Origin of the sequence: Burkholderia sp. WTPI3, from assembly GCF_021483755.1 — a bacterium.
In the GTDB taxonomy this organism is placed as follows: domain Bacteria; phylum Pseudomonadota; class Gammaproteobacteria; order Burkholderiales; family Burkholderiaceae; genus Burkholderia.
The window spans coordinates 1-87876 of sequence record NZ_JAGIXF010000025.1; the positions used below are offsets into that span (position 1 = coordinate 1).

An 87876-nucleotide genomic window follows, 5' to 3' on the forward strand; every position below is an offset into this window, starting at 1 on the left:
TTCGGCACGAGATAGTCGATCTGCGCGCCGAACATCCGCAGGCCGCGCACCGCGACCGCGCAGGCAGTCGCGCCGTCACAGTCGTAGTCGGCGACGACGAGCAGGCGCCGCTTGTCGGCGATCGCGTCGGCGAGCAGCGATGCGGCGTCCACGCAGCCTTTCAGTTCGGTGGGCGGGACGAGGCGCGCGAGCGCCGTTTCGATGTCGGCCGGCGACTGCACGCCGCGCGACGCGTACAGGCGCGCGAGGACGGGGTGCACGCCGTGGCGCGCAAGCGCTTCTGCGTCGGCGGGTGCGACGGGGCGGGTAACGATCCGGGTCATACAGGCCTGGTTATTCGAACAGGGACGCCAGCGCGCGGCGGCGCCAGAACTTGCGCAGGTCGCCGCGCGTCGCATTCAGCGTCACGGAGCTCGTGTCGCCGCACAGCGTGAAATCGACGCTCGCCAGCTCGCCGTGTTGCAGTGCGGCCAGCGCCGGCGCGAACCAGTCGCGCTCGAGCGCGGCGAGCGTGTCGTGCCAGCGCGCCCAGTCCTGTTCGATGAACGGGGTGGTCAGCGCCGGCAACTCGACGAGCGTCGCGCCGACGGTAGCGGGCAGCGCGCCGAACGCGGCCGGCGGAGCACCCGCGTCGGCTTGAGCCGCGCGCGCGAGGCCGAGCGCCGCGGGCGACGCGGACAGCACGCGCCCGAACGGCTTGCCGACCGGCTTCAGCGTGCCTTGCGCGTGGAACCAGATCGTATTGACGGCGGGCAGGCCACGCGCCTCGCGGGCTTCGTTGACCGGATGCTGGAACCAGGCCATCTGCACCTCGTTCTGCAGCTTCATCCACATCCGCGAGCGTTCGCCGGTGTGCGCCTCGTGCGGCAGCCAGATCTCGATGTTGCGGCCGCTGGCGCGCAGCGGCGCGGCGCCGGCGAGGCGGGCGAGCTGTTCGCTCGACAGATACCAGCGCGTTGGCCGTGGCGCTTCGAGCCGCACGCCGAGCTCTTCGATCAGCGGACGCGCAACGGCCAGCAACGCGGCCGCGTCTCCGTCGTCGAGCGCGAGGCTCGACGGATCGACAAGCACGAGGTGATCGTGCGCGATTTCGACGTGCACGGGTTCCACGCAGGCCCACGCCTGTGTGCCCGGGTCGCCGCCGTCCGCCAGCAGCATGTAGGGCGCGAGCGGTGCTTCGTCGGCGGCGTTGCCCTGGGTCGCGCCGAACTGGCGGGCCAGCCAGCGCTCGTGCGGCAGCGTGCGCTGGAAGTCTTCGCCGGTCACGCGCTCGACGAGGCTCGCGCGGGCGAGCAACTTTTCGAGCGCGGGACTGTCCAGGGTGTGCAGGGACGAGGCCGCATCGGCCGCCGACGGCAGCGCGAACGGAACGAGAAAATGGAGGCGTCGGTCGTGCATGATGGTGCGCATTGTATGGCAAACCTACGCACCCTTAGAAATCAAGGACTTAAAAGCGGGGCTGTAGCAGCCGGTACAGGTTGGTGTTACAGCAAAAGTAGGTGCAAATGGTAGCACGCGCAACCGGCCTACGGGCGTATGCGCGGTTGCCCCACAGGAGTAGGTTATCTACATTCCGTTGTGCCTCGTCGGAGTACTAGAGGGCCGCTCTAGCCTCCGGGAGTACTAGAGGGAGCACGCCCTACAGCGGCCTCGGCTGGGCGGCGGGGATTCCCGTGCTAGCTACCCCTGAGTACTAGAGGCAATCTAGCTCGGCCCGTACTAGAGTGTATGCCACAGAAAGTTATCCACAGGCTAGGGTGGTTCCCACGCCGTACTAGAGGGCGCGCCTGGGCCTCGGCTGGGTGTGCGGATTCCCGCGCCTAGCTCCCCACAGTACTAGAGAGGGTGGCCGGAAAGTTATCCACAGGCTAGGGTGGTTGTGCCGTTGTACTAGAGGGAGCACGCCCTACAGCGGTGGCTCCTACGGCATGCGCCTTTTCGTTCCGAGAGGGGGTACGCCATAGGAGCTTCCATTTCTCTTTGTAAACAATTGATAGGAGTACAAATGACAAAGGTGCAAAAGAGCGCCAAGGCAAAGCCGTACGAGCAGGAGGGTACACGGGTAATTTCGCTCCGCGTGATGCCGGAAACGCTGCGTAGCTTGCGGCTCATTGCCGTAGAGCAGGACCGGTCTGTATGTGACCTCATGCGAGAACAGGCCGAGCGGCTTGTAGAGTTGTCCGCGTGAGAAAACTGCTATCCCGCATCTTTGGCCGACCTCCTGAGCCGGAGCCGGTTCGTACCAATTCATACCGCGTATCACTTGGCGGCGGGGTGACCGCCGTATTCCACTTCAAAGACGCGTCATCGTTTGATCCGAGCGCGCCGATTGTCTTTGTCACGGACCCCGAGCCGCCCAAGGACTAACAAAGCTTCAACGTAGGCAGCCCGCCTTAGCTCGGTCTACGGGCTGGCCGGTAAGAGTAAGGCCGACAAATTCACTTTATATAAATTAGGAGTACAAGTTAATGAATCATTCGATTCTCTCGCACCTCACGCCGCCCGAACAGATCAAGCTAGCTATCCTCCAGGGTGTTCCTGGTAGCGCCGTGTTTGCCAAGAAGTACCCCGATATGCACGAGCTTCGTCGCGTGATGGCAAGCGACGGGGCGACCGTGGAGAAGATCGCGCGTGCGCGGGTGGATGGGAACATCCTCAAGGCAATCAGCGATGCACGACGCGGCGGAGTGCCGGAGGAAAGTATCGAAGGGATACTAGCGGAAAAGTCCGTGACACCGGAAGTTGCCGCGATCAAGCTCCGGGATGTCACGAAGTCAGCAGTTGCGCCGCTCGGCAACACGACGCAGAACCTCGTTTATCCGAGCCAAGCACAGGGCGTTACGCCACTCGTTCCAGTCGTAACCAAGTCCCTCGTTACGATGCTTGCCGAACTGGGAGCGCCGAAATTGCCGCCGGAGGTGCGTGTGTTGACTCAGGCCGCGTTGCTGGCAGCTTCGGAAGTCCCGGAGGGGAAACGGTATCCCGGTGCCGCACCTGATCGGGCCGATTTTGTACTCAACGGTACGCGTAAATTCGGTTTGCTTATGGTGTTCACCAAGGCGCTACTTAACTCGGATAACGACGGAAACGTAGTCTCTTACGTCCAGACCAACCTAGAAAACGCCGCAAATAACGCGGTAGACGCTGCGATGGTTGCGAGCCTGACGGATGCGGCGGGTCAGGCACACACGACTATCAACGCGGCCTTTGATGCGTTTAACGGGGACCTCCGTACCGCGTGCTGGGTGGGGAACCCGCAAACACTTGCGACGCTCCGTAGCGCACAGGAGCAGAACATCGGCCCACGCGGAGGCACGTTCTACGACCTCCCGGCACTGGCTGTATTGGCAGTGCCGAACGGACAGTTATTCCTCGTGGACGCACAGCGCACGGCGGTTTTCGACGGGCCGCAGATTATCGCGCAAAGCGACGACGCCGATATTGTGCTCGACACTGCGCCGGATACGGCAGGTACGGCCTCCGTGTCGATGTTCACGACCGACCAAACCGCCTTCAAGATTACGCGGTACGTCGACTACAAACTCATGGTTAATCCGGTCGCCGTGACCGTGGCCTAACACTAACGGGGCGGGTGCGGTACTCGCTAAAATTTAATAAGTAATCCATATGGGTATTATGAGCAAGATTTTCACTCCGAAGCCGCCGCGCAGCGTTGCGGATCACATTCAAAGCGGCGGTGCGGTCCAGTACCACTTTGCGCAATCCGACTATATGCGTTGCCCGGATGGTAGCGTCAAGTACGTTGGATCGACCCCGCCGCCCACGCTGGAAGCCGCTCTAGCACGGATCAAAGTGGAGGTTGAGGAGCTTCGCAGGAAAGCGGTTTGTACCGTCCGAAGTAGGCGAGATTTGCAGCGGCTTATCGAACGGCAACGAGAGGTTACGAGCAAAGCCAACGCGCATTTGGAGCGCATGCGAAGCCAAGCGCGGGCCGGCATTATCGACGTGGTTGCCGTGGACGAGCCGTACCGCACCGCACATGCCGCACAGGAAGTTGCACGCGAGCTTAACAGGGAGCTTGCGGAACGCGTGAAGGCCGACGAAGCGGCGGAGCGACTGGACGCGCTGCTAAAGGAAATCAGCGTGTGAAACGCCCGCGCCAATACCGGTTTGCGATTTCTGCGCAATCCGCAATAAGGCTGCGGTGGCTCCGTGAGGAAACGGGGCAAACGTCCCGAAACGAGTTTAGGCGGCTCGCATACCGCCTTTCAAACGACAAGCACCCGAAGTTCGAAGCTACGGGACTATATCTGAGTTGCACCTATGACGCGGTAATGACGGCCGAGCAGTACGCCAGCTTAGTTATCGTGGCGGCCCGTTACGGGGTTCCGAAAGGGTGCATTGGGGAGATGGTACTTAGCTACTACCCTAAGGATTGCTAACACAAAAGGATTAGGATGTACGAAACTACCAAGATCGTTACTGAGTTGCAGGCAGAGCTTGCGTGTCACCTGTACGAGCTTATCAAGCAAGCAGACCGGGACAACGCCCGAATGCGGACAGAGATTGCCCGTAACGACCAAATCAAGGCGTCTGCACAGCACCGGTTGATCGGTCTGCAATTACAGGAGCAAGACGCGTGAGAACTAATCTGTTGTTGATCGAGCTAGCCCAGGCTGTAGGCGTTCCGACTCACAGACGCGGCGCAAAGCGCCCGGTGCAGCTTTCGAGCAACGAGCTACGCCTCGCAATCGCTAACCGGTGCCTGGGGCTGACCTCTGGCCCGGTTCCAATTGCGCGTATGGATAAGGCCGCCGACGTAGACAACTGGCTCGCTACCGCCGTAGTGGCGAACTTCCGGGGCCAGCTCGGTTGGCTGCACCAACAAGCACAAACTGCGATCCGTAAAGCTAACGAGACGCGATTGCTTGCCTCTGCTGCTTGGGAGCAGGCCCGTAAGGCACGCACTCCGGGGAGAAGTCGTAACGCCGCACGCCGGAAGGCTATGGAGGCTATCGAACAAGCTCAACGCGAGTGGAGGGAGTGGCTAGAAATTAGCCGTGTGTCCCTCGACATGATCGAGATTGAACGCGATATGACAGCAGCGGGCTATGACCTTAGCGAAGTAGAGCGGGGCAGTAAGGCCGATAGCCTGAAGGCTGTTCAGGATGAGATGGATAGACGTAAGGCCGCCCAGGCCGCACTTTTCGGAGCCAAATAGCCGTGGCACGAGTTACCAGAAAGCCAAGGGGCGCGGCTACGCATCTAAGCGCCATTACAGCGCAGCGGATGGAATGGACCGAGGCAGACCGGCTGCTGGCGGGCCAGCTTGCGGAACTGCGTGCGCAGCTCGACACGGCACGCGCGGAGGCTAGGAAAGCTCCGCTTACCGTTGCGACCGCATCCGGTAGTACGAAGCCGAATCCGGTTCACGCTGCTGTAGATCGGTTGGCGAGGCAGGAGGCGTCCCTTACTCGACGGCTGGGGCTTGGCCTCAAGAGGACTGCTGGGGGGCAATACGAGACCCGTAGCAGCCCGCTGGAGACCCGCCAGAAGCTTTGGGAGAAATGGGGCAGTGTATGTACCGGAGACCTTATGCCGGGGGTATGGCTGCACGTTGTACGTGAGGCTGGCGTGGAGATACCTGAGGACAGTCTCGGGTGGCCCTCGAACCCGGCCGAATTGCCGGTATCCGGTGTGCACTAAAAGAACGGGCTGTATTGCGGCGCTTTCCTTCAGGGATAAGGGTTTGCGGGCTGTTCCCTGCTGAAAAAGTACAACTTTTGCTTTTCTCGTTAAATCGACTGGGACCACTCGGTGTCACGACCTTTTGCCCTCCGCAATTTGACCCACCCGCCCCTCTCTGTAGAGACTCCCTCAACCCCGGTCCGTGCTGAGACCCACCAATCAGTACCTCCCATCTATCAGGAGCATAGACATATGAAACGTAAGTAATCCGTAATTAATGTGGGTAGGGTAGTGTTCGAAACTTGGAACATGTTACGAAATCCCGCCCGCAAACCCTTATAAGACCGTAGTGCGGTCCTGCGTTGATACCCCTTTGAAAAACATGGAACCTATGGAACCTCTCACGCTTTGACTACCCGGGATGTAGTAGCGACAGCGGTACGACTCAATATGCGGACCAAAGCCGCTGAACAGGAGCTATCCGCAGCAAGCATCGGTGTTGCCGTAACCGTCGAGACCACGGTTCATACGGACAACGATTCGAAGAACTACGCAACTGTTTTAGCTACGACTCTATGCGAAACGCCAGATCTAGCAATCGGAACCAGGGAGGATATGGGGCAGTTAATCACAAAAGCCATGTCCCTGAGTAGACCATTCAACCCGGCCCGCTTGAGCCGAGCACTGAGCTTACGCGCTAAAAACCTGGTTTCCGGAATCCTCAGCCACTACGGGTACAACCCCGCAAGTCTAGTAAAGGGCCTGGACATTCGGGACATTGTTCGAGCAGGAACCAACATGGCCCCAAGCGATGAGCATACCGTACGAACCCGGTTCGAGGTTGATGGTGTGTGGATGGGATCGGCATGGTATCCGTATGGCCGTTGCAGGACGTATGCGACTGACCTCCCTTGGTACTACCTAGGCATTCGTTTTGCCGGGGATTTTATACCACTGCGTATTGTGCTTGCGATGCGGGACATAGGGGTAGGTCAGTTTATCGCGCTGGACAAAGCCGCACATGCGCGGGCTACGGTCGAGCAGATAAGCAATCGAGAATCTATTAATAAGGATATTTGAATAATTGGCAGATAAATCAGTTAACGTCAAGGTTACTGCTGACGCATCCGGTTTTACCGCAGCAATGGATAGTGCTCGGGACCGAATCACGAAGTACGCCGAACAAACGGGCCGCACTAAGCAAGTACTGGAGACGTTCCAGCAGGCTCTAGACGAGTCGGGCGCAGCTACTGCGAAACAGGTCCAGCAGATCGCCAAGGCAACCATGCAGCTTGATCGCATGGCGCAGACGGCAGGCAAGACACAGGCTCAGCTAGCCTCTCTCCGTGCGGAGCAGCTAGGGGCCGGCACTGCCTTTAGCGCATACACGCAGCAGATTGCATCGGCTACGAGTCACACGCACGAGTTTTCCGCCGCCATGCTCAAGAACAAGGGCGTACAGCGGGAAATGCTCGTTCTCATGCACGAGCTTTCGCAGGGCAACTATAAGGCGTTCGGCGGCTCTATGCTCGTCATGGGTGGTCGCCCGATGACCTTAAAGCGATGCAGGCGCATATGCAGGCATTTGTAGATAAGCGCATGTCGCAGAACATGCGCGGCCAGGGCGGCTATGCGTCCCAAATTCGTTACGGCCAACTATAAGGGGAGATGAAGCGGGTACAGTAATCCTGTCAATCATTTAGGAAAACTACCTGAATATCCAACCTCGTTTAGTATGGAGCTTTGGCGCTAACCAACGGCGAGGTTGTATGGACCCTATCAAGGCGAATCCGGGCGACGTGAATTTGCTGGTATTTGATGCGCGGAAGTTGCGGGAGGCAGTCAAGGCGATTCAAGAGCAACCGAAGTTGACCCGGGGCGCTCTGCGGAATCTGGAGCACGAGCGGAACACGCTTATGGCGTGCTTCGATGAGGTGTCCGCGATGATGCAGCCCCTAGAGGAGTCTTATGTGCGTGCCCGCCGCAAACTCGGCCTCAAGAACTATGACCCGACAGAGGATAGGGCACTAGCTGAAGTTAACAAGGCTGGGACCGCCCGTCACACTGAGTTACTAAAGCGCGTCGAGCCACTACACGCGACGTGGAAGAAAGCTGTAGCCGCTCGGGAGGCGCGGACGTATTTGTCCGGTGTATTGGAGGAATGTTTGAAGCTTGCGGACTTGGTCGCCGCTTCATCCGCAATCGAGAAAGGAGAACTACCAAAAGCACGGCCGTTTATCACTAACCCCACGGAGGACGTATGACCGAAGCAGATGTATTGAACACTGCCATAAAGGCCGTAGAGATTTACGCCGGCCGCCATCCGCGCCCGCCGCACGTCACCATCACACAAGCGGCTGAAATGCTGGGAAGGAGTCGGAATACGGTAGCTACGATGCTGGCTCGCTATCGAATCCCGCTCAACGCATGCGGACAGATTCCGATAGAGAGCGTCGATAGGCTGCTGGCGTCAGCAAGCAGGGGCGCAGCGACTTAATCAAAAAATAAGGCCCGCACATGCGGGCCTAGAGGTAACGGGGCGATTTGATATTTACGCAAATTTAAAAGGCCCAAAGCGAACGTTTGGCGCGATAGGGAGAGTCTTGGTTAGCTCTCCCAGCGCCTCCGCCATGTTGCCAGCGCAATACCGAACAATTACAGTAATTACGCCGGCGCGCTTGGTTTGCCTCACGATACGAAAGCCGTAGTACACCAGCGTATCGAGCACGCGTTTACAGGCCGTCTTGGTACGATCCTTCAGCGTGAAATGCACCACATGTGCCGCATTCTCGGGTGAGACGGGCTGTGCGGGATCGATGCACGCCGCGAACCGAAGCACTTCATCCGGCAAACCGAGCAGCGTACTCGCTGGAATATTAAAGGAATGGTTTGCTGCGGGCGTCTGCTGTTTCAGTGTGACATACAGCGCGTTAATAGGGCGGAGAATTCCCGCATATTTTACAGTAGCTGCAACGCTCTTGATTTCTATCCTGCTGTTATTCATGGTCTATCTCTTAACGTATGGTCTGGACAGCGGACGCAAGTTTACGGCCGATGGTAAACCCAAGGCAAGATTTATTGAGGGATGCAAAACTAATGTCAATCGTTTTGTATATATGCTTGCGCGTAATACGTACCCTACGGATTAGGCATTCCGGGAACCTCAAAGCGCGCGATAGCGTCCACAAGCGGGCGGAGCGGGTAGAACTCGCCGCCGTATCCGCTAGATGCGGAGCCGTCGCTATGCCCCTGTAACGCGTCCGCAACCTCTCGGCTAATTCCGTGCATACGGCATACGTCTTTGAACAGGTGACGGAAGCTGTGAAACGTCATACGTTTGTCCGTTACTTTACATACACGACGGAGGTAGTCTCCGAACCACTTCCCCCAGGTTGGCGATACGCGCCCGTGCCGGTCGGGGACTAGATCGAATAGACGCCCTTGGTCTCGACGCGAGGCAACGTACTCAAGGAAGCCAAGCCGGAGAAGCTCCGCGTGCAACGGGATGCGGCGAACGCTCCCGGCGTTCTTCACTCGTTGACCCTCGGCCTCGTCATTTACGAACCGTATGCACCAATGTCCGGATTCCTCGAACACGTCGGATGGGGTGAGCTGGCATAGCTCCTCAATACGTGCGCCCGTGTATAGACCGAGCAGGGGTACCCAATAGGCGGCCTCTCCCGCGCCACGGACGGGGCGCAAACCATCTGTATAGACCGGGCTTGAGAAAATCGCCCCAATAGCCGCCTCATTGAACGACACGCGGGACTTGTCGGTACGCTTTACGACGACGGTCACACGCGGGATTGGAGCCGGAATGAGCATGCTATCGGCCGCATAGTTCATCAGCGTAAAGAACTGGCCTACGTACCTATTGACGCTTGACGTAGCGAGGCCGGATTCCAGCAGCTTCTCTTTGAACGAGACGACGTGCTGACGCGTGACGGACGGGAGAGGGATACGCCCGATGTGCTCGTAGAACCGACCTACAACGAGATTCATTTGCTCAACGGTCCCGCCGGTAGGCTGTCGCTCCTTGGTCCACCTCTCAACCAGCGCGGCCAGGGACAACGTAGCCGCCACGGGAGCGGCCGGCGGGGCGGGTGTGTGGGGTATTGAGGGGTGCGGCCCCGGAACCGCTCCGACGCGGCGCAATGCCTCAGCGTACGCGGCTACCTGTCGCTCGTGCACTTCGCGCCGGCGGGCCTCGCGGGCTAGCAGCCTGTCGTGTTCCTCGTACTGCTCCTCTAGCGGCTGCGCGAAAAGGTCGGCGGCCTCGTGCATATGGAGTTCTGCCTCGTCGGCCTCCCGCCGAGTAATCGTCACGTACTGCGGGTGCGGCGTAGGTGTTCGGGGTGGGGTGCCGAGTAGTGCGGCGCGGGCTGCGTCAAACTCCTGGTCAATCTGTACGCTCGCCTCCCGGACAATGCGGCGGGCTTCGGCTGGGTCGGACGTGCCAAGGGCGCGTACTATCTCACGCTTGGCAAGGTGTTCAACGAGGTCGGCGGGAACTTTACGGCGGACATAGTATCTAGAGCCCCGTCGCAGCAAATGATTGGTCATGGTGTCACCCTCGGTGGATGTAACACCGGCCACAACACCCCGTAAGTCCTTGTCCGACAAGGATTTCCCCGAAAATCAAAGGGTTAAGTGTAGCACGCCGGTTTATGGCAAACTGCGCGCGTGATCGGGCCGGCTGACGGCCCGATTGCGTCCGGCGACCGTTTTTTCGACCGCGCCCGGCCGGCGGGGCGCCGCCGGATGGCGGTCCGCCGCGGGCCGCCTCCCCGCCGTAACCAGCAGAAAGGATTCGCTTGAAACTTCCGTACGAATGGCAGATCGGCTGGCGCTACACGCGCGCCGGCAAACGCACGACCGGCAACGGCTTCATTTCCTTCATCGCCCTCGTTTCGATGCTCGGGATCGCGCTCGGCGTCGCGGCGCTGATCGTCGTGCTGTCGGTGATGAACGGCTTCCAGAAGGAAGTGCGCGACCGCATGCTGTCGGTGCTCGCGCACGTCGAGGTATTCTCGCCGACCGGCTCGATGCCCGACTGGCAACTGACCGCGCAGGAAGCGCGCCGCAATCCGCAGGTGATCGGCGCGGCGCCGTACGTCGACGCGCAGGCGCTGCTCACGCGCCAGGACGCGGTGAGCGGCGTGATGCTGCGCGGCGTCGAGCCGTCGCTCGAGCCGCAGGTGTCGGACATCGGCAAGGACATGAAGGCGGGCCAGTTGAGCGCGCTCGTACCCGGCCAGTTCGGCATCGTGCTGGGCGACGCGCTCGCCGGCAATCTCGGCGTGACGGTCGGCGACAAGGTCACGCTCGTCGCGCCCGAAGGCACGATCACGCCGGCCGGGATGATGCCGCGGCTCAAGCAGTTCACGGTTGTCGGCGTGTTCGAGTCGGGCCACTACGAATACGACAGCACGCTCGCGATGATCAACATCCGCGACGCGGAGGCGCTGTTCCGGATGACGGCGCCGACCGGCGTGCGGCTGAGGCTCACCGACATGCAGAAGGCGCCGCAGGTCGCGGTCGAGCTGTCGCATACGCTGTCGGGCAGCCTGTATATCCGCGACTGGACCCAGCAGAACAAGACGTGGTTCTCGGCCGTGCAGATCGAGAAGCGGATGATGTTCATCATCCTCACGCTGATCATCGCGGTGGCCGCATTCAACCTCGTGTCGTCGCTCGTGATGACCGTGACCAACAAGCAGGCCGACATCGCGATCCTGCGCACGCTCGGCGCGCAGCCGGGCTCGATCATGAAGATCTTCGTCGTGCAGGGCGTGACGATCGGCTTCGTCGGCACCGCGACGGGCGTCGCGCTCGGCTGCCTGATCGCGTGGAGCATTCCGTGGCTGATCCCGATGATCGAACATCTGTTCGGCGTGCAGTTCCTGCCGCCGTCGGTGTACTTCATCAGCGAGCTGCCGTCCGAGCTCGTCGCGAGCGACGTGATCAGGATCGGCCTCATCGCGTTCGCGCTGTCGGCCGTCGCGACGCTCTATCCGAGCTGGCGCGGCGCGAAGGTGAAGCCGGCGGAGGCGCTCCGCTATGAATGACCGCGCGACCGCATTCGCGGATTCACGACAACCCATCAGACAGGATTCGGCAGGTATGCAGGAATACGTGCTTCAGGCGCGCGGGATCACGAAGGCCTTCGTGCAGGGCGGCTTCAATGTGCAGGTGCTCAACAACACCGAGCTGACGGTGCGGCGCGGCGAGAAGCTCGCGGTCGTGGGTGCATCCGGTTCGGGCAAGAGCACGCTGCTGCACGTGCTGGGCGGCCTCGACGAGCCGAGCGCGGGCGAGGTGTCGCTGCTCGGCAAGCCGTTTACGCAGCTCGCCGAGCGCGAGCGCAACGAACTGCGCAATCGCGCGCTGGGCTTCGTCTACCAGTTCCATCACCTGCTGCCGGAATTCACCGCGCTCGACAACGTCGCGATGCCGCTGCGCATCCGCCGGATGACCACCGAGGACGCGCGCGAGCAGGCACAGGCGATGCTCGAGCGGGTCGGTCTCGGCCCGCGTGCGAAACACCGGCCGGGCGAGCTGTCGGGCGGCGAACGCCAGCGCGTCGCGATCGCGCGCGCACTGGTGACGAAGCCGGCGTGCGTACTCGCCGACGAACCGACCGGGAACCTCGATGGCGGGACGGCCGATACGGTGTTCAACCTGATGCTCGAATTGTCCGAGACGCTCGAAACGAGCTTCGTGATCGTCACGCACGATCCCGAGCTCGCTGCGCGCTGCGACCGCATCATGCGCCTGCGCGACGGCGTGCTGTACGAGGAGCCGGCGCTGCCGGTGTAAACGAACGTCCGCGTCGGGCTGCCGGTTGGTTCCGGCGCGGCAACCCGGGCGCAGGAAAGCCGACATGTGGATCGATACGCATTGCCATCTCGATGCCGCCGAATTCGACGCCGACCGCGACGCGGTCGCGCAGGCGGCGCGCGCGGCCGGCGTGTCGCGCATCGTGATCCCGAGCGTCGGGCGCGACAATTTCACGACGGTGCGCGAGTTGGCGCAGCGCACGCCGGGCGCGGTTTATGCACTCGGTATTCATCCGATGTTCACGCCGCATGCGCGCGACGCGGATCTTGACCGGCTGCGCATGGAGATCGAGGCGAGCATCGACGATCCGCGCTTCGTCGCGATCGGCGAAATCGGCCTGGACTACTTCGTGCCGGGGCTCGACGAAGGCCGGCAGCAATTCTTCTATCAGGGGCAGCTCGAGCTCGCACGCGAATTCGACTTGCCGGTGCTGTGCCACGTGCGCAAGTCGCAGGATCGCGTGCTCGCCGGGCTGCGCCGCTTCGGCGTGCGGCGCGGCATCGCGCATGCGTTCAACGGCAGTTTCCAGCAGGCCGATGCGTATCTCGCGCAAGGGCTGCATCTCGGCTTCGGCGGCAACGTGACCTTCGCACGCGCGTTGCAGATTCGCCGGCTCGCGACGCAATTGCCGGTCGAATCGATCGTCGTCGAGACGGACGCGCCCGACATCGCGCCCGAATGGGCGTACAAATCCCGCAACGCGCCCGACCAGGTGCCGCGCATCGGCGAAGTGCTTGCCGAACTGCGCGGGATCGACGCGCACGCACTGTCCCTATCCACAACGGCTAACGCGCTCGCCGCGTTGCCGCGCCTCACGCTTTCGTCCGCATAATCGTTGCCGGCAGGCGCCGGATTTGCAACGACGGCGCGGAATGGACGAGGAGGCGCGATGCGCGTGTGGTGGATCGCGTTCGCGCTCGGCGTCGTCGTGCTGCAGCGGCAGGCGGCGTTGCCGGGCGCGGGCGCCTGGGTGGCCGGCGCGGCCGTGCTCGTCGTCGTATGCGGCACGTCGTTCGCATGGTGTGCGCGACGCCGTCGGACACGCGCGACCAGCGCGCTGCGCTGGATGCTCTGCGCGAGCGCGGCGTGTGCGATCGGCTTCGGCTATGCAGCCGCACGCGCCGAGTGGCGGCTGCGCGATAGCCTTCCCGTCGAGCGGGAAGGGCGCGATATCGTCGTCACGGGCGTCATCCGCGGGTTGCCGGTGATCGACGACACGGGCGCGCGGCTGCTGTTCGCGGTCGAATCGAACGATGCGGGGCTACCCCGTTTCCCGCCGCTGATCCGGTTGTCGTGGGGCCCGCCGGCGGCACGCGATGCGATGCCAGCGTTGCGCGCCGCGCAGCGCTGGCGCCTGGTCGTGCGATTGAAGCGTCCGCATGCCGAGGCCAATCCCGGCGTGCGCGACAGCGAAGCGGCATGGCTGGCCGCCGGCATTCGTGCGATCGGCTACGTCGTGGCGCCGCAGCGCTCGGCGTTGCTCGATGCACGCGCGTCGGGGTGGCACGCATCGATCGATCGGCTGCGCGACGCGCTGCGTACCCGTATCGGCGCAGTGCTGGGCAGCGATGCGCGTCATCGCGGCATCGTTACCGCGCTCGCGGTCGGAGATCAATCGGGCATCGGCGGCGACGACTGGCACGTGCTGCGCAGTACGGGCACGAGCCATCTGGTCGCAAGATCGTGGTGATCAACACACGTGTGACTGGTACAATCCAGCGACCTCGCTACACCTGATGGATCGACCTTGCCGACAGCGTATTCCTACATCCGGTTCTCCACTCCCGAACAGAAAAAGGGGGACTCACTGCGCCGCCAGAAAGAACTGTCCGAGCGGTACGCGCACGATCACGGATTAACGCTCGACACGTCGCTGCACCTTCACGACCTTGGCGTGTCGGCGTTTGACGGGTCCAACATCACTCGCGGCGCGCTCGGTGGCTTCCTGGCAGCAGTCGATGAGGGGCGGGTCGTTCCCGGTTCATACCTGCTTGTCGAATCGCTCGACCGTCTGTCTCGGGATCGCGTGATGGAAGCATTGAACCTGTTCCTGTCGATTGTGAACCGGGGAATCACCATCGTGACCCTCTCGGATGGCAGGGTGTACAACGCGGCTACCGACAATACCGCCGACCTCATCGTGTCGATCACGATCATGTCGCGTGCACACGAAGAATCGCTGACGAAAAGTAAGCGCCTGAAGGCTGCATGGACGAACAAACGCTCTCGGCTTCATGAGAAGAAGTTGACCGCGCGATGCCCGCTGTGGATGCGTCTAAGCGATGACAGAAGTCAGTTCGAATTCGTTCCGGAGCGCGTCTCGGTGGTCCGAGAGGTCATTTCTCTCGCTAAGAACGGCATGGGGCAAACGATCATCGCCAAGACGCTGAATTCTCGGTCGGTGCCAAGCTTCTCCGGAAATCCGAAGGGGTGGCATCCGAGCTACATTCAGAAGATATTGACCTCTCCGGCCCTCTATGGCGAGTATCAACCGGGCATATTTGAAGGTGGTCGAGCGATCCCACATGGCGAACCAGTTGCCGACTACTATCCCGCTCTCATCTCGAAAGAGGAGTTCTATTCCCTGCAAGCCTACCGGTCGCAGAATGCGGTCGGCGGCGGCAAGGCCAGAAAGGGCGAGACGATACCCAACCTGCTAAGTGGCCTGCTTCGATGCGGGTATTGCGGCAGCCCGATGGTTATCGCGGGCGCAGCGGCAAGACGGATTCGAAGTGCAGACGGCAAGGAAATGCAGCGTCCTCCGAAGAAGGTGTTGGTCTGCGACGGTGGGCGACGCGGCTTGGGATGCTATGCAGTTCAGTGGGCGCACAGGGACTTCGAGACGAGTTTCCTGTCCTTTTGCCGTGGGATTGAATTCGAGAAGGTGTTGGCCGATGTGCGATCCGGGCACAACGAAAGTCGCGAACTGACGCTTGATGAAAAAATACGCAGCACTCAAGCCGAAATTTTGGCGAAGGACGCTCGCATCAAAAACCTGATGGTCGCAATCGAAGAAGGCAACGCCCCCGCCTCGTTAGTTGAGAGGATTCGCCTGCTGGAAGAGGAAGTGAGTGATTTGCGGCGCACTGAGACGGAGCTTGCGACTGAACTGAACCTGCATCGTGCCGCACACCAAGAACTGACATCGACAGCGAAGACCGCACGGTCGATGATCGACACAATGAAGTCAATAGCAAGCGATGAACTGTTCCGTGTCCGGGCGGCGCTCGCGGCCCAGTTCAGAAGGACCATTGCAACGGTTACGCTGTACCCCGCCGGACGACTGTTCACGCACGAACAGGTGGAACGACAGCGAGCGTCACTGATCGATGCCGGTTTGGTCGCGGATCAGGTGGATCGATACGTGGCCGAAACGTATCCCATTGAACCGAGAAGACAGGGACGCGGGAATCGTGGTCGGTACGCATCTAGGAAGGACATTGGCAGATTCTTCGCCATCGAAACAGTCAACGGCGGGTTCCGCGTTGTCTATCCTGATTTCGATGACCCTGCCACCGCTCGAATCGTGGCCGGTCTTGATGAGACACCGGTGTTTGCGGTCGATCCTGAAGGGCAGCCTTCACTGGCGACGCCCTGATTGTCGATTACCAAGTCTGCCGCGTCCCCGTACGCGCCGCGCCACGGGAACTGCGGTCAGAACGGAATGCTGTCATCCATCGCTTCGAAGCCAGACTTCTTCGCGCTTGACGAATGAAACGTGAACTTGTCTTCGTTTGCTTCAATCCACTGCCAACCCATCTCGGTTACTTGGACGCCGGGATATGGATCGCCATTCTGTTCGTCTTGTAGTTCCACCGCTTCGATGAACTTCTTCGCCTTCAATCTGCGCAGACCGAGATTGAATCCCAGATTGTTCAATCCTGCCCGTTCACAGTCATTTTTCACACCAAAAAGAGATGTAGCGTAGCTGTCCATAGCGACGCTGCTGGCTGTCACCGCGAGAACGTTCAGTTCTTGCGATGAAAGACCGTCAACGCTGGCTACGCTTGCCTGTTCTGCCATCTCTTCCAGCACTTCCCCCTGTTCAAGCATGGCCTTCAACTTTTCGGTCAATCTGTCCGTGAACGTCTGAAAGTCTCTTGGGGATTCGGTCTTGTATGTAACGATGGCCCGGTGCTGGATGTCGAACGGGAATCGTTTCCCGGCCTTTTGCCGTTCATCCGAACAGGCCATGACGACTGGCCGTCCGGCTGCATATGCGAACCCAAGTTCATACCAGACGTTCGGGTTATCGTCCGTGATGTCCGCAAGGCACACCGCCGCCCGCTTAATGTTCTTCTCGATTGCTTCAACTAGCACGGTCGCCGAAGAGTCCTGATCGACCCGATAGGCCGTCATCCCCGCCGCTTCAATAGCTGGCTTGTACAGATCGTCGTATCGCTTGTTGTAGGTGTCGGTGAAAGGCTGAATTACGAAGCAAATCGGCATGGGACGCTCTCACTTTACGCAAAGGAACTGACGCAAGATTTTACTCCCGGCCAGTCCGCAATCGTCAGCCGCTCCCCATCAATGCAGCAATTCTCCACTGGTCGGCCCTGATCCTGCGTCGGCCACGGCGTGCACCGTTGTCGGCGCACCGAAATCGATCAATCCGTCGCCGTTGTACGTCTCGACTACGAATTCCAACAGCGACGCGAACCTGTTCACGATGGACATGAAGTTTCCAACGATGAGTCCTCCGCCACCAAACGGCAAGACGTAGGAGACAGCAAGGTCCCCGTCGAAGTCGATGGTGAAGACCGGTAGGAACACATCTTCGTTTAGCCGCCGCGCCAGTTCATGTTTCTGTTCGATGGGCGCTTGCCGGTTCACTATTGTTCATCTGATCCACCGTGGACATGTCACTGTACCGGACCCGCGTCCAACACCGGGCCACGAAAGAGAAAAACCGCCGTCAGGCTTTCACCATAGGGCGGTTCTCCGTTGATGCCGAGATTCAGCATCAGCTAATCGCATCTCAGTACCGCTACATTGCGGACAGCCTCTGGATTCGGACTTGGGTCACATTCAGCAGGCACGCCGCGTCATCGCATGCGTTGCGCTCCTTCAACCACTGACGCTGATCATCTTTCAGGCCAACTGGATCGTTCGTTTTCGCGTGCGCGGCGGAATAAGCAGCGTTCAGCCGACGATCCGCGTCGGCTGTTTCAGGCGTCGAACAGATCAGCTTCTCGATCTTTGACACAGCTTTCCCGCAGTCGAAGCTAGCCTGAACCCCCGGGGTGGCAGATGGGGAGTTTCCGGCAATTTCAACGCCAGACGCTGCATTCGCTCCGCCTGTGTCAGCACTCTCAGGAGTTGACGCACCGGCCCGTTGATTGTCGGCCGTCTCTACGGTCGATTGAACTCGCGTCGCCGTATTAGCCGCATCTGCACCCTCGCCAGTAGAGGAGGCAGTTGCCACCGGGGATGCAACCGATGCCCCATGTCCGGTTGCTGCCTCCGTGATGGTAGCCACCGCCAACTCTGCGTCAGCATGATGCACTGAACCACCGTCGATTCGATGAATGCCGTAAAGAATCGCCGCCAAGAGGCAGGCAGTACCGACAAACGCCACGGCAGCCATGAACAACGGCGGCCCCACTTCAAGCTTCATCTCTTGCGCGTATAGATCGGTCATGCTGGACGCGATGATCATGTCAGGCTTCATGTCATGTCGAACGGCGGCCCCAAAGGCGAATGCACGCATGCCGACCCACGGAAACGCGAGCGCAAATGCAAGGCTGACAACCCCGTATTTCAGCCCCAGTAGCCCGACCGCAAAGAAGGCCACGACGCAGAAAATCGCTGCCCCGATAAGTCCGATGATCCACCCAATTACCTTTGCATCTCTTTTGTCGCGCGCCTCAGCCTTCTGTGCCGCTTCGGCTACCCGCGCATTTGCCAAGGCGGCGGCGAAGTCCGCCCCGCAGTGCTTACACCGGATAGCCTCGTCTTGTATGGGTTCGTAGCAGTATGGACATTTCTTCATATAGGTCTTCCTCTTCTGTGCCTGGATGTGGGTAGGTCGTTGTCAGCGCCACTGGTACCCGGTTCGGCCAAATACTACCAAATCGGTAGCATTTGGGACGAGCCAAACCACGACGATCTTTGTCTTCAGCAACCTGAAGGCAAGCATGTCGGTATTCGCTCAACGGCTCAGAGCGGCACGCTTACGAACCGGACTTTCTCAGGAACGTCTCGGCATCGAAGCCGGACTTGATCCAATGTCGGCCAGCGCACGCATGAACCGCTACGAACTAGGTAAGCGCGTGCCGGATGCACCACTGGTCGAACGGATCGCCGCTGTCCTAGATGTGCCCGTCGCCTACCTTCATTCGGTCAATGATGACGAAGCTGAACTGCTTCTGAAATTCCATCGCCTGAACAAGAAGCAACGCTCCAAGGTCGTTGCCTTCATTGACGAAGTATCTGATTAGTCTGTCAGTTTCTGGCCGCGCGACTTCCGACGTTCAGACCAGTCGGCCAGTGCGTACGGAACCCCATCCGGCCCGATGCCCGTGAAGTCCGTCTGCGTCGATGCCATTGATTCCCGGACACGCATGATGGTCTGACGGCTAGTCTTCATCTCTCGGGCAATCTGCGCCACAGGCACGCCTGCATTCAGTTGGTCCATGACAGTCGCACGCTGCGATTCAGTCAGTGCAGACGGACGCCCAAACGTCTTTCCCTCAGCCTTGGCCCGACGAAGACCTGCCTGAGTTCGTTCGATGAGAAGATCGCGTTCGAATTCGGCCACGGCATTGATGACCTGCATTGTCATGCGACCTGCCGGACTGGTCAGGTCTACGCCGCCGAGGGCAAGACAGTGGACGCGAACACCAACAGACGCCAATCGTTCGACCGTCGCTCGTACGTCCATCGCGTTACGTCCCAACCGGTCCAGTTTTGTGACGATCAGCACATCGTCTTCTTCCAGTCGATCCAGCAGCTTTGCGAAGCCCTTCCGCTCAAGTGCTGGTACTGACCCAGAAACCGTTTCACAAATGACGCGTTGCTTCGTTACTGCAAACCCGGCCGCTTCGATTTCTTGTACTTGATTGTCTGTGGTCTGGTCGGTTGTCGATACCCGGCAGTAAGCAAAGATTCGTGTCATTGGCACCTTGATGTGTCCGTAATGGGAGTACGAATCATACAGGCTGTACGAAACAGAAACAAGCTATTTTTTGGACATCTGAAATCTGGATGTACCAAAACACTCGATTTCGGACGCCTCGCGCTAGTAGGTGTGGTTTTCATTAACCTTGCGTATCATATTTTCTTCGCTACAAGACCCATTCACACACGCACGGATACACTCGATGGACGCGACCACAGTAAGAGCGGACGAAGACCCCGATCACACCGAACCCTTTCATTTCCGCATCACCGCCTTAAATTTCAATGACGAAACAAGGTTAGAAATTGGGGAAGATGATTTGGTGGTAATTGTCGGGGGCAACAATACTGGCAAAAGCCGTACGCTGAAGGATATACAAGCGCATTTTTCGACAGATATGTACGGGATTGGCACGTATGAAGGGCTTGTCGTACGCACAGTTGAAAGTTCTTATACAGCCGACCTTCAAGCAGTCGAATCCTGGCTGTTGTCTGAAGACGCAATTACCGACGCCCCCGGCGCATCTCCGCAACTGCCGCACCGAGGCTCACGACATCCCCGTCAGACGGCACTCAGTTGGTTTGCCAGCAATGAACCGTGGCGAAAGAAAATTCTAGGTGCACATTGCATCGAACTGTTAGATACAGAGACGCGGCTCACCATTGCTAATCCCGCCCCCGCGATTAGCTTTTCTCGGGGTGATGCAATCTCAAACCCTATCCAGCAACTGTACAGGGATGATAATCTCGAAACAGAGATTTCCAATTTCTTTCACGAAGCATTCAATTTGGATGTCGTCGTAAATCGCGGAGACGGCGGAATAATTCCACTCCACTGCGGAGATCGGCCTATTCCAATTGAAGGCGAAGATCGTGTATCTAAGGCTTATCTTGAAAGACTCATCAAACTTCCGTTAGCGCATGAACAGGGCGACGGGATGCGTAGCTTTTTGGGTTGCTTGCTACGTGTCTTTGTTTGGAAGCCATTCGTGACACTGCTGGATGAGCCTGAAGCATTTTTGCACCCACCGCAGGCCCGCTACCTCGGTGCCTTACTGGCGAACAAGAAGCCAAAAGGACGCCAAGTGATCGTATCCACGCACAGCGGCGACTTTCTTCGAGGCATTCTTGACGCAAACGCACAGAACGTAAAAATTGTGCGCTTGACGCGGAACGAGGGCACAAACCACCCAATTGAACTCAACAGCGCAGCATTGAACACGCTTTGGGAAGACCCGCTACTGAGGCATTCAAACCTCCTTGACGGGGTATTTCACGACGGGGTTGTGTTGTGCGAAGCCGATACTGACTGTCAGTTCTACTCCGCCGTACTGGAAGCAATAGTGCGAACGCAGCCTAGAATTCGGCGACCACATTTGCTATTCGCACATGTTGGCGGCAAAGATCGCTTTCGATCAATTGTACCGGCACTCCGCAGCCTCGGAGTACCGATTCGCGTTGTCGCAGACTTTGACATTCTCTCATCGGAACACCCACTACGCAGCATCGTTACCGGATTGGGTGGGAATTGGGAAGAAATATCGAAAAATTTCAATATCCTTCACTCTGCAATGAAGGCTCAGAAAAAGGAACTTTCCAAAGAGGATGTGGAAAGGGAAATCGCTGATATCTTGGCAAAATCAGGTAATGTGATAACCGAATCTGACGCGGAAAAGATAAGAAATGTCGTAAAGCGAGGCTCCCCTTGGGCGCTTGCAAAGCTTTCAGGAAAATCCTTCGTTCCAGCCGGAGACGCAACAAAGGCATATCAGCTGATACATGCTTATTTGCTACAGATTGGAATTCGCATCGTTGAAGTGGGGGAGATGGAATGCTTCTGTAAATCTGTCGGCGGGCACGGGACGAAGTGGGTCAACGAAGTTATGAAGAGGGATCTAGCCACGGATTCCGAATTGCGAGATGCGCGCGAGTTTGTTGCGAGTATCTGGGAGCTTGCTTGATGCATTCTGTGCATATTGCCGGCCGGTGATGCTATATCAATGCTCCCCCTGAAAGGATGAAATCCTCACTCAGCGTAGCACTGAGTGAGGATTGGGCTGACTATCCCATTAAAGCCCCGCTGTTGGGGCTTCGTCGGTTTCCGGCAGGATGGGCGGGAACACTTATGTTCAATGGTCGCTGGGTGCAACTTTGAACGGATAGGTCAAAAAATGAAGACCAATCATGACGGAGGAGTGATTTTTTCTGATGCTACTACTCCGTCTGAGCGGTTTCACCAATCCAATCAGGGGTTATTGTTCATGGGCCACTAGATTTCAAGGCGCATCAATCTCTAATCTTATAGACGTGACTATGACTCATGGTGTCCAACCATGATCCTAGCCCCATTCGGGAAATTCCATCATATAGGTCATCATCTACGCTGCACGAAAGGGTTTCAGGTTCGCCGGGACGTAGATGGTGTTAGGTAGCTATTCGACACGTCAATCTTATCAACCCCAAATTTCAGATCGTTTCCTTCGTGCCGAACTACATAATATATATATTCTGCGATTCCATTGATCGCCCGACGCGAGTACGTCAATGCTTCGCGCTCGCAGAAAGTGCCATTTGTGTGCTTGCGCACGTTGTTGGCCCAAGCGATGTGCAATCGCTGCTGAAATCTATCGTCGTCACCAATGCCGTCGACAAGGCAATGGGCGTGAAATGGCACACCAAGAGTTCGATCCCCACCAAGGGCAATCACCCGGCGCAGTTTTGTCGCGCCAGTTTCCTTGTTTAGTCTTGCAAGTCCGCCTTTGAGGAAGGTCTGGTCTAGCTCACGCATAGTGTGCATGATCGGCGCTGACCACATCTCTCTGCGCGTCCATTTCGGGTATTCGAGTGTTACGATTCGCCAACCTTGTACGGGCTGTGCTTCAATCCACTCCACCCATTGATCCGTCGCTCCGGGGTGAGGCACTTCGACTGAGGTTTTCATATTTCTAAGTAACATTGACACTCAGTCTATTTAGACAAAAAAATATTTTATCCAACCTCACATTATACCACAAATCCGCAGCTTTTTGTGAAAAAGTTGCCGGTCAATCAATGGCGGCGACTTTACTGCCGCCCCTGCTTTGATCCACTTGGTCTCAACCGCCAGTTCGCTGGCCTGCGAAGTGTCATAGGTGTGACTGCTGCTTCAGTCCGACCCATTGTCACTCAAATTGCCGGGACTGCCGCCAACAACGAGGCAATGGTAGGCGACCATTGCACATCAGTCATATAGCCAGTGCGTTTGGCTCGTCGTTCGATCCACTCAACTGGTCGAGAGTCGGCCCCACCTGCTGAACATCGAGACACGTGCTGGACGACCGCTTCCAGAGCGACTGTCAGGGGCCGCTGGAACCAAATCGGTCACCCCGGATGCTTGAAATTTCCGGCCACCTATACCGGGGTATGGGTGAGTGCAATGTTGTGTGTTCTTCGCCACGTTATTGCGATCTCGGGCCTGCATGTCGGGCTCGTCGGCGCGATCGCGGGCGGGATCGTGTCGATGGTCTGGCGTCGCTTGCGCTGGCGGGGGCGAGCCGCGGCGCTCATGATGCCCGCACCCTGCGTGGCGTCTGTCGCGGCGCTGACGGCCGCCGCGGGCTACGCGGCGCTCGCCGGTTTCAACGTGCCGGCGCAGCGCGCGTGGTGGATGATCGCGGCCGCTGCGGCTGCGTTTCTCGCCGGGCGCAGCGTGCCGACCTCCGCGATGCTGTGCGCGGCGCTCGGCGGCGTGCTGCTTGCCGATCCATGGGCCGTGCTGTCGGCCGGATTCTGGCTGTCGTTCGGTGCGGTCGCAGTGATCCTGATGGCTTTGGCGGGTTGGCGTGCGGGGCGCGAATTCGACGGCGGCGATGGCGATGACGGCATGATCGATGGCGCTGCAACGACCGGTCGCCGGGGCCGGCTGAGGGCATGGGGCGCGCGCGCCATGCGCCGTATCGCCGAGGCAACGCGCGTGCAGTACGCGGTGACGATCGGCCTCGCGCCGCTGACGGCCGCGTGGTTCGCGCAGATGTCGGTCTCGGGCCCTGTCGGCAATGCGTTTGCGATTCCGTGGGTCAGCTCGGTCGTGACACCGATCGTGCTGGCCGGTCTCGGGCTGCCCGCACCGCTCGACGCGTATGCGTTCCGGCTCGCGCACGCGGCGCTCGAACCGATGATGGCGCTGCTCGGGCGCCTCGCCGACTGGCCGGCAGGCGTGTTTTGGCTGCGCATGCCCGACTGGCCGGTGCTGGCGGTTGCATGCGTGGGCGTGGCCTGGGCGCTGATGCCGCGCGGCTGGCCGCTGCGCTGGGCGGCGCCGCTCACCTGGCTGCCCCTCGTTGCACCGGCACCCGATGTGCCGCCGCAGGGCGGCTTCCGGCTGACCGTGTTCGATGTCGGGCAGGGCGCGTCGGTGCTGGTCGAGACCGCGCGCCGGGTCCTGCTGTTCGATGCGGGGCCGGGGGCGGAGTCGACCCATGCCGGCACGCGGATCGTCGCGCCGGCGCTGCGGGCGCGCGCGATCCGCACGATCGATTCGCTCGTGCTCAGCCATGCGGACGCCGATCACACGGGCGGCGCGGCGGCCGTTTATGCGGCAACCGAGGTCCGTCAGGTGCTCGCCGGCATTGCATTGCAACACCGGCTGTGGCGCGATGCGGAAGCGGCCGGCGTGACCGATCGTCTGCGTTGCGCGGCCGGGCAGCGCTGGATATGGGACGGTGTCGTCTTCACGATGCTCTGGCCGCCGGGCGAGGTGCGATCGGGCAGGTCGAACGGACAGTCGTGCGTGCTGCGCGTCGACGCGGGCGGCACGTCCGCGCTGCTGACGGGCGACATCGAGGCGAGCGCCGAACGCCGGCTCGTGGCCGACGCGCGCGACGCGCTGGCCGCGCAGATCCTCGTCGTTGCGCACCACGGCAGCCGTACGTCGTCGGTCGAGCCTTTCCTCGATTCGGTCGGGCCGCGCGTCGCGGTATTTCCTGTAGGCTATCGCAATCGCTTCGGGCATCCGCACCGGACGGTCCTGGCGCGCTACGAAGCGCGCGGGATCCCGCTGCCGCGTACCGATCGCGACGGGGCCGTACGGTTCGACGTCGCGCCCGATGGCGGCAGCTTCGTGTTCGAGCGTTATCGCGATGCGCAGCGGCGGTACTGGATGGATCGGTGACGGCTCACGCAGGGAAGAACGTGGTGCCGCGCGGCGAAGCACAGCTGAGGCCGGATGCGAGGCACGGGATCGGGGCACGTGCCGAAGCCCCCGCTCCGGTCGGCCGCGAAGCATTGGACGGAAGCAAGTGCTGAAGCACTCACTCCCGTCGACAAAGGAGACATCGGCTTTTGAAGGACATCCTCCATTTCTCGCATGCGAACGGTTTTCCGGCATCGACGTACCGGACGATCTTCGCGGAACTGGCCGACGACTACGAACTGCGCTACATCGAGCGCATCGGTCACGATCGCCGCTACCCGGTGACGCGCGACTGGCCGCATCTCGTCGAGCAACTGCTCGACGACATCGGCAGCCGCTACGAGCGTCCGGTGTGGCTCGTCGGCCATTCGCTCGGCGGTTACCTGTCGCTGATGGCCGCGCTGAAAAAGCCGCAATGGGTGCGCGGCGTGGTGATGATCGATTCCCCGATCATCGCGGGCTGGCGCTCCGGCGCGCTGCGTGCGAGCCAGTGGGCGGGGCTCGACGAGCGGCTGTCGCCGGCCGCGGCGACCCGCAACCGGCGCACGCGCTGGGTCAGCCGCGATGAAGTGTGGCGGCACTTTCACGACAAGCCGGCGTTCGCCCGCTGGGACGAACGGATGCTGTCCGACTACATCGATCACGGCATTCCGCAGGCGGGCGCCGACGGCGAACGCGCGCTCGCCTTCGACCGGCAGATCGAATACCTGATCTACCGGACGTTGCCGCACACGCTCGGCCCGCGGCTCGCGCACGGCTCGCCGGTGCCGCTCGGCTTTCTTGCCGGGACGCGCTCGCGCGAAGTGCGCCAGGTCGGACTCGATGCGACGCGCCGCGCGGCACGCGGGCGCATCGAATGGCTCGAGGGCAGCCACCTGTTCCCGATGGAGCGGCCGATCGAGACGGCCCGCGCATTGCAGCGGATGCTGAATTCGCTGAAAGCGGAAGAGGGCGGCCTGCCGCGCGACAGCATGGCGCTCGCGAAGAGCGCCTGACGCATCGGCCGGCGCACCGGGCTCGCGGGTGCGGTTGCACCGACCGGCCGGCCGGTTCGCCCGGCCGCGCACGGCCGGTGCGGCGCCGCGCGAAGGGGCGGGATCATCGCGTCAATTGCTGAGAGAAGGGCGGGCTTTACGGTATAATCCGTTTTTCCCGCGAGCATCCAGCGATGACCAAATATGTTTTCGTCACCGGCGGCGTAGTTTCTTCCCTCGGCAAGGGTATTGCCGCCGCCTCTCTCGCCGCGATCCTCGAATCGCGCGGTCTGAAAGTCACCCTCCTCAAACTCGATCCCTACATCAACGTCGACCCCGGCACGATGAGTCCGTTTCAGCACGGCGAAGTGTTCGTGACGGAAGATGGGGCGGAGACTGACCTCGACCTCGGCCACTACGAGCGCTTCATCAGCACGAAGATGCGCAAGGCCAACAACTTCACGACCGGCCAGATCTACGAATCGGTGATCCGCAAGGAGCGCCGCGGCGACTATCTCGGCAAGACCGTGCAGGTGATTCCGCACATCACGAACGAAATCCAGGCGTTCATCGAGCGCGGGGCGGCATCGGCCACCTGCGGCGAACCGGACGTCGCGATCGTCGAGATCGGCGGCACGGTCGGCGACATCGAGTCGCTGCCGTTCCTCGAAGCCGCCCGCCAGATGAGCCTGCGCCTCGGCCGCAACAGCGCGTGCTTCGTGCACCTGACGCTCGTGCCGTACGTCGCGACGGCCGGCGAACTGAAGACGAAACCGACCCAGCACAGCGTGCAGAAGCTGCGCGAGATCGGCATCCTGCCGCACGTGCTGCTGTGCCGCGCGGACCGCCGCATCCCCGACGACGAATCGAAGAAGATCTCGATGTTCTCGAACGTGCCCGAAGACGCCGTGATCTCGGTGTGGGACGCCGACAGCATCTACAAGATCCCGCAGATGCTGCACGATCAGGGCCTCGACCGGATCATCTGCGACGAACTGAAGCTGTCGCCGAAGGACGCCGACCTGAGCATGTGGGCGGAACTCGTCGAGAAGCTCGAGAACCCGAAGCACGAAGTGACGATCGGCATGGTCGGCAAGTACGTCGATCTGACCGAGTCGTACAAGTCGCTGATCGAAGCGCTGCGTCACGCGTCGCTGCACACGGCGACCAAGGTCAACATCGAGTACATCGACTCGGAAGAGATCGAGGCGAACGGTGTCGACAGCCTGAAGCATCTCGACGCCGTGCTGGTGCCGGGCGGTTTCGGCCGTCGCGGCACGGAAGGCAAGATCGCCGCGATCCGCTATGCGCGTGAAGCGAAGGTGCCGTACCTCGGCATCTGTCTCGGCATGCAGCTCGCGGTGATCGAATTCGCACGCGACGTCGTCGGCCTGAAGCAGGCGAACAGCACGGAATTCGATCCGGAAACGCCGGAACGCGTGGTCGCGCTGATCACCGAGTGGTACGACCGCGACGGCAAGGTCGAGACGCGCACCGAGGAATCCGATCTCGGTGGCACGATGCGCCTCGGCTCGCAACGCTGCCCGATCAAGCCGGGCACGATGGCCGAAGAGATCTATGGCAAGGACGTGAACGAGCGCCATCGCCACCGTTATGAAGTCAATAACCGCTTCGTGCCCCAGCTCGAAGCCGGCGGCCTTATCATCAGCGCCCGTACCCCGAGCGAGGACCTGCCGGAAATGATGGAACTGCCGCGTTCGGTGCATCCATGGTTCGTCGGCGTCCAGTTCCACCCGGAATTCACGTCCACGCCGCGTGATGGCCATCCTCTGTTCAAGTCGTTCGTCGAAGCTGCGCTTGCCAACAAGCAGGCGCGCGGAGTGAAAGCATGAAGCTGTGCGATTTCGAGGTCGGTCTCGACCAGCCTTTCTTCCTGATCGCGGGTACCTGCGTCGTCGAATCTGAGCAAATGACGATCGACACGGCCGGCCGCCTGAAGGAAATCTGCGAGAAGCTGAACGTTCCGTTCATCTACAAGTCGTCTTACGACAAGGCGAATCGCAGCTCGGGCAAGTCGTTTCGCGGCCTCGGAATGGACGAGGGTCTGCGGATCCTCGGCGAGGTGAAGCGCCAGCTCGGCCTGCCGGTGCTGACCGACGTGCACTCGATCGACGAGATCGAGCAGGTCGCGTCGGTCGTCGACGTGCTGCAGACGCCCGCGTTCCTGTGCCGCCAGACCGACTTCATCCATGCGTGCGCGCGCTCGGGCAAGCCCGTCAACATCAAGAAGGGCCAGTTCCTCGCGCCGCACGACATGAAGAACGTGATCGACAAGGCGCGCGACGCAGCGCGTGACGCCGGTCTGTCGGAAGACCGCTTCATGGCGTGCGAGCGCGGCGTTTCGTTCGGCTACAACAACCTCGTGTCCGACATGCGTTCGCTCGCGATCATGCGCGAGACGAGCGCGCCGGTCGTGTTCGATGCGACCCATTCGGTGCAGTTGCCGGGCGGGCAGGGCACGAGCTCGGGTGGCCAGCGCGAATTCGTGCCGGTGCTCGCACGTGCTGCGGTCGCGACGGGCGTCGCGGGCCTGTTCATGGAGACGCACCCGAATCCGGCCGAAGCGAAGTCGGACGGCCCAAACGCGGTACCGCTGAACCGGATGAGCGCGTTGCTGGAGACCCTCGTCACGCTCGACCAGGCGGTGAAGCGCAATCCGTTCCTGGAAAACGATTTCAACTAAAGATCGAATGAACCTTGCGGCGGCTTCGCACGTCTGTAGCGAAAGCGCTTCCTGTGTGCGCGCCGTCGCAGTTTGAAGAATCCATCGTCATTCTCAGAGGAAACCCATGAGTGCAATCGTAGATATCATCGGCCGCGAGATTCTGGATTCGCGCGGCAACCCCACCGTCGAATGCGACGTGCTGCTCGAATCGGGCACGATGGGCCGCGCGGCGGTCCCGTCGGGTGCGTCCACAGGCTCGCGTGAAGCCATCGAACTGCGCGACGGCGAAGCCGGCCGGTACAACGGCAAGGGTGTGCTGAAGGCAGTCGAGCACATCAACACCGAAATCTCCGAAGCCATCATGGGCCTCGACGCGTCGGAACAGGCGTTCCTCGACAAGACGCTGCTCGAGCTGGACGGCACCGACAACAAGTCGCGTCTCGGCGCGAACGCGATGCTGGCCGTGTCGATGGCCGTCGCGAAGGCTGCTGCCGAAGAGGCAGGCCTGCCGCTGTACCGCTACTTCGGCGGTTCGGGTGCGATGCAACTGCCGGTGCCGATGATGAACATCGTCAACGGCGGCGCGCACGCGAACAACAGCCTCGACATCCAGGAATTCATGATCGTTCCGGTCAGCCAGCCGACGTTCCGTGAAGCACTGCGTTGCGGCGCGGAAGTGTTCCATGCGCTGAAGAAGATCCTGAGCGACCGCGGCATGAGCACCGCAGTCGGCGACGAAGGCGGTTTCGCACCGAACTTCGGCAGCAACGACGAGTGCCTGTCGACGATCCTGCAGGCGATCGAGAAGGCTGGCTACCGTGCGGGCGAAGACGTGCTGCTCGCGCTCGACTGCGCAGCTTCCGAGTTCTACCACGACGGCAAGTACCAGCTCGCGGGTGAAGGCCTGCAGCTGTCGTCGGCCGAATTCACCGACTACCTCGCCACGCTCGCCGACAAGTTCCCGATCGTGTCGATCGAAGACGGCATGCACGAAAGTGACTGGGACGGCTGGAAGCTGCTGACCGATCGCCTCGGCAAGAAGGTGCAACTGGTCGGCGACGACCTGTTCGTCACGAACACGCGCATCCTGAAGGAAGGCATCGAGAAGGGCATCGCCAACTCGATCCTGATCAAGATCAACCAGATCGGCACGCTGACCGAAACGTTCGCGGCCATCGAGATGGCGAAGCGCGCGGGCTACACGGCCGTGATCTCGCACCGCTCGGGCGAAACGGAAGATTCGACGATCGCGGACATCGCGGTCGGCCTGAATGCCGGTCAGATCAAGACGGGTTCGCTGTCGCGCAGCGACCGCATCTCGAAGTACAACCAGCTGCTGCGCATCGAGGAAGATCTCGGCGATATCGCGAGCTACCCGGGCAAATCGGCTTTCTATAACCTGCGCTAACGCGCTACTATCGGGTTCGTCATCTCGACGCCGCTCTGTGCATGTCGCGCGGAGCGGCGCTTCTTATATCTGCGTTTCTTACATGCGGCTTGTCACTGTCGTCCTGATTGCCTTGCTGGCGCTCATTCAGTACCCCCTATGGTGGGGACACGGCGGCTGGCTGCGGGTGCACGAATTGCGTCAGCAGCTTGACGATCAGCTCCAGAAGAATGCGGACGAGAAGTTGCGCAACGAGCGGATCGCCGGCGAAGTGCAGGATCTGCAAAGCGGCACCGCGGCTATCGAGGAGCGTGCGCGCTACGAGATGGGCATGGTCAAGGACGGCGAAGTATTCGTGCAGTTCGTGTCGCCGAATGCACCGGCCGGCCCGCTGAACAATGCGCCGGCAAGCACCTCGATACGCGCGGACGTATCTGCGGCGCCCGTGCGCGTCGTGCCGAACCCTCAGCCGATGGCGAGATCGTCGCGGCATCACGGCGAGAAGGGCAAGGCCGCTCATCACTGAGCGAAGCAGTCCGAATCATTGAAAAAGCGCGGGAAATACCGCGCTTTTTTATTTCCCGGCAGTCGTCAATCGACCCGGCGAAGCATTACCACCACCAGCCCGGATAGCCGTAACCGTAGCCGATGCCGGTTCCCCACCGGTTTCCCCATCCGCCGTAATAGCCGCCATAGATCGTCACGGGCGGCGGCGAGTAATACGCCCACGCGCGTGCGGCCGCCTCGGCCGCCATTGCATTGCTCTGTTCGCGCAGCACCTGCTTGTCGATCTCGTCGTAGCGTTTGCGCTCGGCGCTCGACAACGCGGGCGGTTGGCCACCCGATGCGCCCGGTTCGGGCAGGCGGCTCAGGATAGTGGACGTGGGCTGGACCGCGCAGCCGGCGAGCGCGAGCGTGCCGGCGACGACAGCGGTCAGGACGACGGAGCGGAACGGGTAATCCATGTATCTCTCCAGCAGCCCGCCGACGGCGGGAAGCGGCTTGCACCGAAGGCCGGGCCTGCGGCGCCTGAGCCGTGCGTGCGACGCTTGTGCGTCATTATGCGCCCGCGCCCGCGCCCGCGCCCGCGCCCGCGCCCGCGCCCGCGCCCGCACCCGCACCCGCACCCGCACCCGCACCCGCACCCGCATCGCAGGCGCGGGCGCGCGTCAGTGACGCTGCTCGGTCGCGGGCGTGATGCCGGTTGCGAGCTCCGGTGCGGCGAACAACTGCGCGACGTCGACCGGGTCGAACTCGTAGCGCTGGTTGCAGAACTCGCAGTGGATTTCGACGTGGCCGCGCTCGACGATCACGCTGTCGACTTCGTCGCGGCCGAGCATGCGCAGCATCGCGCCGACCTTCTCGCGCGAGCACGAGCACTGGAAGCGTGCACCGGTCGGCTCGAAGTGCTGCACGTTTTCCTGCCAGAACAGCCGCCGGAACACGACTTCCGGTTCGACCTCGAGCAGTTCCTTCGCGGACAGCGTGCCGCCGAGCGTGCAGACACGCTCCCACGTGTCGGCGTCCGTCTCGGCGTTGCGCGGCACGATGCCGCCGTCGCCCGGCAGCTTCTGCAGCAGCATGCCGACCGCGCGATCGCGATCGGCTGCAAGCCACAGCCGTGTGTCGAGCTGCTCCGAGTGGTGCATGTAATGCTCGAGCACCTGGGAAACCGATTCGTGCGGACCGTCGACGCCGTTCAGCGGGACGATGCCCTGGTAGGGTTGCTGGCCCGGCAGCTTGTCGGCCGGGTCGAGCGTGATCACGCAACGGCCGTGGCCGCTCGCGTTGACGAGCGACGCGAAGCTCGTGTCGTCGCCGATCGTCTGGGCCGAGTCGCCGGCGAACTTGGCCGTGGCCCGTATCGACAGATCCGAACTGCACTGGACGACCAGCATCTGGACCGGCCCGTCGCCGAAGATCTGCATGATCAGGGTGCCGTGAAATTTCAGGTTCGCGGACAGCAGCGCGCACGCGGCCATCATCTCGCCGAGCACGGTGCGCACCGGGGCAGGGTAGTCGCGGCGCGCGAGCACCTCTTGCCACGTGTTGCGCAGCGAAACGATCTCGCCGCGCACCGGTGCCGAATTGAACATGAATTTCTGTAACTGGTCGCTCACTCTTCTTCCTTGAAATCCGTGCGAATCACCCGATCCGCACGAGTTGCTCCTTGAAATGCGCACGCCGCTCGACGTACGTTTTCGCATTTGCGCGCAGCCGCGCGATGTCGTCTGCCGACAGCTCGCGTACGACTTTCGCCGGTGCGCCGAGAATCAGCGAATTGTCCGGGAACGTCTTGCCTTCCGTCACGACCGCGCCGGCACCTACCAGACAGTTGCGGCCGATTACCGCTCCATTCAAGACCACTGCCTGAATGCCGATCAGCGAACCCTCGCCGATCGTGCACCCGTGCAGCATCGCCTGGTGCCCGATCGTCACGTTTTCGGCAATCGTCAGGGGAAAGCCGGGGTCCGTATGCAGTACCGCGCCTTCCTGGACGTTGCTGCCGACGCCGACGGTAATCGTCTCGTTGTCGCCGCGAATCGTCGCGCCGAACCATACGCTCGCATTCTCCTCGAGCACGACCTTGCCGATGATGGCCGCCGTATCGGCGACGAACACGCTTTCGTGGATCGTCGGGGCCGTATCGCCCAGTTTGTAGATCGTCACGGAGTCTCCTGGTCTCTTCGATGATGGGCGCCGGTACAATGGCGCGTCTGGCGTGCCCGGCGCGTTGCGTCGCGGCACAAACGCATATTGTAAACCGTCGCGCGCGTGCGCTCCCGCGATGCGGGCGGGCGGTGTCCCGGTCTGATGAACATGGAGTCTTCTTCTGCTGCTGCCGTGCCGGCCTGCATGCGCCGCTTTGCGCTCGATGCGCTGCAGATGTCCGAGCCTGCCGCGAAGGCCGCGCAGGTACGCGCGCTGTACGACGCATTGCTGGCCGGACGGGCCGCGATCTCGCCGTTGCTCGACCTGAGCGAGCCGGCCGGGCTGCCCGGGCGTCCGGCGTGCCCGCCGCTCGTCGAGCCGCGCCAGCTTGAGCGGCGCAGCATGCGCTCGCCAGCCGGGCGCGCGGTGTTGCTGCACGCGCTCGCCCATATCGAATTCAACGCGATCAACCTCGCGCTCGACGCGGTGTGGCGCTTTCGCGGGTTGCCGGACGCTTTTTATGCGGACTGGCTGAAGGTCGCGGCCGAGGAGGCCTATCACTTCACGCTGCTGTCCGATCGGCTTGCCGCGTTCGGACACGGGTACGGCGACTTTCCCGCCCACAACGGACTGTGGGACATGTGCGAACGGACCAAGGCCGACGTGCTCGCGCGCATGGCGCTCGTGCCGCGCACGCTCGAGGCGCGTGGACTCGACGCGTCGCCGCCCATCCGCGCGCGGCTCGTGCAGGCGGGCGACGATGCATCGGCGGCGATTCTCGATGTGATCCTGCGCGACGAAATCGGCCATGTCGCGATCGGGAACCGCTGGTTCCGGCACCTGTGCGACGAGGCGGGGCGCGATCCGGTACCGGCTTACCGCGAGCTCGCCGCGCAATACCATGCGCCGCGGCTGCGTGGTCCGTTCAATTTCGACGCGCGCCGTACCGCGGGATTCGAGCAGGCGGAACTGGACGAACTCGCCGCGCAGGATGGCGCGGACGCGGGAGCCGGGAAGGCTGCGGACTAGCGTGGGCCGCCGGCGCGCCCGACGGCAATCGTCGGCGCCGGCCACCGCTTCATCGCGCCTTGGGTGCGTTGCCGCTAGAGACCCGCCTCCACTGCCGAGTGCCGGAACAAAGGCGTCGCCGCTATAATCGAACGACCATTCTTTTTTTGGGCGGCTGCAATGAATGCCTCGAGTTCTGTTTCCGACTTCGTCACGGTCCGCGGCGTCCGGCTGCATGTGCGGCGCTGGGGCCGGCCTGACGCGCCTACGCTCTTCATGCTGCACGGCTGGATGGACGTCGCGGCATCGTTTCAGTTCGTCGTCGACGCGCTCGCCGGCGACTGGCAGGTGATCGCGCCGGATGCGCGCGGCTTCGGCCTGTCCGACTGGCCGGTCGCGCGGCAGGGTGGCGGCCATTACTGGTTTCACGAGTACCTGGGCGATCTCGACGCGCTTCTGGACCACTATGCGCCGACCGGCGAAGTCAACCTGGTCGGGCACAGCATGGGGGCGAACGTCGTGTGCCTGTACGCGGGTGCACGGCCGGAGCGGGTGCGGCGCGTGGTCGATCTCGAAGGGTTCGGGCTTGCGCCGGCGCGAGCCGAGCAGGCGCCGCGCCGTCTGCGCGGCTGGCTCGACGAACTGCGCGAGCCGCCGGTGCTGCGCCCGTACGCGTCGCTCGACGAGGTCGCGGCCCGGCTGACCAAGACCAATCCGCGGCTCGATCCGCGTCGGGCCTCGTTTCTCGCCGCTCACTGGTCGAAGCGTGGCGACGACGGCCTGTATCACCTGCTGGCGGACCCGGCGCACAAGATGGCGGGTCCGATGCTGTACCGCCTCGACGAGGTGATGGCCGTCTGGACGAAGGTGCGCGCGAAGGTGCTGCACGTCGAGGCCGTCAATTCGCCGACGCTCGCGTACCTTGCCGGCGACATCCCGTTGCCGGAGTTCAGGCCCGCTTCAGCGCGTTCCCGGACGCTGGCCGCGGCGCTCGTCGGAGATGCCGGTCACATGGTCCATCACGACAGCCCGAGCAGATCGCGGCGCTGATCGGGCGTTGCTGCATAGGCCGGCGGCGGCGGCTTACAGGGGTGTCGCGTTGCAGTAGAATGAAGCTTCACCTGCCATACCGACAATGAACGCTGATCTCCACTGCCATTCGAATGTTTCCGACGGGTTGCTGTCGCCTGCCGACGTCGCGCGCCGCGCCCATGCCGGCGGCGTGACCCTGTGGGCGCTGACCGACCACGACGAAATCGGCGGCCAGGCGGCGGCGCGAAGCGAGGCGGAAGCACTCGGTATGCGTTACCTGAGCGGCGTCGAGATTTCGGTCACGTGGGCGTCGCGCACCGTGCACATCGTCGGGCTGAACATCGATCCTTCGAGCCCGACGCTCGTCGACGGCCTTTATCGCACGCGCCACGGCCGTGCCGCGCGTGCGCAGGCGATCGCCGCGCAGCTCGAGACGCTCGGCATTTCGGGCGCGTACGAAGGCGCGCTGAAGTACGTATCGAATCCCGACCTGATCTCGCGCACCCACTTCGCGCGCTTTCTCGTCGAGAACGGCCACGCCGCATCGACCTCCGACGTGTTCGACCGCCTGCTCGGCGACGGCAAGCCGGGTTTCGTTCCGCACCGCTGGGCGACGCTGCCCGACGCGGTTGCATGGATCCGTGCCGCGGGCGGCGAGGCCGTGGTCGCGCACCCGGGCCGCTACCGCTATACGCCGGTCGAATTCGACGCATTCTTCGGCGAATTCATCGATCTCGGCGGCCGCGCGATCGAGGTCATCACGGGCAGCCACACGCCCGACCAGTACCGCGAATACGCGGACGTCGCGCGCCGCTTCGGCTTCGAAGTGTCGCGCGGCTCGGATTTTCATGCGCCGGGTGAGGGCCGTATCGAGCTCGGCAGCCTGCCGCCGTTGCCGCCCGACCTGAAACCGGTCTGGGTGCGCTGGCTCTGACCCGAACCGGCCGTCCGCCGTTCGTGTTGCCGTCGACGCGCGCATCCGACTTTTCCCTCTTTACGTACCCCCATGTCCCAGTTCTTCAGGATTCATCCGGATAATCCGCAGCCGCGCCTGATCAATCAGGCTGCGGAGATCGTCAACAAGGGCGGCGTCATCGCGATACCGACCGATTCGAGCTATGCGCTCGCGTGCCATCTCGACGACAAGGATGCGGTCGAGCGGGTGCGCCGCATCCGCGGCCTCGACGAGAAGCAGCACCTGTCGCTGCTCGTGCGCGACCTGTCGGAGCTGGCCAATTTCGCGATGGTGGACAACCGCCAGTACCGGCAGATCAAGTCGGTGACGCCGGGCCCGTACGTATTCATCCTGCAGGCGACGAAGGAAGTGCCGCGCCGGCTGTCGCACCCTTCGCGCAAGACGATCGGGCTGCGTGTGCCCGATCACGCGATCACGCTCGCGCTGCTCGAGTCGCTCGGCCAGCCGCTGCTCGGTACGACGCTGATCCTGCCGCCCGACGACGAGCCGCTCAACGACCCCGAGGACATTCGCGCGCGGCTCGAGAAGCAGGTCGATCTCGTGATCGACGGTGGCGCGTGCCCGCGCGAGCCGTCGACGGTGATAGACCTGACGGGCGACGAGCCACAACTCGTGCGCGCGGGGCGCGGTGCACTCCAACCGTTCGGCCTCTCGGCCGCGTAAGCGCGCCGTTCATTTTTTGCGCGAATGCGCTTGTTACAATAACGCGATATGGATGCTTCCCTGATACAGACCATCGCCGTCTACGCGCTGCCCGTGATCTTCGCGATCACGCTGCACGAGGCCGCGCACGGCTACGCCGCGCGCCTGCTCGGCGACAACACCGCCTACATGATGGGGCGCGTGTCGTTCAACCCGATGCGCCACATCGATCCGATCGGCACGATCGCGATCCCGCTCGCGATGTATTTCCTGACCGGCGGCGCTTTCCTGTTCGGCTATGCGAAGCCGGTGCCGGTATCGTTCCGAAACCTGCGCGATCCGCGCTGGGGCAGCCTGTGGGTGTCGCTCGCGGGCCCCGCCTGCAATTTCGTGCAGGCGCTGATCTGGGGCGTGCTGAGTGTCGTGCTTGCAGCGACCGGTATCGACGAACCGTTCTTCACGCGGATGGCGTACGCCGGCGTCAGCGCCAACCTCGTGCTCGGCGTGCTGAACCTGTTCCCGCTGCCGCCGCTCGACGGCGGCCGCATACTGGCGGCGCTGCTGCCGCCGAAGCAATCGATCGCGCTGTCGCGCATCGAGCCGTACGGTTTCATCATCGTCCTCGTGCTGGTCGCGACGGGCGTGCTGACGAACTTCTGGCTGCGTCCGCTCGTGAACGCCGCCGCCGGCATCCTGAGTGCCATCCTGTCTCCATTCGCCTCGCTTTTCTAACGACAATCATGTTCCCAGATCGTATTTTCTCCGGCATGCGACCCACCGGGTCGCTGCACCTCGGCCACTACCACGGCGTGCTGAAAAACTGGGTGAAGCTGCAGTCCGAGTACCCGTGTTTCTTCTGCGTGGTCGACTGGCATGCGCTGACGACGCACTATGAAACGCCCGAGGTCATCGAGAAGAACGTGTGGGACGTGCTGATCGACTGGCTCGCGTCCGGCATCGATCCGGCGCAGGCGACGCTGTTCATCCAGAGCAAGGTGCCCGAGCATGCAGAGCTCGCGCTGCTGCTGGGCATGAGCACGCCGCTCGGCTGGCTCGAGCGCGTGCCGACCTACAAGGAGCAGATGGAGAAGCTGAAGGACAAGGATCTGTCGACCTATGGGTTCCTCGGCTACCCGGTGCTGATGGCGGCCGACATCCTGCTGTATCGCGGCTCGCTCGTGCCGGTCGGTGAAGACCAGGTGCCGCACGTCGAGATGACGCGCGAGATCGCGCGCCGCTTCAACTACCTGTACGGCCGCGAGCCGGGCTTCGAGGAGAAGGCGCTCGAAGCCGCGAAGAAGCTCGGCGGCAAGCGCGCGAAGCTCTATCACGAACTGCGCAATGCATACCAACAGGAGGGCGACGACGAGGCGCTCGAACAGGCGCGCGCGATGCTGCACGAATCGCAGAGCCTGTCGATGAGCGACCGCGAACGCCTGTTCGGGTACCTCGAGGGCGCGCGCAAGATCATCCTGGTCGAGCCGCAGGCACTGCTGACCGAAGCGTCCCGGATGCCGGGCCTCGACGGCCAGAAGATGTCGAAGTCGTACGGCAACACGATCGGCCTGCGCGAAGACGCGGAGACGATCACGAAAAAGGTCCGCACGATGCCGACCGATCCGGCGCGCGTGCGCCGCACCGATCCGGGCGACCCCGACAAGTGCCCGGTGTGGCAGCTCCATCAGGTCTATACCGACGAAACGACGCACGACTGGGTGCAGAAGGGCTGCCGCTCGGCGGGCATCGGCTGCCTCGACTGCAAGCAGCCGGTCGTCGAAGGGATCCTGCGCGAACAGCAACCGATGCTCGAGCGCGCGCAGAAGTACATGGACGATCCGTCGCTGCTGCGTGCGATCGTCGCGGACGGCTGCGACAAGGCGCGCAAGCACGCGGTCGAGACGATGCGCGACGTGCGCGACGCGATGGGCCTGTCGTATACCTGAGCTGGCGGCATGCGCGAACCTGTCATTGCCGCCGCGGGCGGCCACGTCGCCCAGACCGAGCCGTCGCGCTGGGTCGCCCGGTGGTCCGGGCTCGTTCCGGCAGGCGGCGCGGTGCTCGACGTCGCTGCGGGCGGCGGCCGCCACGCACGCTGGTTCGCGTCGCGCGGGCATCCGGTCGTTGCAGTCGACCGTGACCCGGCCGCGCTCGCCGTATTGCGCGCGATTCCTGGTGTCGACGTGCGCGAAGCCGATCTCGAGGGCGCGCCATGGCCGCTGCCGGCCGAGCAGTCGTTCTCGGCCGTGATTGTCACCCATTATCTGCATCGTCCGCTCTGGCCCCATCTGCTTGACGCATTGGCGCCGGGCGGCGTGCTGATCTACGAAACCTTCGCGCAAGGAAACGAAACGGTCGGCAAACCGTCCAATCCCGCGTTCCTGCTCGCTCCTGGCGAGTTGCTGGACGCGGTGCGCGGCCGCCTGCGGGTGGTTGCGTACGAGGACGGTTTTGTTGCCGCGCCGCGCGAGGCATTCGCTCAGCGCATCTGCGCGGTACGCGAGGGCGCGACCCCGACGGCGGGGGCGGGAATTCCACGTTACGAACTGCCCGGCTAATCCGCTACAATCTCAACGTTTACCGGTACATCAATCAATCGCGTTTCATGGCTAACGGCACCCAAGACGGCATTCAAATCCGCGGCAGCATCCCCGCGATCGTCACCCCGATGCTCGAAGACGGCAGTCTCGATCTGCCGGCGTTCCGCAAACTGATCGACTGGCATATCGAGGAAGGCACCGATGCGCTCGTCGTGGTCGGCACGAGCGGCGAGTCGGCAACGCTCAGCGTCGAAGAGCACATCCTGATGATCCGCACGGCGGTCGAGCATGCGGCGAAGCGCATCCCGATCATCGCCGGCGCGGGCGGCAACTCGACGGCGGAGGCAATCGAGCTGACGAAGCACGCGCAGGCCGTCGGCGCCGACGCGACGCTGCAGGTCGTGCCTTACTACAACAAGCCCACGCAGGAAGGGATGTACCGGCACTTCAAGACGATCGCGGAAGCGGTCGACCTGCCGGTGATCCTGTACAACGTGCCGGGCCGTACGGTCGCCGATATGGCGCACGAGACGACGCTGCGCCTCGCGCAGGTGCCAGGCATCATCGGCGTGAAGGAAGCGACGGGCAACATCGATCGCGCCGCGCACCTGATCAAGGCCGCGCCGAAGCATTTCGCGATCTACAGCGGCGACGATCCGACTGCGATCGCGCTGATGCTGCTTGGCGGCCACGGCAACATTTCGGTGACGGCAAACGTCGCGCCGCGCGCGATGAGCGACCTGTGCCGCGCGGCGCTGGCCGGCGACGTCGCAACGGCGCGCGAACTGCACATGAAGCTGCTGTCGCTGCACAAGAACCTGTTCATCGAGGCGAACCCGATTCCGGTGAAATGGGCGCTGCAGGCGATGGGCAAGATGCAGGGCGGCATTCGCCTGCCGCTCACGCCGCTCGACGAGCGCTGCCACGATGTCGTGCGTTCGGCCCTCGTCGAGGCCGGCGTCCTCGCCTGATGCCGAGGCGGCCGCGTCCTGCGGCCGCCGGCTCGACCCCTCATCAACCCGCACCGGCCGGCTCCGTCCGGCGCCGCTCCTGACGAGCGTTCTAGCAAGACGAAGGATTTCATGAAACGTTTCGCCTTTTCCTCTCGCGCCATCCAGGTTTCAGTGGTGGCGCTGGCGCTGGGCGCGCTCGCCGGCTGCGATACGCTGAACGACTACCTGGCCCCTGACCGGGTCAACTACAAGAACACGGGTTCGGCGCCGCCGCTCGCGGTGCCGAGCGACCTGAAGCCCGTGCCGACGACGCAGCAGTTCGTTGCGCCGCCGACCAACGCCGGCCTCGGCACGCTGCCGCCGCGGGCGACGACGACCGCCGGCAACGCTACCGACGGCGTCCCGAACGCACAGGATCCGCTCGGCATGCATATCGAGCGCGATGGCGACCACCGCTGGCTTGTCGTGGACGGGCGCACGCCCGAGCAGCTGTGGCCGATCCTGAAGGAATTCTGGCAGGAAAACGGCTTCTCGCTGAAGACCGACGCGCCGTCGACCGGCATCATGGCCACCGACTGGGCCGAGAACCGCGGGAACATTCCTGACGACTGGTTCCGCCGCACGATCGGCAAGGTCATCGACTTCGCATACTCGTCCGGCACGCGCGACCGTTTCCGTACGCTCGTGACCCGCACGCCGAACGGCAACACCGACATCTCGATCACGCACAGCGCGATGGAGGAAATGATGGTCGGCCCGCAGGGCGGCACGTCGTCGCGCTGGGAAGAGCGTCCGCGCAATCCGGTGCTCGAGGCCGTGTTCCTGTCGAAGCTGATGCAGAAGTTCGGCCTGACCGATGCGCAGGCGAAGCAACTGCTGGCCGATGCGCATCCGGCAGCGGCGCAGGCGCAGGTCAGCGATGCGAGCAACGGCGCGGCGACGCTGCAACTGGCCGAGTCGTTCGATCGTGCGTGGCTGCGTGTCGGTCTTGCACTCGACCGCACCAACTTCGCGGTCGACAATCGCGACCGCGAGAAGGGCCTGTACACCGTCCGCTACGCGAATACGATGGAAGAGCTCAAGCGCGACGGACTGTTCGGCAAGCTGTTCTACGGCGGCCCGACGGCAGCCAAGCCCGGCAAGGAATACCTGGTCAACGTGCGGGCTCAGGGCAATGGCGGCACGCAGGTCGCTGTGGTCGACGCAAACGGCCAGATCGACAACTCGTCTGATGCGCAGCGGATCATTTCGCTGCTCCACGCGCAGTTGAACTAACGCGTGCGCTTCGCCAGCCTCGGTAGCGGCAGCGAAGGCAACGCGCTGGTCGTCGAGGCCTCGAGTGGCACGACGACCACCCGCGTACTGCTCGACTGCGGCTTTTCAGCAAAGGAGGTCGAGCGCCGGCTCGGCCGCCTGAATCTCGGCATCGACGATCTCGATGCGATCCTCGTCACCCACGAACACAGCGACCACGTCGGCAGTGCGCTGACGCTCGCGCGGCGCGGGTCACTGCCGCTCTACATGAGCTGGGGCACGGCACGCGCGGTGGGCGCGGACGAGGCCGATGTTGATCTCCACGTGCTGTGGGGCGACGAGACGGCTTCGATACGCGATCTGGCCATCATGCCCTATACGGTGCCCCACGACGCGCGGGAACCGCTCCAGTTCGTCTTCATGGACGGTTGCAGCCGGCTCGGCGTGCTGACCGATGTCGGGATGGCCACGTCGCACATCACAACCGTCCTGAGCGGCTGCGACGCACTGGTGCTTGAATCCAACCACGATACCGCGATGCTCGCGGGAAGCCGCTATCCGCAATCGCTGAAGGCACGGATCGGCGGCAATCACGGCCACCTGAGCAACGATGCGGCGGCCGGTATCCTCGCGTCGCTCGAACGCAGCCGTTTGCGGCATCTGGTTGCTGCGCACCTGAGCCAGCAGAACAATCGGCCGGAGCTGGCCCGCCAGGCGTTGGCCGGCGTGCTGGGAACGGACGGGGAGGAGGTGGTCGTGGCCACGCAGGATGCGGGCTTCGACTGGCTGACGCTCGGCTGAGCGGGGGCGGGCGGCGGCGCCTGGCCCGATCCGACGGTTGTCCGGCACGATGCGCGTACCGGCAGACGTAAAAAAACCGGCCCCTCGGGCCGGTTTTTTTTCAGCTGACGCTGAGGCTTACTGGCTTGCGCCCGAAGCCGGAGCAGCCATAGCAGCCGAAGCGTCCGACGCTGCAGCAGCCGTTGCGTCGCTCGCAGCAGCCGCTGCCGACGAAGCAGCAGCAGCAGCGTCGCTCGCAGCACCAGCAACTGCCGAAGCAGCCGACGAAGCAGCAGCCGATGCGTCGCTAGCAGCCGACGAAGCAGCTTGATCAGCGCTCTTGTTGCAAGCAGCCAGTGCAACAGCAGCCAACAGGGAAGCTACGAGGAGGGATTTCTTCATGATCACGTCCTTTTATGGTTAAAGGTAAGCAACAGCGCGAAACAATACCGGTAATGTGCTCCAACACCGACCTGGGCCGCTGGTGGAGACGCACTTCTAGAGCGTGAATCTTCCCTACGGCTTGGGCGGAAATTATATGCACTTTCCTATCGACCGTCGACAAATGCGGGGTCAATACGTTGTCTTTCCCATACAGAATTTGATCTGTACGGGCATACGGGGCGGCCCACTAAACCCGGTTTCCGACCCGTATCCAGCCCGCACAATACCACTCGTGCAGCAAGGCTGTCATTGAGGGAACCCGGGATAGTGTTACAAACCGTTTCGCCTCCATCCGGCGCAGATTGGCCAGTTCGGGCAGCCATTCGCCGGCCTGCTCGAGCGGTTCTTCCTCGCCATTAATGAAGTACGAGCGCGCGTTATACATCAATGCGGCGCGTCTGTCGAGATACACGCCACGGCGTGACGCCTGGGCAACGAAAGCGGCCTCGGACAGCGGGCGTGCCGGCGGCTCGAATACGACGTTCGATTTCGGCTCGCTCAGGTAGCAGCCGAGGAATTGCGCGACGTCGCGCTTGCGCCAGCGGATCGAATCGACGATCTCTGCGACGCGTTCGACCATCGCCGGCGGGAGCTCGGCTGGCGAGCCGACCGCGGGCTGCTTCGGGTCGCGGTAGAGCGTGTCGCCGTGCTCGTCGCGCAGGCCGCCGCGTTCGGCGAGGTAGTACAGGAACTGCGCGCCCAGTTCGCCGGCGGACGGCGCCCGAAAGCCGATCGAGCAGGTCATGCATTCACCTTCGGCCACGCCGTCGTGCGCGATGTGCGGCGGCAGGTACAGCATGTCGCCGGGTTCCAGCACCCATTCGTCGCTCGGCTCGAAATGCTCGAGGATCTTCAGCGGCACGTCCGGCTGCAGCGACAGATCCTTCTGGGCGCCGATGCGCCAGCGGCGCCGGCCTTCGACCTGCAGCAGGAACACGTCGTACGAGTCGAAGTGCGGGCCGACGCCGCCGCCGTCCGTCGCATACGAGATCATCAGGTCGTCGAGGCGTGCGTCGGGGATGAAGCGGAAGCGGTCGAGCAGCGCGCGTGCCGCGTCGACGTGCAGGTCCAGCCCTTGCACGAGCAAGGACCAGGACTTGCGCGAAACGGCAGGCAGCGAACCCGGTTCAAACGGACCGTGCGCCAGTTGCCACTTGTTACGAAAATGCGTGATCAGTCGCGATTCCGCGTCATAGTCGGCAGCCAGCTCAAACAGCGCGTCGCGCGTGATCGGCGCTTTTACGCCGGGAATCGCCTGGCGGATCAGCAACGGCTTTTTCTGCCAGTAGCGGCGCATGAATTGCGCTGGCGTGAGACCACCGAGCAGCGGCGTGGGAAGATCGGGGGGCGGCGCGCCGAGCGCGGCGGCAGCGGCATCCCGAGGTTCGGCTTGAGACCGGTTGCGCATCGTATAATGAGACTTGTATTTGGGAGAATTGGATGAAAATCGCAAAAAACACCGTCGTGTCGGTCACTTACAAGCTGTCGGATGCACATGGCAATCTGATCGAGGAAAGCGACGAGCCGATGATCTATCTGCACGGCGGCTATGATGGCACGTTCCCCAAGATCGAGGAACAGCTCGACGGCCAGGAGCCGGGTTACCAGGCGCAGGTTCAGCTCGAACCGCAGGACGCATTCGGTGACTACGATCCCGAGCTCGTGAAGATCGAGCCGCGCGATCGTTTTCCCGAGCCGCTCGAAGTGGGCATGCAGTTCGAAGGCACGCCGGAAGACGGCGACGAGGAAGTTGATTCGCTGATCTACACGGTCACCGACATTGCCGAAGACAAGGTGGTGCTTGACGGCAACCACCCGCTCGCGGGCATGGCGCTGCGTTTTGCGCTCACCGTGAAGGACGTGCGCGAAGCGACCGAAGATGAGATCGAGCATGAACACGCGCATGGCGCGGAAGGGCTGGAAATCGTCGACGAGGACGAAGACGAGGACGGCGATGCGCCGTCAGGGCGTACCCTGCACTGAACTGTCCGGCAGGCCCGGCGCCGGCCCTGAAGCAGGGGGCGGCGCGGGCCACGACGCAGTGCCCGGCATCGTGCCGCCGCCTTGCAGCGGCGGTGCAACCGACGACGAGTCGGGCAGGGCCGGCAATGCCGGAATTTCCGGCATCTGGGGCAGCGGGACATCGTCGCGCGGCACGAGCGGCAGCGCGGGCGGGATCGGCAGATTCTTCGGCACGTCCTGCAGGCTCACGTTGAAGATCGTCTGCCGGGCCGGCGAGACGCTTACCTTCACCCACTGATTTGTCGGATGGCGCGGCCCGATCGCGACGCGCGTCACGTTTCCCACCAGCGCACCATCGTCCGCATGCAGCGGGCGGTCGATCAGGAATCCGTTCGCGAGCGGCTCGCTGCTTGCGTGCATCACCAGTATCGGGCCGCGGAATGCCGCTGCCGCCTTCACCAGCGTTCGTTTCAGTTCACGGAAGCCGTCGCGCACGCGCGGCCGGTTGAAACGCAGCCACGCAAACCGTTCCGCGCGATCGTAGCGATCGAACTGCGGATCGCCTTCGAAAATCACCACCATTGCACGCGCTTCACGCCGCTTCGCATATTCGGCCGCATGGTCGATCCAGAAATTGTTCGCGATGATGCGGTCTTCGAATTCGCCGTTGCGGCCGCCGGCCGTCAGGAAGTGGTTGTTCGGCGCCGGCGCGTTCAGCGTGACGTAGACGACGTCGTCGTGCATCCAGCGCGCATTCTCGCGATATGGCCGGAACCGGGCGACTTCGCTTTCGCGCGTGATCGGCAGCGCGCCGGCGTCGGGCAGGGCTGCATCGGCGAGCAGTGTCTGACGGAGGAAGTCCAGTCGCTCGACGGGATCGTAGCTGCCGCCTGCCGCGGTGCTGCATGTTACCCAGTCGTCGTGACCGGGGACGAATACGAGCGGCACGCGCGACGCGTCCAGGATCGCGCCGCGCTGCGTATAGAGCGAGTCGCGGCACGCTTCCTTCGCGCCCTTGATGTCGCCTGCATAGACGACGAAGGCCAGGTTGCGCTCGCGCGCGATCGATTCGAGCAGTCGTTGCGCCGCGGGCTCGTCGGCGGGTACGCTGATGACACCCGAGATGATCGCGAACGAATAGGGCGGGACCGCGCGCTTGGGTGGCGCGGCCAGCGCGCCGGCCTGCGCCAGCATGAGCGTCGCCGCCGTGGCGAGCGCGGCGGCGACGCGGGCCGGCCGGCCCGACGAGATGCGGTCAGGCGTGCCCGTCGGCATCGTGCGAACGGACCAGCGTGCGCAGTTCGTACAGCAGGTCGAGCGCGTCGCGCGGCTTGAGATCGTCGGGATCGATGTTGCGCAGCCTTTCGAGTGCCGGATGCGGGACGTCGGACGGGGGCGGCGCATCCGCGCATTCGAATTCGTCGGCCGCCGCGGGCGGCGCGCTGAACAGGTCGAGTTGCGGCGTGTGCTGCGTGGCCGACTGCTGTTCGAGATACGCGAGATGCTTGCGCGCGGCGCGAATCACGGGTGCCGGAACGCCTGCGAGTTGCGCGACCTGCAGCCCATAACTCTGGTTCGCCGGACCTTCGTTGACTGCGTGCAGAAACACGATGCCGTGACCGTGCTCGACGGCCGACAGGTGGACGTTGGCCGCTTGCGGGAATTCGGCGGGCAGTTGCGTCAGCTCGAAGTAGTGCGTTGCGAACAGCGTGTAGCAGCTGTTTTGCGCGAGCAGGTGGCGCGCGATGGCCCATGCGAGTGCGAGGCCGTCGAACGTTGACGTGCCGCGACCGATTTCGTCCATCAGCACGAGGCTTTGCGGCGTCGCGTCGTTGAGGATCGCTGCGGCTTCGGTCATTTCGACCATGAACGTCGAGCGGCCGCCGGCGAGGTCGTCGGCCGCGCCGATTCGCGTGAAGATGCGGTCGATCGGGCCGAAGCATGCCGATTTCGCGGGCACGTAGCTGCCGACGTACGCCATCAGCGCGATTAGCGCGGTCTGCCGCATGAACGTCGACTTGCCGCCCATGTTCGGGCCGGTGATCAGCAGCAGCTTGCGCTCGGTGCTGAACCGGCAGTCGTTCGCGATGAACTGCTCGACCTGCGCTTCCACGACCGGGTGACGCCCCTGTTCGATCTCGATGCCGACTTCATCGGTGAAGGCGGGCGCGACCCAGTCGAGCGTGCGGGCGCGCTCGGCGAACGCGGCGAGCACGTCGAGCTCCGCGAGCGCCGACGCGACGCGCTGGCACTCGGGAATGAACGGCAGCAACGCCTGCAGCACGCCGTCGTACAGCGCACGTTCGCGTGCCAGCGCACGTTCCTGGGCGGACAGCGCCTTGTCCTCGAAGGTCTTCAGTTCGGGCGTGATGTAGCGCTCGGCGTTCTTCAGCGTCTGGCGACGGCGATAGTCGTCGGGCACCTTGTCCGTCTGGCCGCGCGTGACCTCGATGTAGAAGCCGTGCACCTTGTTGTATTCGACCCGCAGGTTCGCGATGCCGGTGCGCGTGCGCTCGCGTGCTTCGAGATCGATCAGGAATTGTCCGCAGTTCTCGGAAATGTCGCGCAGCTCGTCGAGTTCCGCATCGTAGCCGCGTGCGATCACGCCGCCGTCGCGCACCATCGCGGCTGGCTCGGGCGCGATCGCGCTCGTCAGCAGGTCGAGGCATTCGGCGGGCGGCGCGAGCGCTGTATTGACGCGCGTGAGCGCATCCGCGTTCGCGACGATCGCGCTGATGCGCTCGCGCAATGCGGGCAGGGCCGCGAACGTGTCGCGCAGGCTCGACAGGTCGCGCGGCCGCGCGGACAGCAGGGCCAGGCGCCCGGTGATCCGCTCGACGTCCGCGATCTGGCGCAGCGCGCTGCGCAGCGCATCCAGGCTCGCGTTCGCGGGGGCGTCTAGCAGCGCGCCGATCGCCTGCTGGCGCGACTGCGCGGCTACCGACGCGCGCGGCGGATGATGCAGCCAGTGACGCAGCAGGCGGCTGCCCATCGTCGTGCAGCAGGTGTCGAGCAGCGAATACAGCGTCGGCGATTCGGTGCCGCGCAGCGTTTCGGTCAATTCGAGGTTGCGGCGCGTCGCCGGATCGAGGCCGATGTATTCCGTTTCGTTCTCGACCTTCAGGCTGCGCACGTGACGCAACTGCTGACCTTGCGTCGCGGCCGCGTACAGCAACAGCGCGCCCGCCGCGCCGCATGCGCTCGTCAGCGAGTGCGCGCCGAAACCGTCGAGGCCGGCGACGTCGAGCTGGTCGCACAGACGCTGCGTGCCCGAGGCGATATCGAAGTGCCATGCGGGCACGCGCCTGATCGCACCGGCGCTCGCCGGCACGGCGTCGGTTGCGCCGTCCGCCGTCAGGATCTCGGCCGGCCGGATGCGTTCGAGTGCGGCGCCGAGCTGGTCGGGTTCGATTTCGGCGAGTCGCAGCGCGCCGCTCGCGAGGTTCAGCCATGCGAGGCCGATATTGACCGCGACGCCGCGCTTGTTGTGGCCGGTGCACATCGCGAGCAGGTAAACGTCGTTCTTGTCGGACAGCAGCGCGGCATCGGTCAGCGTGCCGGGCGTGACGACGCGCACGACCTTGCGCTCGACCGGCCCTTTCGACGTGGCCGGGTCGCCGATCTGCTCGCAGATCGCCACCGATTCGCCCATCTTCACGAGCTTCGCCAGATACTGTTCGACCGCGTGATGGGGGACGCCGGCCATCTTGATCGGTGTGCCGGCCGACGCGCCGCGCTGCGTAAGGGTCAGGTCCAGCAGGCGTGCGGCCTTCTCCGCATCGTCGAAGAACAACTCGTAGAAGTCGCCCATCCGGTAGAAGACGAGCGTGTCGGGATGATCGGCCTTGATGCGCAGGTACTGCTGCATCATGGGGGTGTGGCCTGCAAAGGCCTCGGGCGACAGCGTGGTCATAGATCCGGCGTAAAGTTGTTGCTTGAGTCGCCCGAGTTTACCAGTGGCTCCGGTCGTTACGGCCGATGTTCGCCGATCGGCCGATTTCGGTCCGCGATTCGGAGACCGTCGGGTATTGTATTTCGGCGTGATGCCGGGTGAGTCGCCGGGCGTCTTCATTTTTTTCAGCGGCTCGCTGGATGGGCCTGCGGAGGCGGTGTCCCGGAAATCCGAAGTGTAGGGACAGATAATGTAGCGAACTGGGTCGACGTTGGCGCGGGAACTCCGATGCCCCGGCAATGGATGACGCGGAACGCGTCCCGAATGCCGGCACATCGAATCAGCCAGCCTTCTTCAGGTCATTCCGCCGGCGTCGCGTGCGCCCGTGCAGCCAGATACGCGGTGAAATCACTCCCGACCTCGGGATGGCGGAGCGCGAAATCGACTGTCGCTTTCAGGTAGCCGAGCTTGCTGCCGCAGTCGTATCGGGTACCGGCGTACCGATAGGCGAGAACCTGCTCTTCTGCGAGCAACGCCTGAATCCCGTCGGTCAATTGAAGCTCGCCACCCGCGCCAGGTTTCAGTCCGCGCAGGTGTTTGAAAATCCGCGGTTTGAGAATATAGCGGCCGACGACGCCAAGATTGGACGGTGCGACATCGGGTGCCGGCTTTTCGACGATCCCGGATATCTTGATGATCGACTCTTCCCATTCTTTACCGTCTACCACCCCATACGATTTCGTATCGGACGGCGGAATTTCTTCGACGCCGATAACCGAGCTATGGTAATGATCGAATACATCGACCATTTGTTTCATGACGGGCGGCTCACCGTCGAGCAGGTCATCGGCCAGAACGACTGCGAATGGATGATCGCCGACGAGCTTTTCTGCGCAGAGCACGGCATGCCCGAGCCCGAGTGCTTCGGGCTGTCGTACGTAAAAGCAGTCCACGTTGCGCGGCTTGATGCTGCGCACGAGATTCAGCAGTTTTTCTTTGCCGCGGGCTTCGAGTTCTGCCTCGACCTCGTACGATTTGTCGAAATGATCTTCGATGGCACGCTTGCTTCGGCCCGTGACAAAGATCATTTCGGTGATTCCGGCGGCGATCGCTTCCTCGACGGCGTACTGAATCAGCGGTTTATCGACGACGGGCAGCATTTCTTTCGGGCTGGCCTTGGTTGCCGGCAGAAAGCGTGTGCCTAAACCGGCTACGGGGAAAACTGCTTTCGTCACTCTTAGCATTGCATTTTCCTGATAGGAGTCGTCGCGGATCCGGACGCATTGCCGAAGCAATGCATCCCGCCGTCTTTCGTTTACCCGAATGAATTGTGCGTCGGGTTTTATTATGAATCGGGATTTTCAACCGGCGCTCGAATACCGCGCCAACGGAAACGGGAGTCTACTGAAGCGCCGCGTCATTGAAAAGCCGGGAGGCAATTTGGCCGAATCAAACGGGTATCGGAATCCGTCAGTTCTCCGATGACCATTCAATAACACGCGGTCGCCTTGAAAAGACGCAGGTACCGCCGGATTTTCGTGCGCGAGTGGGGGGCGGCGCACGGACAGCCCGGTGACCATCGCGTCGCCGCACTCGATCGCCACGCGCGCGATGGCCGTGCGAGGGTTATCGAGATTGTGGCAGGCAGGCACGAATGCGCTCGAGGTTCAGCTTCGGAGGCGGATCGTGCGCGGTGATGGCCGGGAGGTCGTCTGGTGCGCAAATCAGGAGGAGGGTGTTTGCCGTCGGAGGAATTGCCAAGAAGGCGAGTGCGACCGGCCCGGGAAGATCCGCAAGGATGCGGTCGGCTTTGCGTTCAGTTCGCTGCTTTCCGGCGGTTTTAACGAGGCTGCCGCCGTGGGCAACTCACCTCGCGGACGTGCTGGAGCAGCGCAGGCACCCCATGCTGTGCTGTCAGGTCCGACTCGGCACACGAACCTTCGTGTGCCGAGCCTTTTCGGCGACTCAGGACGTGTGCGTCGACATCAGGTCGAGCGCCACGGCCTGCGCGACTTCGATGCCGTCGATGGCCGCCGAATAGATGCCACCCGCGTAGCCCGCGCCTTCGCCGGCCGGATAGAGTCCTGCGGTGTTCACGCTCTGGTAGTCGTCCTTGCGGCGAATCCGGATCGGTGACGACGTGCGCGTCTCCACACCGGTGAGCACGGCATCGTGCATCGCGAAGCCGGCGATCTTCTTGTCGATCTGTGGGAGCGCTTCACGAATGGCTTCGATCACGTAGTCGGGAAGTGCGGTGCTGAGATCGGTCGGGTGCACGCCGGGTTTGTACGACGGCACCACGGAGCCGAGCGACGTCGACGGCCGGCCCGCGATGAAATCGCCGACCAGCTGCCCCGGTGCGCTGTAGTCGCCGCCGCCGAGTTCGAACGCGCGTTCTTCCCATTTGCGCTGGAATGCGATGCCCGCCAGCGGGCCGCCCGGATAGTCTTCCGGCGTGATGCCGACGACGATACCCGCGTTCGCGTTGCGCTCGGCGCGGGAATACTGGCTCATCCCGTTGGTGACCACGCGGCCCGGCTCGGAGGTCGCCGCGACCACCGTGCCGCCGGGGCACATGCAGAAGCTGTAGACCGCCCGTCCGTTGCTGCAGTGGTGGACGACCTTGTAGTCGGCTGCGCCGAGTTGCTTGTGGCCCGCAAACTTGCCGAAGCGGCTGCGATCGATCAGCCCTTGCGGATGTTCGATCCGGAAGCCGAGCGAAAACGGCTTCGCTTCGACGTAGACGCCGCGATCGTGCAGCATCTGGAACGTGTCGCGCGCGCTGTGACCGACGGCCAGCACCACATGGTCGCATCGCAGCGTTTCGCCGTTCGACAGCTTGAGCGCGCGAACCTTGCCCTGATCGATTTCGATGTCCTCGACCCGGGTTTCGAAGCGTACTTCACCGCCCAGTTCGTGGATGGTCGCGCGCATTTTTTCCACCATGCTGACGAGGCGGAACGTGCCGATGTGCGGCCGGCTCAGATACAGGATGTCCTCCGGCGCGCCGGCCTTGACGAATTCGTCGAGCACCTTGCGGCCGTAGTGGTTCGGATCCTTGATCTGGCTGTACAGCTTGCCGTCGGAGAACGTGCCGGCCCCGCCTTCGCCGAACTGCACGTTGGACTCGGGGTTGAGCACGCTCTTGCGCCACAGGCCGAAGGTGTCCTTGGTGCGCTCGCGCACGGCCTTGCCGCGTTCGAGGATGATCGGGCGAAAGCCCATCTGCGCGAGGATCAGCCCTGCAAAGAGGCCGCACGGCCCCATACCGATGACGACCGGACGCAGGAAGTTGCCATGTTCGGGGGCCTTCGCGACGAAGTGGTACGCCATGTCGGGCGTCACGCCGCAATGCGGCGTGCCGGCGAGCCGCGGGAGCACGGCCGCTTCGTCCTTGACTTCGACATCGACGATATACGTGAGCTTGATGTCGGAGCGCTTGCGTGCATCGTGCGCGCGGCGAAACACCGTGTAACGGACGAGTCTGTCCGCCGCCACGCCGAGTTCCGCGAGGCGTGCGCGAATTGCAGCTTCGAGGGCGCTTTCGGGGTGGTCGAGAGGGAGTTTAAGTTCGCTTAGCCGTAACATGAGTATTCGGATACGGTTGCCACGAAGTCGTGGCGGTGTTGAGACGGGCGGGGGCCGGCATGCCGATGGCGACGTGGTGCGCCGCGCGAGCATTTCGCAGGCAACCCGGTTGGTGCCGGGAAACGCTCGGCGGGCTGCAGCACACTGACCAGACTGGACGACTCGCGCAATGTCAGGATAGGCGCCTGAAGCGGTTCTTGCGTGAGGAACATTTCGTTGTTCCTCAGCGCAATCGAACGGCGGCAGGCGCTCCATCATGACGGTACCGGCGCATGGTTCGCGCGAACCCGCGCCGCGCGGGCGCGGCTCGGGCTTACTCCGCTGCCGGGTGCAGGCGGCTGTAACGGTTCAGGATCGGGATCATCTGCGCGTAGATCTTCGGGTTCGCGGCGACGATCTCATGGCGATGCAGGAAATCGGCGTCGCCCGTGTAGTTGCCGACGAGGCCGCCGGCCTCGGTGATCAGCAGGCTGCCCGCAGCCATGTCCCACACGTTGATGCCTTGCTCGAAGAACGCGTCGAGACGGCCGGCCGCGACGTTCGCGAGGTCGAGTGCCGCGGCGCCCGGACGCCGCAGGCCCGTGCATGCCTGCGTCATTTCGGTGAACAGGCGCGCATAGGCGTCGAGGCCATCCTTTTCGCGGAACGGGAAGCCCGTGCCGACCAGCGCGTCCGACAGGCGGTCGCGACGGCCGACGCGGATGCGGCGATCGTTCAGGTAGGCGCCGCGACCGCGGGTGGCCGTAAACAGGTCGTTCTTGTTCGGATCGTAGACGACGGCCTGCGTGACGACGCCCTTGTGTTCGAGCGCGATCGATACGCAGTAGTACGGGAAGCCGTGGATGAAGTTGGTCGTGCCGTCGAGCGGATCGATGATCCACTTGAATTCGGATTCGTTCTCCGATTCGCCCGATTCTTCCGCGAGGATCGCGTGGTCAGGGTAGGCAGTCTTCAGCGTCTCGATGATCGCCTCTTCGGCGGCCTTGTCCACTTCGGTAACGAAGTCGTTCTGCTGCTTCTTGCGAATCTCGATCAGGTCAAGATCGAGGGAGGCACGATTGATGATCTGTCCGGCGCGGCGCGCAGCCTTGACAGCAATGTTGAGCATGGGATGCATGAGCCTGAATCCTGTAGCGGGCGGCACGAGCCGCCACGAAGTGGGACAACCCGCCCGGAACGGCGCAAACGTGCCTGGCGAGATGAGACGCAAATTGACAAAGAGCGGGGTACGACCCGCGTCGCACGAGGTGCGACGCGTAAACGCATGATTTTACCCGATTTTCGAGAGTTTCAGGTGACCGGAGTGCGGGGAAACCCCACTGTCCGCCCGGACGAGTGGGTTTGCCGGGGCGATGGCGATACCATACTGCCATTCTGATGAACCGAGTCGTATCGTAGTGGAAACTCCGCAGAACACCGCCGCACTGTCCGAATCGGGCGCGGCCATGTCCCCGCCGCCGTCGGGCGGCTTCACGTCCACCCGCTTCGTGCTCGTCGAGCCGAGCCATCCCGGCAATGTCGGGGCGGCCGCCCGCGCGCTGAAGACGATGGGTTTCTCGCGGCTCGTGCTGGTCGCGCCGCGCGTGCCGCACGTCCAGAGCGACCCGGAGGCGATCGCGATGGCGAGCGGCGCGGACGACGTCCTCGCGTCCGCGCATGTCGTGCCCACGCTCGGCGATGCGCTGTCCGGCGTCCACTGGTCGATCGCGCTGACCGCCCGCACGCGCGAATACGGGCCGCCGCGCCTTGCGCCGCGCGCGGCTGCCGAGCAGGCGTGCGCGCAGGTCGGCACCGGCGACATCGCGCTCGTGTTCGGCAACGAGCGCACGGGTCTCGCGAACGAGCACGTCGAGCAGTGCAGCGTGCTCGCGCATATCCCGGCAAACCCGGCCTACAGTTCGCTGAACCTCGCCCAGGCCATCCAGGTGCTCGCGTACGAGCTGCGCGTCGCGTTCCTGGAGCAGGGCAGCGAGTCGTTGCACCCGGCACCGGCCGAGGTCGGCACGCTCGCGCAGAGTGACGAGATCGAGCGGATGTACGCGCATCTCGAGAGCGCGCTGATCGCGCTCGATTTTCTCGACCCGCGCAATCCGAAAAAGCTGATGCCGCGGCTGCGGCGGCTGTTCGCACGCACGGGCCTCGAGCGTGAGGAGGTCAATATCCTGCGCGGCATCGCCAAGCACATCCTGCTGAAGTCCGGTACGTCCGACGGCGACGCTTGAGCGGGCGGTGCGCTGGGTGCCGGACGCCGCGAACACGGTGTTCCGGCCGGCAGCGGTCGCACCGCACCGGTCGTCTCCGGCAGTGCCGATTCGGCTTGCGCCGGTTCGCCACCCGGTCCGGGAAAGCCTTCACCGCAAGCGTCCTGCGCCAATACCCGCGCCGGCGGCGGGGTGAACGCGCGGTGCTGTGCGGCCGCGCGCGACTGGCCCTACAATCGCCAGACGTCATAAGCAAATTACCCGGTGCGATAACGGCCGGCCATCGCCGGCGGGGCACGCCGGCCTTTTCCCCGATCAGATCATGTTCACTAGACTGCGCGAAGACGTTGCGACGATTCGCGAGCGGGATCCCGCCGCTCGCAGTGCCTGGGAAGTGCTGACCTGTTATCCGGGGCTGCACGCGCTCGTCCTGCATCGTTTCGCGCACGCGTGCTGGCGCGCGAAGCGCTACTGGCTCGGGCGCTTCGTGTCGCAGGCCGGGCGCTTCCTGACCGGTATCGAGATTCATCCGGGTGCAACGATCGGCCGGCGCGTGTTCATCGATCACGGGATGGGCGTCGTGATCGGCGAGACGGCGATCATCGGCGACGACTGCACGATCTACCAGGGCGTGACGCTCGGCGGCACGTCGCTCACGCGCGGCGCGAAGCGCCATCCGACGCTCGAGGCAGGCGTAATCGTCGGCGCGGGCGCGAAGGTGCTCGGCGGTTTCACGGTCGGCGCGGGCGCGAAGATCGGTTCGAACGCAGTCGTCGTGAAGCCGGTGCCGGCGGGCGGTACGGCGGTCGGCAATCCGGCGCGCATCGTGATGCCGGCTCAGCCGAAGCCGCAGCCGGAGCGCGCTGCGTTCTGCGCATACGGGATCACGCCCAACGCCGACGATCCGATGTCGCTCGCGATTCACGGCCTGATCGATCATGCGGCAAAGGAAAGCCGGCGCGTCGACGAAATCGTCGCGGCGCTCGAGCAACTCGGCACGCATCTGGAAACGTTGCAGGGCGCGGACGCGGCGCGTCTGGACCTGCGCCGGCTGTCGGCGGTGCTGGAAGGCAAGACGGTCGAGCGCCAGTCGTAACGCGATGCATGCCGGCGGCTCGGTTTGCGTCAGTCGAGCGGCATCGCGTGGATGCCTTCCGCGTCGACGCGCAGATAGCCGCCGCGTGGCCTGCCGTGGTCGAGATCCCAGTCGGGCAGCACCCAGCGAATTCCATCGGGTTCGACGTGCCGCGCAGGGCGGTGCGTGTGGCCGTGGATGATCACGCCCGCCCGGCTTTTCCGGAACAGGGCGGCTACGCCTTCACGCGTGACGTCGTAGATCGACGAAGCGGGGCGCATCCGGCCTGCTTCGCTGTTCGAACGCATCCGCTGCGCGAGGGCGCGGCGCCAGCGAAACGGCCATGCGAGAAACAGCCACTGCGCGATGCGATTGCGGGCGAACCGCCGGAACACCTGATAGCCGCGATCGGCCGTGCATTGCGCATCGCCATGGGCGAGCACGATGCGCTGGCCGAATGCCATGATCAGCGCCGGATCGGGCAACAGCATCGCGCCGGCCGCCTTCATGAAGCGCCGGCCGAGCAGGAAATCGCGGTTGCCGTGCATCACGTAGAGCGCGATCCCGCGCTCCGAGAACGTATGCATCAGCGCGGCCATGCGTGCCGCGAACGGATCGTCGTCGAGTATGTCGTCGCCGATCCAGTATTCGAACAGGTCGCCGAGGATGAACACCGAATCGGCGCTGTCGGCTGTGTATTTCACGAAATGCTCGAACGCGGCGACCGTCTTCGGAATCGCTTCGCTCAGATGCAGATCGGAGAGAAACAGGAACGGGCGTGCGGCTTGCGCGTATTCGCGCTCGCCAGGCACGCCCGCGGAGACGCTTCGCGGCGGACTCTCCTGCAACATCGAAGTGCCTCCGTTAGCGCGCGTCAGACCACGACGGCCTTTTCGATCACGACGTCGTCAGCCGGCACGTCCTGATGGAAGCCTGCGTTGCCCGTCTTGACGCCCTTGATCTTGTCGACCACGTCCTGGCCTTCGACAACCTTGCCGAACACGGCGTAGCCCCAGCCTTGCGGCGTCGGCGACGAGTGGTTCAGAAAGTCGTTGTCGTTCACGTTGATGAAGAACTGCGCGGTCGCCGAATGCGGATCGTTCGTGCGCGCCATCGCGACCGTGTAGTTGTCGTTCTTCAGGCCGTTGTTCGCTTCGTTGTCGATCGGCGCGTCGGTCGGCTTCTGCTTCAGGCCCGGCTCGAAGCCGCCGCCCTGGATCATGAAGCCGTTGATCACGCGGTGGAACACCGTGCCGTCGTAGTGACCTTTCTTGACGTAGTTCAGGAAGTTTTCGACTGTCTTCGGTGCCTTCTCGGCGTCGAGCTCGAGCTTGATCACGCCGTGGTTCGTGTGCAGTTCAACCATGATGAATTCCTTCGGTAAGGCGGTTTAAATGGCACGCGGCCGGTCGTGCGACGCGGCCGCGTGTGGCGCCGGACGTGCCGGCAGGTGCTTATTTCGAGACGATGCTGGCCGATTCGATCACGACCGGCTGGGCCGGCACGTCCTGCATCGGGCCGCGCGAGGTTGTTGCGACGCCTTCGATCTTCTTCACGACGTCGAGGCCCGATACTACCTTGCCGAACACCGCATAGCCGTTGCCGTCCGGGTTCGGGTAGTCGAGGCCGCTGTTGTCGACCGTGTTGATGAAGAACTGTGCGGTGGCCGAATTCGGATCGCTCGTGCGTGCCATCGCGATCGTGCCGGTCAGGTTCTTCAGACCATTGCGGCTTTCCAGCGGGATCGGCGCGCGCGTCGGCTTCTCCTCGAAGTTGGTCTTGTAGCCGCCGCCCTGGATCATGAAGCCCTTGATTACGCGATGGAAGATCGTGCCGTTGTACTGGCCGGCCTTCACGTAATCGAGGAAGTTGGCGACCGTTTTCGGCGCCTTCTCCGGGTAGAGCTCGACGCGGATGTCGCCCTGCGAGGTCTTCAGCTGCACGACGGGGTGCGCGGTAGCCGATTGCGCGAACGCGGGCGCGGTCGCGAGAAGGGCGGCGCCGCCAAGCGCCAGCAACAGACGTTTCATTGCGATCCTCAGGTTGGGAGGGAAGAAAGGTTGCGCCGCTTACTGCGACGGCGCGACGTACGGCGCCGCCAGCGCCCCCGACGGCCCGTTGAACTGGAACGTCGGCGACATCGGCAGCGTGGTGGTGCTCACGTTCGCGGCGGCGCGGTCGGTATACTCGCGCGTTGCCGGCGTGACGGCGCGCGCGTTCGCGGCGGACTTCGGCGGCGATATGATCTTCTGCAGATCGGCGAGGCGCTGGGCCGTCGCGCCGCTCGTGTGGCCGAGCGATTGCGCGCGCTTGTACGATTCGGCCGCGAGGCGCAGGTACAGGTCGCCGAGGTTCTCGTACGCGAGCGTGTAGCTCGGGTTCGATTGCGTCGCGGTGACGAGCGCGCTTCGCGCTTCGTCGTAGCGCCCGTGCTTCGCGTAGAGCGCCGCGAGGTTGTTGTAGGGTTCGGGGAGTTCGGGGTACGCCTGCGTGATCGCGACGAATTGCTGGATCGCGTCGTCATCGCGGTTCAGGCGCGCGAGCACGGTGCCGCGCTTGAACTGCGCCTGTACGTCGTGCGGGTTCGCCGTGATGCGGGCGTCGAGTTGCGCGAGCGCCTGTTTCCACTGCTTGCCGGCGATCGACGCGTCGATTTCAGGGGTGCCGTCGGCGACGGCCGGGGCCTTTTGCGCATGCGCCGCAGGGGCTGCGAAAAGCGCCAGCGCGACGCCCATGACGGCGGTCGCAACGAGGGTCGCAGCGCTCGGCGCGCGGCCGCGATGAGGTTTCATAGGCGTAAATCGGAATGTTATACTCCGAGCCATTCTAACAAAACGTCTGCGCGTTCCGGCGAGCCGCAGACAGTCTTTCTTTGCCTCTCGTGGCCGTCACCGCTGTGCTTGCAGCCTGACCGCCCCATGTGATATCGAGGACGCGCGGCGTCGTGCCGCAGCAGGTGGTCCGTCCGTTTCGCATGCTGGGCGAGCTTCGCCAGGGCGGTTTCCTTCGGCTCACGGTTCATCTCTATGGAATCACTGCGCATCTACAACACGCTCGCGCGTGACAAGCAAGTTTTCGTGCCGCGCCATTCCGGCGAAGTGCGGATGTACGTATGCGGGATCACCGTCTACGACTATTGTCACGTGGGCCACGCGCGCATGCTGGTCGTGTTCGATCTCGTCCAGCGCTGGTTGCGTGCGATCGGCTATCGGGTCACGTACGTGCGCAACATCACCGACATCGACGACAAGATCATTCGCCGCGCGGTCGAGAACGGCGAGACGATCAAGTCGCTGACCGACAGGTTCATCGGCGCGATGCACGAGGATGAAGCCGCGCTCGGGATCCAGCGGCCCGACATCGAGCCGCGTGCGACGCAGTTCATTCCGCAGATGCTCGGGATGATCGAGAAGCTCGAGACGAACGGCTACGCGTACCAGGCGGGCGACGGCGACGTCAATTATTCGGTGCGCAAGTTCGCGAACTACGGGAAGCTGTCGGGCAAATCGCTCGACGATCTGCGCGCGGGCGAACGCGTCGCCGCGAACGACGCGAAGGAAGATCCGCTCGATTTCGTGCTGTGGAAGCGTGCGAAGGCCGACGATCCGGAAGGCACGTCGTGGGCGTCGAAGTACGGGATGGGCCGGCCGGGCTGGCACATCGAGTGCTCGGCGATGGGCTGCACGCTGCTCGGCGAGCATTTCGACATTCACGGCGGCGGCCAGGATCTGCAATTCCCGCACCACGAAAACGAGATTGCGCAGAGCGAGGGCGCGACCGGCACGACGTTCGTCAATTACTGGATGCACAACGGCTTCGTGCAGGTCGACAACGAGAAGATGTCGAAATCGCTCGGAAACTTCTTCACGATCCGCGAAGTGCTCGAGCGGTACGATGCCGAGGTCATGCGCTTTTTCATCGTGCGCACGCACTACCGGTCGCCGCTCAACTACAGCGACGTGCATCTCGACGATGCGCGCGCGTCGCTCACGCGCCTGTACACGGCGCTGAAGGATGTCGAGCCCGACGCGCTCGCGCTCGACTGGAACGAGCCGCACGCGCAGCGCTTCGCGGCCGCGATGAACGACGACATCAACACGCCGGTCGCGGTGGCAACGCTGTTCGAGCTTGCGGGCGAAGTCAACCGCACGCGCGATGCGTCGCTCGCGCGGCAACTGAAACAACTCGCGGGCCTGCTGGGCCTGCTCGGCCGCGAACCGCGCGCGTTCCTGCAGCACGGCGCCGGCACCGCGCAGGCGGGCGGGCTCGCGGCCGACGAGATCGAAGCGAAGATCGCCGCGCGCATCGCGGCGAAACAAGCGAAGGACTATGCCGAAGCGGACCGGATCCGGGCGGAACTGCTCGGGGCCGGGATCGCTCTTGAAGACAAACCGGGCGGATCCACCGAATGGCGTCGCGTATGAGCGCGGCGCGTTCCACTGACCGATCCGTCAGGTAGGAGGCAAGATGGCAACGGCCAGAAAAGCGCCGGTCAGGCGTGCGACTCCGGTCGCCGCGCGTCCGGCAGCCAAGCGCGCGCCAGCGGCGAAGGCGGACGCGACGCGCGCCGTGCCGAACGGCGCGCTCAACGGTCATGCGAAGCCCGCGCGCGCGAAAGGCGCGGATGCGGGGCAGCCGGAGGCTGCGATGGCGGCCGCCGACGCGGCCCGCAAGACGCGTGCGTCCGAGGCGGCAGCCGACGGCGTCGATGGCGTCGATGGCGTCGTGCGTCCCGCATACTGGGACAAGGCGTGCGCCGATCTCGTCAAGCGCGACCGGATCATGAAGAAGCTGATTCCGAAGTTCGGTCCCGCGCATCTCGTGAAGCGCGGCGATCCGTTCGTCACGCTCGCGCGTTCGGTCGTCGGCCAGCAGATCTCGGTGCCGTCTGCACAGGCGCTGTGGGCGCGCATCGAGGATGCGTGTCCGAAACTCGCACCGCAGCCGGTCATCCGGCTCGGCGCGGACAAGCTGATTGCGTGCGGGTTGTCCAAGCGCAAGACGGAATACATCCTCGATCTCGCGCAACACTTCGTGTCCGGCGCGCTGCACGTCGACAAATGGACGTCGATGGACGACGAGGACGTGATCGCGGAACTCACGCAGATCCGCGGCATCAGCCGCTGGACGGCCGAGATGTTCCTGATCTTCAACCTGTCGCGGCCGGACGTGCTGCCGCTCGACGATCCGGGCCTGATCCGCGCGATCAGCGTCAATTACTTCAGCGGAGAACCCGTCACGCGCAGCGAGGCGCGGGAAGTGGCCGCCAACTGGGAGCCGTGGCGCACCGTCGCGACCTGGTACATGTGGCGCAGCCTCGACGCGCCTGACGCCGACGCCTGATTGACGGCTATCGGGTTTTAAACATCAATAGTTGAGAGCTGGTCTTGCGTATCGCGTGCGCGGGTAGAATACGCGCTGCCGCAAGACCCAAGGATTCGAACACATGAAGACCACGTTTCTGGATTTCGAACAGCCGATCGCCGAACTCGAGGCCAAGATCGAAGAACTGCGATTCGTGCAGGACGACTCGGCTGTCGATATTTCGGAAGAAATCGAGCGGCTGTCGAAGAAAAGCCAGCAACTGACGAAGGACCTCTACGCGAATCTGTCGCCGTGGCAGGTTTCGCAGATCGCGCGGCATCCGCAGCGTCCGTACACGCTCGATTACGTTGCGGAACTGTTTACCGATTTTCACGAGCTGCATGGCGACCGCGCATTCGCGGACGACCTGTCGATCGTCGGCGGTCTCGCGCGTTTCGGCGGCCACCCGTGCATGGTGATCGGCCATCAGAAGGGCCGCGACACGAAGGAGCGCGCTGCGCGCAACTTCGGGATGCCGCGTCCGGAAGGCTATCGCAAGGCCGAACGCCTGATGCGTCTCGCCGAGAAGTTCGGGCTGCCGATCTTCACGTTCGTCGACACGCCGGGCGCGTACCCGGGCATCGGTGCGGAAGAGCGCGGCCAGTCGGAGGCGATCGGCCGCAACCTATACGTGATGGCCGAACTGAAGACGCCGATCATCACGACGGTGATCGGCGAGGGCGGTTCGGGTGGTGCGCTCGCGATCGCCGTGGCCGACACCGTGATGATGCTGCAGTTCTCGACCTATTCGGTGATCTCGCCGGAAGGCTGCGCGTCGATTCTGTGGAAGAGCGCCGCGAAGGCGCCCGAAGCCGCGGAAGCGCTGGGCCTGACCGCGCATCGACTGAAGGCGCTCGGCCTGATCGACAAGATCATCAACGAGCCGCTCGGCGGCGCGCATCGCGATCCGAAGGGCATGGCCGCGCTACTGCGTCGCGCGCTCGCCGATTCGCTGCGTCAGTTCCAGGGCATGAGCATCGATGCGTTGCGCGAGCGTCGCTTCGAGCGCCTGATGGCCTACGGCAAGTTCAAGGAAACCACGCCCGGCGCATGACCGGCGTGCTCGCATCGCGCGCCGTGCGGCGCGCGCTTCTCTCGTGATCCCCCCGACCGAATTTTCCGCCGACCGCGTCGTACTCGATGCGGTCGGCGTTGCGCTTTCCGACGTCCCGTCCGATGCACGCATCGCGATCGCGTACAGCGGCGGCCTCGACTCGACGGTGCTGCTCGACGCGGCCGTGCGCGTCGCAGGCACTGCGCGTTGCGTGGCGCTGCATGTGCACCACGGCCTGAGCGAGAATGCCGACGCGTGGGTCGCGCACGCGCAAGCGACGGCCGACCGGCTCGGCGTCGCGTTCGATGCGGAGCGTGTCGATGTGCCGCGCGACAGCGGTCTCGGCATCGAGGCGACGGCGCGTGAGCGTCGTTATGCGGTGCTCGACGCGATGTGCGAACGTCACGGTGCGGTCGCGCTATGGGTCGCGCAGCATGCGGACGACCAGGCGGAGACGGTGCTGCTGCAGTTGTTGCGCGGCGCGGGGATCGCCGGTCTGGCCGCAATGGCGCCGCGCTATCGCCCGGACGGCGCGAGCGTCGAGCGCGTGCGTCCGCTGCTCCGATTGTTGCGCGCGCAACTGGAGCGTTATGCGGCGCAGCGCGAACTCACATGGATCGACGACGAATCGAACGGCGACACGCGTTATGCGCGCAATGCGCTGCGCATCGACGTGCTGCCGGCGCTTGCCGTGCATTTCCCGGGCTTTCGCGATGCGCTGGGCCGAGCGGCCCAGCATGCGGCCGCCGCACAGCGGCTGCTCGACGATCTGGCCGAACTGGATTTCGCGACTGCCGCGCGCGACGACGGACGCGCGCTGTCGCGCGATGCGCTGGTCGCGTTCGACGATGCGCGCGGCGCGAACCTGCTGCGTTTCTGGATGCGCCGGCTCGGCTTGCCGAGTGCGTCCGCCGGCCGGCTCGCGAACATGATGCGGCAGTTGCGGGCCGCGCACGATGCGCATGCGCTGCGTGTCGATCACGCGGGCCAGTGCCTGAGGCTGTATCGCGATGTCGTGTACTGGGAGGCGGGCGACAGTGCCGAGCCGGCCGATGACGGCACCGGGACGCCGCACCCGGAATCGGTGCTCGGCTGGGACGGACAGGAAATCTGGCGCCTGCCGGCGTGGCGCGGCACGTTCGTGTTCGCGCCGGCCGAAGCAGGCAGCGACGGGGCGGTGCCGGAGGCGCTGCTGCGCGCCGCGGCGCTTGCCGCGCGTGCCCGCGCGGGCGGCGAGCGGATGCGCACGTCGCCCGGCGGCCCGGGCCGCACGTTGAAGAACCTGTTCCAGGAGCGCGGCGTGCCGGCATGGCAGCGCGACGTGCCGTTGTTGTTCGCGGGCGATCGGCTCGTCTACGTGCCGCGGCTCGGCATCAATCACGGCGACGGATTGTCCGGCGACGGTGCGTGGCGCCGGATCGAGTGGCGTCCCGACCTGCTGATCGCGTAGCTGCGGCAGGTTTCCGGCGGCGCGATCGCTCGCCGGTTTTCACCATTTGGTAAACAGCGTCGGAACGCCTGCCGGCGCGGCGATCGGCTTGTCAAGCGGGCCTCTATCGGGTACGCTCGGACGTTTGCTCGGCTCGATTTTTGAGCGATTTGTGCAGGTTTTCCGCGTGACGTACCCGGTTTGCGCGGCCTGATCGGCCTTCCGGGCAAAATCCGTCACGCTTGCGTGTTGCGTCCCAGCCGTTCTCCTCGTCGTCCGTCCACAGCCACAAGCCGCGTGACCGAACGGCAACGCGGCCTGCCCAGCGCGCCCGTGCGGTTTCACCTCCAGTTCAGAACGACAATGGCACTCATCGTACACAAATACGGCGGCACTTCGATGGGCTCGGTCGAGCGCATCAAGAACGTCGCGAAACGCGTCGCAAAATGGCATCAGGCCGGGCACCAGATGGTGGTCGTGCCGTCCGCGATGTCCGGCGAAACCAACCGTCTGCTCGGTCTCGCGAAAGAGATTTCGAGCCAGCCGAGCCCGCGTGAGCTCGACATGATCGCATCGACCGGCGAGCAGGTCAGCGTCGGCCTGCTGTCGATCGCGTTGCAGGAAATCGGCGTCGAAGCCGTGAGCTATGCAGGCTGGCAAGTGCCGATCAAGACGGACAGCGCTTTCACGAAGGCACGCATCCACTCGATCGACGACGAACGCGTGAAGGCCGATCTGAACGCAGGCAAGGTCGTGATCATCACGGGCTTCCAGGGCGTCGATCCCGACGGCCACATCACGACGCTGGGCCGTGGCGGCTCGGATACGTCGGCGGTGGCGGTTGCGGCCGCGCTGGGTGCCGAAGAGTGTCTGATCTACACGGACGTCGACGGCGTCTACACGACCGATCCGCGCGTGGTCGAAGAGGCGCGACGCCTCGATCGCGTGACGTTCGAGGAAATGCTGGAAATGGCCAGCCTCGGCTCGAAGGTCCTGCAGATCCGCTCGGTCGAATTCGCCGGCAAATACCAGGTGAAGACGCGTGTGCTGTCGAGCCTGACCGATCCGCTGATTGCGCTCGACGAAGAAATGCGCTCGGGCACCCTGATTACTTTTGAAGAAGACGAGACCATGGAAAAGGCAGTCATTTCCGGCATCGCGTTCCAGCGCGACGAAGCACGCATTGCTGTGATGGGCGTGCCCGACAAGCCCGGCATCGCGTATCAGATCCTCGGCCCGGTCGCCGATGCGAACGTCGACGTCGACATGATCATCCAGAACCAGAGCGTCGAAGGGAAGACGGACTTCACGTTCACGGTCGGCCGCGGCGACTACCAGAAGGCGATGGACATCCTGACCAACCAGGTGCAGGGCCATGTGAGCGCCGAGCGCGTGCAGGGCGACCCGAAGGTGTCGAAGGTGTCGGTCGTCGGCGTCGGCATGCGTTCGCACGTGGGCGTCGCGAGCAAGATGTTCCGCACGCTGTCGGAAGAGGGCATCAACATCCAGATGATCTCGACGTCCGAAATCAAGATTTCGGTGCTGATCGACGAAAAATACATGGAACTGGCCGTCCGCGCACTGCACAAGGCTTTCGAACTCGATCAGGCAGCGTGAATTTTTTGTGATGCATTGAAGAAAATGCATCACGGAAATTGACGGCCGGTTCGAAACCCTATATTATTTCGTTCTCGTCGCACTGCCTCCCTGGTGCGAGCGAAAGTTTGGGAGACGTGGCCGAGAGGTCGAAGGCACTCCCCTGCTAAGGGAGCATCTGGGCCAAAACCTGGATCGAGGGTTCGAATCCCTCCGTCTCCGCCAAAAGCGGTGACAAAGCCCCGCAAGTTCTCGGACTTGCGGGGCTTTTTCTTTTCCCCTTCGTTTTTTGGACTCGCCGATCGGCGCGTACTTGGTCCGGATAGCCAATCAATGCTCGACTTGGGCGACGCACATGCGCTAAATAGACGTATCGCCCGTAGCGCCCCAAGCTGGAGTCCAGGCACGCATGCATTCCGTACTGACTTTTCTTTCTCATCGACCCGTCGACGGGCTCGTTGCCAACCACGAGCATTACGCAGGACGCCACGGCTACCGGCATACGATCGTCGACGGCATGCATGTGTACGGCGAGCGCCAGCAGGTGCTGCACAAGTACCACGCAATCGTCGCGCAACTCGTCGCGATGGAGCAGGGCGCGTTGCTGCTCGTGCTCGATCCGTTCTCGGTCGTATTCGGCGAGCATGCGCTGCCGGACGTCGCGAACGGCTACGACGCGATCCTCACGACGCAGACGTCGCAATCGCCGCTACCCGCGGCAAGCGGCATGATCTTTCGCAATGTGCCCGACGTGCGCGAGCGCTTGCGCAAGCTCGCGGTCGAACTGGGCGAGTGGGCGATGCGCCTGCCGGCGCGGCGGCACGCATGCGAGGCGACGCTGCTTGCCGCGCATTTCCCGCCGCTGCCGTTCGATCAGCCGCTCGCGAGCGGCTATTTCGCATCGGCCCAAACGGTGTGGGCCGATGCGTATGCCATCGATGCCGTCGTCGCCGCAGATCCGCTCGTTGCGCACCATGCGCCCGAATGGCGACAGTCGGACGGTGAGTGGGCGCCACCGCCGGACTACGACTTTCGCTACGTGGTCGCACTCGTCGACGACGCGGAGCGGGCCCGGCGCGGCGAGCAGCCGCGCGCGATGGACGACTGGCGTGCCGCGCAGCAGCGGCCGCGCGAACCGGCGCGACATGTGAATCCGCATGCGCGCATTGCGTTCGTGAGTCTGCACACGTCGCACATCGCCGGCTACGGCGATCTGCACGAGGAGAACTTCGTGCGCTACTGCACGCGCCACGGCTATGCGTACCATGCGTATCGCGAGCCGCCGGCGTTCCTGCCGGCAGGCATCGATGCGAACTGGGCGAAGCTGCATCTGATTCGCGAACATCTGCCGGATCATGCGTTCGTGTTCTGGGTCGACGCGGACATCCTCGCGATCGACCAGAGTCAACCGGTCGACGGCGTGATCGACGGCCGCGATTTCGTGATCGGCACCGACCATACGGCCTGGGCGATCAACTCGTGCATGATCGGCGTGCGCAATGTCGCGCCGATGCGCGAACTGGTCGAGCGCATGTGTGCGCGCATCGAGAGCTTCGACGATCGATCGTCCGTCTACGCGAGCGGCGGCGATCAGCAGGCGATCTATGTCGAGTTGCTGCAGGCGGGCATGATCGACGCGCGCTTCATCGTCGACGCGATCACGCTTGCGACTTCGCCGGTTTATGCGACGCCCGACAGTCGCTTCGTTCATTTCCCCGCACAACACAACCACTACCGCGCGGTGGCGATGCGCATATGGGATCGGCTGAGTCATCGGCGCTAGCCGGAAGGACTGCGACACGCGGCATCGCGCGCCCTCGGGGCGCTTTGATGATGGCAAAACGAAAGAAAAATGAAAGTATCGTTGTAAGATTTGTGCCGGGCGTGCTCATCGTTCCCTGCATCCTGTTCAGGCACGCCAAAACAGCGGTCTGACGACAAAAATGCGGCATCGCACCGATTCGCGCGCGTCGCGACCTTCGATAATACAAAAAATTACATATAAAAATCAGGTGGTTGCAAACGCGTCGAAGAACTAGAGTCTGTTGCGATGCAAAATTTCTCCAATCGATTTATCCTCGTTAACCCGATTGCGCTTGAGCCGCGTCAAACTTCGTTCTGACGTTGCTTTACATTTTGCCAACAAGGGTGATTCGCGAAATCTATCTTACGATTTGATTTCGATTCTTTCGTCCCGCCTGTCCCGATGCAGTGCGCGACCCTCTCTAGGTTTGTTGACATGCATGATTTTCCCTTTCTGAGCCTGGCGATCTGGGCTCCGATCCTGGTCGGCGCGTGCCTGCTACGTGCCGGCAGCGACCATCATCCCAATCGCACGAGGTTGATCGCGCTCATCGGCGCACTGATCGGGCTGGCAGCAGTCGTCCCGCTCGTCACCGGTTTCGATTCGCATTCGGCTGCGATGCAGTTCGTCGAAACCCGCGACTGGCTTGCTGCATTCAACTCGGGCTGGCGTGTGGGCATCGACGGCGCATCGCTTTGGCTCGTCGTGCTGACCGCGTTCACGACGCTCATCGTGGTGATCGCATCGTGGGAATCGATCACGGTTCGCATCGCGCAGTATTACGCGTCGTTCCTGATCCTGTCGGGGCTGATGGTCGGCGTGTTCGTCGCGCAGGACGGGCTGCTGTTCTTCATTTTCTTCGAGGCGACGCTGATCCCACTGTACCTGCTGATCGGTACGTGGGGCCGTGAGCATCGTGTGTACGCGGCGGTGAAGTTCTTCTTCATCTCGTTCGCGGGTTCGCTGCTGCTGCTGATGGCGATGCTCTACCTGTATGCGAAGTCGCACACGTTCGACATGAATGCATGGCGCACGCTGGAGCTCGGCTTCTCGCCTCAGCTGCTGGTGTTCCTCGGCTTCTTCGCCGCGTTCGCGGTCAAGGTGCCGATGTGGCCGGTTCACACGTGGCTGCGCGACGTCTATACGGACGGCCCGACCGGCGCCGCGCTGATGCTCGCGATGCTGAAGCTCGGCGGTTACGGTTTCCTGCGCTTCGCGCTGCCGATCACGCCTGATGCAGCGCACTTCTTCGCGCCGGCCGTGATCGCACTGTCGCTGTTCGCGATCGTCTACGCGAGCCTGGTCGCGCTGGCGCAGACCGATCTCACCAAGCTGCTGGCGTATTCGACGGTCGCGCACATGGGGATCGTCACGCTCGGCCTGTTCCTGTTCAACCAGATCGGCGTCGCGGGCGCGATCGTGCAACTCGTCTCGTACGGTTTCGTCGCTGGCGCAATGCTGCTTTGCGTGAGCGTGCTGGTCGATCGCACCAAGCAGCGCGAGATCGCCGCATACGGCGGCGTGGCCGGCGTGATGCCGCGCTTCGCGATGTTCGCGGTGCTGTTCGCGATGGCCAACGTGGGCCTGCCGGGCACGTCGGGATTCGTCGGCGAATTCATGGTCATCATGGGCGCGATCCGTTTCAACTTCTGGATCGGCGCCATCGCGGCGCTCACGTTGATCCTCAGCGCATCGTACACGCTGTGGATGATCAAGCGCGTCGTGTTCGGCAAGGTCGATAACGCACGTGTCGCGAAGCTCTCCGACCTTAGCCGCCGCGAGATCGTGGTATTCGCGTCGTTCGCACTGATCGTGCTGGGCGTCGGCATTTATCCGAAGCCGTTCACCGATGCAATCGACCCGACCGTCGCGCAACTGATCGAAGACGCCAGCCGCTCGAAGGTGCCGGCAGGGGACGGCATCACGCCGCCGCAGCCGGCCTACATGGCCTCTGCGCACAACTGACCGCAGTGCTGGCGCACGACGGCCGCATCGCATGACGATGCGGCCGTTGCGCGCACATCCATCGGAGCAGGTGCCGAGCGCACCTGCCAACTTGCGCCTGCATGAAATCGCCCCGCGACAATCTGTCTCACAGCAGATTTTGCAATGATGATTTGCCGCATCCACCGGTTTTTCATCGTGCGCGCGCGACGTATGATTCGGCCCACTTTCGTGGATCGAATGCGCATCGGGCATACGCTACGGATTCAATGACCCCTCGGGCTGTGTGATGAAAAGAAAAGCTTCAAAAGGCTGGACGGCGCTGATGTCAATCGGCGCGGCGCTGAGCCTGTCAGGCTGTAATTTAGATGTACTAAATCCGAAAGGGAGTGTCGGTGCCGCCGAAAAGGCACTGATCGCAACCTCCACTTGGGCGATGCTGATCGTCGTCGTGCCGGTGATTCTGCTCACGCTGTGGTTCGCGTGGCGTTATCGCGCGTCGAATCGCAACGCCACCTACGCGCCGAACTGGTCGCACTCGACCGCGATCGAAGTCGTGATCTGGACGGTGCCGACGCTGATCATCCTGTTTCTCGGCGTGCTCACGTGGAAGACCACGCACGAGCTCGATCCGTACAAGCCGCTCGAGTCGTCGGTGAAACCGATCGACGTCGAGGTCGTCGCGCTCGACTGGAAGTGGCTGTTCATCTATCCGGAACTCGGCATCGCGTCGGTGAACCAGCTCGCGATTCCGGTCGGTACGCCGGTGAACTTCCGCATCACGTCGGATTCGGTGATGAACTCGTTCTTCATTCCGCAGCTCGGCGGCCAGGTCTACGCGATGGCCGGCATGCAGACGCGCCTGCACCTGATCGCCGACGAAGCCGGCGATTACGCGGGCACGTCGGCCAACTTCAGCGGCCGTGGCTTCTCCGACATGAAGTTCCGCACGCTGGCCGAGCCGCGCGAGCAGTTCGACGCATGGGTGCAGAAGGTCAAGGCATCGCCTGACCGTCTCGACGCGACCGTGTACGGCTCGGTTGCGCAGCCGAGCGAGAAGGCGCCGGTGCGCTACTTCTCGTCGGTCGATCCGCGGCTCTTCCACAACATCATCGCGAAATACAACGATGGCCACGTCCTCGATCTGAAGGACGCCGCCTGCGGCACGAAGGGGTAACGCATGTTCGGCAAACTCACACTATCGGCGATCCCGTTCGATCAGCCCATCATCATGGTGGCCGGTGCCTTCATGGGGCTGGCCGTTCTGGGCGTGCTCGCCGGCCTGACGATCACCGGCCGCTGGAAGTGGCTGTGGACGGAGTGGCTGACGACGGTCGACCACAAGAAACTCGGCGTGATGTACATCATCGTCGCGCTGATCATGCTGCTGCGCGGCTTCGCCGACGCGATCATGATGCGCATGCAGCTCGCGCTCGCGTACAACGCGCCCGGCTACCTGCCGCCGCACCACTATGACCAGATCTTCACGGCACACGGCGTGATCATGATCTTCTTCATGGCGATGGTGTTCATGGTCGGCCTGATGAACCTCGTCGTGCCGCTGCAGATCGGCGCACGCGACGTCGCGTTCCCGTTCATCAACTCGCTCTCCTTCTGGATGACGGCGGTCAGCGCGATCCTGATCAACATCTCGCTCGTGATCGGCGAATTCGCACAGACGGGCTGGCTCGCATACCCGCCGCTGTCGGAACTGCAGTTCAGTCCGGGGGTAGGGGTCGACTACTACCTGTGGGCGCTGCAGATCTCGGGTGTCGGCACGCTGCTGACCGGCGTGAACTTCTTCGTGACCATCATCAAGATGCGCGCGCCCGGCATGACGCTGATGAAGATGCCGGTATTCACGTGGACGGCCCTCTGCACGAACGTGCTGATCATGGCGTCGTTCCCGATCCTGACCGCGACGCTCGCGCTGCTCGGTCTCGACCGTTACCTCGGCATGCACTTCTTCACGAACGAAGCCGGCGGCAACGCGATGCTGTACCTGAACCTGATCTGGGCGTGGGGCCATCCCGAGGTCTACATCCTGATCCTGCCTGCGTTCGGCATCTTCTCGGAAGTCATCGCGACGTTCTCGAAGAAGCCGCTGTTCGGCTACAAGACGATGGTGTACGCGACCTGCGCGATCATGGTGCTGTCGTTCCTCGTGTGGCTGCATCACTTCTTCACGATGGGCTCCGGCGCGAACGTGAACGCGTTCTTCGGCATCATGACGATGATCATCGCGATCCCGACCGGCGTGAAGGTGTTCAACTGGCTGTTTACGATGTATCGCGGCCGGATCGAATTCACGACGCCCGTCCTGTGGACGATCGGCTTCATGGTCACGTTCACGATCGGCGGGATGACCGGTGTGATGATGGCGATTCCGGGTGCGGACTTCGTGCTGCACAACAGCCTGTTCCTGATCGCGCACTTCCATAACGTGATCATCGGTGGCGTGCTGTTCGGCTATCTCGCGGGCTTCAACTACTGGTTCCCGAAGGCGTTCGGCTTCAAGCTGAACGAGAAGCTCGGCAAGGCTGCGTTCTGGTTCTGGCAGGTCGGCTTCTACGTCGCATTCGTGCCGCTGTACGTGCTCGGCTTCATGGGCATGACGCGTCGTCTGAACCACTACGACAACCCGGCGTGGCATCCGTGGCTGTTGGTCGCAGCATTCGGCGCCGTGCTGATCGCGATCGGCATCGCATGTCAGCTGCTGCAACTGGTCGTCAGCATCCGCAACCGCAACCTGCCGGAATACCGCGATACCACAGGCGATCCGTGGGGCGGCCGCACGCTCGAGTGGGCCACCACGTCGCCGCCGGCGGACTACAACTTCGCGGTGATCCCGCAAGTGCGCACGCTGGACGCGTACGCCGACATGAAGGCACGTGGCGATGCCCGTCCGAACCCGGCATCGATCCGCGACATCCACATGCCGTCGAATACGTGTGCGGGTCTCGTGGTCGCGATCTTCAGCCTCGTGCTGGGCTTCGCACTGGTGTGGCATATCTGGTGGATGGCGATCGGCGGCCTGGTCGGGATCGTCGCGACGCTCGTGATCTATAGCTCGCGTGACAACGACGGCTACTACATCCCGGCGACCAAGGTGCGCAAGATCGAAGAGAAGCAACCGGCGGTGCGCGTGGCCACGCGTGTCGACGACGTGGAACTGGAGGCCAACTGATGTTGCAGAAAACCTTGAGCGCAACCTTGCTCGAGCACGACGACCATCCGCCGTCGCACTCGGTGTTCGGCTTCTGGCTGTATCTGATGACCGACTGCGTGATCTTCGCGGCGCTGTTCGGGACGTTCGCCGTGCTGGGCAACCAGTATGCGGGCGGTCCGACCGCGAAGGACCTGTTCGACATTCCGGGCGTCGCGCTGGAAACTGCCGCGCTGCTGCTGTCGAGCATCACCTACGGCTTCGCGATGCTGGCCGCGTACAAGCAGCGCCGCGGCGTGATGCTTGCCTGGCTGGCAGTGACGTTCCTGCTCGGCGCGGCGTTCCTCACGATGGAACTGCGCGAGTTCTCGCACCTGATCGCGGAAGGTGCAGGCCCGCAACGCAGCGCGTTCCTGTCGGCGTTCTTCACGCTGGTCGGCACGCACGGCCTGCACGTGACGGCGGGCCTGCTGTGGATGGTCGTGCTCGCCGGGCAGATCGTGCTGCGCGGCGGCGACCTGACCGATCGCGACCTGCGTCGTCTGACGTGCCTGAGCCTTTTCTGGCACTTCCTCGACATCGTGTGGATCTGCGTGTTTTCCTTTGTCTATCTTGCGAGCGTGATCTAAATGGCCCATTCGCATTCGTCTCAACTCGAAGAAGGTCACGGCAGCGTCGGCGGCTATGTCGCCGGCTTCATCCTGTCGGTGCTGCTCACGGCCGCATCGTTCGGCCTGGTGATGGAAGGCGTGCTGTCGCCGCACGCGTCGCTGATCGCGCTTGCCGCGCTCGCGCTCGTGCAGATCGTCGTGCACCTCGTGTACTTCCTGCACATGAACGGTTCGTCGGGCCAGCGCTGGAACGTGATGGCGTTCAGCTATACCGTGCTGACCGCGGCGATCCTGATCGTCGGGACGTTGTGGGTGATGCACAACGTCAGCATGAACATGATGTCGCGCTGAGCGATGTCGCGGCGCAACGCGCCCGCCATGAAGAAGCGGCACGCGAGTGCCGCTTTTTTTTCGCCTGCGAAATCCGCGCGCATCATTTCAATCGCATTGGCAGGGCGAACGAGCGTCCGGACGCAGTATGATTCGACGCGCGTCCGGACGAGAAGCCCGGCGGGCAGGCCGGAGCGGCGCGCCCGGCAGTGGTCGGGCCGTCAATTGTTACAAGACGTTAGCGGGCGCTTCCCGTTGCGATGCCGCGCATCAGTTCTTACAAACTTGAAATATGCTGGGACGGCGCTTGCCGTTATAGTCGAATCACACATGACACAACTCAAAGAGGAATCCATGAAGACTTTGCGTGTTGCCTCGCTCTTGACCGGTATGACGGCCTTGCTCGTGTCGGGCGCAGCAATGGCGGGAGTCAATGTCGGGATCAACGTCGGCGTGCCGGCTCCGGTCTACGTCGCGCCCGCGCCCGTGTATGCGCCGCCGCCTCCGCCGGTCGTCTATCAGCCGGCGCCCATGTACGCTCCCGCGCCGGCGATCGTGATCGGCTGGCACGGCGATCGCTACTGGGACGGCCGCCGCTACTGGGGCCGCGACGAGTGGTATCGTCATCATGGCCGCGGCTGGGGCGGCGATCGTGGTCACGGGGACCACGGCCGCCACGGCTGGCACTGATCGACATGCCGCACGCGCGCGACGCGTGCGCGCACGAGAAAAACCGCCTTCGTGGCGGTTTTCTTTTGTCCGCGCGAATCGTGCGCGGGCGTTGCGGGCGCGGCGGCTGCAGGCAAGAACTGCCGCGGGATGGCTCGACGCCGAATTGAATGGGTAGAATCGACCCTCGTTACACCCCTCAATCGACCGACAGGGCCTCTATGACGAAGGGTTCGCCCCGGATTGTCGCCGCGCGCATCCGCTTCGGGGCCGCACATGCCGTACGGGTTGCCGGCCGCACGGCGGCAGTATTGGCAATACAGGCGGTGCTGGCCGCGACGGCCGCACACGCAGCGTATGCGATCGCGCAATACGGCGAGCCGAAATATCCGCCGGGCTTCAAGCATTTCGACTACGTCAATCCGGACGCGCCGAAGGGCGGCACACTCGTGCTCGCCAACCCGAACCGGCTCACGTCGTTCGACAAGTTCAATCCGTTCACGATGCGCGGCAATCCCGCGCCGGGCATCGACATGCTGTTCGAGAGTCTCGCGACTGGCAGCCTCGACGAACCGGCTTCCGCGTACGGGCTGCTCGCCGACGACATCGAGATCGCGCCGGACCGCCGCTCGGTCACATTCCATCTGAACCCGCGCGCACGCTTCTCCAACGGCGACCCGGTCACGGCCGACGACGTCAAGTATTCGTTCGACACGCTGAAGAGCAAGCTCGCCGCGCCGCAGTTCGGCGCGTATTTCGCCGACATCGCGAAGGCCGTGGTGGTCGACCCGGCGACCGTGCGCTTCGAGTTCCGCAGTGCGAATCGCGAGTTGCCGCTGATTGCCGGTGGCGTGCCGGTGTTCTCGCACAAGTGGGGCTTGCGCGCGGACGGCTCGCGCATCCCGTTCGACCAGCTCGCGTTCGAGCAGCCGATCGGCAGCGGGCCGTACCTGATCGAGCGCTACGACAACGGCCGAACGATCACGTACCGGCGCAACCCCGCGTACTGGGGCGCCGATCTGCCGGTGCGGGTCGGCACCAACAACTTCGAGCGGATCGTCTACAAGCTGTACGGCGACGGCGTCGCGCGGCTCGAGGCGTTCAAGGCCGGCGAATACGACGTGCTCGTCGAGTACATCGCGCGCAACTGGGCGCGACGCGACGTCGGCAAGCGCTTCGACAGCGGCGAGCTCGTGAAGCGCGAATTCCGCCAGCACAACGGCGCGGGTATGCAGGGTTTCTTCATGAACTTGCGCCGTCCGCTGTTTCGCGATGTGCGCGTGCGCCAGGCGCTCGACCTCGCGTTCGATTTCGAATGGCTGAACCGCCAGTTGTTCTACGGCGCGTACACGCGCCTCGACAGTTATTTCGCCGACACCGACCTGCAGGCAACGGGCACGCCGGACCAGGGCGAGTTGAAGCTGCTCGCGCCGCTGCGCGCGCAACTCGATCCGGCCGTGTTCGGCCCGATGGTCACGCAGCCCGACACCAATCCCCCGGGCTCGCTGCGCGCGAACCTGCTGAAGGCCCGTGTGCTGCTCGCGCAAGCCGGCTGGACCTACCGCGACGGCGCGTTGCGCAATGCGAAGGGCGAACCGTTCTCATTCGAGATCCTCGACGACTCGGGCGCGGCGATGGAAGGCATCGTGACGGCCTACCAGCGCAATCTCGCGAAGCTCGGCATCGACGCGCGTTTTCGCACGGCCGACTATGCGCTGCTGCAAAAGCGGCTCGACGCGTTCGACTACGACATGACGACGGTCCGCTATCCGGGCGTGCAGGTGCCCGGTGCCGAGCAGTTCTCGCGCTTCGACAGCAAGTTCGCCGACGAACCGGGCTCCGACAACATCATCGGCCTGAAGTCGCCGGCCGTCGACGCGTTGCTGCATGCGCTCGGCGCCGCGCAGACCCGCGACGAACTGCTCGATGCGACGCATGCGCTCGACCGCGTGCTGATGCACGGCTATTACGCGGTTCCGCAGTGGTACAGCACCACGCACCGGATCGCGTACAAGCGCACGCTCGCCTATCCGCAAACGCTGCCGCTGTACTATTCGGCCGAGGGCTGGGTCGTGTCGACCTGGTGGGCCAAGCCCGATCACTGATGCTTGCCGGCCCTTCGTTCAACCCAGCCTATCGATCGCGAGTCGACGCCCTATGTGGAGCTACATCCTCAAACGCCTGCTGCTGATGATCCCGACGCTCGTCGGCGTGCTCACGCTCACGTTCGCCGTGATCCAGTTCGTGCCCGGCGGCCCCGTTGAGCAGGCCGTGCAGGAGCTTCGCAAGGGTGCGACGGAGCAGGGCGCGGCGCCGTTCGGCATGCGCGCGCATACGGGCGTCGACGCGCAGCAGCTCGCGCAACTGAAGGCACTGTACGGCTTCGACAAGCCGCCGCTCGAGCGCTACTGGCTGATGCTGAAGCGCTTCGCGCGCTTCGATCTCGGCGACAGCTACTTCAGGCACCAGAGCGTGTGGTCGCTGATCGTGCAGAAGCTGCCGGTGTCGATCAGCATCGGCCTGTGGACGTTCTTCATCACCTACCTGATCTCGGTGCCGCTCGGCATCGCGAAGGCCGTGCGCAACGGCTCGCCGTTCGACGTCGCGACGAGCCTCGTCGTGCTGGTCGGCTATGCGATTCCAGGTTTCGTGCTAGGCGTGCTGCTGCTCGTGCTGTTCGGCGGCGGCTCGTTCTGGCAGCTGTTCCCGCTGCGCGGGCTCACGTCGGACAACTTCGACCAGTTGTCGCTGATCGGCAAGGTGCTCGATTATCTGTGGCACATCGCGCTGCCGATCACGGCGTCGGTCGTCGGCAGCTTCGCCGTCGTCACGATGCTCACGAAGAACGCGTTTCTCGACGAGATCCGCAAGCAGTACGTTCTGACTGCGCGTGCGAAAGGGCTCGCCGAGCGCACCGTGCTGTGGAAGCACGTGTTCCGGAACGCGATGCTGCCGCTGATCGTCGGCTTTCCTGCCGCGTTCATCGGCGCGTTCTTCACGGGCAGCCTGCTGATCGAGACGCTGTTCTCGCTTGACGGCCTCGGGCTGCTGTCGTACGAGTCGGTCGTGCGGCGAGATTATCCGGTCGTGCTCGGCACGCTGTACCTGTTCACGCTGATCGGGCTCGCGACCAAGCTGATCTCCGATCTCTGCTACGTGTGGGTCGACCCGCGCATTCAATTCGACAACCTGGAGCGCTGACATGAAACCGTCCGTTCGCACGCCGCTTGCCGGCGCGCCTGCCCGCATGCCCGGCGTCGCCGGGCGAGGTGCGCGATGAGTCGGGTAGCCGTGTCGTCCCGCACCGACGCGGCACGCGCGCGCGTGTCGCCGTCTCCCGCGCGCCGCGTATGGCAGCGCTTTCGCCAGCAGCGTCTCGGCTACTGGAGCTTCGTGATCTTCGTCATCGCGTTCGCGGCAAGCCTCGCCGCACCGCTGTGGTCGAACGACAAGCCGCTCGTCGTGCACTACGACGGCCACTACTATTTCCCGATGTTCCATGCGTATCCGGAGACGACCTTCGGCGGCGATTTCCCGACGCCGGCGGACTATCTCGATCCGTACGTCCGCAAGCGGATCGAGGCGCCGGGCAACTTCGTCGTCTACCCGCCGAATCGCTACTACTACGACACGCTGAACTACTTCTCGACCGTGCCCAACCCGGCGCCGCCGTCGCGCGCGAACTGGCTCGGTACCGATGCGCAGGGGCGCGACCTGCTCGCGCGGCTCGTGTACGGATTCCGCGTGTCGGTCGAGTTCGGGCTGATCCTGACCGTGATCGGCACGCTGCTCGGGATCGCCGCGGGCGCCGTGCAGGGTTTCTTCGGCGGCCGCATCGACATCGTCGGGCAGCGGCTGATCGAGATCTGGAGTTCGCTGCCCGAGCTTTACCTGCTGATCATCTTCGCGTCGATCTTCGAGCCGAGCTTCCTGCTGCTGATCGTGCTGCTGTCGCTGTTCGGCTGGATCGGGCTCGCCGATTACGTGCGCGCCGAGTTCCTGCGCAACCGTACGCAGGACTACGTGCGCGCGGCCCGCGCGATGGGGCTCACGAACTGGCAGATCATCTGGCGCCACGTGCTGCCGAACAGCCTGACGCCTGTGATCACGTTCCTGCCGTTCCGGATGAGCGGCGCGATCCTCGCGCTCACGAGCCTCGACTTCCTCGGACTCGGCGTGCCGCCGCCGACGCCGAGCCTGGGCGAGTTGCTCGCGCAGGGCAAGGGCAATCTCGATGCGTGGTGGATCTCGCTGTCGACGTTCAGCGTACTGGTCGCGACGCTGCTGTTGCTGACTTTCATGGGCGATGCATTGCGCAACGCGCTCGACACGCGGATCTCCGACTCGGTGCGTGCAGCGGGAGGCCAGCGATGAGCGACACGGCCGTATCGAAGCAGGGCGAGCCGCTGCTGTCGCTCGAGCATCTGCATGTGCGCTTCGGCGACACGGTGGCCGTCGATGACGTGACGCTCGCGATCGGTCGCGGCGAGCGCGTCGCGCTGGTCGGCGAGTCGGGCTCGGGCAAGAGCGTGACCGCGTTGTCGATCCTGCGGCTGCTGCGCGATGCCGACGTGAGCGGCACGATCCGTTTCGCGGGGCACGATCTCGCCGGCAAGAGCGAGCGCCAGATGCGCGGGCTGCGCGGCTCGGATATCGCGATGATCTTCCAGGAGCCGATGACGGCGCTCAATCCGCTATATACGATCGGCGTGCAGATCGGCGAGACGATCGTGCTGCACGACGGCGTGACGGCGGCCGAGGCGCGCAAGCGTGCGATTGCGCTGCTCGCGCGCACGGGCATCGAGGAGCCGGAGAAGCGTGTCGACAGCTACCCGCACCAGTTGTCGGGCGGTCAGCGCCAGCGCGCGATGATCGCGATGGCGCTTGCATGCCGGCCGCGGCTGCTGCTCGCCGACGAGCCGACCACCGCGCTCGACGTAACGATTCGCGCGCAGATCGTCGACCTGCTGCTCGAACTGCAGCGCGAGGAGGCGGAAAGGCGCGGGATGGCGATCCTGCTGATCACGCACGACCTGAATCTCGTGCGGCACTTCGCCGAGCGGGTTGCGGTGATGGAGCACGGCAAGCTGGTCGAAAGCGGGCCGGTCGAGCGGATCTTCGCGGAGCCGGAGCATCCGTACACGCGGCGTTTGCTGAACAGCCGGCCGCAGCGTGCGGTCGCGCCGGTGATGCCGATCGCGCCGGTCGTGCTCGATGCGCGCCACGTCAGTGTTCAGTTCGCGCGCAAGCGGCCGGGCTTTGCCGGCTGGTTCGGCACGATGCCGGTGACGGCGGTCTCGGACGTCTCCGTGTCGGTGCGGCAGGGCGAGACGCTCGGCATCGTCGGCGAATCCGGCTCCGGGAAATCGACGCTCGCGATGGCGCTGCTCGGGCTGCAGCGGACGGCGCACGGCGAGATCGAATTCCAGGGTCGTGCGCTGTCGTCCTATCGCGGTCGCGAGCAGACCGCGCTGCGCTCGAACATGCAGGTTGTCTTTCAGGATCCCTTCAGTTCGCTGTCGCCGCGCCACACGATCGAGCGGATCGTCGGCGAGGGGCTCGAACTGCATCGCCCGGAATTGACGCCCGATGCGCGCCGCGCGAAGTCGCTCGCGGTGCTGCGCGAAGTCGGCCTCGACCGCACGGTGCTGCATCGCTATCCGCACGAGTTCTCGGGCGGGCAACGCCAGCGGATCGCGATCGCGCGCGCGCTCGTGCTGGAGCCGCGCATCCTGATCCTCGACGAGCCGACTTCCGCGCTCGACGTGTCGATCCAGCAGCAGGTGCTGAAACTGCTCGCGAATTTGCAGCAGAAATACAACCTCGGCTATGTATTCATCAGCCATGACCTGGAAGTGATCGGCGCGATGGCGCATCGGGTCGCGGTGATGCAGGGCGGGGCGGTCGTGGAGTCCGGCGACGTTGCCGACATCTTCACGAAACCGTCACATCCTTACACACAAAAGCTGTTGAAAGCGGTCTGGAAAGCGTGATACGCGTCCAATGGTCTGACCATCTCGATTGTATTTTTTAATTTGTTTTGACAAACGATTACGCGCTGGCTAGTATCGACCGAAATTTTCCGCCAATCAGCTGATTTTTAAGCAAATTCCATCGACCAATGCAGCATCGATCCCTGACCCAGGCATGCGCGCGCACCATCGCCGGGCTGTTCATCGGCGCCCTGTTCGCAGCAGCTCCCGGCGCGTTCGCCGACGAAGTCAGCAGTTTTAATCAAAATGTCACGAATTCGACCCAGATCGGGTCGAATTCCTCCCTCCAGCAGACCAGTGCACAGCCGTCGAGCGGCGGCGCGAAGTCGTTCCTGTCCGGCATGGCGGGCAAGGCGGGCGACGTCGTCGTCAGCGCGCTCAACATGATCGGTGTGCGCTATCGCTGGGGCGGCAACTCCCCGGATTCCGGCCTCGATTGCAGCGGCTTCGTGCGCTATGTGTTCCAGGACACGCTCGGCATGTCGCTGCCGCGTCGTGCGGAAGAGATGAGCCGCGTCGGCGAAAAGGTCAGCATGAGCAACCTGAAGCCGGGCGACCTCGTGTTCTTCAACACGATGCGCCGCACGTTCTCGCACGTCGGCATTTATATCGGCGACAACAAGTTCGTGCATTCGCCGTCGACCGGCAGCACCGTTCGCGTCGACGATCTCGACAACGGCTACTGGGAAAAGCGGTTCACCGGCGCGCGCCGGATCGAATCGGAGTTTCCGATGAAGGCCGACGATCTGCGTCAGCGCGTGCGCGCGACGATCGGTGACGATACGGCGAACGGCAACAACTGACGCTCGCCGGCAAACCGCCGGATCAAAAAACCCTGTCACCGAAAGGCGGCAGGGTTTTTTGTTTTGGTGCGCGCGATGCGCGAGTGGCAAGCGGATCGGCAGCCGACGGCGGCCGGAGCCGCTGTCGGCTGCCGCGCGCCGTGTGTCGCGCGCGCTTGGTCGTTCGTGTTACGCGGCCGCGACGCCGCGAGCCGCCGCGAGCTTGCGCTGCAGCTCGGGCATGATGCGCGCGACAGCTTCCTCGCCCGCGAGGATCGCTGCGTTGCGCTGGTTGAAGTCGCTGCCGCCCATCGCCGCGAGGTTCGGGCGGATCACGACATCCGCGTATTTGTCGAGCTCGTAGGTCTTGATCGTCTGCCCCATGATCGTGAAGGTCTGCAGCAGCATCTCGATCGGGTTATTGGTCGCGGCACCGTCCGGGCGCGCCGAGATGTCGACTGCGATCACGAAGTTTGCACCCATCTTGCGCGCGAACGACGCGGGCACGGGACTCACGAGACCGCCGTCGACGTACTCGCGGTTGCCGATCTTCACGGGTTCGAACACTGACGGCACGCTGCATGAGGCGCGCACCGCGAGACCCGTGTTGCCCTGCTGGAACAGGATCGGCTGGCCGCTCTGCAGATCGGTCGCGACGACGCCGAGCGGTCTGGTCATCTTTTCGATCGGCCGGTTGTTGAGCGCCTTGTTCAGAAAGTTCTGCAGCGCGACGCCCTGCAGCAGCCCGCGCGAGCGGAACGGCAGCGCCCAGTCGCTGATCGACGCCTGATCCATGTCGAGCGCGATCTTGTTGATCTGCAACCCGCTCATTCCGGATGCGTACAACGCGCCGACCACCGAGCCCGCACTCGTGCCCGCGACGATGTCGATCGGGATGCCGCGCGCCTCGAGCGCCTTCAGCACGCCGATGTGCGAGAAGCCGCGGGCGGCGCCGCCGCCGAGCGCGATGCCGATCTTCACGGGCTTCTCGTGCGATTGCGCGGCGTTGTCGGGACGGGACTTGTCGCCGAACGACGTGCAGGCGGCGAGGCTGGCGGACGCGCACGCGATCGTGAAGTGGCGGCGCGACAGGCGAGGGGACGACATCGAATGGTTCTCCGGCGGCTTAGCGGCGGGCCGTGCGGCCCGCGGCGGCGATTGGTTCCGAGCGGCCGTGCGGCGGGATCCGTGCGGCCGGCGCGGCGCCGGCTGGCGGCCGCGGCGCGCACATCATAAAGCAAGCGGTGCGCTTGGCGCGATGACCGGCGCGAGTATAATTCCGGCTTCTTTCCCGTTCCGGGCGCGGCCGGCCCCATTGCTGTCCGGGCTGTTGCCGTCGATCCCGCGTCGAATCATTCATGCGCCCCAGGCGTTCGAGTTACCGTTTATGACCCGTCCTGTCCGTACCCGCTTCGCGCCGAGTCCCACCGGCTTCATTCACCTCGGCAACATCCGCTCCGCGCTTTATCCGTGGGCGTTCGCCCGCAAGATGAAGGGCACGTTCGTGCTGCGTATCGAGGATACCGACGTCGAGCGTTCGTCGCAGGAAGCCGTCGATGCGATCCTCGAGGGAATGCAGTGGCTCGGCCTGGATTTCGACGAAGGCCCGATCTACCAGATGCAGCGGATGGACCGCTATCGCGAGGTGCTCGCGCAGATGCTCGAGAAGGGCCTCGCGTACCCGTGCTACATGTCGGCCGAGGAACTCGACGCGCTGCGCGAGCGCCAGCGCGAAGCCGGCCTGAAGCCGCGCTACGACGGCACCTGGCGTCCGGAGCCGGGCAAGGTGCTGCCCGAGCCGCCGGCCGGCGTGAAGCCCGTGCTGCGTTTCCGCAACCCGCTGACCGGCACGGTCGTGTGGGACGACGCGGTGAAGGGCCGTGTCGAGATCTCGAACGAGGAACTCGACGACCTCGTGATCGCGCGTCCGGACGGCACGCCGATTTACAACTTCTGCGTGGTCGTGGACGACATGGACATGAACATCACGCACGTGATCCGTGGCGACGACCACGTGAACAACACGCCGCGCCAGATCAACATCCTGCACGCGCTCGGCGGCGAGCCGCCCGTCTATGCGCACCTGCCGACCGTGCTGAACGAGCAGGGCGAGAAGATGAGCAAGCGGCATGGCGCGATGAGCGTGATGGCGTATCGCGACGCAGGCTTCCTACCGGAGGCCGTCGTCAACTATCTCGCACGTCTGGGCTGGTCGCACGGCGACGCCGAGATCTTTTCGCGCGAGCAGTTCGTCGAATGGTTCGATCTCGAGCATCTCGGCAAGTCGCCCGCGCAGTACGACCACAGCAAGTTGAGCTGGCTGAATGCCCACTACATAAAGGAAGCCGACAACGCGCGCCTCGCCGCGCTGGCGAAGCCGTTCCTCGATGCGCTCGGTATCGGCGATGCGGCCATCGCGACGGGCCCGGCGCTCGACGCCGTTGTCGGCCTGATGAAGGACCGTGCAACGACGGTCAAGGAAATCGCGGAGGGCGCCGCAATGTTCTACCGTGTGCCGGCACCGGAAGCCGATGCGATCTCGCAGCACGTGACCGATGCCGTGCGACCGGCGCTGGCCGATCTCGTCGCCGCGTTGAAGGCGGCCGACTGGACGAAGGAAGCGGTGTCCGCCGCGCTGAAGGCGACGCTCGGCACGCACAAGCTGAAGATGCCGCAGCTCGCGATGCCGGTGCGTCTGCTGGTGGCCGGTACGACGCATACACCGTCGATCGACGCGGTGCTGGTGCTGTTCGGTCGCGACGTCGTCGTGTCGCGCATCGAGGCTGCGCTGGCCTGAGGTTCTGGCATGCGGGAAGCCGTCGGCACGTCACGTCACGTCGCGTCGCGTCGGCTTCGCAAAAATTTCGCTCGAATCGCAAAAAGGGTATTTACAAGTTCGAATTCGGTCCATATAATCTCATTTCTGTTCTGCAAGGGGGTATAGCTCAGCTGGGAGAGCGCTTGCATGGCATGCAAGAGGTCAGCGGTTCGATCCCGCTTACCTCCACCATCAGAACAAAAGATTGATTTGCGAAGCAGTCGTGGCGGTAGTAATAAATGCTTCACAAAATGATTTAAAGCAGTTAAAATTTCGGCCTTCGCTGTTGACGATAAGTGAATAGCGAAAGTCAGACTGATCTGAAAAGATCATGTCCCCTTCGTCTAGAGGCCTAGGACATCACCCTTTCACGGTGAGTACAGGGGTTCGAATCCCCTAGGGGACGCCAGATTCAGCGGCGTTTCGTAGAAGTGTCGCGAGGCTTGCAGGAACGTAACCGACGTCCTGCAGGTAACGGTGCAGAAAGATGGAGCGGTAGTTCAGTCGGTTAGAATACCGGCCTGTCACGCCGGGGGTCGCGGGTTCGAGTCCCGTCCGCTCCGCCAGAACGAAGCCCGTTCAAGACGTTTTTGAGCGGGCTTTTGTATTAAAGATGTAAGCAGTGCGTTGTCCCCTTCGTCTAGAGGCCTAGGACATCACCCTTTCACGGTGAGTACAGGGGTTCGAATCCCCTAGGGGACGCCAGATTCGCGGCGTTTCGTAGAAGTGTCGCAGCGCTTGCAGGGCGTGAACGTGGTCCTGCAGGTAGTAGAGCAGAAAGCTGGAGCGGTAGTTCAGTTGGTTAGAATACCGGCCTGTCACGCCGGGGGTCGCGGGTTCGAGCCCCGTCCGCTCCGCCAGAACAAGCCCGTTCAAATGAACGCTTTGAACGGGCTTTTGTATTAAAGATGTAAGCAGCACGTTGTCCCCTTCGTCTAGAGGCCTAGGACATCACCCTTTCACGGTGAGTACAGGGGTTCGAATCCCCTAGGGGACGCCAGATTTCGGCGTCGTTCGAACAAACGATGCGCCGGCAGGAAGTAACCGACGCCTGCCAGGCAAGAAGCAAGACTGGAGCGGTAGTTCAGTCGGTTAGAATACCGGCCTGTCACGCCGGGGGTCGCGGGTTCGAGTCCCGTCCGCTCCGCCAGAAAATGAAGAAGCCCGCCTCGTGCGGGCTTTTTCATTTGCGTCGTCGGTTGCGCCCGCTTGCGGGCGCGTGACTGCGGAGTGGAGGAAGCCGCCTGCGCGGCTTCCGGCGGGACGCGAAGGGCTGCGCATGCATGCGCAGCCGCGGCCTGCAGGATGTAGGCGAGTCCCGTCCGCTCCGCCAGAAAATGAAGAAGCCCGCCTCGCGCGGGCTTTTTCATTTGTGCTTCAGCGCGAGCGCCACCGTTGGCGCCGCTACGAGAAATTCGCGATTGCATCCGCCCGCGACTGCGTTATCGTGGCGGGATGCGTTCTTGACCCCTGCGCGATGCTCGATCCGACCGACCTGCGATTGTTGTACCAGCTCCGGCCTGCGGAGCCCGGCGATTTCCCGTTTGCCGAAGCGCTGACGCACGGCAACATGGGCGGCTATTACAAGCGCCATGGGCTTGTCTGGCGCAGCGACCTGTTCTATGCGAGCTGGCGCGAATCCGAGAATTTCATCCTGGAGGCCGACGGCGAACGCATCGGCGTGCTGCGCGTGACGGAGGAAGGCGATTCGCTGCATATCCGCGACGTGCAGATCGCGGCCGGCCATCGCGGGCAGGGCGCCGGTACCTACATGCTCGACATGTCGCATCGCTGGGCGCGCGCCCGCGGGTTGCACGAACTGCAGTTGCGCGTGTTCGTCGACAATCCCGCCGCCCGGCTCTACCAGCGCATGGGCTACCGCGTCACGGGGCCGAGGCTTGCCCAGCTCGGATCGATCCGCCACATGGTGCGCCCGGTCTGAGCGCGTAAAGATTCGACGCGCTCAGCGTCCGTTGCCGATCGCATCGTCGTCGGATACTTCGTCGTCCGACGCGATGCTGCCTTCCGGGCCGCGGTGTTCATAGCCGCGCAGCATGAACGCGCGCGGGCTTTCGCCGAATGCGCGCCGGAACATTGCCGAAAACGCACTCTGGCTTTGATAGCCGAGCTCGCGTGCGATATGCGACAGCGGTCGACCCTGGTTCAACAGCGGGATGGCGCGCGCGAGCAGCGCCTGCTGCCGCCATTGCGAGAAGCTCACACCGAGTTCCTGTTTGAACAGTCGCGAGATCGTGCGCGTGCTCGCGCCGACTTCGCTCGCCCAGTGTTCGAGCGACTCCGCATGCGCGGGTTGTGCGAGCACCGATTCGCACAGCGTGCGCAGTCGTTTCTCGTCGGGCATTGGCACCGCGAGCGGCAGCGGTTCGGCGTGGCTCAGTTCGTCGAGCACGAGCCCGCACAGCAGACGCTCGCGGGTGCTGCTCAGGTCGCGTGCGTCGAGCGCGACGATCAGCTCCCGCAGCAAGCCCGTCACTTCGACGACCCGGCATGCATCGAGCCCGCCCGGCACGATCGACTCGTCGATATACAGCGTGCGCAAATACGCCTCTTCGACAATCACGACCTCGTGCGTAATGTGCGGCGGCACCCAGATCGCACGGGACGGCGGCACCATCCACGTCGTCCCGGTCGTTGCGACCCGCAGCACGCCGCGCGACGCGTACGCGAGCTGCGCCCACGCGTGCGTGTGCAGTGGGATCCGGCGGCCGGCATCTACCTGCCGCGCGCGAACGCGCATCGGGTGAGCGCGCGTGGGCGCGAACTCGGGCGGGATGTCGATCACGTCGTAGGGATTCGATGCGTCGGCTTGGACAGGCGGATTCATGGACGACTCGGGCTGCGCGGCGGCGATGCCGTTATTTTAGAAGGCGCCGCTCAGGTGTATGCGGCGGTTTTTCGTCCGATAATGCACCGTTCAAATGAACTTTGTATGGGGCCGTGCGAATTCCGGCGTGCGGCACGAGCCGGCACCGGGCAGTGCCGCCCGTCGACAAGAACCTTCGGGCCGCCGCTGCGGTCTATCGATGCGGCCGTGTTTTGTGCGTTTTGCGGGCGAGCGACGCGCACGCGGCGTCCGGTCCGGCAAGACCTGAATCGAAGAGGAGAACCAGATGCGCTACGTATTCGTCTACGGCACGTTGAGAGCGGGAGAGGCCAACGACATCGGTCATGCGGCCACGCGGCACGGGATCGCCGCGCCGGCGCTGCTCGGTGCGGCTGCGCTGCCCGGCGAACTGTACGATTTCGGCACGTATCCGGGGATGATCGCCGGCTCGGCCAGCCAGTCGCTCGTATGGGGCGACGTGTATGAAATCGACGAGCAGTTGATGCCCGTGCTCGACGAGATCGAGCGCGTCTATCCGGGCGTCGACACGCTGTTCCGTCAGGAGCCGGTGAGCGTCGAACTCGGCGGCCGTGAGTACGCGTGCGTCTACTATCCGGTTGCCGCGCACGCGGCGGCCGACCGTCCGCGCATCGCGTCGGGCGACTGGGTGCAGCATCGCCGCGAGCGGGAAGCCGCCTGAGCCTCCATACGACCGGCAACAGCACCACCAATGAAAACAGCGCCCCGCAGGGCGCTGTTTTCATTGGTGGTGCATAGGGCAGGCGGGTAGAACGGCGAAGACCAGACCAGACCAGACCAGACCAGACCAGACCAGACCAGACCAGACCAGACCAGACCAGACCAGACCAGACCAGACCAGACCGGGCAGGGCCCGGTCCGGCCGTCAGATTTCCTCGTACAGCGGCAGCGTCAGGAATTCGGTGAAGCCTTCCGACGTCGACATCTGTTCGAAGATCGCCGCGGCACGCTCGTACGGCTGCGTGTTGCCGCCGACAGAGCGCTTCACGTTGTCGAGCTCGACCTTCGCGTATTCGCGCACGAGTTCCGCAGTGACCTTGCGGCCGTCGTCGAGCACGCCCTTCGGCGAGCGGATCCACTGCCACACCTGCGAGCGGGAGATCTCGGCCGTGGCCGCGTCTTCCATCAGGTTGTGGATCGGCACGCAGCCGTTGCCGTCGAGCCATGCGCCGAGATAGTGGATACCCACGTTGATGTTGTTGCGCAGGCCGGCTTCGGTGATCGGGGCTTCAGGCTGGAAGTCGAGCAGGTTCTTGTCTTCGACCTGCACGTCGTCGCGCTGCTTCGCGATCTGGTTCGGCTTGTCGCCGAGCACCTTGACGAATTCTTCCATCGCGATCGGCACGAGGCCCGGGTGCGCGACCCAGCCGCCGTCGTAGCCGTCGGTCGCGTCGCGCTGCTTGTCCGAGCGCACGCCGCCCATCGCCTTCTCGTTCGCTTCCGGATCGTTCTTGATCGGAATCAGTGCGCTCATCCCGCCGATCGCCGGCGCGTTGCGCTTGTGGCAGGTCTTCAGCAGCAGCAGCGCGTATGCGCGCATGAACGGCACCGTCATCGTGATCTTCGAACGGTCGGCCAGGCAGAAATCGCGGTCGTTCTTGAACTTCTTGATCGCCGAGAAGATGTAGTCCCAGCGGCCGGCGTTCAGGCCCGAGCTATGTTCGCGCAGTTCGTACAGGATTTCGTCCATCTCGAACGCGGCGAGGATCGTTTCGATCAGCACGGTCGCGCGGATCGTGCCGCGCGGCACGCCGACCACTTCCTGTGCGGCGACGAAGATGTCGTTCCACAGGCGTGCCTCGAGATGGCTTTCCATCTTCGGCAGGTAGAAGTACGGGCCCGAGCCGCGCGCGATCAGTTCCTGCGCGTTGTGGAACAGGAACAGCGCGAAATCGAAGAGGCCGCCGGACACGCGCTGGCCGTCGACCGTCACGTGCTTTTCGTCGAGGTGCCAGCCGCGCGGACGCACGATCAGCGTCGCGACCTTGTCGTTCAACTGGTACGACTTGCCGTTCTGCTCGAGCGAGATCGTGCGGCGCACCGCGTCCTTCAGGTTGATCTGGCCGTCGATCTGGTTCGTCCAGCTCGGTGCGTTCGAATCCTCGAAATCCGTCATGTACGAGTCGGCGCCCGAGTTCAGCGCGTTGATGATCATCTTGCGCTCGACGGGGCCGGTGATCTCGACACGGCGGCATTGCAGGTCGGCCGGCAGCGGCGCGACTTTCCAGTCGCCTTCGCGGATCGCCTTCGTGTCGGCCAGGAAATCGGGGCGTTCGCCGGCATCGAGGCGCTTGGTGCGCTCGACGCGGGCCTGCAGCAGCGCCTTGCGGCGAGGTTCGAACGTGCGGTGCAGCGCTGCGACGAGTGCGAGCGCTTCGGGCGTCAGGATCGCTTCGTAACCCGGCTTGATTTCGCCGGTGATCGCCATGCCTTGCGGCAGCGTGATCGGGGTGCTCATGAGTCTCATCTCCTTGGTCGGTCAGTTGCGGTTTCGGTGAAGGGGGAAGGCGGCAGCGCCGCGAACGTCATGCGCCCGGGCTGGGGCGCGCGCGGTTTGCGGGTTTGCCGGACGGAGCCGGGGTGGCGAGGAATGCGAGCAGGTCGGCCATGC

General features: G+C 63.5%; 74 protein-coding genes, 8 tRNA genes and 7 pseudogenes. 61 read left to right on the top strand and 28 right to left on the bottom strand.

Annotated elements, in window-relative coordinates; all coding sequences use genetic code 11:
• Positions 1–323: pseudogene (locus J7024_RS15895) on the bottom strand (single-stranded-DNA-specific exonuclease RecJ); the annotation flags it as partial.
• Between the two features lie 10 nt (positions 324–333).
• Positions 334–1410 (bottom strand): regulator, encoded by a 1077-nt coding sequence (locus tag J7024_RS15900; protein WP_175751599.1) that lies wholly within the window; start codon positions 1408–1410, stop codon positions 334–336.
• Between the two features lie 1058 nt (positions 1411–2468).
• Here J7024_RS15900 and J7024_RS15905 point away from each other — a divergent pair.
• From J7024_RS15905 to J7024_RS15935, 7 genes are all read left to right on the top strand, one after another.
• Positions 2469–3578 carry a hypothetical protein gene (locus tag J7024_RS15905; RefSeq protein ID WP_234745288.1) on the top strand — a complete coding sequence of 370 codons (1110 nt, stop codon included), beginning with the start codon at positions 2469–2471 and terminating at the stop codon, positions 3576–3578.
• 58 nt (positions 3579–3636) lie between these two features.
• Complete coding sequence (locus J7024_RS15910; RefSeq protein ID WP_175787192.1) at positions 3637–4110, top strand: hypothetical protein; 474 nt, start codon at positions 3637–3639, stop codon at positions 4108–4110.
• 308 nt (positions 4111–4418) lie between these two features.
• Positions 4419–4604: a hypothetical protein gene (locus tag J7024_RS15915; RefSeq protein WP_234745289.1), complete on the top strand. Its 186-nt coding sequence runs from the start codon at positions 4419–4421 to the stop codon at positions 4602–4604.
• A 158-nt stretch (positions 4605–4762) separates the two neighbouring features.
• Entirely contained in the window at positions 4763–5182 is a 420-nt protein-coding gene (locus tag J7024_RS15920; protein WP_234745290.1) for a hypothetical protein, read from the top strand.
• A gap of 917 nt (positions 5183–6099) precedes the next feature.
• Positions 6100–6729, top strand: a complete 630-nt coding sequence (locus J7024_RS15925; protein WP_175787184.1) for a hypothetical protein — start codon at positions 6100–6102, stop codon at positions 6727–6729.
• Between the two features lie 4 nt (positions 6730–6733).
• Positions 6734–7240, top strand: a complete 507-nt coding sequence (locus J7024_RS15930; RefSeq protein WP_234745291.1) for a hypothetical protein — start codon at positions 6734–6736, stop codon at positions 7238–7240.
• Between the two features lie 178 nt (positions 7241–7418).
• Positions 7419–7913: a hypothetical protein gene (locus J7024_RS15935; protein ID WP_234745292.1), complete on the top strand. Its 495-nt coding sequence runs from the start codon at positions 7419–7421 to the stop codon at positions 7911–7913.
• Positions 7914–8200: 287 nt separating this feature from the next.
• On the opposite strand, the gene J7024_RS15940 is transcribed toward J7024_RS15935, so the two are convergent.
• Both J7024_RS15940 and J7024_RS15945 read right to left on the bottom strand, forming a co-directional pair.
• Entirely contained in the window at positions 8201–8653 is a 453-nt protein-coding gene (locus J7024_RS15940; protein ID WP_234745293.1) for a hypothetical protein, read from the bottom strand.
• A gap of 134 nt (positions 8654–8787) precedes the next feature.
• Entirely contained in the window at positions 8788–10212 is a 1425-nt protein-coding gene (locus J7024_RS15945; protein ID WP_234745294.1) for a site-specific integrase, read from the bottom strand.
• Between the two features lie 251 nt (positions 10213–10463).
• Here J7024_RS15945 and J7024_RS15950 point away from each other — a divergent pair, with 251 nt between their 5' ends.
• The 5 genes and pseudogenes from J7024_RS15950 to J7024_RS15970 all read left to right on the top strand — a co-directional run bounded on the left by J7024_RS15950 (position 10464) and on the right by J7024_RS15970 (position 16087).
• Positions 10464–11717, top strand: a complete 1254-nt coding sequence (locus J7024_RS15950; RefSeq protein ID WP_124829384.1) for a lipoprotein-releasing ABC transporter permease subunit — start codon at positions 10464–10466, stop codon at positions 11715–11717.
• Positions 11710–12468 (top strand): lipoprotein-releasing ABC transporter ATP-binding protein LolD, encoded by a 759-nt coding sequence (gene lolD, locus J7024_RS15955; protein WP_390679623.1) that lies wholly within the window; start codon positions 11710–11712, stop codon positions 12466–12468. The genes J7024_RS15950 and lolD overlap by 8 nt, the downstream gene beginning before the upstream one ends.
• A 64-nt stretch (positions 12469–12532) precedes the next feature.
• Positions 12533–13321 (top strand): TatD family hydrolase, encoded by a 789-nt coding sequence (locus J7024_RS15960; RefSeq protein WP_124829382.1) that lies wholly within the window; start codon positions 12533–12535, stop codon positions 13319–13321.
• A gap of 57 nt (positions 13322–13378) precedes the next feature.
• A pseudogene (locus tag J7024_RS15965) lies at positions 13379–14173 on the top strand (ComEC/Rec2 family competence protein); the annotation flags it as partial.
• Positions 14174–14236: 63 nt separating this feature from the next.
• A complete protein-coding gene (locus J7024_RS15970) occupies positions 14237–16087 on the top strand; it encodes a recombinase family protein (RefSeq protein WP_175796064.1) in 1851 nt (616 codons plus the stop codon).
• Positions 16088–16143: 56 nt separating this feature from the next.
• Here the strand turns inward: J7024_RS15970 and J7024_RS15975 are convergent, their stop codons facing one another.
• The 3 genes from J7024_RS15975 to J7024_RS15985 form a co-directional block, all read right to left on the bottom strand.
• Positions 16144–16938 (bottom strand): nucleoside 2-deoxyribosyltransferase, encoded by a 795-nt coding sequence (locus J7024_RS15975; RefSeq protein ID WP_175787166.1) that lies wholly within the window; start codon positions 16936–16938, stop codon positions 16144–16146.
• Positions 16939–17016: 78 nt separating this feature from the next.
• Positions 17017–17322: a hypothetical protein gene (locus J7024_RS15980; RefSeq protein WP_175796063.1), complete on the bottom strand. Its 306-nt coding sequence runs from the start codon at positions 17320–17322 to the stop codon at positions 17017–17019.
• Positions 17323–17476: 154 nt separating this feature from the next.
• A complete protein-coding gene (locus tag J7024_RS15985) occupies positions 17477–18481 on the bottom strand; it encodes a lysozyme inhibitor LprI family protein (RefSeq protein WP_234745295.1) in 1005 nt (334 codons plus the stop codon).
• Between the two features lie 145 nt (positions 18482–18626).
• Between J7024_RS15985 and J7024_RS15990 the strand changes: the two genes are divergently transcribed.
• Positions 18627–18929, top strand: coding sequence for a helix-turn-helix domain-containing protein (locus tag J7024_RS15990; RefSeq protein WP_234745296.1), 303 nt, complete (start codon positions 18627–18629; stop codon positions 18927–18929).
• Positions 18930–19033: 104 nt separating this feature from the next.
• Here the strand turns inward: J7024_RS15990 and J7024_RS15995 are convergent.
• A pseudogene (locus J7024_RS15995) lies at positions 19034–19606 on the bottom strand (recombinase family protein); the annotation flags it as partial.
• 205 nt (positions 19607–19811) lie between these two features.
• Between J7024_RS15995 and J7024_RS16000 the strand changes: the two are divergent.
• The gene (locus J7024_RS16000) at positions 19812–21569 is read left to right on the top strand and encodes an ATP-dependent nuclease (RefSeq protein WP_234745297.1); all 1758 of its coding nucleotides are present in this window, start codon (positions 19812–19814) and stop codon (positions 21567–21569) included.
• 437 nt (positions 21570–22006) lie between these two features.
• Here J7024_RS16000 and J7024_RS16005 read toward each other — a convergent pair whose 3' ends face one another.
• Complete coding sequence (locus J7024_RS16005) at positions 22007–22501, bottom strand: hypothetical protein (protein WP_234745298.1); 495 nt, start codon at positions 22499–22501, stop codon at positions 22007–22009.
• A 540-nt stretch (positions 22502–23041) separates the two neighbouring features.
• Between J7024_RS16005 and J7024_RS16010 the strand changes: the two are divergent.
• The 6 genes and pseudogenes from J7024_RS16010 to ftsB form a co-directional block, all read left to right on the top strand.
• A pseudogene (locus tag J7024_RS16010) lies at positions 23042–24757 on the top strand (DNA internalization-related competence protein ComEC/Rec2); the annotation flags it as partial.
• A gap of 170 nt (positions 24758–24927) precedes the next feature.
• Positions 24928–25773 (top strand): alpha/beta fold hydrolase, encoded by an 846-nt coding sequence (locus tag J7024_RS16015; RefSeq protein WP_124829380.1) that lies wholly within the window; start codon positions 24928–24930, stop codon positions 25771–25773.
• A 173-nt stretch (positions 25774–25946) separates the two neighbouring features.
• Positions 25947–27605, top strand: coding sequence for a CTP synthase (locus J7024_RS16020; protein WP_124829379.1), 1659 nt, complete (start codon positions 25947–25949; stop codon positions 27603–27605).
• Positions 27602–28456 carry a 3-deoxy-8-phosphooctulonate synthase gene (gene kdsA, locus J7024_RS16025; RefSeq protein ID WP_124829378.1) on the top strand — a complete coding sequence of 285 codons (855 nt, stop codon included), beginning with the start codon at positions 27602–27604 and terminating at the stop codon, positions 28454–28456. The genes J7024_RS16020 and kdsA overlap by 4 nt, the downstream gene beginning before the upstream one ends.
• Positions 28457–28562: 106 nt before the next feature.
• Positions 28563–29846 (top strand): phosphopyruvate hydratase, encoded by a 1284-nt coding sequence (eno, locus tag J7024_RS16030; protein ID WP_006478406.1) that lies wholly within the window; start codon positions 28563–28565, stop codon positions 29844–29846.
• An 82-nt stretch (positions 29847–29928) separates the two neighbouring features.
• Entirely contained in the window at positions 29929–30351 is a 423-nt protein-coding gene (gene ftsB, locus J7024_RS16035) for a cell division protein FtsB (protein WP_124829454.1), read from the top strand.
• An 85-nt stretch (positions 30352–30436) separates the two neighbouring features.
• On the opposite strand, the gene J7024_RS16040 is transcribed toward ftsB, so the two are convergent.
• The 3 genes from J7024_RS16040 to J7024_RS16050 all read right to left on the bottom strand — a co-directional run bounded on the left by J7024_RS16040 (position 30437) and on the right by J7024_RS16050 (position 32495).
• On the bottom strand, positions 30437–30790 hold the full coding sequence (locus tag J7024_RS16040) for a hypothetical protein (protein WP_124829377.1): 354 nt from the start codon (positions 30788–30790) through the stop codon (positions 30437–30439).
• Between the two features lie 204 nt (positions 30791–30994).
• Positions 30995–31945, bottom strand: a complete 951-nt coding sequence (hslO, locus tag J7024_RS16045) for an Hsp33 family molecular chaperone HslO (RefSeq protein ID WP_124829376.1) — start codon at positions 31943–31945, stop codon at positions 30995–30997.
• A 25-nt stretch (positions 31946–31970) separates the two neighbouring features.
• Positions 31971–32495 carry a gamma carbonic anhydrase family protein gene (locus J7024_RS16050; protein WP_096507258.1) on the bottom strand — a complete coding sequence of 175 codons (525 nt, stop codon included), beginning with the start codon at positions 32493–32495 and terminating at the stop codon, positions 31971–31973.
• 144 nt (positions 32496–32639) lie between these two features.
• Between J7024_RS16050 and J7024_RS16055 the strand changes: the two genes are divergently transcribed.
• From J7024_RS16055 to J7024_RS16100, 10 genes and pseudogenes are all read left to right on the top strand, one after another.
• The gene (locus J7024_RS16055) at positions 32640–33506 is read left to right on the top strand and encodes a ferritin-like domain-containing protein (protein WP_175751594.1); all 867 of its coding nucleotides are present in this window, start codon (positions 32640–32642) and stop codon (positions 33504–33506) included.
• Positions 33507–33665: 159 nt separating this feature from the next.
• Positions 33666–34549: pseudogene (locus tag J7024_RS16060) on the top strand (alpha/beta fold hydrolase); the annotation flags it as partial.
• Positions 34550–34620: 71 nt separating this feature from the next.
• Complete coding sequence (locus J7024_RS16065) at positions 34621–35451, top strand: 3',5'-nucleoside bisphosphate phosphatase (protein ID WP_124829373.1); 831 nt, start codon at positions 34621–34623, stop codon at positions 35449–35451.
• Between the two features lie 72 nt (positions 35452–35523).
• The gene (locus tag J7024_RS16070; RefSeq protein WP_124829372.1) at positions 35524–36156 is read left to right on the top strand and encodes an L-threonylcarbamoyladenylate synthase; all 633 of its coding nucleotides are present in this window, start codon (positions 35524–35526) and stop codon (positions 36154–36156) included.
• 48 nt (positions 36157–36204) lie between these two features.
• Entirely contained in the window at positions 36205–36867 is a 663-nt protein-coding gene (locus J7024_RS16075; protein WP_124829371.1) for a site-2 protease family protein, read from the top strand.
• 8 nt (positions 36868–36875) lie between these two features.
• On the top strand, positions 36876–38078 hold the full coding sequence (locus J7024_RS16080) for a tryptophan--tRNA ligase (RefSeq protein ID WP_124829370.1): 1203 nt from the start codon (positions 36876–36878) through the stop codon (positions 38076–38078).
• Between the two features lie 9 nt (positions 38079–38087).
• Positions 38088–38690, top strand: coding sequence for a class I SAM-dependent methyltransferase (locus J7024_RS16085; RefSeq protein WP_124829369.1), 603 nt, complete (start codon positions 38088–38090; stop codon positions 38688–38690).
• 47 nt (positions 38691–38737) lie between these two features.
• Entirely contained in the window at positions 38738–39643 is a 906-nt protein-coding gene (dapA, locus tag J7024_RS16090) for a 4-hydroxy-tetrahydrodipicolinate synthase (protein WP_124829368.1), read from the top strand.
• Positions 39644–39754: 111 nt separating this feature from the next.
• Complete coding sequence (bamC, locus tag J7024_RS16095; protein ID WP_124829367.1) at positions 39755–40900, top strand: outer membrane protein assembly factor BamC; 1146 nt, start codon at positions 39755–39757, stop codon at positions 40898–40900.
• Between the two features lie 3 nt (positions 40901–40903).
• Complete coding sequence (locus J7024_RS16100) at positions 40904–41680, top strand: MBL fold metallo-hydrolase (protein WP_124829366.1); 777 nt, start codon at positions 40904–40906, stop codon at positions 41678–41680.
• A gap of 310 nt (positions 41681–41990) precedes the next feature.
• On the opposite strand, the gene J7024_RS37520 is transcribed toward J7024_RS16100, so the two are convergent.
• Positions 41991–42236 carry a hypothetical protein gene (locus J7024_RS37520; RefSeq protein WP_011657350.1) on the bottom strand — a complete coding sequence of 82 codons (246 nt, stop codon included), beginning with the start codon at positions 42234–42236 and terminating at the stop codon, positions 41991–41993.
• 54 nt (positions 42237–42290) lie between these two features.
• Positions 42291–43511 carry a cupin domain-containing protein gene (locus J7024_RS16105; protein WP_124829364.1) on the bottom strand — a complete coding sequence of 407 codons (1221 nt, stop codon included), beginning with the start codon at positions 43509–43511 and terminating at the stop codon, positions 42291–42293.
• 32 nt (positions 43512–43543) lie between these two features.
• Here J7024_RS16105 and J7024_RS16110 point away from each other — a divergent pair, with 32 nt between their 5' ends.
• A complete protein-coding gene (locus tag J7024_RS16110; RefSeq protein WP_124829363.1) occupies positions 43544–44086 on the top strand; it encodes an FKBP-type peptidyl-prolyl cis-trans isomerase in 543 nt (180 codons plus the stop codon).
• Here J7024_RS16110 and J7024_RS16115 read toward each other — a convergent pair.
• From J7024_RS16115 to J7024_RS16135, 5 genes are all read right to left on the bottom strand, one after another.
• A complete protein-coding gene (locus J7024_RS16115; RefSeq protein ID WP_175751592.1) occupies positions 44066–45340 on the bottom strand; it encodes a hypothetical protein in 1275 nt (424 codons plus the stop codon). The two genes, J7024_RS16110 and J7024_RS16115, sit on opposite strands and share 21 nt — an antisense overlap.
• Entirely contained in the window at positions 45321–47978 is a 2658-nt protein-coding gene (mutS, locus tag J7024_RS16120; RefSeq protein WP_124829362.1) for a DNA mismatch repair protein MutS, read from the bottom strand. Before mutS ends, J7024_RS16115 begins: the two co-directional genes overlap by 20 nt.
• Positions 47979–48316: 338 nt before the next feature.
• A complete protein-coding gene (galU, locus tag J7024_RS16125; protein ID WP_234745299.1) occupies positions 48317–49201 on the bottom strand; it encodes a UTP--glucose-1-phosphate uridylyltransferase GalU in 885 nt (294 codons plus the stop codon).
• 721 nt (positions 49202–49922) lie between these two features.
• Positions 49923–51545 (bottom strand): NAD(P)/FAD-dependent oxidoreductase, encoded by a 1623-nt coding sequence (locus J7024_RS16130; RefSeq protein WP_124829360.1) that lies wholly within the window; start codon positions 51543–51545, stop codon positions 49923–49925.
• 313 nt (positions 51546–51858) lie between these two features.
• Positions 51859–52662 carry an inositol monophosphatase family protein gene (locus J7024_RS16135; RefSeq protein ID WP_096507276.1) on the bottom strand — a complete coding sequence of 268 codons (804 nt, stop codon included), beginning with the start codon at positions 52660–52662 and terminating at the stop codon, positions 51859–51861.
• Positions 52663–52942: 280 nt separating this feature from the next.
• On the opposite strand from J7024_RS16135, the gene J7024_RS16140 reads away from it, so the two are divergent.
• Both J7024_RS16140 and cysE read left to right on the top strand, forming a co-directional pair.
• The gene (locus tag J7024_RS16140) at positions 52943–53767 is read left to right on the top strand and encodes an RNA methyltransferase (RefSeq protein WP_124829359.1); all 825 of its coding nucleotides are present in this window, start codon (positions 52943–52945) and stop codon (positions 53765–53767) included.
• 301 nt (positions 53768–54068) lie between these two features.
• Complete coding sequence (gene cysE / locus J7024_RS16145) at positions 54069–54842, top strand: serine O-acetyltransferase (protein ID WP_124829358.1); 774 nt, start codon at positions 54069–54071, stop codon at positions 54840–54842.
• A 29-nt stretch (positions 54843–54871) separates the two neighbouring features.
• On the opposite strand, the gene J7024_RS16150 is transcribed toward cysE, so the two are convergent.
• The 4 genes from J7024_RS16150 to J7024_RS16165 form a co-directional block, all read right to left on the bottom strand.
• A complete protein-coding gene (locus J7024_RS16150) occupies positions 54872–55672 on the bottom strand; it encodes a UDP-2,3-diacylglucosamine diphosphatase (protein WP_124829357.1) in 801 nt (266 codons plus the stop codon).
• Between the two features lie 23 nt (positions 55673–55695).
• Positions 55696–56187 (bottom strand): peptidylprolyl isomerase, encoded by a 492-nt coding sequence (locus J7024_RS16155; RefSeq protein WP_027784822.1) that lies wholly within the window; start codon positions 56185–56187, stop codon positions 55696–55698.
• Between the two features lie 88 nt (positions 56188–56275).
• Positions 56276–56851, bottom strand: a complete 576-nt coding sequence (locus J7024_RS16160) for a peptidylprolyl isomerase (protein ID WP_059450416.1) — start codon at positions 56849–56851, stop codon at positions 56276–56278.
• A 39-nt stretch (positions 56852–56890) separates the two neighbouring features.
• Positions 56891–57613, bottom strand: coding sequence for a tetratricopeptide repeat protein (locus tag J7024_RS16165; protein WP_175751590.1), 723 nt, complete (start codon positions 57611–57613; stop codon positions 56891–56893).
• A gap of 234 nt (positions 57614–57847) precedes the next feature.
• Between J7024_RS16165 and cysS the strand changes: the two genes are divergently transcribed.
• The 4 genes from cysS to tilS all read left to right on the top strand — a co-directional run bounded on the left by cysS (position 57848) and on the right by tilS (position 62689).
• Positions 57848–59245 (top strand): cysteine--tRNA ligase, encoded by a 1398-nt coding sequence (gene cysS / locus J7024_RS16170; protein ID WP_124829356.1) that lies wholly within the window; start codon positions 57848–57850, stop codon positions 59243–59245.
• Positions 59246–59288: 43 nt separating this feature from the next.
• The gene (locus J7024_RS16175; protein WP_234745300.1) at positions 59289–60164 is read left to right on the top strand and encodes a DNA-3-methyladenine glycosylase family protein; all 876 of its coding nucleotides are present in this window, start codon (positions 59289–59291) and stop codon (positions 60162–60164) included.
• A 103-nt stretch (positions 60165–60267) separates the two neighbouring features.
• On the top strand, positions 60268–61239 hold the full coding sequence (locus tag J7024_RS16180) for an acetyl-CoA carboxylase carboxyltransferase subunit alpha (protein WP_006478433.1): 972 nt from the start codon (positions 60268–60270) through the stop codon (positions 61237–61239).
• 43 nt (positions 61240–61282) lie between these two features.
• The gene (gene tilS / locus J7024_RS16185) at positions 61283–62689 is read left to right on the top strand and encodes a tRNA lysidine(34) synthetase TilS (RefSeq protein WP_175751586.1); all 1407 of its coding nucleotides are present in this window, start codon (positions 61283–61285) and stop codon (positions 62687–62689) included.
• Positions 62690–62811: 122 nt separating this feature from the next.
• On the opposite strand, the pseudogene J7024_RS37525 reads toward tilS, so the two are convergent.
• Positions 62812–63049 (bottom strand): annotated as a pseudogene (locus tag J7024_RS37525) (hypothetical protein); the annotation flags it as partial.
• Here J7024_RS37525 and J7024_RS16190 point away from each other — a divergent pair.
• From J7024_RS16190 to J7024_RS16255, 14 genes are all read left to right on the top strand, one after another.
• Positions 63032–64285 carry an aspartate kinase gene (locus tag J7024_RS16190; RefSeq protein ID WP_059450411.1) on the top strand — a complete coding sequence of 418 codons (1254 nt, stop codon included), beginning with the start codon at positions 63032–63034 and terminating at the stop codon, positions 64283–64285. The pseudogene J7024_RS37525 and the gene J7024_RS16190 sit on opposite strands and share 18 nt — an antisense overlap.
• A 110-nt stretch (positions 64286–64395) precedes the next feature.
• Positions 64396–64489: transfer RNA gene (locus J7024_RS16195), tRNA-Ser, on the top strand.
• A gap of 184 nt (positions 64490–64673) precedes the next feature.
• On the top strand, positions 64674–66047 hold the full coding sequence (locus J7024_RS16200; protein ID WP_175770080.1) for a hypothetical protein: 1374 nt from the start codon (positions 64674–64676) through the stop codon (positions 66045–66047).
• Between the two features lie 456 nt (positions 66048–66503).
• Positions 66504–68033 (top strand): complex I subunit 4 family protein, encoded by a 1530-nt coding sequence (locus tag J7024_RS16205; protein WP_124829352.1) that lies wholly within the window; start codon positions 66504–66506, stop codon positions 68031–68033.
• 268 nt (positions 68034–68301) lie between these two features.
• On the top strand, positions 68302–69189 hold the full coding sequence (gene cyoA, locus J7024_RS16210; protein ID WP_124829351.1) for a ubiquinol oxidase subunit II: 888 nt from the start codon (positions 68302–68304) through the stop codon (positions 69187–69189).
• Positions 69190–69192: 3 nt separating this feature from the next.
• Positions 69193–71199 carry a cytochrome o ubiquinol oxidase subunit I gene (gene cyoB, locus J7024_RS16215; RefSeq protein ID WP_124829350.1) on the top strand — a complete coding sequence of 669 codons (2007 nt, stop codon included), beginning with the start codon at positions 69193–69195 and terminating at the stop codon, positions 71197–71199.
• Entirely contained in the window at positions 71199–71807 is a 609-nt protein-coding gene (gene cyoC, locus J7024_RS16220; RefSeq protein ID WP_124829349.1) for a cytochrome o ubiquinol oxidase subunit III, read from the top strand. The genes cyoB and cyoC overlap by 1 nt, the downstream gene beginning before the upstream one ends.
• The gene (cyoD, locus tag J7024_RS16225; RefSeq protein ID WP_098555674.1) at positions 71808–72140 is read left to right on the top strand and encodes a cytochrome o ubiquinol oxidase subunit IV; all 333 of its coding nucleotides are present in this window, start codon (positions 71808–71810) and stop codon (positions 72138–72140) included.
• Positions 72141–72473: 333 nt separating this feature from the next.
• Complete coding sequence (locus J7024_RS16230) at positions 72474–72809, top strand: hypothetical protein (protein WP_124829348.1); 336 nt, start codon at positions 72474–72476, stop codon at positions 72807–72809.
• A gap of 200 nt (positions 72810–73009) precedes the next feature.
• A complete protein-coding gene (locus tag J7024_RS16235; protein WP_234745301.1) occupies positions 73010–74893 on the top strand; it encodes an extracellular solute-binding protein in 1884 nt (627 codons plus the stop codon).
• Between the two features lie 52 nt (positions 74894–74945).
• The gene (locus J7024_RS16240; protein ID WP_124829346.1) at positions 74946–75989 is read left to right on the top strand and encodes a microcin C ABC transporter permease YejB; all 1044 of its coding nucleotides are present in this window, start codon (positions 74946–74948) and stop codon (positions 75987–75989) included.
• Positions 75990–76064: 75 nt separating this feature from the next.
• The gene (locus J7024_RS16245; RefSeq protein WP_124829345.1) at positions 76065–77162 is read left to right on the top strand and encodes an ABC transporter permease; all 1098 of its coding nucleotides are present in this window, start codon (positions 76065–76067) and stop codon (positions 77160–77162) included.
• Positions 77159–78781: an ABC transporter ATP-binding protein gene (locus J7024_RS16250; RefSeq protein ID WP_124829344.1), complete on the top strand. Its 1623-nt coding sequence runs from the start codon at positions 77159–77161 to the stop codon at positions 78779–78781. The genes J7024_RS16245 and J7024_RS16250 overlap by 4 nt, the downstream gene beginning before the upstream one ends.
• Positions 78782–78909: 128 nt before the next feature.
• Positions 78910–79584 (top strand): C40 family peptidase, encoded by a 675-nt coding sequence (locus J7024_RS16255; protein WP_124829343.1) that lies wholly within the window; start codon positions 78910–78912, stop codon positions 79582–79584.
• Between the two features lie 168 nt (positions 79585–79752).
• Here J7024_RS16255 and J7024_RS16260 read toward each other — a convergent pair whose 3' ends face one another.
• Positions 79753–80670: a patatin-like phospholipase family protein gene (locus J7024_RS16260; protein WP_124829342.1), complete on the bottom strand. Its 918-nt coding sequence runs from the start codon at positions 80668–80670 to the stop codon at positions 79753–79755.
• A gap of 280 nt (positions 80671–80950) precedes the next feature.
• Between J7024_RS16260 and gltX the strand changes: the two genes are divergently transcribed.
• The 9 genes from gltX to J7024_RS16305 all read left to right on the top strand — a co-directional run bounded on the left by gltX (position 80951) and on the right by J7024_RS16305 (position 84323).
• Positions 80951–82360, top strand: coding sequence for a glutamate--tRNA ligase (gltX, locus tag J7024_RS16265; protein WP_124829341.1), 1410 nt, complete (start codon positions 80951–80953; stop codon positions 82358–82360).
• A gap of 137 nt (positions 82361–82497) precedes the next feature.
• A tRNA-Ala gene (locus tag J7024_RS16270) sits at positions 82498–82573 on the top strand.
• 141 nt (positions 82574–82714) lie between these two features.
• Positions 82715–82790, top strand: a tRNA-Glu gene (locus J7024_RS16275).
• A gap of 80 nt (positions 82791–82870) precedes the next feature.
• Positions 82871–82947: transfer RNA gene (locus J7024_RS16280), tRNA-Asp, on the top strand.
• 63 nt (positions 82948–83010) lie between these two features.
• Positions 83011–83086: transfer RNA gene (locus J7024_RS16285), tRNA-Glu, on the top strand.
• Positions 83087–83164: 78 nt separating this feature from the next.
• Positions 83165–83241, top strand: a tRNA-Asp gene (locus J7024_RS16290).
• A 64-nt stretch (positions 83242–83305) separates the two neighbouring features.
• Positions 83306–83381 (top strand) — tRNA-Glu (locus J7024_RS16295).
• A gap of 73 nt (positions 83382–83454) precedes the next feature.
• Positions 83455–83531: transfer RNA gene (locus J7024_RS16300), tRNA-Asp, on the top strand.
• Positions 83532–83858: 327 nt separating this feature from the next.
• A complete protein-coding gene (locus tag J7024_RS16305) occupies positions 83859–84323 on the top strand; it encodes a GNAT family N-acetyltransferase (protein WP_096507298.1) in 465 nt (154 codons plus the stop codon).
• A 21-nt stretch (positions 84324–84344) separates the two neighbouring features.
• On the opposite strand, the gene J7024_RS16310 is transcribed toward J7024_RS16305, so the two are convergent.
• The gene (locus J7024_RS16310; RefSeq protein WP_124830645.1) at positions 84345–85226 is read right to left on the bottom strand and encodes an AraC family transcriptional regulator; all 882 of its coding nucleotides are present in this window, start codon (positions 85224–85226) and stop codon (positions 84345–84347) included.
• A gap of 286 nt (positions 85227–85512) precedes the next feature.
• Between J7024_RS16310 and J7024_RS16315 the strand changes: the two genes are divergently transcribed.
• Entirely contained in the window at positions 85513–85926 is a 414-nt protein-coding gene (locus J7024_RS16315; protein WP_124830644.1) for a gamma-glutamylcyclotransferase family protein, read from the top strand.
• 204 nt (positions 85927–86130) lie between these two features.
• On the opposite strand, the gene aceB is transcribed toward J7024_RS16315, so the two are convergent.
• On the bottom strand, positions 86131–87723 hold the full coding sequence (gene aceB, locus J7024_RS16320; protein WP_234745302.1) for a malate synthase A: 1593 nt from the start codon (positions 87721–87723) through the stop codon (positions 86131–86133).
• A gap of 67 nt (positions 87724–87790) precedes the next feature.
• Positions 87791–87876: pseudogene (locus tag J7024_RS16325) on the bottom strand (haloacid dehalogenase); the annotation flags it as partial.

What these genes read in the sequence shown, in the direction of transcription:
- J7024_RS15975 (WP_175787166.1), bottom strand. Translation starts at nt 16,938, where the DNA reads ATGCCGATTTGCTTCGTAATTCAGCCTTTCACCGACACCTACAACAAG.
- J7024_RS16135 (WP_096507276.1), bottom strand. Translation starts at nt 52,662, where the DNA reads ATGCATCCCATGCTCAACATTGCTGTCAAGGCTGCGCGCCGCGCCGGA.
- kdsA (WP_124829378.1), top strand. Translation starts at nt 27,602, where the DNA reads ATGAAGCTGTGCGATTTCGAGGTCGGTCTCGACCAGCCTTTCTTCCTG.
- J7024_RS16200 (WP_175770080.1), top strand. Translation starts at nt 64,674, where the DNA reads ATGCATTCCGTACTGACTTTTCTTTCTCATCGACCCGTCGACGGGCTC.
- J7024_RS15960 (WP_124829382.1), top strand. Translation starts at nt 12,533, where the DNA reads ATGTGGATCGATACGCATTGCCATCTCGATGCCGCCGAATTCGACGCC.
- J7024_RS16205 (WP_124829352.1), top strand. Translation starts at nt 66,504, where the DNA reads ATGCATGATTTTCCCTTTCTGAGCCTGGCGATCTGGGCTCCGATCCTG.
- J7024_RS16075 (WP_124829371.1), top strand. Translation starts at nt 36,205, where the DNA reads ATGGATGCTTCCCTGATACAGACCATCGCCGTCTACGCGCTGCCCGTG.
- J7024_RS16235 (WP_234745301.1), top strand. Translation starts at nt 73,010, where the DNA reads ATGACGAAGGGTTCGCCCCGGATTGTCGCCGCGCGCATCCGCTTCGGG.
- J7024_RS15920 (WP_234745290.1), top strand. Translation starts at nt 4,763, where the DNA reads ATGGATAAGGCCGCCGACGTAGACAACTGGCTCGCTACCGCCGTAGTG.
- J7024_RS15945 (WP_234745294.1), bottom strand. Translation starts at nt 10,212, where the DNA reads ATGACCAATCATTTGCTGCGACGGGGCTCTAGATACTATGTCCGCCGT.
- cyoC (WP_124829349.1), top strand. Translation starts at nt 71,199, where the DNA reads ATGTTGCAGAAAACCTTGAGCGCAACCTTGCTCGAGCACGACGACCAT.
- J7024_RS15990 (WP_234745296.1), top strand. Translation starts at nt 18,627, where the DNA reads ATGTCGGTATTCGCTCAACGGCTCAGAGCGGCACGCTTACGAACCGGA.
- J7024_RS16080 (WP_124829370.1), top strand. Translation starts at nt 36,876, where the DNA reads ATGTTCCCAGATCGTATTTTCTCCGGCATGCGACCCACCGGGTCGCTG.
- galU (WP_234745299.1), bottom strand. Translation starts at nt 49,201, where the DNA reads ATGCTAAGAGTGACGAAAGCAGTTTTCCCCGTAGCCGGTTTAGGCACA.
- J7024_RS16110 (WP_124829363.1), top strand. Translation starts at nt 43,544, where the DNA reads ATGAAAATCGCAAAAAACACCGTCGTGTCGGTCACTTACAAGCTGTCG.
- J7024_RS16155 (WP_027784822.1), bottom strand. Translation starts at nt 56,187, where the DNA reads ATGGTTGAACTGCACACGAACCACGGCGTGATCAAGCTCGAGCTCGAC.
- J7024_RS15935 (WP_234745292.1), top strand. Translation starts at nt 7,419, where the DNA reads ATGGACCCTATCAAGGCGAATCCGGGCGACGTGAATTTGCTGGTATTT.
- J7024_RS15925 (WP_175787184.1), top strand. Translation starts at nt 6,100, where the DNA reads ATGCGGACCAAAGCCGCTGAACAGGAGCTATCCGCAGCAAGCATCGGT.
- J7024_RS16310 (WP_124830645.1), bottom strand. Translation starts at nt 85,226, where the DNA reads ATGAATCCGCCTGTCCAAGCCGACGCATCGAATCCCTACGACGTGATC.
- J7024_RS16115 (WP_175751592.1), bottom strand. Translation starts at nt 45,340, where the DNA reads ATGCCGACGGGCACGCCTGACCGCATCTCGTCGGGCCGGCCGGCCCGC.
- J7024_RS15985 (WP_234745295.1), bottom strand. Translation starts at nt 18,481, where the DNA reads ATGAAGAAATGTCCATACTGCTACGAACCCATACAAGACGAGGCTATC.
- bamC (WP_124829367.1), top strand. Translation starts at nt 39,755, where the DNA reads ATGAAACGTTTCGCCTTTTCCTCTCGCGCCATCCAGGTTTCAGTGGTG.
- ftsB (WP_124829454.1), top strand. Translation starts at nt 29,929, where the DNA reads ATGCGGCTTGTCACTGTCGTCCTGATTGCCTTGCTGGCGCTCATTCAG.
- J7024_RS15940 (WP_234745293.1), bottom strand. Translation starts at nt 8,653, where the DNA reads ATGAATAACAGCAGGATAGAAATCAAGAGCGTTGCAGCTACTGTAAAA.
- lolD (WP_390679623.1), top strand. Translation starts at nt 11,710, where the DNA reads ATGAATGACCGCGCGACCGCATTCGCGGATTCACGACAACCCATCAGA.
- J7024_RS16055 (WP_175751594.1), top strand. Translation starts at nt 32,640, where the DNA reads ATGAACATGGAGTCTTCTTCTGCTGCTGCCGTGCCGGCCTGCATGCGC.
- eno (WP_006478406.1), top strand. Translation starts at nt 28,563, where the DNA reads ATGAGTGCAATCGTAGATATCATCGGCCGCGAGATTCTGGATTCGCGC.
- J7024_RS16020 (WP_124829379.1), top strand. Translation starts at nt 25,947, where the DNA reads ATGACCAAATATGTTTTCGTCACCGGCGGCGTAGTTTCTTCCCTCGGC.
- J7024_RS16040 (WP_124829377.1), bottom strand. Translation starts at nt 30,790, where the DNA reads ATGGATTACCCGTTCCGCTCCGTCGTCCTGACCGCTGTCGTCGCCGGC.
- J7024_RS15915 (WP_234745289.1), top strand. Translation starts at nt 4,419, where the DNA reads ATGTACGAAACTACCAAGATCGTTACTGAGTTGCAGGCAGAGCTTGCG.
- J7024_RS16250 (WP_124829344.1), top strand. Translation starts at nt 77,159, where the DNA reads ATGAGCGACACGGCCGTATCGAAGCAGGGCGAGCCGCTGCTGTCGCTC.
- J7024_RS16305 (WP_096507298.1), top strand. Translation starts at nt 83,859, where the DNA reads ATGCTCGATCCGACCGACCTGCGATTGTTGTACCAGCTCCGGCCTGCG.
- cyoA (WP_124829351.1), top strand. Translation starts at nt 68,302, where the DNA reads ATGAAAAGAAAAGCTTCAAAAGGCTGGACGGCGCTGATGTCAATCGGC.
- dapA (WP_124829368.1), top strand. Translation starts at nt 38,738, where the DNA reads ATGGCTAACGGCACCCAAGACGGCATTCAAATCCGCGGCAGCATCCCC.
- cysS (WP_124829356.1), top strand. Translation starts at nt 57,848, where the DNA reads ATGGAATCACTGCGCATCTACAACACGCTCGCGCGTGACAAGCAAGTT.
- J7024_RS16065 (WP_124829373.1), top strand. Translation starts at nt 34,621, where the DNA reads ATGAACGCTGATCTCCACTGCCATTCGAATGTTTCCGACGGGTTGCTG.
- mutS (WP_124829362.1), bottom strand. Translation starts at nt 47,978, where the DNA reads ATGACCACGCTGTCGCCCGAGGCCTTTGCAGGCCACACCCCCATGATG.
- aceB (WP_234745302.1), bottom strand. Translation starts at nt 87,723, where the DNA reads ATGAGCACCCCGATCACGCTGCCGCAAGGCATGGCGATCACCGGCGAA.
- J7024_RS16255 (WP_124829343.1), top strand. Translation starts at nt 78,910, where the DNA reads ATGCAGCATCGATCCCTGACCCAGGCATGCGCGCGCACCATCGCCGGG.
- gltX (WP_124829341.1), top strand. Translation starts at nt 80,951, where the DNA reads ATGACCCGTCCTGTCCGTACCCGCTTCGCGCCGAGTCCCACCGGCTTC.
- J7024_RS16105 (WP_124829364.1), bottom strand. Translation starts at nt 43,511, where the DNA reads ATGCGCAACCGGTCTCAAGCCGAACCTCGGGATGCCGCTGCCGCCGCG.
- J7024_RS16260 (WP_124829342.1), bottom strand. Translation starts at nt 80,670, where the DNA reads ATGTCGTCCCCTCGCCTGTCGCGCCGCCACTTCACGATCGCGTGCGCG.
- J7024_RS16190 (WP_059450411.1), top strand. Translation starts at nt 63,032, where the DNA reads ATGGCACTCATCGTACACAAATACGGCGGCACTTCGATGGGCTCGGTC.
- J7024_RS16130 (WP_124829360.1), bottom strand. Translation starts at nt 51,545, where the DNA reads ATGTTACGGCTAAGCGAACTTAAACTCCCTCTCGACCACCCCGAAAGC.
- J7024_RS16070 (WP_124829372.1), top strand. Translation starts at nt 35,524, where the DNA reads ATGTCCCAGTTCTTCAGGATTCATCCGGATAATCCGCAGCCGCGCCTG.
- J7024_RS16150 (WP_124829357.1), bottom strand. Translation starts at nt 55,672, where the DNA reads ATGTTGCAGGAGAGTCCGCCGCGAAGCGTCTCCGCGGGCGTGCCTGGC.
- J7024_RS16240 (WP_124829346.1), top strand. Translation starts at nt 74,946, where the DNA reads ATGTGGAGCTACATCCTCAAACGCCTGCTGCTGATGATCCCGACGCTC.
- J7024_RS16165 (WP_175751590.1), bottom strand. Translation starts at nt 57,613, where the DNA reads ATGAAACCTCATCGCGGCCGCGCGCCGAGCGCTGCGACCCTCGTTGCG.
- J7024_RS15905 (WP_234745288.1), top strand. Translation starts at nt 2,469, where the DNA reads ATGAATCATTCGATTCTCTCGCACCTCACGCCGCCCGAACAGATCAAG.
- J7024_RS16315 (WP_124830644.1), top strand. Translation starts at nt 85,513, where the DNA reads ATGCGCTACGTATTCGTCTACGGCACGTTGAGAGCGGGAGAGGCCAAC.
- cyoB (WP_124829350.1), top strand. Translation starts at nt 69,193, where the DNA reads ATGTTCGGCAAACTCACACTATCGGCGATCCCGTTCGATCAGCCCATC.
- cysE (WP_124829358.1), top strand. Translation starts at nt 54,069, where the DNA reads ATGTTCACTAGACTGCGCGAAGACGTTGCGACGATTCGCGAGCGGGAT.
- J7024_RS16160 (WP_059450416.1), bottom strand. Translation starts at nt 56,851, where the DNA reads ATGAAACGTCTGTTGCTGGCGCTTGGCGGCGCCGCCCTTCTCGCGACC.
- J7024_RS16245 (WP_124829345.1), top strand. Translation starts at nt 76,065, where the DNA reads ATGAGTCGGGTAGCCGTGTCGTCCCGCACCGACGCGGCACGCGCGCGC.
- J7024_RS16085 (WP_124829369.1), top strand. Translation starts at nt 38,088, where the DNA reads ATGCGCGAACCTGTCATTGCCGCCGCGGGCGGCCACGTCGCCCAGACC.
- cyoD (WP_098555674.1), top strand. Translation starts at nt 71,808, where the DNA reads ATGGCCCATTCGCATTCGTCTCAACTCGAAGAAGGTCACGGCAGCGTC.
- J7024_RS16230 (WP_124829348.1), top strand. Translation starts at nt 72,474, where the DNA reads ATGAAGACTTTGCGTGTTGCCTCGCTCTTGACCGGTATGACGGCCTTG.
- J7024_RS16000 (WP_234745297.1), top strand. Translation starts at nt 19,812, where the DNA reads ATGGACGCGACCACAGTAAGAGCGGACGAAGACCCCGATCACACCGAA.
- J7024_RS15900 (WP_175751599.1), bottom strand. Translation starts at nt 1,410, where the DNA reads ATGCGCACCATCATGCACGACCGACGCCTCCATTTTCTCGTTCCGTTC.
- J7024_RS16180 (WP_006478433.1), top strand. Translation starts at nt 60,268, where the DNA reads ATGAAGACCACGTTTCTGGATTTCGAACAGCCGATCGCCGAACTCGAG.
- J7024_RS15910 (WP_175787192.1), top strand. Translation starts at nt 3,637, where the DNA reads ATGAGCAAGATTTTCACTCCGAAGCCGCCGCGCAGCGTTGCGGATCAC.
- J7024_RS16175 (WP_234745300.1), top strand. Translation starts at nt 59,289, where the DNA reads ATGGCAACGGCCAGAAAAGCGCCGGTCAGGCGTGCGACTCCGGTCGCC.